Source organism: Shewanella sp. GXUN23E, from assembly GCF_050865035.1.
Lineage (GTDB): Bacteria > Pseudomonadota > Gammaproteobacteria > Enterobacterales > Shewanellaceae > Shewanella.
On record NZ_JBOZWP010000003.1, the window covers coordinates 57,672 to 173,014 of the forward strand.

Here is a 115,343-nt window from a genome sequence, read left to right on the forward strand (position 1 = left end):
CCTGCTTACAAGTTCACTCCGTTGCTGATGCTGACCACAGAATCCGGTGGCGACAAGAAACAGGAAGGACGTGCAGCAGGAGCAACCGGTTGGATTGTGAAACCCTTCAATCCGGATCAATTACTGGCAACCGTACGGAAAGTACTGGGTTAATCATCAGATCACGGAGCTCAAAGGCATATGGATATCGATCTCAGTCAATTCAGTCAGGTGTTCTTCGAAGAGAGTATCGAAGGACTGGCTGTGATGGAGGCAGAGCTGCTGAATCTGAATGTGGACAATCCGGATTCTGAATCCATCAATACCATTTTCAGAGCAGCACACTCAATTAAAGGCGGCAGCGGTACCTTTGGTTTTACTGCCGTGGCCAACTTCACTCACCTGCTGGAAACCCTGCTGGATGAAATCCGCGACGGCAGACGAAAAATGCTGCCTGAACACGTCGATATCCTGCTGCATTCGGTCGATGTACTCAGAGGTATGCTGGATGCCCTGATGGCAGAAAGCGAATACAACGATCCCAAATTGCAGGAACTGGAACGCCGCCTGACCCAGGCATTGGGTAGCGATCATACAGTCGCAGAAACGCCACAGGAAATTGTCGAAGCCGCCAATACTCAGCAGAAAACGACCTGGAAAATTCATTTCGTTGCCGGTGAGCACATAATGCGCTGCGGCAACGACCCAATGCTGATGTTCAACGAGTTAAGGGATATCGGAGAGTTAAAGGTTACGCTCTGTCAGGGAAACTTACCGCCCCTTGATACCTACGATCCGGAAGCCTGTTATCTCAGTTGGGATCTGGAGCTGCAGACTGAGCACCCTCAGGAAAAAATCAAAGAAGCCTTTGAATGGGTCGAAGATGAGTGCCAGATAAGTTACCAGCAACTCAAGCAAGATACTCAGCCACAGCTGGCGGTCGCGCCCTCACCTCAGCTGGAGGCCGCCAAACCACTGGCAGCCCAATCTCCGGCGTCATCCACCGCCAAAGCCAAAAGTAATGAAGGCGGCTCGATTCGGGTCAGTACCGAAAAAATTGACATGCTGATCAACATGGTAGGTGAATTGGTGATTACTCAGGCCATGTTGGGTCAGATAGGGCAGCAGGAAGAGATATCGCAGGAATCAATTCTGATGCTGCAGCAGGGGTTGGAACAGTTGGCCTCCCACACCAGGGATCTGCAGGAAAGCGTGATGCAGATACGCATGATCCCCATCAGTTTTGCCTTTAATCGTTTCCCAAGACTGGTTAGAGATACCAGCCAACAACTGGGCAAAAAAGTTGAGCTGATCCTCAAGGGAGAAGAAACCGAACTGGATAAAACTGTGATGGAGAAAATTGTCGATCCCATGGTTCATCTGGTGCGCAACTCTCTTGATCACGGTCTGGAATCCCCTGCCGAGAGAGCAGCCAAGGGTAAGCCAGAAACCGGTTCAATTACACTTAATGCCTACCATCAGGGCGGCAATATCGTCATTGAAATCATTGATGATGGTGCCGGTTTGAATACCGAGAAGATTCTTCGCAAAGCGATAGAGAAAGGCCTTGTCAGCCCTGATGAAGAACTATCCGATGAAGCGATTCATCAATTGATCTTCAAACCCGGCTTCTCCACGGCAGACGCCGTGTCTGATCTTTCCGGTCGCGGTGTCGGCATGGACGTGGTCAAACGCAACATCCACGAATTGAATGGCACTATCGATTTACGTTCCCGTAAGGATGAAGGCAGTCGCTTCACCATCAGATTGCCGCTAACACTGGCAATTCTGGACGGCCAATTGGTGCGCATTGGTGAACATATTTATGTAGTGCCATTGGTTTCAATCTACGAATCACTGCAGGTCCCTGCTGACAGGATAAACCGTCTCAGTGACGAGCATGAACTGATCCGGCTGCGGGACGAATACGTCCCTGTCGTTAAGGTCTATCAGGAATTCGGTCATCAGGCTGAGGCCAGAGAAATCAAAGATGGCTTGGTCATGGTTGTAGACAACAGCAATGAAAAAGTCGGGCTGCTGGTAGATGAATTGCTGGCACAACAACAGGTCGTGATTAAAAACCTGGAAGACAATTATACCCGTATCCCCGGAGTTTCCGGTGCCACCATTCTTGGCAACGGTACTGTAGCGCTCATTATTGATGTCGCAGGTCTGGTCAATCTTGCCGGAATAGGCCACAGCAACGAGCACGCGGCGTAAGGAAGCTGACAATGGAAAATCAAGCCAAAGAAGAACTTATGACCGGTACAGAACATGAAGGACAACAGTTCCTGAGCTTCATCATGGCCGATGAGGAATATGGCGTCGATATTCTCTCAGTGCAGGAGATTCGGGGCTGGGAGCCGACAACGGCCATTCCCAATGCGCCTGACCATGTCAAAGGCGTTATCAACCTGCGGGGCACCATTGTACCTATCATAGATTTGAGACAGAGATTTCGTATCGCATCGCTGGAGTATGGCCCAACGACTGTGGTTATCGTCGTGAAAGTCAGGGTCGAGTCCAGTCAAAAAGTCATAGGCATAGTGGTTGATGCAGTGTCAGACGTCTTTAGCACCAACCACAGTAATATTCGCTCGGCACCCGACTTCGGCCATGAGGCGGATCTCAGATTTATCAAAGGGTTGACCAACGTGAACAATAAGATGGTCATCCTGCTGGATATCAACTTACTGCTGGGAACAGAAGTGCTGCCAGAAGCAGCAAGGCTGTCTCAAATGATTGAAACACTCGATAAAGCACAACCCACTGAGGCAATTGCGTAACAGGGTCTTGAAGAGGACGGACGAATGGAAGCAAGCAAAATGACTGCAGCGCCCACTGCAGATACTTCGACATCACTGGGGGTTACTCCTCTCGCCGGCGCAGGTATCGGGGTCAGTCTACTGGGCCTGGTGCTCAGTTTGGCCAGTGTTCCCTCTGTTTGGGTCGCGGCCGCTCAGGCTGGTGCCATTGCACTGTTTGCACTGGCATTTATGAGAATAAACCAGTTTGAACACCAGGTGGCTCAAGCCTTTGCCGAAATCAATCAGGCATTGGACGGCAAAAAAAACGGATTCTCCAATCTTGCATTGCCCGGTTGGTCAGCCCTGACCAGTCAGTTTGGCCGCAAGGGTGGTAATCGGGAGCTTGGCATAATAACCAACAGGGCACTCGATATCTGTCAGGCCAATGTGATGCTCGCCAGCCCCGACGGAGAAATCCTGTATCTCAACGAGTCACTGCAAAGTACCCTGCACGCAGCAGAAGCAGATATCCGTTCAGTACTGCCGGACTTTGACAGCAAACGCCTTAAAGGCGCCCATATGGACATGTTCCATCGTAACCCGGCGCATCAGCGTGGCTTGATAGCAGGTTTGCGCAATGCCCATATCAGTGAAATTGAAGTCGGCGGCCGCACCTTCAGTCTGATTGCTTCCCCGGTATTTGATGATGATCATCAACGAATCGCAACTGTGGTGGAATGGAAGGATCTCACCGCAGAGAAAGCTCGCAAGGTAGAGAGTGAGAACCTGCAGCGAGAAACCAGCCGTATCAAACAGGCACTGGATGTCTGTCAGGCCAATGTGATGGTGGCAGACGCTGATCTGAATATCATCTACCTCAATGAATCGTTGAACCAGATGCTGTCTTCCAATGAAGCCAAGCTGAAGCAAACATTGCCTCAGTTCAGTGCCAAGCAACTGATTGGAACCAATATCGACAAGTTCCATCAGAATCCCGCTCACCAGCGTGGCATGTTGTCCAATCTGACCAGCAGTTATAAAACCCGGATTGAGGTCGCGGGCCTGAAGTTCAATCTGATCGCAACCCCCATCTTCGACAAAGGTATCCGTACAGGTACCGTTGTGGAATGGGCCGACGTTACTGAGCGTCTGCAGCGAGAGGAGGAAGAGCGTCTGATGGCCGCGGAAAATGCCCGTATCAAACAGGCTCTGGACAATGTTACTGCCAACACCATGGTGGCCGATGTTGACTGCAACATCATCTATATGAATAAGTCGGTCTTGAGCATGTTCCGCGCCGCACAGAACGACATTGTCAAAGATCTGCCCAGATTCGACAGTGCCAATTTGATCGGCAGTAATATCGATATTTTCCACAAGAATCCGGCACATCAGCGCAACATGCTGGCAGGCCTGAACAGCACCTTCTCCAGCCAACTCAATGTGGGTGGCCGTACCTTTAAGATCATTGCCAACCCCATCAAAGATGAAACCGGCAAACGTATCGGTACCGTCGTGGAGTGGGCGGACCGCACCGCAGAAGTGGCCATCGAACACGAGATCGACGACATCATATCGGCCGCCAATGCCGGTGACCTGAGTTGCCGTATCGCGACCCACGACAAAGAAGGATTCTTCCTGAATCTGTCCAATGGTCTGAACAAACTGGTCAGTATCGCCGATGACGTTATCTCAGATGTAGTGGATATGTTTGATGGCCTCGCAAAAGGTGATTTGACCCGCCAGATTAAAGGCGACTACCAGGGCCAGTTTGGCAAACTGAAGACCGATGCCAATGCCACAGTAACCCGCCTGACCGAAGTACTGAATGGCATTCTGCAATCTGCAAGTACAGTGACTGCCGGTGCTGAAGAAATTGCCAAGGGCAATGCAGATCTCAGTCAGCGCACCGAAGAACAGGCTGCCTCACTGGAAGAAACAGCGTCCAGCATGGAAGAAATGACCACAACAGTGCGTCAGAGCGCCGACAACGCCAATCTGGCCGACAACCTGGCTAAGGAAGCAAGCAGCAAAGCCAACCATGGTGGCAAAGTAGTGAAACAGGCCGTGAGCGCCATGGAGGCCATCAACGAATCCAGCAAGCGGATTTCAGACATCATTGGAGTGATTGATGAAATCGCATTCCAGACCAACCTGCTGGCACTCAATGCAGCCGTTGAGGCGGCGCGTGCCGGTGAGCAGGGAAGGGGCTTTGCTGTGGTTGCCGGTGAAGTGCGGAACCTTGCGCAACGCAGTGCCGGTGCCGCCAAAGAGATCAAAGATCTCATCCGTGACAGCGTCAATAAAGTTACCGATGGCACCGCACTGGTGAACCAGTCTGGTGAAACTCTGCAGGAAATCGTCAATGCGGTATCCAAAGTCGCGGAAATGATTAATCAGATCAGTGTCGCGTCGGAGCAGCAATCATCCGGTATCAGCGAAGTAAATAAAGCGGTTTCGCAAATGGATGAAATGACCCAGCAGAATGCCGCGTTGGTAGAGGAGGTTTCTGCAGCGGGAGATGCGATGGCCGAGCAAGCGCGTAATATGAGGCGTCAGCTGGGATTCTTCAAGATGGATAAAAATGCTGGCAGCAGCCAAATGGAATTTGCATCTGCAGCCCCACTGGCACTGGTTTCAGGCGAGTCCGCCCGAAAACCCAGTATTGCCAACGAAGAATGGAATGAGTTCTAGGAGCAGGACAATTGGAACTGAGTGAGGATAAGGAATTCCTAATGACGGCGGCGGATTTCCGGTTTATCCGGGAACTCGCCTACCGGCAAACCGGAATAGTGTTACCGGAACGCAAACAGCATATGGTGTATTCCCGCCTGTGCCGCCGTTTAAGAGCACTCAGGCTACTGAACTTTAAGGACTATTGTCAGTATCTATTGGAAACCCCGGATGAACTTGGTCAGTTCATCAATGCGTTAACAACGAATTTGACCGCTTTCTTCCGGGAGAAGCATCACTTTGAGTATCTGAAAGACACTGTGGTGAATGACTGGATGCAACAACGTAAACGCCGTATCCGCATCTGGTCATCGGCCTGCTCAACGGGAGAAGAACCATACAGTATTGCCATGTCAGTCGCCGGTATGTTTGGCAATGCCGGATGCGACATCAAGATACTGGCCACCGATTTGGATACCAATGTACTACAGAAAGCGCAGAGCGGAATTTACAGTTCGGACGCCCTGGAGAATATTCCAATCGACTATCACGAAAAGTTTCTGATGCGCTCTCCCGGCCAGATAAAGATTAAAGAGAAACTGCAGCAGCACATACATTTCAAGCAACTTAATCTGCTCAATGACTGGCCTATGCAGGGACCTTTTGATGTGATTTTTTGCCGTAATGTACTTATTTATTTTGATAATGAAACAAAGCAAAAAATCATCAAAAAATTTCGGCGATTGCTTGCAGATGATGGCGTGCTGTTTATTGGCCATTCAGAAACGCTGCACCAAATCTCTGATGAGTTCACACTTCTGGGACATACCATTTATAAACCCAGGTAACGGGGCAAAAGAATAAGGAAGGGATATGATCAAAGTATTAGTGGTAGATGACTCGGCCCTGGTCAGACAACTGCTCACTCATATGCTATCTCAGGCACCGGACATCGAAGTTGTGGGTACGGCGGAAGACCCCTATGAGGCCAGAGACAAAATAAAGTTGCTCAATCCCGATGTGCTGACGCTGGATGTGGAAATGCCCAAAATGGATGGCATTGCCTTTCTGCGTAATCTCATGAAATTACGGCCTATGCCAGTCGTCATGATCTCCACGCTCACGGAAAAAGGCGCAGCGATTACACTGGAAGCCTTGAGCCTGGGTGCCGTTGACTATATAGCCAAACCCAAAAACGATCTGAGCAACAAACTGACCGAATACCAGGATGAGCTGCTGGAAAAAATCCGACTGGCCGCCCGTTGCCGGATAAGGGCGACACCACTGGTTGCAAAGCCAGCCGTGGAAGAAGGGCTCAAACTTAAAAACCGGCTGATCGCCATTGGTGCTTCAACCGGCGGTACCGAAGCCATTGCCCAGGTGGTATCCCAGTTGCCGGAAAATTTCCCGCCAATAGTGATTGCGCAACATATCCCGGCCGCATTCAGTGCCTCTTTCGCCCGCAGGTTGGATTCCAAATCAGCCATGACGGTGCAGGAAGCCTGTGGCAATGAAATGCTCAAGCAGGGCAATGTTTATGTTGCTCCGGGAGACAAGCATCTGGTCGTCGTACGCCGCGGCGCTCATCTCTACACCATGTTGCAGGACACAGAACCGGTTAATCGGCACAAGCCTTCGGTTGAAGTACTGTTTAACTCCATTGCCAATTGTGCAGCCAAAACCACCATAGGCGTAATGCTGACCGGCATGGGTAAAGATGGTGCTGAAGGTATGCTCAATATGATGAATCAGGGGGCTTACACTATCGCCCAGGATGAGGCCAGTTCTGTGGTGTGGGGCATGCCTGGTGCTGTGGTGGATATAGGCGCAGCAAAAGAGCAGCAGTCGTTGAATAAAATGGCCTCACGCCTGCTGCAGTTGCTGAAAGTGGACTAATTACTCTTTAACCCACTCACCGTTATTTTTAGGTCTGACCCAGGCCTGGGAAAACCAGTAGTACCGCCCTTTACTCTTGCTGGGGGCGGTACAGTTGTATCGGGAGCGACCGGCCGGCAGATCAAGATCAGCCTGAATGCTGAACTCGTCAGCAGACAACCAGGTCGGCTTCTTGGCCCCCTGCCCCTGCACAAAACACATCAATTGGTGAGGATGGATATCAGAAGTGTCCAGCGTTACCCTCAGTTCTGGTCGCCAATTACCAACTTTGAGTTCAGGATCCGAGGTATTCTGGCTCAACACCGGCATATTCAGGCTGTGCATTTTCACCTTGAGATTGCTTAAGTCTGCGTAAGGCCCCGCCACGGGAAAGCGCGGCAGAGCGGTGAGTTCAGAGTAAATGCCCGCCGCGCCGGACTGCTGACCGACGGCAATATAGCCATGACTGGCAAGCAGTGTCTGCAAACGCGCATTGTATTCTCCATACGGATAAGCAAGCATCTTCCAGCTTTGACCTGTCGCCTCTTCAATGGCATTCTCGGTGGCCTGAATATTGTTGATAACCCTGGTTTCCCAGGCATTATCAGATTCACCCGGTAATTTACGGATCAAATGTTCATGTGCCCAGCTGTGGTTGGCGATGTCAGCCCCCTCAGCGGCGAGCACTTTGAGCTGATCCCAGCTCATCATTTCACGGTACCCTTTCTGAATGGGTTCAATAGCCACGAACAGAGTGTAGGGAAATCCGTATTCCTTCAAAATAGGGTGAGCGGCATCAGCAATATTCTGATAACCATCATCAAAGGTAATAACTATGGTTTTTTCTGGCAGGCTCTGCCTGGCCTGAATAGCTTCGGCCAAGGCTCTGAGGGAAATCACATTGAACTGATTGTCCGCCAGGTATGCCATTTGCTCCCGAAACTGGGCTGGAGTCACACTGGTGCTTTTTGGTGTGGTTTCAGAAACATGATGATACTGGAGAATCACGGCGCCATTGATTGGGCCTGATTGGGTATCAGGCGCGGCACAAACACTGAATACCAGTGATGCCATGAGCGCACACAACACTCTCAACATAAATAAACCTCTAATAAATATGACTGGAACAGTCCTGATTTTTGACGCCAAACGTAATCGTCGCCTGCTGGCGCTGGCGCTGCCCATGATTCTGTCAAATGTGACAGTACCGCTGCTCGGTCTGGTGGATACCGCCGTGATAGGACATCTGAGCAACGCGTATTATTTAGGCGGTGTAGCCCTCGGGTCAACGATTATCACATTGATTTTCTGGCTATTAGGCTTTCTTCGCATGGCAACGACCGGCCTGGTTGCCCAAGCCTGGGGCGCCAATGATACCCAAAGACAGTTCCAATTGCTGCTCCAGGGTGCCAGTCTGACACTATTGCTCAGCCTGAGCATCTTGCTGTTGCAGGGCCCTATTCTGTCGCTGGCACTGGCAATGACTGATGCCAGCAGCGACGTGATCAAATACTGTCAGGAATACTTTCAAATCCGCATCTGGTCCGCACCATTTGCGCTGCTGAATCTGGTCCTGCTCGGCTATTTGCTGGGACGTCAGCAACCCAAGGCGGCAATGTGGCAGTTGATTATTGCCAACTGCATCAATATAGCTTTGGATCTGCTGCTGGTGATTGGCCTGGATTGGGGAGTAAAAGGCGCCGCACTGGCCTCGGTAATTGCCGACATTGCCGCCATGATGGTTGCCCTGACCATGGTGCACAAACAACTCAAACAGCAGGGTGGCTTCCATCTGATGGAGCAATTGTGGGCATTGCATCCTGCCGGTTACAGCCAATTACTCAGGCTCAATACCGACATTTTTGTCCGCAGCCTGTGCCTGCAGGCTGCCTTTGCGTTCATGACGTTTCACGGTGCCAGCCTTGGTGATAACACGGTAGCCGCCAATGCGGTGCTGCTCAATTTGTTGCTGCTGATCTCCTATGCACTGGATGGTATAGCCTACTATGCCGAAGCCGAGACCGGCCGCACCTGGGGCAATAAGGACATAACGGAATTACGTAATACGGTTACTCTCGCCTTCCAATGGTCAGCCATTGCAGCAGCGGGGTTCAGCTTGCTGTTCCTCGCCTGCGGAGAACTTATTATCCGGACACTGACCAATATTACGCCGGTACAGGCATTGGCGATTGACTACCTGCCCTGGCTCATCGGTATGCCACTGCTGGCGTTTGGCTCCTACCTGTTTGATGGGGTCTACATAGGTACAGCCCAGGGCCGAATCATGCGCAACAGCATGCTTTTTTGCACCCTGGCTGTGTTTTTCCCGGTCTGGTGGGTGCTGCAAAGCTTGGGCAACAGTGCGCTGTGGGCCGCGATGTCGGCATTTATGCTGGCCCGCAGCCTGACGCTTGGACTGCACTATCGGTTGGTACTGTCCAGATAAAAAAATACCCCGTCCAGCGGCTGTGAACGGGGTACTTGTGCGTCATCATCAAAGAGATGATTACTGGTATGAATGGTCGCCGTGCTGATGCTCTGTCACATCACGAACACCATTCAGCTCACCGGCAAAACGCTCCAGCATCTGCTTTTCAATGCCATCTTTGAGTGTGACATCTACCATGGAGCAACCATTACAACCGCCACCAAACTGAATAACGGCAATACCTTCAGCAGTGATTTCCACCAGCATGATATGGCCGCCGTGGCTGGCCAGCTGAGGATTGATTTCGGCCTGGATCATGTACTCAATGCGATCTTTCAGCGGCGCATCATCGTCAACTTTGCGCATCTTGGCGTTGGGTGCTTTGAGTGTCAGCTGAGATCCCAGCTGATCGGTCACGAAATCGATAGAGGCTTCTTCAAGGAAAGGCGCACTCTTCTCATCCACCATGGCACTGAAACCATCAAACTCAATTTCCATATCATCATCTTCCACCGCATCCGGTGGACAATAAGATACGCCACACTCAGCCTGAGGGGTTCCCGGACTGATAACAAACACACGAATATTGGTGCCTTCAGGCTGATCCGCCAATAACTTAACGAAATGCGCCTGAGCTGCTTCGGAAATGGTAATCATGACAACCTGCTCCGTCAGGGTAAACCTGAGTATTTTGGTAAGAATTAGCTCTATGATACTCATAAGGCGGGTTTGTTTGTAGCCCCAAAACCATGCAATCAGCGCTTTTTTGCTGTTTTTTCAATGCATTTCACGCATCACTTTATTAACACAAAAGTAGCATCAGGTCAGGTGAGATGATAATTTATTCGAAAATTCAATAATAAATCTGACCCATGCTGAAAACCCTGCTTTGTACCTGCGCCCTGTTATCGCCGTTGGCACTGGCTGCCCAAACTCCCGATTGGTATCCACCACAACATCATACTCTGCGCACAATCCAGACTCCGGCGGAGTTTCTCGGCTATCCCCTGGGTGAATGGCACCTGCGCCATGACCAGATTAACTTTTATCTCAACCAACTGGCCACCCAAAGTCCAAGAGTCAGCCTGGAGCACACAGGGCAAAGCCATGAGGCCAGACAGCAACTCACCGCCGTGGTGACGTCAGCAGATAACCAGCAAAATCTCGCTGGCATATTGGCTGCCAGAGCCACTGTCAAACAAGGGCGGGATGTCAATGGTCCTTTGGTAGTTTGGCTTGCCTACTCGATTCATGGGGATGAAGCCAGCGGTGCACATGCTGCCACCGCTCTGGCCTACTATCTGGCCGCCAGCGATGAGCCATGGGTCAACAAACTTCTCGATGAAGCGATCGTCCTCATAACTCCCAGCCAGAATCCTGATGGTCTGGACCGATTCGCAACCTGGGTTAATGGTCACAAAGGCAACGTTGCGGTTGCCGACAACCACAGCCGTGAGCACAACCAAGACTGGCCAAGAGGCAGATTTAATCACTATCTGGCAGATTTGAATCGCGACTGGCTATTTCTTGCTCACCCTGAAAGTCAGGGGCGGGTGGCTTTATTTCATAAATGGCAGCCCCACTATCTGGGAGACTTTCATGAAATGGGTCATGAGCAGAGCTACTTTTTCCAGCCAGGAGTACCACAACGTACTCACCCGCTGACCCCCGCCATCAATCAACAGCTGACAGAAAAGCTTGCCGAATTTCACCGTGCCGCGCTGGACGCCAGAGATCAGCCCTATTTCAGCCGTCAGGGCTTTGATGACTTTTACTATGGCAAGGGTTCAACTTACCCGGATATCAACGGCACAGTCGGAGTACTGTTTGAGCAGGCCAGCGCCAGGGGACAGCTGCAGGAGTCAGCCAATGGCCCGGTGGTACTGGCCGAAGCAATTGCCAACCAGTTTGCGACCTCTATCTCCAGTTTGAAAGGTGCACTGGCGCTGCAGCAAGAGTTAAAGCAGTATCAGCAGGAGTTTTTCCGCGATAAAAACATACAAAGCGGACGCATGACGGGCATGTTGCTGCAGGCAAAACTGGATCCCACGCGCCGGGACGCGTTGGCCAGTCTGTTTACGCAACATCAAATCCGGTTCAGTTACCTGGCACAAACGGTCAGCGCCGATAACCAGACTTTTACACCTCAGGACAGCCTGTTTATTCCCGCAAAGCAGCCACAACAGGCGCTGATTGCCGCCATGTTTGATAAACGAACCGAGTTTGAGGATGCCACTTTTTACGATATCTCAAGTTTTGATTTGCAGTCTGCCTATGACCTCGTGATGGCTTCAGAGGTAAAACTCGCTGACAAACAGTTGCGCGACGCCCCTCCGACGGAGCCGAAAAGCCTGTTGCCGGACGATGCCGTGGCCTACCTGATTGACTGGCGCCACGGCAATGCCCCACGGTTGCTGCAGCAACTGCTCAATCAGGAGATGATCGTGAAAGTTGCCACCGGTGACTTCAGTCTGCAAGGCAACACTCAGATGAACTGGCCTGCGGGCAGTCTGCTTATTCCCGCCAAACAACAGAAACTGGATAAAACCAGCGTCAAAGCCATGTTGCAAAAATTAAGTCAGGATTGGCAGATTCCAATCACTGCCACGGGCACCTTTGCCGCAGTCAGCGGCCGGGATCTGGGCAGTGACGATTTCAAAGTGATCCAACCAGTCAGGCCACTGCTGATCGCAGGTACAGGAACCAGCACCACCGAAGTCGGTGAGTTGTGGCAATTCCTCGATGCCAAACTGGGTATTGCCACGCCGCTGGTCAACGCCTCGCGTCTGGAGAAGATCCGCCTGAATCAATACAGCCATTTGATCCTGGCCGGAGGCGGTTACAGCCTACTTGATGCAGATTTGGCCGATGATATCGGGGCATTCATGCGTCAGGGCGGCACTGTCATCGCCCAGAAAAGCGCACTGGAATGGCTGGATAAACATAAATTGATGAGCGCAGAGCTCATCTCTTCCAGAGAATTCGACAAGCTGTTTGATGTCTCCGGGCTTGGCTTTGCCGACAGAGACAACCTCAACGCCCGCAAAACCATTGGCGGCGCTATCGTTGAGCTGACATTGGATCCCGGCCATCCCATCAACTTTGGGCTGAACAGCGCCACACTGCCGGTCATGAAAAACCTGGTGCTGGGATTCAAACCGGTCGAGAAACCCTTCATCGTTGCCGCCAGCTATGGCAAGCCAATGCTCAAAAGTGGTTATCTGGCGCAGGAATATCAGGACAAACTGGCAGGTACACCTGCCGTGCTGGTTGAAACCAAAGGTCAGGGTGCATTGGTCGCACTGGCGGATAACTTGCTGTTTCGCAATACCTGGCTGGGCGCAGAAAAACTTTACGCCAATGCCTTGTACTTTGTCCCCGTCAGCATGAAATAAACGGATCCGGTCAGTTAATCCAACAGGCCCGGAGCCTCAGCCCGGGCCAGACACCACACCTGCAGATCCGGTGCCTGCCACGCCAGCAGTGCTGCCATCTCTTCCACCGTCGAAGCCGTGGTCACCACATCATCGATGATGGCAATACGGACAACCGGTACCGGCTGAACCAGCATGAATGCGCCCCTGAGATTATGTCTTCGGGCTTTGCCATCCAACCCGGCCTGGGCTCTGGTCGCCAGCGTGCGCACCACCACATCATCGAGCACAGGAATATCAAGCGCCGCAGACAATGCCCTGGCAATCACATAAGCCTGATTGAATCCACGCTGGCGCAGCCGTGAGGCGTGCAGAGGTACCGGCAGCAATGCCTGAGGGCGAGTGATGATATTCAGCGCTTCGAGTTCTTCAATTCGGCTCACCAATGCGCTACATAACGCTTGCAATGGCGCCAGTTCACCTCGGTATTTGAGGTCCGCCACGACGCTGCCCAGTCCCTGATGATAGCTGGCAGGCGCAACTACCGGCAGCGGCTGGGTTTGCTGACAACTGCCGCAATATTTTGCCTGCAGCGTCATACCACGACCACACCCAAGACATACGGGCTGATGATAACAGCCCTGCTGCAGACAATCCTGGCACAGACCACTGCCATCACCGCCAATAGTTTGATGACACAACAAACACCGGTTGGGTAAACTGGCTCTCATCAGTGTTAGTAACTGACTGAAAATTCGATTTATCACTCTTGGATACCTGGAACGCACACTTCAGTGACTCAACTTCATATCGATATTCGGGGTACAGGCCCGGAACTGGTGATGCTGCATGGCTGGGGCGTCAACAGCGCGGCATTCGCGCCCCTGTATGACTACCTGTCTGAGTATAGGGTCTACTATGTGGATCTGCCTGGCTTCGGCCTCAGTCAAGCTGCCGGAAACTCGCTCAAATCCTGGGCTGACCAATTGGTCAGGCAACTGCCCCAAGGCGCAATCTGGGCCGGATGGTCACTGGGCGGTCTGGTTGCTGCCCGGGCAGCACTGGATTATCCAGAGCATATTCGTGGTCTGGTTACCATCGCCTCCTCTCCCTGCTTTATGGCCCGGGAAGAAGAAGGCTGGTATGGCATTCCCCGGCAGGTACTGAGCCAGTTCAGTGAACAACTGGGCAAGGATTTACCTAAAACCATTGAACGCTTTCTGGCAATTCAGGCCATGGGCAGCGCTACCGCCAAAGAGGATATCAAGCGTATTCGTGAACTGGTACTGGCAAGACCATTGCCCGAACAACAGGCACTGGCAGCAGGTCTGACTATGTTGGAGCAGGAAGATTTACGCGCAGAAATTGGTAACCTGGCGCAGCCCTGGCTGCGGGTATGGGGACGGCTGGATGGTCTGGTGCCCAAAAGAGTTATCCCGCAAATGCCGGTGACAAGCGAAAGTGAAGATCTGGTCATCGCCAAAGCCTCCCACGCGCCATTCATCTCCCACACTCAGGAATTTGTCACCGGGTTGGAGACCTGGCTTGGGCGTGTGTGTCAATAATAGCAATCAGCACAGGAGTTTAGTCACTCAGCGAGCCTTTTCAATCCGCCCTCTGGGAGCCTGTCTGACACGCGATTACCGCCCAAATTGTCTCGCCATAGCACTACTATGTCGTCACCAATTTGGATGGAACTAAAATGGCTGACATGGCTGCGATGAGGTCAATCTTCTATGCGGATTGGTATAACACAACAACAGGCTTTCCACGACAACATGAGTTGGCTATGATTTAAGCAGGTTTCAACTCTGTTAGCTGATCTGAATATGCAGATTGTCTCGCACTATCCCAACGTACCGGTGGCAACATCCAATGTGGCCACCGACAGCGTGCGGACAGACAATCAGCAAAAACCACCCTTGCCACCACCTCAGGAAACGGCGAAGACCTCTGCCGAAAAAGCGCTGGAGCAACGTCAGGATCGCGCGACCGAGCAGCAACAGGAGCGATTAAATCGCATAGCCGAGCGCGGTGCCAAACAGCAGCATCAACAGGCAGAACAACAGCAGCCTCATCGCCAGCCACAATTGCCGCAGGCCGAAAAGGCAGCTTTGATGAAACTGGCAGCCAAAGGTGGCGCGCTGAATCGCCGGGATGTTCGCGACCGCACCCAAAGCAATGCCCCAGCTGTCAAAGCCCAGGCCAAAGCTCACCCCATGCCCAACGAAGCACCCAAGGTCTATCGCCGGATTGGTGCAGTCATCGCGGCGGTATATCGCCAGAGCAGCGAAGTCCCCGCCGCCCCCGAACTCAGTCTGACGCTTTAACGCGCCCTCCTGCGGCTCATTGATACAACATATTTTGATAGGCCAGACTGCCCCACAGCACCAATCCCAGCGCATGGCGGCTTAACGACTCAGGTTGCGCCTTGGGCTGCAGACTGCCGCTGTCATCCAGCACAAATCCCAGTGGTTCCCGATCAGGCTGCAGGATCACCAGATCCTGCCCCTGCATATAAGCGAAGTTCCGGTCGTACTGCATCATGGCCCGTCCTTCCCAGTCATCAGGCATTTGGGTCAGATCTCTGCCCAGCATAGGGTAGTCGCCGGATATGCCCATCAGCGACAACAGGGTTGGCGCCAAATCGATCTGACTGACCAACCTGCCATCCTGTCTTGGGTCAATGCCGCCGCCCAGAATCACGCCGGGAATATGAAAGCGTGATACCGGCACTAAATCCGCGCCACTGACGCGGCTGTCATGGTCAGCCACCACCAGAAACACAGTATCGTTCCAGTAAGCTGCATTGCGGGCCTGACGGAAAAACTCACCCACCGCATAATCGGCATATTTGGCAGCATTATTGCGGGTTTGCTTGGGCTGCTCATACAGCTCAATGCGGTCGTCCGGGAATTCAAACGGTTCGTGATTGCTGGAGCTGAACACCAGACTGAAGAAAGGCTTGCCCTGCTGATGCAGTGCCTCAAACTCCTGATGGGCACGGGCCATCAAATCTTCATCCGACACCCCCCAGGAACCTTTGAATACTGGATTGGCATAATCACCCTCCTCCACGATATCGCCAAAGCCATTGCCCAGAAAGAAACTGCGCATGTTGTCAAAGTGACTCTCGCCGCCATACACAAATTGGGTATGATATCCCTGCGTCCTGAGCAAAGACGCCAGAGTAAAGAAGTTGGTCTGGCTCTTGCCCAGTTTCACCACTGAGCGCGCCGGAGTTGGAGTAAAGCCAGTCAGCACGGCTTCAATGCCGCGCACCGAGCGGGTACCTGTGGCATACAGATTGTTGAACGCCCAGCCCTGCTGATACAGCGCATCCAGATTGGGCGTCAGCGGCTTGCCTCCCAGCGTACCCACAAAGCGCGCCCCCAGACTTTCCTGCAGCAAAATCACCAGATTCCTGGGTTTGCCGGAGTAGCTGGCCTGATTGAAAGACTGACTGGGAAATGCCGCATTGGCGAAGGTTTGACGGCCACTTTCACGGCGGGCAACGTCGATAATCTCAGCTTCCGGCAGAGCACCATATACCTTGGCCGCATCCGCTTCGCTGCCCATCTGCTTGATGGCAAACGCCAGTGAATAGGCAGAATTCACCGCCAGTGAGTTCACCAGTGGATCGGTGGAGAAAGCCACCATCGCGGGGTTGAGCGGCCTGTGTCCCAGAGATGAGCGACCACCGAGAACTACCAGTGCCGCCACCACAAGTATCAGCGGCGCAACCCACCAGCGTCTGAGTGCTGCGCCGGAAACCGGCACCCAACGCGCAGCCAATCGCCAGCCTCCGACAGCCACCAGAGTTGCAACCAATACCGAGAGCAGGATTTCTCCCTTACGGCTGGTCCATAACATAGACAGCACTTCTTTGGGATAAATCAGGTATTCCACGTACAGGCGGTTGGGGCGAAAGCCGTATTCATCGATAAAAGAAGGCGTGGTGACTTCCAGCATCATCAGTAGCCATAAACCTGCCACCAGCCACAGTCGCAGCCCCCATCCCCAGATACCGGCCAGCCGGGAAGACAGACCGGCCATCAGGGTGATCAATGCCGCCAATCCCCACAGCCAGCAAAGGATGGCGATATCCACCCGCACTCCCTGCAGCAACACTCTACCTATGCCATCCGCCGCGTCCACTCTGGACCAGTACCAGGTCATCAGACCGAGGCGCCATAAGCTCAGTAACAGCAGGCTCAACAGTGCAAAACGTGCCAATCCCAGTAATTGTTCCCGCGCCAGAGCCGGGGGTGTCGCATTTGTTGTTATTGTTATCGTCAATTTGGTTACCCGAAAAAGACCGTCCGATATCGTCGGATGGTTATTGTTATAGTTATGATTTGACGGTGCTTTTTAACATTGGTTTCACCTCAATGCGAGCAAGAGTTAAAAAAAATCCCCGCAAATTGCGGGGATTTATATGTACGTACCAATACTGACGTTATTTCTTCAACTTGGCGAAAGCATCTGCAAAGGCGTTGCCCATGGCAGCGTTGATCGGCTGATTCGCCTGCGGACGATTACCGGACTTCTGGCCGCCCTTGTGACCGGCGGCTTTATTCGTCTGGGGTTTATTCGTCTGAGCTTTATGTGCAGGCTTGTGTCCCTGAGGCTGTGGCTTCTCCTCCAGTCGCATCGACAAACCGATGCGACGGCGCTCCACATCCACTTCCATCACTTTCACTTTCACCACATCACCGGCTTTCACCACTGTGTGCGGATCCGACACAAACTTGTCAGTCAGCGAGGAAATGTGTACCAGGCCATCCTGATGCACGCCGATATCCACAAAGGCACCGAAGTTGGTCACATTGGTCACCACACCTTCGAGGATCATCTCCACCTTCAGATCCTTAAGATCTTCTACCCCATCTTTGAACCTGGCGGTCTTGAACTCGCCACGGGGGTCACGACCCGGCTTATCCAGCTCGGCCAGAATGTCAGTCACGGTCGGCAGACCAAAGGCATCAGTGGTGAAGTCAGCCGCATTCAGGCTGCGCAGCAGCTCGGTATTACCAATCAATGCCTCCACAGGAACGCCTTTGGCGGCGGCAATGCCTTCCACCAGGGAATAGGCTTCAGGGTGCACGGCTGAGGTGTCCAGCGGATTGCTGCCGCCACTGATACGCAAAAAGCCTGCCGCCTGCTCATAGGCCTTGGGGCCGAGACGGGAGACTTTCAGCAATTCTTTGCGGGTATTGAAGCGGCCATTGGCATCGCGGTAATCCACCACATTCTTGGCCAGTGTCTTGTTCAGACCCGCCACCTGCGCCAGTAGCGGCGCAGAGGCCATGTTTACATCCACACCCACGCGGTTTACGCAGTCTTCCACCACGGCTTCCAGCGAGGACGACAGCTGGCTCTGGCTGACATCATGCTGATACTGACCCACACCGATGGACTTGGGTTCGATTTTCACCAGCTCCGCCAGCGGGTCCTGCAAACGACGGGCAATGGATACCGCACCACGCAGGCTCACATCCAGATCCGGGAACTCGGCAGCCGCCAGCTCAGAAGCGGAATAGACGGACGCCCCGGCTTCAGACACCATTACCTTGGTCAGGTTCGGCGCGACATCTTTCACATAAGTGAGCAACTCAGCCGCTAGCTTATCGGTTTCCCGCGAGGCAGTGCCATTGCCGATGGCCACCAGCTCAACCTTGTGCATTTTCACCAGATTGGCGAGAGTGCGTACCGATTTTTCCCACTGGTTTTGCGGTGCATGGGGGAAGATAGTGGTGTGTGCCACCAGCTTGCCGGTATTGTCCACTACGGCCACTTTCACGCCGGTACGCAGACCCGGATCCAGCCCCATGGTCGCCTTGGCACCTGCAGGCGGCGCCATCAGCAGGTCACCCAGATTACGGGCAAACACCTTGATGGCCTCATCTTCAGCCTGCTCACGCATGCGGGCAATAAATTCAGTTTCCATCTGCAGCGCAATCTTGATGCGCCAGGTGGAAGTCACCACAGTGCGCAGCCACTGATCAACCTCGCCAGCACCCAGATTGAGTTTCAGGTGGTCGATAATGGTCTGCTCACACACGCTGCCACTGGCCTCTGAGCCGGGATCGGCATCCAGCGACAGGCTGAGAATACCTTCGTTGCGGCCACGCAGCATCGCCAGCGCCCGGTGAGAAGGCACCTTGGTGATGGCTTCGTGATGTTCAAAGTAGTCGCGGAATTTGGCGCCTTCTTTCTCTTTACCGGCCATCACTTTACTGACCAGTTGCGCCTGTCCTTCAAGCTGCTCACGCACCTTGCGGATAAGCTCGGCATCTTCGGCAAAGCGCTCCATCAGAATGTAGCGGGCGCCATCCAGTACCGCTTTGCTGTCGGCAAAACCGGCATCGTTATTGATAAACTCCGCGGCCCGGGCTTCCAGTGGCAGGCTTCTGTCAGCCAGCAGCATGTCCGCCAATGGCTCAATACCCGCTTCAATGGCGATTTGGCCTTTGGTACGGCGCTTGGGCTTGTAAGGCAGATACAGATCTTCCAGACGGGTCTTGGAGTCAGCACTGTTGATGGCGGCGTTCAGTTCAGGGGTCAGTTTACCCTGCGCCTCAATGCTGGAGAGGATCACCGCGCGGCGATCATTCAGTTCACGCAGGTAACCAAGACGGCTGAACAGGTTACGCAGCTGGGTATCGTCCAGGCCTCCTGTCACTTCCTTGCGGTAACGGGCAATAAAAGGCACGGTCGCGCCTTCATCCAGCAAGCCAATAGTGGCATTCACCTGCTGCTCACGAACATTCAGTTCCTGAGCAATAATCCGGGCAATATTCTGCATAATGTCGATATCTGATAATCAGTGGGATTCAAAAAGAAGCTCCGGCCAAGATAACACAGCGGCAGAATTGTGGTGAACTCTGACGCCATTCTCTGAGCCAGACAGCATTTATTCAGCGTCATCGAAGGGTTGATAACGGATAGCGTTGACATACCAGTATTTCATCCCTGATGGCGTCTGCACGCTGACCTCATCGTCAACCTGCTTGCCGATCAGCGCCCGGGCCATGGGCGAGTCGATGGTGATATAGCCCAGCTTGGTATCCAGCTCATCTTTGCCGACGATGCGGTAACGCACCACCTCACCCTCTTCGTTTTCCAGCTCAAACCAGGCGCCGAAAAAGATTTTGCCTTCCTGCTGTGGGTCGTAATCGACAATTTTCAGCTCTTCCAGGCGCTTCACCAGATAGCGCACCCGGCTGTCGATCTGTCGTAGCAGGCGCTTGTTATAGGTGTAATCGGCATTCTCGGAGCGATCCCCCTGGGCCGCCGCTTCCTGCACTTTTTTGGTGATTTCAGGACGGTACTCTTTCCACAGATATTTCAATTCGCGATCAAGAGTTTGCCAGCCGGCTCGGGTAATCAGATGGGCTTTTTTCATGGCGTAAAATCAATTCATACTGGCGATAATGGTTTGACTGGCGAGGAAGCAGGCCTGATAGCAGTGCCCCTCAATCCAGGGCTGTGCCCTGTCGGTATTCATCACGGAATAGACCATATCTCCCCCTCCAATATCAAGGGTGAGTTCGGTTTTGTCCCCCTGGGAGGTCACGGCGACCAGCTTCCCGGTCAACAGGTTACGGCTGTCCTGGGTCGACGCTGCAGCAATATCCTCAAGCACCACATTGGGCGCTTTGAACAGCAGCAATACCGGCTTATTAAGTGCCAGTGCCAGTTGCTCACAACTGGCATGGGTGACTGACACCCTGACCTGCTGACCACCGGATAAGGTGATCCACACCAGATCATTGATGCCGCGACTCTCAATCCGGCTGATAACACCGGTGAGCTGATTGCGGGCGCTGGTTTTCAGGGAAAAGTGTGCCATCAGATCCAGCAGGGTATTCATGGACACGGACTCATCGAGCAGCGCTGACAAGGCCATGGTCTGCACCTGCTCGGTGAGCGAGTAAACCTGCAGCAGTCGCTCGCCAAATTCAGTCAGCCTGGCGCCACCGCCACCTTTGCCGCCCTTTTCGCTGAGCACCACAGGCTGCGACATGGCGGTGTTCATATCATTGACGGCATCCCAGGCCGCCTTGTAACTGATCCCGGCCAATTTGGCCCCCTGACTGAGCGAGCCGGTATGGGCAATCTGCCTGAGCAGGGCGATACGCCTTGGATTGGCAAAGGCTTTGTCATTTAACGTCAGTGACAGTTGGGCGGTTAAATCCATGATGACCAGGGAGTTATGAAAGTAACACTATTTTCCTCCATTCCCGCGGGAATACCAATCGACAAATGCCTCCGATAACTGCGGGCCGAAAATGACCACCCAAAGCGCGGGGTGGATCACGATAAACGATATCCACTTTGCCTGAACGATATATACCAATGTATATATCGCTTCACATTCCTCTGGGGAGATAACTCCAAATGCCCAATAAACCCTTTAAGTCCCTGTTGAAATTCACCTCTGTCACCCTCATGGGTCTCGTGCTGAGCATGAGTCCAGCCTTTGCCAAAGAAAAGATTACCGTCTTTGCCGCGGCCTCGCTTAACAATGCCCTGACGGATATTGCCCGGGAGTATGACAAAGCCCACGATACCGAGACCGTATTGTCATTTGCCTCTTCCTCCACTCTGGCCAGACAGATAGCCGAGGGGGCGCCAGCCGACATTTACCTGTCTGCCAATCAGAAATGGATGAACTATCTGGTGGATGAGAAAGTGGTCAATGCGGCCAACCGGGTGACTCTGCTGAAAAATACCCTGGTGCTGATCGCGCCCAAATCCAGCCCGATTGAACACGTGCCGCTGACGCCCGACTGGGATATCAAAACGTCACTGGATAACACCCGTCTGGCAGTGGGCGATCCGGACCATGTGCCTGCCGGTCGGTATGCCATGGAAGCCCTGAAGAGCCTGGGATTATGGCAACAGGCGGAACCCCTGCTGGCACGGGCCAACAATGTGCGCGGCGCACTGGCACTGGTTGAGCGCGGCGAATCACAACTGGGGATCGTTTATGGTACAGATGCCAAAGTTGCCGCCAATGTCAAAGTTGTCGCCACATTTCCCGCTGCCAGCCATGACCCTATTGAGTACCCCATGGCACTGGTAACACCGCAAAACAGCCAGGCAAAAGCCTTCTATGACTACCTGCAGGCCAAACAGGCCAGAGCGGTATTTGAACGTTACGGTTTTCAGGTTAGTCACTAAGTAAGAGACTGATGCAGTGTTAACTGACTATGAAATTGCCGCCCTGATGCTGAGTCTTAAGGTCTCATCCATCGCCGTGCTTGGCAGTCTGCCGCTGGGAATTTTCTGTGCCTGGTTGCTGGCCCGGGTCGAATTTCCCGGCAAACCTGTGTTTGACAGCATCATCCACCTGCCGCTGGTACTGCCCCCGGTGGTAGTGGGCTACCTGCTGCTGGTCACCATGGGACGCCAGGGTGCAATCGGTCACTGGCTGTACCAATGGTTTGGTATCAGTTTCAGCTTCAGCTGGCGCGGAGCCGCGCTGGCGGCAGCGGTAGTCTCCTTTCCGTTGATGGTCAGAGCCATACGTCAATCGTTCGAGGCGGTGGATATCCGCCTTGAGCAGGCTGCCCGTACCCTGGGCAGCAATCGCTGGCGGGTATTTTTCACCATCACCCTGCCACTGACAGCCCCCGGTATCGTCTCCGGTATGATTATCGCGTTTGCCCGCAGCCTGGGAGAGTTTGGCTCGACCATCACTTTCGTCTCCAATATTCCCGGCGAAACCCGCACCATACCGCTGGCGATGTTCAGTTTCATCGAAACACCCGGGGCCGAATATCAGGCCATGCGCCTGTGTATTATCTCTGTGGTGGTGGCCCTGGCGTCACTGGTGGCCTCCCAATACCTGACCCAAAAAGCCCAGCAAAGAGTGGCAAGCGCATGTTGACCATTAATATTGAAAAGCAGCTGGGCGATATGCGCCTGAGTGTCAATGCTAACCTGCCGATGAGCGGCGTCACGGCCATTTTCGGCCGCTCCGGCGCCGGCAAAACCTCACTGGTGAATATTCTCGGCGGCCTGTCCACGCCGGATGCAGGCATTCTCAAACTGGGCGGACAGATATTGTTTCAGCAGGGCAAGGTTAATTTGCCGCCGGAGCAGCGTGGCATAGGCTATGTGTTTCAGGAAGCCCGGCTGTTCCCGCACTACAAAGTCAGAGGCAATCTCAACTATGGGGTAAAGCACAAAGATCCTGAGCTGTTTACCAGAGTCATCGAGTTGCTGGGCATCGCGCATCTGCTGGAGCGCTACCCCATTACTCTGTCCGGCGGCGAAAAGCAGCGGGTTGCCATCGGCCGGGCGCTGCTGACCAAGCCCACCATGCTGCTGATGGATGAGCCGCTGGCCTCGCTGGATTTACCCCGTAAACGCGAGCTTATCCCCTACCTGCAAAATCTTGCCCGGGAGATGCACCTGCCCATCATCTATGTCAGCCACAGCCTGGATGAAATACTGCAGCTGGCCGACCATATGCTGGTACTCAGTCAGGGACAGGTGATCGCTCAGGGACCACTGGCTCAGGTATGGAACAGTGAACAGATGCGCCCCTGGTTGCCGGCCAAAGAGCTGAGTTCGCTGCTCAGCGCGCGCATCGCCGGCCGCCACCCTGACTATGCCATGACCCGGCTGGTACTGGACGATGGCAATCAGCTCTGGGTCAATGGTGATGTGACCCAGTCTGCCAGTGATCGGCTGAAAGTCCGCATTCAGGCAAGTCATGTGTCCATCTGCATAGCGCCGCCACACCAGAGCAGCATACGTAATCAGCTGAAAGGGACAATCAAAGAGCTGTATCCGGCGGATGATGGCCAGCAGATTCAGCTGAAAATCGCCCTGGGACAGGATGAACTCTGGGCCAATATCACCCCCTGGGCCTGTGACGAGCTGGCCCTGCAGGTGGGCACAACTGTCTGGGCCCAAATTAAAGGTGTATCTATGGGCAAGTTGGATATGGCCATGTCCAACTGAGTGGCGGCTCAAACCTGCGCCCTGCCCCTTGGCCGGCACTTAAGTGCTGGTCTTTTTTATATATTCTGTAACAGACAACAACTTCTCCGTCGCCCATCTTTGGCCTATGCTCAAACACAAACTATTAACAAAATTGGGCATATCAATGAAACCCCTGCTTCCCCTGCTGACACCACTGGTATTCATGGCGGGCTTTTCGGCTCAGGCTGCCACCAGCGTCCTGACTGCCGACGCCTATCTGGATGTGAAAACCGGCAAACTGATCGCCAATCCGGCCATCATCATTGAAGACAACCGCATCCTGCAAATCGGCAAGCAGGGGCAACTTGCCATTCCGGCAGACGCCCGGGTGCAATCACTCCCCGGCATCACCCTGCTGCCCGGGCTGATGGATATGCATGTGCATCTGAGCAGCAATGCCGAAGATAACTTCCTTGAGGCGCAAAACTACTCTGTACCTCTGCAAACTGTCATTGCGGTAAGCAATGCCCGCAAAACGCTGGAAGCTGGCTTTACCACAGTGCGTAATCTGGGGGCCGATGGCTACAGTGTGATCGGGGTGATGGAAGGCATCAACCGCGGCGATATTGTTGGTCCGCGCATTTGGGCCGCAGGCCACTCCATCTCCATCACAGGCGGTCACTGCGACGACAATTTCAGTGCCCCAGAAAGGCACGCCACATCCGGCGGAGTTGCCGATGGCCCCTGGGCCGTGCGGGAAAAAGTGAGGGAAAACATTAAGTACGGTGCCAACACTATCAAGATTTGTGTCACCGGCGGGGTATTTTCCAAAGGCACCAAGGTCGGCATTCAGCAATACACTCTGGAAGAGATGAAAGCCGCCGCCGAAGAAGCCCATATGCGTGGCATGGTGATCGCCGCCCACGCCCACGGCACCAGCGGTATCAAGGATGCTATCCGCGCCGGTATCGACAGCATAGAGCATTGCAGCTTTATGGATGAAGAAGCCATTCAACTGGCGCTGAAACACGGTACTTACCTGTCCTGCGATATCTACAACACTGAGTACACCCTGGCCTATGGCGCGGCTAATGGCGTGCCGGAAGAAAACATCAACAAGGAAAAGCAGGTGTCCCAGGCCCAGCGCGACAGTTTCCGCAAGGCGGTTAAGGCGGGAGCCAACATGGTATTTGGCTCAGATGCTGCGATTTATCCCCACGGCGACAATGGCAAGCAGTTCTCCCGCATGGTCACCTTTGGCATGACGCCGCTGCAGGCTATTCAGGCCGCCACCATCAACAGCGCCGAGCTGATGAAACAGCAGGATATCGGCCAGATCCGCGAAGGCTTTCTGGCCGATATTGTCGGCGTAAAAGGCAATCCGCTGGATAACATCAGCCTGCTGGAAAAGGTCAGCTTCGTGATGAAAGATGGTCGTATATACAAGCAGGCTTAAGGCCCAGTAGAGCTGCACTAACAAGCCCGCTGATATCAGTTATTCCCCAAAGAAAAGCGCCCTGTAAAACAGGGCGCTCTGGTTTAAAATAAGCAACTGACCACGAAGCATTTCACTTCACCAAGAAACTATTGAGGGTCAGAGGGAGAGAAAACCAATATCTGCGTATTTGTGTTTCCTCGTATTCTTCATTTTCCTCAATGTTCATTCCTGTCTGGTTATCAGACACCACTCATCCTTTGACTGGCCGTTACTTCAGCATCTCGGATGGGCGGATCACCTGGGCGCGATAGCCGGTGGCGAACATATCATGGCTGTCGATATTGATGCGTACTGCTGGCTGCTGCTCGCCGTATTTGTGCTCCACCAGAATCGAGTGCACTTTACCCGTGGTGTCATCCAGTTTCATGTTGCCATAGCCGCCGCCCAGGCCGAACAGTCCAGCTGAAGCGAAGTAACTCAGCACACTGTCCTTGTCGGCCTGATACTTCACAATTGAGGTAACAGGTGAGTAACCTTCATAGCCCAGCTCATCTTTACCGTATTGCCAGATCTGCTGCACTGTCATCCTGTCTTCATCGATCTTGTACTCCACGGCGCGGGAATACTTACCGGTTGGGAACATAGGCTGCGCCAGATGACGGCCATCACCATTGTCGAATACCGTCCAGGTGCCTTTCTCATCCACCTTATAGGCGGTGTGCGGGGTATAGACGAAATCAAAATCACTGCCGGCACAGAAACCGCGAGCGGTGCAGGTGATCGGCTTGCCTTTGGCATCCACCGGGGTCAGCAGCTTGCCTGCCAGCTCGCCTTTCCAGCCCATGGAAGGACTCAAAATCCACTTCACTTGCTTGTCGCGACCAATCTTGATCACCGCCGACTGATGGCGCGAGCTGATAATAATGCTGTCGTCTTTGGGGTCATAGTCGATGGAGTTGACATGGGCCCAGTTGCGGCCAGTTTCCACACCGTGAATATCACCATAGGGGGCGTTGCGCAGCTCAGCTTCTGAGGAGATCTTACCCGCCTGCTTAAGATCGATATTCAGACACACGGCGCCGGCATCCAGCGACAACAGCGCCGCATCGCGCATAGGATCGAGGATCTCGTTCAGATCCCAGTAGTCCACCAGCTTGCCAGTAGCATCCACTTCAATGATATGGTCACGTACCGTGTTGACCAGCTTGCCATCGGCGCGGCGATAATCTTTGGCGGCAACCCGCAGCAGGTAATTGCCGTTTTCCACCTGAATACCTTCATGGGATGCATCGATAAAATTGCCTGGCAGACTGTGGGAAGCGATCATCCGCCCCATCAGGGTCATCTGCTTCCAGCTTTGGCCCTGCACCCACACCATATTGCCGTCTTTGGTGATGTTCATGCCCATGGCATAACCGGCATCATCGTAGTTCTTGGCGTTATGGGTGGTATTGGGATTCATGTACCAGCGGATATCACCGGCGGTATCAATAATGAAAAATCCGGGTTTGCCATCCCAGGAAAACGCGCCGGGGGCATCCGGGTTATTGTGCATCAAGGGCGATGCCTTGCCGTCCGGGTTACTCCAGTTCAGGAAGTACAGACGGTCTTTGAACTCAGGGTCTACATGCTCCACCTTCACCAAAGGTGCCTTGGCCCATTGGGATTCAGAGAAGCCCAGATCCACATCCGGGGTCATCATCTTATAGTCGTGGGATTTACGCTCACCCTGCTCGGTCCAGCTGACGGTAAAGGTATTGAGATAGTCAGGATACAGGCCAAATACCGGCACTCCGCCTTCATCCATCACCCGGATATCAGACACCTGATAATGTATTGGCACCCCCACTTCGCCCCTGGCATGCACAGTCACTTCCACATCGGAGATTTTGTGACCATTGAGGGTCACCAGAGCCGTCAACGGCGCATTCTCGTAAGGATTGTGGATCAGGTAACCCAGTGGCGCATTGTCCACAGGCATGGGTTTCATTCCGGTCAGCGCAGCCCAGGATACGGAGGATACAGACAAGGCAAAGGTCAACATGCCGATACGGCAAAGCGGTTTGAACATGCGGGTGGTTCCAACAGAGACTCAAATTCGCCCGGCAGTATACTCCGGCCGGATAACCCACCCCAGCCTCCGGGGCCGTAACTGTGAGTCAACACAGGGATCTGCAGGGCGCAGCGGGAAAAACTCAGGTGCGCTCACCTTTTGCGATCACAAAGATGAACCTTTGCTCTGTTTACCTGTCGTGGCTTCTGCACCGGATGCTGCAAATCAAAATAAAAACAGCGACAAACACCTTAAACTATTTTTAAGTCAGCCTTAATCTCTTAGGTAACACTCTTCTGCTATTTTCAAATATTCCTGCCAACATATTCTCTACGCACTTCAGGGGTATCCGATGACCCAAACCGGTTCCAAATTCGCCCGAAACCTCATGGTACTGGCCATCCTTGCCGTCTTACTGGTTACCGCCGGTTACTTCTATATCAAGCATCAGCAAGAGTATCCCAGCACAGAAGACGCCTATGTACATGCCAATGTGCTGTATGTCGCGCCGCAGATCAGCGGTGAAGTGATTCAGGTGACTGTAGAGAATTATCAACACGTTAATGCCGGGGATCTGTTGGTTGCCATCAACCCTGCACCTTATCAGGCGGCTTATGAACAGGCCAAAGCCGCCTACGAAGTTGCCACTCAGGCCAACAAAGCCACCGATGATGCCATTCTTGCCGCCAGTGCCAATGTTAACAGTGCCGTGGCTCAATTAACTGATGTACAGATGAATTTCCGCCGCACCATGGATTTGGTCGCCAAAGGGCTGTTACCCGCCCAACAGGGGGATGACATCAAGGCACAACTGGCTGCCGCCCAGACCGGAGTAGAGGCCGCACGGGCCAAAATGTCGCAACTGATCACCCAACAGGGGGCCAAGGGTGATGAAGCGCCTCAGGTCAAACAGGCTGCGGCGGCGCTTTCCAAGGCCACGCTGGATCTGTCCTACACCCACATCAGCGCGCCCCATGCCGGCAACCTGGGGAAAGTCAGTGTACGTCCCGGCAGTGTGGTGGCACCGGGAACGGCTATGATGCCTTTGGTAGAAGACAATACCTTCTGGGTTGAAGCCAACTACAAAGAAACCGCCGTCGGCCGGCTCAAGCCCGGAATGACTGCCAATATCGTGCTGGATATGTACCCGGATGTGACCTATCAGGGCAAGGTCATCGCCATTTCTCCCGCCAGTGGCTCCTCTTTCTCACTGTTACCTCCTGAAAATGCCACCGGCAACTGGGTTAAAGTACCTCAGCGATTCCCGGTCAGTGTCAGCATTGAAAAAACGCCGGATGAGCCAGCACTGCGTGTTGGTGCCAGTGCCACAGTTACCGTTGACACGCTGACTGCTCCGGCCAGCGGAGCCAGCGCTCAATGACAGACAACGCGCCCATTCAGGGCAATGCGCGCCTGATGATAGTGCTGGCAGTCATGCTGTCAGCCGTGATGGTGTTGCTGGATATGACCATCGCCAATGTGGCTTTGCCACATATGATGGGAGCCCTGGGCGTCACCTCCGAGCAGATCACTTGGGTGCTCACCTCCTATTCCATGGCTGAAGCGATATTTATTCCGCTGGCCAGCTATCTGTCGCTCAGATTCGGTATCCGCAATCTGCTGCTGATCTCCGTTGCCGGATTCATCACCACCTCAGCCCTGTGTGGTCAGGCCGACTCTCTGGCGGAAATGGTCACCTTCAGGGTGATGCAGGGCGCCTTTGGGGCCTCAGTGATCCCCCTGTCGCAATCCATCATGGTGCAGATATTTCCGCCGGAGCAAAGAGGCAAGGCTATGGCGTTGTTCAGCGTCGGCGTGTTGCTGGGGCCTATCCTTGGCCCAACGGTAGGCGGCATCATCACTGAATATATGGACTGGCGCTGGATCTTCTACGTCAACATGCCGGTTGGCATACTGTGCCTGACCCTGCTGCACTTCTTTGTGAAACTGGATGGCCGCGGTGAAACCTCTGTCGACTGGCCGCTGGTGATCGGTATGGCCATAGGTATTGGTCTGCTGCAGATGGTGCTGGACCGGGGCAACGAATCCGGCTGGTTCAGCGACAATCTGATCCTGTTCTCCGCCATTATCTCAGCCATCGCCATCGTGTTCTTTGTCGCACGTTCCTTTATGACCAAGGGCGATATTGCACCTATGTGGCTGCTTAAAGACCGAAACCTGGCGGTGTCCTGTTTGATCATGGCCTGCTTCTCCATGGGCATGTTCGGCATTACCCAGCTGCAACCCATGATGATGGAGCAGCTGATGAACTATCCGGTTGAAACTACTGGGTTTTTGATGGCACCCCGAGGGCTGACGTCAGCCATAGTGCTGCTCATCATGTCGCGCTTTATGGACAGGATCGATGCCAGACTGCTGATCCTGATAGGCCTGTCATTGAATGCCGCCGGCACCTGGTATATGACTCAGTATTCGCTGAATGTGAATATCGTCTGGATGGTACTGCCCAGTATCATACAGGGTGCGGGTATGGGACTGGTGTTCGCGCCTTTGAGCCAGCTGGCCTATGCCACTCTCAGCAAACAGGATACGGTTGGCGGCGCAGTAGTATTCAATCTGTGCCGCACCATAGGTGGCTCTTTTGGTATCTCCATCGTGAATACCTACTTCAGCCGCAGTGAACAGGCCAACTGGCACAACCTGGGAGCAGGCTTAACGCCGGAGAATCCATTGCTGCAGCAAGCAGCGGCCCTGAAACACACCCAGATTACCAACCCGGATTTCATCGCCTGGATAACCCAGCAGCTGCACGAACAATCCACCATGCTGGCGTTTGTCTACACCTTTGGATTTATCTTTGTGTCTTATCTGGTGCTTATTCCGCTGCTGGCCTTGTTCAAAACCAGAGCAAAGCCTGCCTGAACCCCAGCTGCGCCCATTGGCACATCGCCAACAGAACCCTGACACCACTGCTGCCCAATAGCCGGGCAGCAGCACAGTTAACGCCATTGCGGCTGCCAGCCAAAACTTCGGCTTTGGTCGTTTATGGCTTCGATAGCCAACCACAGGCGAAACAGCGGCCATCAAAGACTTGGTTACAATTTTCAGCTCCCGCGAAATGCGCTGATAGTCTTTTCAAATCAAATGGATAAATCGCCGATGTTATATCGGTATGTGACAATGGCGTGTCATTGACCTGCAAACGCTGTTTTGCGCCTGCCATTCCCGCTATAGTAGCCTGATATAAGTGCCTGAAATCAGTAAGTAACGGAAAATCCCATGGGACAAGAAACCTCAAAAATTCTGGTTGTGGATGATGACATGCGTCTGCGCGCACTGTTGGAGCGCTATCTGGTCGAGCAGGGGTATCAGGTCAGGGCTGCCGGTAATGCCGAGCAGATGGACCGTCTGCTGGAGCGGGAAAATTTCCACTTGCTGGTACTGGATCTGATGTTACCCGGTGAAGATGGGCTATCGATATGCCGCCGTCTGCGCCAACAGGGCAGCCAACTGCCCATCATCATGCTCACCGCCAAAGGCGACGAGGTGGACCGCATTATCGGGCTGGAGCTGGGCGCCGATGATTACTTGCCCAAACCCTTTAATCCACGCGAGCTGCTGGCACGCATCAAGGCGGTGATGCGCCGTCAGGTACAGGAGGTCCCCGGAGCCCCTTCTCAGCAGGAGGAAGTTATCTCCTTTGGCGAATTCAGTCTGAATCTGGCCACCCGGGAAATGAGCAAAGGGGATGAAGCCATCGCACTGACCAGTGGCGAATTCGCCGTGCTCAAGGTACTGGTGTCTCACCCCAGAGAACCACTGTCCCGCGACAAACTGATGAATCTGGCCCGTGGCCGTGACTATTCGGCACTGGAGCGCTCCATCGATGTGCAGGTATCACGCCTGCGCCGGTTAATTGAAAAAGATCCTGCCAGCCCAAGGTATATACAAACCGTATGGGGTCTGGGCTATGTATTCGTGCCCGACGGCAGCGCCCGTAAATGATGGGAAAGTGGTGGCGTCAGTTTCTGCCGCGCAGCGCCTTCAGTCAGATTTTTCTGCTGATAGCCTGCCTGCTGCTGATTAATCAAATCGTTTCTTATGTGACTGTGGCCTACTACTTTATCAGGCCCACCTATCAACAGATTAACCAGCTGATCGCCCACCAGGTGAACTTCCTGTTCTATGACGGCGTAGAGATCGACCGCGACAATCTGACCGTGGTTGATGCCCTTAACAGCAAGATCCGTCAGGATGATATGCAGGTTTATAACCTGCAACAGGCCAAGGACTCAGGCGTCGATCGCGCCCGTTACTACAGCACCCTGTCGGCACAAATGTCAGAATACCTGGGCGGTGATTCCGAGGTCAGAGTCGAGCAGGGTAAACACTTCTTTATCTGGATCCGCCCGCCGCAGGAGCCCAATGTGTGGATCCGGGTCACCCTGTCCAGTTTCAATGAATACGAACTCTCCCCCCTCACCCTGTATCTGGTTGTCATTGGTGCCTTGAGTGTCGTCGGCGGCTGGCTGTTTGCGCGGCAGCAAAACCGTCCGCTGAAGTCGCTGGAGAAAGCCGCGATTGCAGTGTCCAGCGGTAACTTCCCGCCACCATTGCCACTGAAGGGATCGACAGAGATTATTGAGGTGACCAACGCCTTCAATCAGATGTCCCACAGCATGCACCAGCTGGAGCAGGACAGAGCCTTGCTGATGGCCGGCATCTCACACGATCTGCGCACACCGCTGACCCGCATTCGTCTCGCCTCTGAAATGATGGTTAAAGAGGATGAGTACCTCAAAGAAGGCATCATCAACGACATCGAGGATATGGACGCCATCATAGATCAGTTCATCGCCTACATTCGCCGGGATCAAAAGCCCAACCTGCAGCCGGATCAAATCAACCGCATCATTCAGGAAGTGGCCCAGGCAGAGACGACCCGCTGCGACAATATCGAAGTGACGCTGGTAGACTGTCCGGAAGTCCCCATGGCACCTATCGCCATCAAGCGGGTAGTCAGCAATCTGGTGGAAAACGCCCTGCGCTACGGCAACGGCTGGCTGCGCCTGAGTACCCAGCATCTGCCCGACCGGGTGGGATTTTGCGTGGAAGATAACGGCCCGGGCATAGATCCAGGCCAAATAGAAACCCTGTTTCAGCCCTTCACCCGTGGCGACACCGCCCGCGGCAGCGTTGGTTCAGGCCTGGGCCTTGCCATCATCAAACGTATTGTCGATATTCATAAAGGTAAAGTCGTACTCACCAACCGCCCGGAAGGCGGTCTGCGCGCTCAGGTATGGTTGATGAAAAAGCCAAGAGTGAACGGCTAATAGAGTAACGCCTCGATATCGAGGCGTTTTTTATAAGTTGAGCTTTACAGTTGATTCAGCACGTATTCGGCTTTGCTGACTTCAAAACTCTTGGCCTGTTCGATATTGAGTTTTTCGACTACGCCATCGCGGATGATCATGGCGTAACGCACTGAGCGAATGCCACCAAAACTGCCGGTATTCATTTCCAGCCCAAGTGCTTTGGTAAAACTGGCATCGCCATCGGCAAGCATGCGGATTTCGCTGGCGTTGTGCACTTTCCCCCAGGCTCGCATCACAAACGCATCATTCACCGCGACGCAGGCAATCATATCCACGCCTTTGGCTTTGATTTGGTCCGCCAGCACCACATAACCGGGCAAGTGCGCTTCAGAGCAGGTCGGGGTAAAAGCGCCGGGCACGGCAAACAGCACTACTGTTTTTCCGGCAAACAGTTCCTGGGTATTAAGATTCTGCATGCCTTCGTCAGTCAATTCACTGAGTACGGCAGCGGGTAATTTATCACCTTGCGCAATCATGGAAATACTCCCTTATCTTGGTTACAACCACAGCTTGGTTATGACCCCAGCATAGCGGGAAATGGCGCGTGCAAATACCACTCGTTTGTGGGGATAATCGAAGTGGTAAACAGCGAAGCAGGAAAATAAAGGCAGACGCTAAGCAGAGTGAAAGCAGCGCGCCCCCAGTACAAACAGCGCCACAATCCACAACAATAGGTCATTCCACCACTTGTCTATACAAGCAACAGGTAATGCGTAACAAACTGAAATTAATTATAAAAATAGACCAAGCATAAGACCACAGCCCCCTTTCTCACAATGAGGCGGTCTCTGTTCATGAGACGACTACCGGCCGCTAAGGCCTGTGTAAGGGCTTAGCGACAAATGACTCAGGGAAGGGGCGTTTATATGCTTAAGCAGACTTCATCGCAGCTTTGACATAGACATCGAAGCGGTTTTTCTTGGTGGCAATGACCGTGCTTGGCTTCACGCCGTCGAGGTCCTCGGCGTAATCAGGGCGCTTGACCACCACCCGCTTGCCCGCCAGCATCAATGCAGGAGCCAGCAAACCATCGGCATCAAGATCGGCGCCGACCAAGGACTGGAACACCCGCATTTCCTTTTTCACCAGCGCTGACTTTTCTCTGTGGGGATACATAGGATCGAGATACACCACATCCGGCGCCAGCCCCAAAGCCGGTAAGGCTTCAAGACTGGAAGCGTGCACCATGGACATACGCTCACGCATCCAGGCACCGATTTCAGCATCCTCATAAGCCCGGCGCAGACCATCTTCCAGCAACGCCGCCACCACAGGGTGACGCTCAACCATAGTGACATTGCAGCCCAGGCTCGCCAGCACGAACGCATCACGCCCCAAACCAGCGGTACCGTCCACTACCGAAGGACTTTCGCCTTGCTTGAGACCGACTGCCTTGGCGATCGCCTGCCCTCTGCCACCACCGAATTTACGCCTGTGAGCCACTGCGCCGGAGACAAAATCCACAAAAATCCCCCCCAGTTTGGGTTCATCGCGTTTTTTCAGTGTCAGGCAGTCGCTGTCAAACACCAGTTCAAACAGCGCATCTGCATCAAAGATCAGTTGCTGGCTTGCGCATATCTCGCAGATGCGGCTATCAGATAGGTCGAAGAAGATGTGTTGGCTCACGGCAATCATTCAGTGGTCAGTTTCTGGCGCTATTATGCCATTGTCTTGCGTGGCATGCCTGAGGAAGTTAACGCCGGCCGTAATGTCCGACATGGCCGCCGCGAGCCTGGATCAGGTATAATCCCGCCAATTTCATTTTCCCGGGATCCACTCAGATGCTCAGTTATCGCCACGGCTACCACGCCGGTAACTATGCCGACGTGCTCAAGCACACCATGCTGCTGCAGGCCATCAAATCACTGCAAAAGAAAAACAAGCCTTATGTGTATATCGACACCCACGCCGGTGCCGGTGGCTACAGCCTGCAAGATGAGTTCGCCCAGAAAACAGGTGAATATCTGGACGGTGTGGCAAAAATCTGGGATCAAACGGATCTGCCTGAGCCGTTACTTGAATATGTTGAAGCGGTGAATGCCTTCAACACCGAATCTGATGATCTGGATTATTACCCCGGCTCCCCCGCGTTTGTGGATATGACTCTGCGGGAGAAAGACCGCATGGTATTACACGAGCTGCACAGCACTGACTTTCAAACACTGTTTCAGGGATTTGCCGGTGACCGTCAGGTGAAGGTGCTGAACAAAGATGGTTTGGCAGGGTTGATTGCCGCTGTACCGCCGATTGAGCGTCGAGGCCTTATTCTGATCGACCCCAGCTATGAGATCAAATCTGACTATCTGGATGTGGCCGATGCTGTCATTGATGCCTATAAGCGTTTTGCCACTGGTATATACATGATCTGGTATCCGGTAGTGGAGCGTGAACGTACCGAGGCCATGTTTAATCGCCTCAAAGCTTCAGGCATTCGCCGTCAATTGCGGATTGAACAGGGCATCTCAGCAGACACCAACGAGAAAGGCATGACAGCCGCCGGACTGTGGGTAATCAATCCGCCCTGGCAGCTGGATGAGCAGGCCAAAGAGACACTGGCGTACTTGGATGGCAAATTCAACCGCGGTAACGGCTTTACCAGAGTCGAGTGGGAAGTGGGCGAGTAAGCAAAGAAGCTGAGCGAGCCTTCGGCTCTTCGAGGACGCTTTGCTGCAAGAACGGGAACAAGTTCCCAGCGAGGGCGCAGCCGCTCTCTTAGTGAGTGAAACGAGCCCTAGAAGGCCGCAGGCCGTCGCACCTTAGATTTCATCCCGATATCGCTTAAGCAGTATTTTAACCCGCTCCACATAGGCGCGGGTTTCTGCAAAGGGCGGGACTCCCTGGTATTCATCCACACTGGTCGGCCCGGCGTTATAAGCGGCCAGGGCAAAGTCCAAATCGCCATTGAAACGGGCCAGCATTTTCGACAGATAAGCGCTGCCCCCAAAAATATTGGCATCGGCCTCAAAGGCATTGCTGATGCCCAGTTCTTTGGCCGTCGGAGGCATCAGTTGCATCAGCCCCATGGCTCCCCGGCGTGACAGGGCATGGGGATTGAAGTTGGATTCAGCATGGATAACAGCCCGGATTAAGGCGCTATCCAATTGATGAGCTTTGGCAGCCTTGTCGATGGCGCGGGCATATCTGTGGGTTTCCAGCGCCATTCGGTGCCAATCGAGTTTGGACTCCGGCTGACAGGCGAAACAATCATACAGCAGGATATCAAACTCCCCCTCTATCGGTGGTTTATCACTGAAAACCACCCGGCCATCAGCTTTTAAATGCCGGTATACCCTGACTTTATCCTGCTCTTTGCTGATCCCCTGCTCGGAATAGCGGGCGACAATTCTGGGTTTATTGCCCCCATCATCCGCCAGCAATGGCGACCACGGCAGTAATATCAGTAGCATCCCTGTACCAGCCAGTTTCAATTCCATTCTCCGTTTGCACCTGCTCTTTTTAGCACTTCGAGCAGTTGTGATTTTTTATACAGCAACACAAATAACCGACCTGACAAAATCTCATAATCCATTGTTGAACAAGCACTTTTACAACTCTCGCCTGGTAATTTAAGGCTGCTGTCCAATAGTCAGCAACAAGCCATTTCTGCAGCGAAAAAATGGATATAACCCATTGATTAATTGAGATTAAAGATGTCATCAATACGGTATTTATTAACCAGTATGACACTGGCATCAAGAAAAAACCGCTAATTTTCAGCAAAATAATTATAGAAAATTCATGCTTGACACATTTTTTGAGTTAAATATCTAAAAAATTTAACTTTATCGCTTTATCCCCCCCAAGTGAGTCAGTATGATGAGTCGCACTGAACAGGATGAACCGCTCAACATGCAGGGGGAGCATACCGCCAGTTAAGGAAGCATTAACGGCAGCGCGTTAGCCTGTTCTGAAAATAATTATTAGAAGTAGAAGTAAAGGAATCAGCATGAGTTTACCCTCCGAACAGGCGGGCACCCCAGGGGTGCATTCGCCTGCCGACCTGAGCAAAAAAGGTTGGTTTATCAAGTTTCTCAATGTCGTCGAGCGCCTGGGCAATCTGCTGCCACATCCCATCACTCTGTTCGCCCTGTTCTGTGTGGGCGTTATTCTGATTTCAGGTATCGCAGGCTATTTCGGACTGTCGGTGGTCGACCCACGTCCAGAAGGCGCCTCAGGACGCGGTGCAGATGGACTTATCCATGTCGTCAGCCTGATGAATGGCGAAGGTCTGCGCCTTATCGTCTCCAATCTGGTCACCAACTTTACCGGCTTCGCCCCGCTGGGCACGGTACTGGTGGCTTTGATGGGCGTCGGTATTGCCGAGCGTTCCGGTTTGCTGTCTGCCGCCATGCGTCTGCTGGTGATTGGCGCCTCCAAGCGTCTGGTCACGCTGGTGATCGTATTTGCCGGTATCGTTTCCAATACGGCGTCAGAACTGGGCTATGTGGTACTGATCCCCATGGCGGCGATGATCTTCCACTCCCTTGGCCGTCATCCGTTGGCCGGCCTTGCCGCTGCGTTTGCCGGGGTCTCCGGTGGTTACAGCGCCAACCTGTTGCTGGGCACGGTAGACCCGCTGCTGTCGGGCATCACTGAAGCGGCGGCGCGGATGATTGACCCCAGCTACACTGTCGGCCCTGAGGTGAACTGGTACTTCATGTTCGTCTCCACCTTCCTTATCACCATTCTGGGTACCTTTGTCACCGAGAGAATTGTGGAACCCAACCTGGGCAAATATGACCCACAGGAAGCTTCCATCGACCTGGCAGCCCAGAAAATGGAAACCGTCACACCAGAAGAAAGGCGCGCACTGAAAAAGGCAGGCTGGACTACCCTGGCTGTCGCGCTGGTACTGGCCATACTGGTGGTTCCTGAGGGTGCGCCTCTGCGTAATCAGGTAACCGGCGATGTAGCAGGTTCTCCCTTCCTTAAAGGAATAGTCGCCTTTATCTTTATCGGTTTCGCCATTCCCGGTCTGGTATACGGCAAGGCCATTGGCGTCATGAAGAACGACAAGGACGTGATTAACGCCATGTCTGAAAGCATGAGTACCATGGGCATGTATATCGTGCTGGTGTTCTTTGCTTCCCAGTTTGTCGCCTTTTTTTCCTGGACCAATCTGGGCGCTGTGATGGCGGTTGCCGGTGCTGATGCGCTGCAAGCCATAGGTCTGACAGGCCCGCTGGTGTTTGTACTGTTTATTGCCATGTGTGGCGTGATCAACCTGTCACTGGGCAGCGCCTCGGCGCAGTGGGCGATTACCGCGCCGATTTTTGTGCCCATGCTGATGCTGATTGGCTATGCGCCGGAAACCATTCAGGCGGCCTACCGTATCGGTGACTCAGTCACTAACCTGATCACCCCGATGATGAGTTACTTCGGTCTTATCCTCGCAGTAGCCTGCCGCTATAAGAAAGACCTCGGCATAGGCACCCTGATCGCCACCATGCTGCCATACACCTTAGTGTTCTTCGTCGGCTGGGTGAGTTTCTTCTTTATCTGGGTATTTGCGCTGGGCTTCCCGGTCGGCCCGGGTGCTGCCACCTATTACACGCCGTAATCGTACACATTTCAGTTAAGCTAAACGCCCTCACTCGAGGGCGTTTTTATTGGTCTGAATTAAAGACTGGCTTAAAGACGAATAACCACGAAGAACACAGAGACCACGAAGAACAGCAAGAGATAAGCAAACACTCAGAGCTTTTCTAACTTTGGTTTTTCCTCAGTGTCCTCTGTGGAGCGAACGCAGTGAGTGCTCTGTGGTAAGCAGCATTTCAAAGCAATAGCCCTACACCACCGAGCTCGCAGAGGGCCACAGAGAAAGGCCCAAATAAGTCTGTCGTTTTTCCTTCGTGTCCTTTGTGTAGCGAACGCAGTGAGCGCTCAGTGGTGAATAGCTTTTTTATTTACCAAAATGGCAATCGTGCCAAATTAAAACGGCTTATCAATGGGTTAGAGTTAATAACCTGCAAAGCCCTTGCAAAGGGATATTCCAGCGTTATATTGAGCCCCTGAGTTCCTTTCCGGCCCTTTGTCATGACACTGTTTTTTGCCTCCGATCTGCACGGTTCACTCACTGCCACCCAAGCCATGCTCGACAAATTTGAGCAATCCGGCGCCCGTTATCTGGTGCTGCTGGGCGATATTCTCAACCACGGCCCGCGCAACGCGATCCCGGAAGGCTATGCCCCGGCGCAGCTGGCCGAGTACCTGAATCACTATGCCGATCGTATTATTGCGGTGCGCGGAAACTGCGACAGCGAAGTGGATCAGATGCTGCTGGACTTTCCCATTACTGCCGCCTATCAACAGGTGATCCTGCCGCAGATGCGGCTGTTTCTGACCCATGGTCATGTCTACGGGCCGGATAAACTGCCCAAATTGCTAGCCGGTGACGGTTTCGTGTACGGCCATACCCACATTGCCGTGGCGGAATACAAGGAGGGTATTCTGCATTTCAACCCGGGGTCCACCACCATCCCGCGTAACGGCGGACGAGCCTCTTACGGCCTGATGACAGATACCCAGTGCCAGGTGCGGGATCTGCACACAGACGAAGTGATTGTCAGCTGCGCCCTGCGCCATTCATTGTAGAGCGTAAAGAAAAATGCCGGGAATACCGGCATTTATTGCCCGTCAGTCAAGCAGGATTCAGCCAGTCAATGTTATGCTCAGGTCTTTGATCCCTACCGGAGAACACCTTGCTCAGCATACTCATTACTCAGTTCGTTGTTCTGTGGGCCGTAATCGATCCGGTCGGCTCAGTCCCCGTGTATCTGTCACAAACCCAGCATTTGTCGGCCAAGCATAGACGCCTGGTCGCACTCAAAGCTGTGGGTATCGCCACGGGTGTATTGCTGTTCTTTTTGATTGCCGGACAACTGCTGCTGGAAGCCATGCAGATCCCCTTGCCCGCCTTTCAGGCCGCCGGTGGACTGGTCCTTTTGCTGTTTGCCCTGAGCATGATTTTTGGTGAGAGCAAGCCAGATCAGGAAACCCGACTGAGTGAAGAGATCAGCCACTCACAACTGGCAGACTTGGCGGTTTATCCGCTGGCAATCCCCTCCATCGCCTCCCCCGGCGCCATGATGGCCATCGTCATGCTGACCGATAACGCGCGCTACTCTTTTGTGGATCAGGCAATTACCGCAGGCATCATGCTGCTGGTGATGGTCATTACCCTGCTGCTGTTGCTGGGCGCCACCAAAATCCAGAAGCTAATAGGCAACGTCGGCGCCGCCATCATCAGCCGCGTCATGGGCCTCATCCTCGCCGCAGTAGCCGTCAGCAATCTACTACAAGGCATCAGAGATTTTTATCTGTAGCAAAAAGCGATATCAATACAGCTGAGTAGAACCCTCTACTCAGCTAAGTTCGGGACAGGAGTTACACTGGATAACGCCGCGCTCTGCGGCAAATTTGGAGCGCAGCGGAAAATTTGTCCGACAGCAGCGCCTTGTTATAGCTTTACATCGGAAGTTTCCAACTGGAACTTGCCCTACGGAATTGGGGATCTTCCGTTTTCGGTGCAGTGTAATACTCATCATCGATTTGAAACTGAGAGGCCAGTAAATCTCTATGCCCGCCTAAACGCTCTATAGAAGTAAGCTCATTGGCGACATCTTTGAATATTGTAGAAAAGGCTTTACTTTGATTGCTTTTCATAAAGTCCGGTGTGCTAAGAGCGAATTCCTTATCAGGTATGGCTGGAATTCCGAAGGGAGAAGTTAACGAATTTATTGTTTTAATCAAAAAGCTGCCTTGTATTCCTTGAGGAGAAGGAACTCCATAAGTCCTTTTTAAATCACCTGATATTTTATCTAACTCAGAAAGCAGCTTTGTGGTCTTGGCGTTCCCTTTAGCTAGACCAGATTCATCATAAGCAATTTTTATTTCTCGAAGCGTTTCTCTAGCAACAATGAAATGATTGGATTTCTTAACTTCTAACGCTGCACCGATAGAATTTTGTATTCCACCTGATTCTTGTGCAAGCCAAGCACTAAAAATGGGAATATCCATACTTACAGTCGCAGCTCGACCATGATCTACAACTTCAGAAATTGATGTGGATATCTTTTGTGAAAGACTAGACAGTACTTTTGCGGAGAAATCATGACCAAAAGCCCCTGTCTTTTTCATCCAATGTAGCTGATAAGCATGCCTAATTGGATGAATAAAAGAATCAGCCCGCAAATGCTTCGCGGCAATACTGTAGTAGATTGATTTAAAAGCAAGCCAGTTCAGAGAAGCAATAAACATTTCTAAAGGGCGAGTAACACCGCCTAGCCCATCTACTTGCCTTTGGAATTCCTCAGATGTATGCACATGCCCCTTAGAGCTGATCAAGGTGGCATTAGTTGACCAGTACCCTTTCGTTGAACCAACGTCGGATAACTCATTGAAAATAGCCGAGCTTAATTCACTGTATTTTTCGTACTCTGGGGTATTCGGTTGACCTAACATCTTCATGGTTAAATAGTAAACACTGGACCGCATATCCCATGTGCAAACCATATTGAGCTTCAATAATTCTACTAACTCACGAAAATCATCATCAGCAAACTCCCCGCCCCGTATTTCAGGCTTAATTGACCTTGCCTGCTTTTGTGACAAGGCATCTACTTGATCAAGACCATAAGAATTTGGTGATAGGAATCTAATAAAATCAAAATTCTTTATTCTTGAATCCCTATGCTCTTCCTTGTAGTTGTCTACGCATATCAAGTCATCATAAAAAAGGATGGCCTGTATAAGATTTTCAAAAGCTACCAAATCGCCATTTATAGTATCGGGGTTCTTAACAACAACTCGTCCAACTGCTCTTTCTACAGCAGTCAGAGAAGCATTATCGATTAGGGCGTATGACATTCTATCCTCGACGATTCGGAGCTATAACATTTTAATAACGAGAACGCCTATTTATCTGAATAACCGGACGGCCTGTTTATCCACTTTTGCGCGACCACGCTATCCATCCGTTTTTGTCACAAAAATCTGCTACTTAACGTCTCTATGGATAGATAACTTTACGGACAAATCGAGACGTCTCGTTATCTCGCGCACCAGTCACGCTTATTGGATAAACGTTATCAGCAATATGCTGAAAAATCGACACTTTCTAGCAGTCCAGCAGATAAACGTGAATGTACCGTGTGCGATAACAGGAGTCGTTTCCTGTTATCTCCGATTTAACGGGATAACCGGCTCAAATATGTAACTTTGGGGCATTTGCGGTTTGGAGGGATACACCAGTCCCCGTCCGACGCTGCCGAGGGTGTTGCTGAAAATGACGTAGCGAGGCATGGATGCCGAAGCAGCGACAGTCGAATCATGGACGAGCGTCTGTCGCGTTAGCCAATTTTCAGCATAAACCTGAGGAGTTGTCAGCGTTGGTTGGGGCGCCCTTTGGGGTGGAGGGGGCTTTGGGCGAGCAAAGCCCCTTCCCCGGGTGAAGCCTGGAAGGATTCGATCTTCCTATCGCCGGAACGGCGATTATGTTGCGTGATCGCAGTAGCAAAGCTGCAAAAGGTATATCCAAGCGCAGCTTGGCATCTAAAGGCACCCTTTCGTTGCCCAAACGAAAACAAAAAACCCGGCGTAAAAGCCGGGTTTTCAATCACATCAAGTGTCAGCAAATCACTCAGATTTGCCAGCCTTCTTGGCATCGCGCTCGCGCTTACTGAAGATTCGCTCAACGATCACGAAGAACAGTGGCACGAAGAAGATACCCAGGAAGGTGGAGCTGAGCATACCGCCCACTACGCCGGTACCGATGGCATTCTGGGCACCAGAACCCACACCGGTACTGATGGCCAGAGGTACTACGCCCAGACCGAAGGCCAGCGAGGTCATCAGAATCGGGCGCAGACGCACACGCACCGCATGCAGGGTCGCATCCACCAGCGTGGCACCTTTCTCATAGTATTCCTTGGCGAATTCCACAATCAGAATGGCGTTCTTGGTCGCCAGACCAACAGTGGTCAAAAGGCCCACCTGGAAGAACACGTCGTTATTCAGACCACGTCCCCAGGTCATCAGCAGCGCGCCGATAATCCCCAGTGGAATGACCAGAATGACCGAGAATGGGACTGACCAGCTCTCGTACAGCGCCGCCAACACCAGGAATACCACCAGTACCGACAGGGCATACAGCGCAGGAGCCTGGTTACCGGACAGACGTTCCTCGTAGGACAGACCGTTCCACTCGATACCAAAGCCAGCAGGCAGCTGCTTGGCAAACTGCTCCATGGTATCCATGGCCGCACCGGTACTGTAACCCGGCGCAGTGGAGCCCTGGATGTTCACCGCCGGCAAACCACCGAAGCGCTCCAGACGTGGCGAGCCATATTCCCAGCTGCCGGTGGCGAAGGCCGAGAATGGCACCATTTCGCCTTTGCTGTTACGCACAAACCACTTATCCAGATCTTCAGGCTGCATGCGGTACTGGGCTTCACCCTGTACAAACACCTTCTTCACCCGGCCGCGGTCGATATAGTCATTCACATAGCTGCCGCCCCAGGCGGTTGCCAGCACAGCGTTAACGTCATTAATGCTCAGGCTCAGTGCGCGCAGCTTGCCATGATCGATGTGCAGCTGATACTGAGGCGCATCTTCCTGACCGTTGGGGCGTACACCTACCAGGTTCTTGTCCTGCGCCGCCATACCCAGCAGCTGGTTACGGGCAGCGATCAGTGCATCGTGGCCCTGACCGTTTTTGTCCTGCAGGAACATATCAAAACCGTTGGCAGTACCCAGCTCCAGTACCGCTGGCGGTACGAAGGCGAATACAAAGGCTTCCTTGATGGACATAAAGTAGCCCATTGCCCGCTGCGCAATCGCTTCCACGCTCTGGCTTGGCTCGGTACGCTCATCCCAGGGCTTCAGACCGATAAAGGCGATACCCATGTTCTGACCCATACCGGCGAAGCTGAAACCGGATACCGCAAATACCGACTGCACGTTCTCTTTCTCATTCTCCAGCAGGTAGTCAGACACTTTGTCCATCACCTTCTGGGTACTTTCCTGAGTCGAGTTGGCAGGCAGAATTACCTGAGTAAAGATAACGCCCTGGTCTTCGTCTGGCAGGAAGGCGGTAGGCAGGCGCAGGAACACCCAACCGGTTGCCACTACCAGTGCCAGATAGATGACGAATACCCGGCCGGTGCGCTTGATAATCGCCGCCACACTGGCTTCGTAACGGGAGGTCCAGCGCTCAAAAGTGCGGTTAAACCAGCCAAAGAAACCAGTGCTGGCATGGGTATGCCCCTTGCTGATTGGCTTAAGCATGGTGGCACACAGCGCCGGTGTCAGAATCACTGCCACCAATACCGACAGCGCCATGGCTGATACGATGGTGATAGAGAACTGACGGTAGATCACGCCGGTCGAGCCCGACATAAAGGCCATTGGCACGAATACCGCAGACAGGGTCAGGCCGATACCCACCAAGGCACCGGTGATCTGGTCCATCGACTTGCGGGTGGCTTCCAGCGGGCTGCAACCCTCTTCAGCCATAATACGTTCCACGTTCTCCACCACCACGATGGCATCGTCCACCAACAGACCAATGGCCAGTACCATGGCGAACATGGTCAGGGTGTTAATGGAGAAGCCGGTGATCGCCAGAATCCCGAAGGTACCCAGCAATACCACTGGCACTGCAATCATAGGGATCAGCGTGGCGCGGAAGTTCTGCAGGAACAGGAACATGATGAGGAACACCAGCACCACAGCTTCCAGCAGAGTATGTACTACGCCTTCAATGGATTTGCCCACGAATGGCGTGGTATCAAATGGCACGACCACGTTCAGTCCCTGCGGGAAGAAGGGCTTCATCTCATCCACTTTGGCCATCACCGCCGCGGCGGTATCCAGTGCGTTGGCACCGGTTGCCAGCTGAATCGCCATACCGGCTGCTGGACGACCATTGTAGAACGAGGTCACCATGTAGTTTTCAGCGCCCACTTCCACTTCAGCCACATCCCCCAGGAACACCTTGGCACCGGTAGGATCTGACTTAAGCACAATCTTCTGGAACTCTTCCGGCGTCTGCAGACGGCTCTGGGCCGAAATGGTCGCGTTCAGCTCCTGGCCTTTCACCGAAGGCGTACCACCCAGCTGACCGGCAGAGACCTGAGCATTCTGCTCACGGATCGCCATGATGATGTCATTGGTGGTCAGGTTGTACTGATTAAGCTTCAGCGGATCCAGCCAGATACGCATGGCGTACTGGGCACCGAACAGCTGAATGGTACCCACACCGGATACCCGGCTCATGGGGTCCTGAATGTTGGCCGCCACGTAGTCGGCGATATCCGCCTTGTCCATGGAGCCATCTTCAGACACAAATCCCAGAACCATCAGGAAGCCAGCACTGGTCTTGGCCACACTCACACCCTGCGCCTGCACTTCCTGAGGCAGCAAAGGCATCGCCAGCTGCAGCTTGTTCTGCACCTGTACCTGAGCGATATCAGGATCTGCCTCAGCGTTGAAGGTTAGAGTGATTTCGGCGTTACCGAAGCTGTCACTGGTGGACTTGATGTAGCGCAGATGGTCCAGACCTGTCATGCGCTGCTCAATTACCTGGGTCACCGTATCTTCTACTGTTTTGGCAGAAGCACCCGGATAGTTGGCCTTAATTGCCACCGTTGGCGGCGCAATGCTGGGATACTGGGACACGGGCAGACCTTTAATGGCCATCACCCCCGCCAGCATAATAATAATGGCGATCACCCAGGCAAAAATCGGGCGATCAATAAAATATCGAGCCATAAAACTGCCTTAACTTATTGTGCTTCTGCCTGAGCCTTGGTGATCAGCGTAGGTGCAACCGGCGCACCAGGGCGGACCTTCTGCAGTCCGGCGACAATGATCTGATCGCCGGCCTTAAGACCTTTGGTCACCAGCCACTGATTGTCGATAACCTCAGCGGTTTCAACCATGCGTGGCTCAACTTTGTTTTCTGCGTTCACGACCATGGCAACACCCTGCCCCTTGGGATTACGGGTAATGGCCTTTTGAGGAACCAGAATCGCTTCTGGAGCAGTGCCCACATTCAATACAGTGCGCACAAACATGCCAGGCAACAGCAGACCATCAGGGTTCGGGAACTCAGCACGCAACCCCACGGCACCGGTGTTTTCATTCACAGTCACTTCGGCAAACTGCAGCTTGCCCTTATGCTGGTATTCAGTGCCATCTTCCAGGATCAGCGTCACGCTGGTATTTTCCGGCTGTACCAGAGTGCCATTGGCAATACGTTGCTTAAGGCGCAGCATTTCAGTGCTCGACTGCACGATATCAACATTGATGGGATCCAGCTGGGAGATCATCGCCAGTGCCTGTGCCTGACCGGCCCCCACCAGCGCACCCGGCGTCACATTGGACTTACCGATGCGACCGGAGATAGGCGCTTCAACTTTGGTGTATTGCAGGTTGATTTCCGCAGTGTTGATGGCGGCTTTGGCCATGGCTACGCTGGCCTCAGCTTCCTGATAGGCAGCCAGAGCCTGATCATAGTCCTGCTGACTGACCGACTTGGTCTTGACCAGTTCTTTAAAACGGGTTGCGGTCGCCCTGGTGGAAGCCAGCGCCGCTTTGGCGCGCTCCAGCTCAGCCTTGGCACTGACCAGAGCAGCCTCATAGGTCGCGGCATCGATTTGATACAGAGACTGTCCGGCCTGAACCTCACCACCTTCAACAAAAGTGCGGGCTTCAACAATACCGCTCACCTGAGGACGCACTTCAGCTTCCATGTAAGCACGGCTGCGCCCCGGCAACTCCAGAGTGATCGCCTGTGGTGCAGTGGCCACCTTGATCACGTCGACCGGCACAGCATGAGCACCTGCCGGCGCCTGTGCCTGTTGTTCCTGAGAATCGCACCCTACGATCCACAGTGCCGCAGCGATTACTGTGGCAATAGTTAGCATTTGCCGCATCTGAACTCCTGAGTTTAAGCACCAAAACTCCAGGCTAAAATTTAGCCGGGAGCATGAAAATTTAGTATGGATAAAATTTAGCGAGCATTTATCTCACACAGCCTGTGTATCAACAAGCGGATATAAGACTGAAAAGTGTAAACGAATGAAAATATTAAAATAATCCAACACCAAATGTTAAATCATTGTTTAAAATCATTTTGTTCAGGCCTAACAAAACGTACTGCTGAAGATTAACCCAGTAGTCCAATACCCAGCCGATTTCATGCATGTTATTGTGCTGCTGATGTTGAGCCAGATCACAAACAACACATACATCCGAGCTACAAAGCGATAACAGCATATCACGCTGAGCAATCAGTCCCAATGCCTCTGTTAAGCCACGGCTTACATGCTAAAGGGACAACAGCAAGCGCGATGCTGGCAGCATCGGATGGAGAAATGGTGTTTGGCCGTCTATCTTTTGAAAAAGATCAGAATGTGGCTGCTTAAATCCTGCGCTGTTCAAAACAACAGCTGCATTTCCCTAAAATAATGAAAGGGAGTATGAATATGATGAATCGCCTGATACCACTGACCCTGGGGCTTACATTGCCGCTGATGGGGATGGCTGATGAAATCAATGATAACCGGATTGCCGGCGGCACGATTGGCGGCAAACTCACCTTTGCCACCGACTATGTGTTTCGGGGTGAGTCAGAAACTCAGGATGGAAAAGTTCCGGTCGTTCAGGGCACCCTTGGCTGGACCCATGATAACGGTTGGTATCTGGGTGCCTTTGCATCCAACATCAAGTTTCAGGACCCCAATCTGGAAATCGTCACCGCGCCTTATTTCGGTAAATATGGTGAAATTGGTAATTCCGGATTTCAGTATGACGTGATGCTGTTTGCCTATCTGTACCCGGGCGCGTCCTACTCCAATTACACCGAGTTGTGGCTGCGGGTCAGTAAAGCCTTCGATGATCTCAATCTGCAGGTCGAAATTACCCCTACTCTGGATGACTGGTTCGGCGTTGATGGCTGGAAAGGCGTGAACTATGCTCTGCATCCCAGCTATCAACTCGCCGCTAACTTGACTGTGTCAGGCTCAGTGGGTTATCAGGATCTGTATGACGCCGACGATGCTGCCGAAGGCTGGGGTCACTGGAATCTCGGGGTAAATACCCAATATATAGGACTGGATTTTGACCTCAGATACCACGGCAGCACAGTGGACAAAGACCACAAAGTCTATGGCACCCAAACGCTGATTTTCGATGACCGGCTGGTGTTCGGCGTCAGCAAGCGTTTTTAAGCCGTCCCGCCAACGCTATGGTTCGCCAGCCCTGTTCCTCGCGCCTGCAGTGCTGGTTGCTACAGAACGTTATCGCCCATACTGCAGGCCAGAATACGACTGATTTCCGCCAGCGGTCGCCCCGACTGCCGCTGCCATTGATTAAAAGCAGACTGGATCTGTGCCAACCCTTTTTGGGAGGTGGCGCTGGCATCCAGCAGCTTATGCGCTTTGAAATAGGACTCCACATCACCGGTCAACAGGAAGGTATCCTTGCCGATACTGCGCAAAAAGTAAGGGCCGGTATTGCCCCCCAGGCGCACGCCGCGTTTTTTCAGCTCGCTCCACAGGCCGGTGATGTTATCTGTGGGCCAGTCAGCAATAAAGCGGGCAAAGCTGCCGTGTTTGTCGGCCAGTTCCTGCACCATAAGCGCATTATCATAAATCGCCTGGGTCTTTTTGGCGTGACGGATAAGCGTCGGATCTGAGGCCCTTTGGGATAACTGCTCCGGCGACATCATCAGCACTTTGAACGGCATAAACCCAAAAAATGCATCTTCATAGGCTGGCCATTTGTGGTCGACCACCCGCCAGACAAAACCGCTTTTCATCACCTGCATACTCATGGCAGACAACAGTCTGTCATCGCCAAGGGCAGCAATCTCCTCGGGCTGACGTACCGACGGCAGCAAAGCCTCAAGCGCAGCGGCCCCACCTTTACGCTCAGCAGCCCGTTGATAAATCTGTTTGAATGATTCCATAAATCCCTGCCCGCAATTCAACATCAGTGAACCTCACTTTACTCCGGCCGGGCGGGGATTCAAACCCGCTGAATAATTAGATAATTATCAGAATATCGGCTAATTTGTTTATCAGGGATAACAAGTCGGAGCAGAAATGGACGCTTCTCAACTCTATCGCATGCTGGTATTCGCCACCGTTGTGGAACAGGGCTCCTTTACCCGGGCCGCCGATAAACTTGGTGTCAGTCGCTCTATGGTCAGCCAGCATTTAAAAAAGCTGGAAACCCGTTTGGATAACCGTTTGCTGGAGCGTACCACCCGCAAGGTGTGCCTGACTGAAGCCGGACGCAGATTTTACCAATACTGCGCTGAACTGCTGCAACTGGCAGAGCAGGCACAGCAAGCCGGACTCCCGGCGAGCGCCGATTTGCAGGGAAGCCTGAAAATCTGTGTCCCCAATGCCCTTGGACAAAGCCATATATTGCCCCGCCTTGGCGAATTCTGCCGTCAGTATCCCAAACTCAGGATCAATCTGCAGCTTGAAGACATGCGTCTTAACCTGGAAGAACATCATATCGATCTGGCGGTTTATACCGGGCAAGCCAGAGGAGCCAACAGTGCTCAGACCGATGCCCAGTGGCAACACCTTAAGCTGGTGGATTATCAGGAAATTCTGGTGGCTTCCCCCGAGTATATTGCCGGTCATGGCCGGCCAGTTCATCCTGATAATCTGGAGCAACACAGCTGGATTTGCGCCGGCCATCATCTGATGCCCCGCCCGCTGGTACTGAGCAACAGTGACAATCAGGAATTCCGCATCCGCGTTACCCCACACCAGGTCTGCAACCAGACCGTCGGCATGCTGCAAATGGTGATGCAGGGACTGGGCATTGCGCCAATTGCAGAATCACTGGTGCGTGGTGAGCTGGCTGCAGGTCGGCTCGAGCGGCTGTTGCCCGATTATCATCTGCAGGCCGGAGGTATCTTCCTCACCCACAGGTTTGAAGAGGGAATGCCACCCAAAGTCCGTGCTTTTGCCGAGTTTCTCAGTCAAAAAGTGTACAGCTGATAAACCGGGACTAGAGTTAATACAGGGCCATGTGTCGGAGCTGTATTCTTGGAGTTGTACTATTTCCCGCTGGGACGCCATTCCCAGAAAGTGTTGATTGCCCTGTACGAAAAACAGGTTAATTTTTTCCCCAGAGTGACCGATCTGCGAATCCCCGGGGTCAGGGAGAACTATCTGACCCACTACCCCCATGGAAAGTTGCCACTGCTTTGCGCGTCAGATGGCCATGTGCTGCCGGAATCCAGCATTATCATCGATTATCTGGACAACAGCGTCGACAGCGGTACCCGACTGCTGCCCATCAATCACAATCTGGAGTTACAGGTCAGGCTGTTTGACCGGCTTATCGACAACGATCTCAACCTGCCGTTGAGCCAACTGGACAGTGAACAGGAGTTTGCCGTCCACCAGCCGCAGCCTTTGCAACTGCGGCGCATAGAACGGCAGCTGCAGGAGTTTCTGATGGAGCTGGATAATCAGCTGGCAAACCATCACTGGATTTGCGGCGATGGCTTCACCCTGGCTGACTGCGCATTGCTGCCCTGCCTGAGACACCCCTGGGTACATCAGCAGTTGACAGAGCTGACCCACCTGAGTCGCTACCAACATCAGGGCAATCTGCGGGGCTCATGGTCGCTGGTACTGGAGGAGTTGGAGCTGGCAGAGCTTGAAGAGGAGCAGTCCTTGCCGGATCGCTCCGGCTAACAGCTTATGCCGCCTGAGGCGGCAAGTTGCGGGCCTTTTTAAGGTCCAGAAACTGCTTCCATTTCACCACTTCCGGCGGCAGTTCCGGAGGTTCGCCGCAATACCCTGCTGCAGTAACAAGTTCGCTGATGGGCACCTGATGACCCCGACACACAAAAACGCCCCGGACATGAACAATACAATGCAGTCCGCGCTCAGACACAAAGCGCTGCTCGATATAGAAATACTTGTCATCCCATCCGACGACTTTACTCTCAACATCAAACTGTTGAAGAGGCTTTATGTCACGAATGTACGTAAACTCAGAGGCGTTGACTATCGGCATCCAGCCACGTTTGAGAAACGCCTTGAGCAACCCCATTTCCGCCAGCATGTAAGTGCGGGCCAAATCCATAAATGAAGGATATCGGGAATTGGTCAGGTGCATATTGATGTCACAGTCGGTAGGCAAGGCCCGATAACGGATCACACTGGTCCCCAGAAAACCAATCCGCCGGCAGTGCCGTACACGCCAGATGAACAACCATAACATCCTGAAAATCAGATTCATTCCCTTACCACTCAACACCTGTTAGCCATCAAGAACCACAAGGCTAGCAGAGGTCTTACCAGATAAAAAGCGTGAATTTGATCACAGCCACAAATGCATTATCTGGGGGCTACTGATGTCAGCACCACAAAACTGGTTTGCTGCGCTGCCGTTGCCTGCCGGCCATAACTGATCAGCAAATCATCCCGGCCATCGCCATTGATGTCATCGGCCAGCAGCAGATTGCCTTTCTGCGGCAACGGCAACCTGACTTTATTATTGCGGTTGTCAAACATCCCGCTCCCGGCCTTGCCCGGAAATATTTTCAGATGCTGCTCATCTCCCGACAGCAGCAGATCCCTGAAACCATCACCATTGACGTCCGCCAGTAAAATCACCGGCTCTCCAGTTTCACCGGACGAAATAGAAAAACTCAGCTCGACCGTGTCAGCAAATCCGGGCTTTTTACTGTATTGACCGGCTTCATCCAGCTTAAACAGGTACACATCCTCGTCGATACTGCCGGACAGCAACGCGCTTATCACCTGCGACAAACCTATATCAAATCCTGCGACCAGAACTTCCTGCCGGTTGTCTCCATCCAGATCAACAAACTCAAATCCGGTCAGCGTACCTTCGCCACTGATCAGGGTATCGGCTTCGCGACCAAATCCCAACCGACCGTCATTCCTAAGGCCGTAATAGATTTCATAGTCATTGACCCGATCCAGCACACCTGAGCTGCGGGCATAACGCACCACCAAATCGCTGATGCCATCAGCATTCACATCCTTCACGTCCTCGACAAAGCGGTGTACCAGCTTGCTTTGATCCGGCTCCTCGCCCCAGGCATCACGCTGCCACCACCACTCCAATCCGTTGATCGGCTGGCTGACGGCCAGATAGTCGGGCAGAGAGACATAACGGCCGGAAGCCTGCTGAAAAAAGACCTGCAGATCGCCTTCGCCGACACTGAGCAGATCCGGCAGGCCATCAAAATTGGCGTCAAGGCTGAAGAGTCTTGGCTGCATATATCTGGCACCATTGGGATACAACAACATATGAGGGATAACCGGCAGTTGCTGAACGCTGGCTGGCCCTGCAGGCCCCACATTGCCAAGCACAGTGACGCCCTGCAGTCCCTGAACCAGCAGATCCGGCAACGGATTATCATCCAGCGCATACACCAGATTGCCGCGAACCATAAAATCAGCCCGGGATTGCAATGACATGGAAGGCACAGACAATATAGGTTCAAGGCTTTGTCTGCTGTCGCTCAGCGAGTAGGGATTGAGTCGATACAGCTTATCGCTGGCCAGAAAAAATACCTGCCCGACCTCATGGTCAGACTTATCAGGTTGATAAATATCAAACCGGTAGATATCCGGAGGGATCGCCATCTTCCCCTGCAACTGATAGATGCCAGGACGGGACGCGTCACTTTGCGCAAACACCGCCAGCCATTTCTGCTGCAGGTCATCAACGCCGATGACCAGTAATTCCTTGCCGGGTGCAGGCAACAGGTCGACCGGTGCGACTTTGTGGGTCAGTTTGAACGGGACACTGAGGGTCTGTTCATCAAAACTTATATCGGCCTTTGCCTGAGCAAACGAGGAAAACGACCACAGCAGGATCAGACAACAAATAAATGGCAGCAAGGGCATAAACAACATCCTGTCGAATTTGGCTAAGCCTCAATCTACCCAGCCATGCCCGGAAAATAAACCGGCAATTGGTAACAATTTTACAACAGCGTTAAACAGAAAAAGCGGCCGAAGCCGCTTTTTCCAGATATCACAGTGTCAACACATCAGGCGGCGATACCTGAGTGGCGCAGCAACGCATCGATCTCCGGCTCGCGACCGCGGAAGCGTTTAAACAGCTCCATAGGCTCTTCACTGCCACCCATTTCCAGAATATTGTGTAGGAAGTCGGCGCCGGTTTGCGGGTTGAAAATACCTTCCTCTTCAAAGCGCGAGAAGGCATCGGCAGACAACACTTCCGCCCACTTGTAGCTGTAATAACCCGCCGCATAACCGCCGGCAAAGATATGACTAAAGCCGTGCTGGAAGCGGTTAAAGTCGACCACAGGCACCACAGTCACCTGACGGCGCACATCATCCAGGGTTTCCTGAATACGTGCCCCCAACTCAGGCTGATATTCCAGATGAATACGGAAGTCGAACAGCGAGAACTCCAGCTGACGCAGCATCATCATGCCGGACTGGAAGTTTTTGGCCGCCAGCATCTTATCCAGCATTTCCTTGGGCAGAGGTTCACCGGTTTCATAATGGCCGGAGATTTCTACCAGCGCCTCTTCAGACCAACACCAGTTCTCCATAAACTGACTGGGCAGTTCGACCGCATCCCAGGGCACACCGTTAATACCTGATACCCCGGCAACATCAATACGGGTCAGCATATGGTGAATACCATGACCAAACTCATGGAACAGCGTGGTCACTTCATCATGGGTAAACAGTGCCGGCTTACCATCCACCGGACCGTTGAAGTTACAGGTCAGATAAGCCACTGGCTGTTGCAGTCCCTGGCCGGTGGCGCGTCGTACCCGACACTCATCCATCCAGGCTCCGCCACGCTTGCCACTGCGGGCATACAGGTCCAGATAGAAGCTGCCACGATGCTCACCCTGGGCATCATAAATTTGGAAGAAGCGAACATCCGGATGCCAGCGGTCAACGTCTTTTTGCTCTTCTATTGTCAAACCAAAGAGACGGGAAACGGTATAGAACAACCCGGACAGCACCCGATCCTCAGGGAAGTATGGTCGCAAAGTTTCCTGAGAAATCTGATACTTATGTTGTTGTAGCTGCTCTGCGTAATAGCCAATATCCCAGGGGGCCAGCTCATCCACACCAAACTCATCCCTGGCAAAGGCTTTCAGCTCAGCCAGTTCAGCTTCGCCCTGCTTTTTGGATCGCAGTGCCAGTTCATTGAGGAATGACATGACCTGCGCCGGGGATTGCGCCATTTTGGTGGCCAGTGACTTATCCGCATAGCTGTCAAAGCCCAGCAGGTTCGCCAGTTCATGACGCAGCGCCATAATTTCATTCATCACCTCTGAGTTATCAAACTCACCGGCGTTGGGTCCCACATCAGAGGCTCTGGTGACGTAGGCGGTGTACATTTCCTGACGCAATGCCCGGTTCTCGCTGTAACTCATCACCGGCAGATAGGATGGAAAATCCAGGGTAAATAACCAGCCTTGCAGATCTTTAGCCTGCGCCATGGCTTTGGCAGCCGCTTTGGCTGAGTCAGGCAAACCGGCCAACTCAGCTTCATCCGTGATCAACTTCTCCCAGGCATGGGTTGCATCCAGCACATTGTTGGAAAAAGTACTGGTCAGCTCAGACAAACGCTTGGCAATTTCGCCATAACGCACTTTCTGTTCTTCTTCCAGGCCAATACCGGACAACTCGAAATCACGCAGACTGTGTTCTATGTAGGTTTGCTGCGCCTTGCTCAGATGGGCAAAGTCAGCCGATTCATGCAGCTCTTTGTATGCCTGATACAACCCCTGATGCTGACCCACCCAGGTGCCATAGTCTGACAACAGCGGTAGGCAGGCGTCGTGGGCAGCGCGCCATTCTTCGGTGCTGAGCACTGAGTTCATGTGGGACACAGGCGACCAGATTTTATTCAGGGCATCATCCACTTCATCCAGTGGCATCACCAGGGTATCCCAGGTGTAGCCCTGACCACGGGAGGTGACCTCTTCAACCTTATTGCGGCAATCTTGAATGGCCTTTTCAACAGCCTCCTGAATATGTTCCGGTTTAATTTGCGAAAAAACCGGCAGCTCGGTATTGCTCAGCAATGGATTGGTCATGGGAGTCCCTCAATAAATAACGACTTTTCTGCAAGTATAGATAAGGGTTGAAGATGCGTTATTCAAGGCTCAGTATGTCGATTGCTGCAATGGATTTTCAGCATTCAGGATGTAAACTCGTTCCCATTCACCGCTGCTGCAGGCAAGGACGCCATGAAATATCTGCTATCCGCGACACTGTTATTAATCGTTATTTTTCCTATACAGGCCAAGGATCTACAGCCCGCTAATAACACCAGGCACATCAAGGATGCGCCGGTGATGTGGGGAGATAAACCTGTGGGAGCATTTGACGCCGACGGTAATCCTCTGCCCATACGTTCAGATGCTGCCAGCATAATGAATATGTCATCGTCGTCACGGTCTGGCGCAAAACCAAGCCACCAACGACCACAGGCAGCAGCTATATTCCCGCACAATGACAACCGTCAGCAGTGGAGCCGCCGGCCCTTTGTCGCCAACGACCCTTCTTGTCGATGGCTAGATCAACGAATGACGCAACTGGAAAACGTACCACCGCAAAAATATGGGCATCACCAACAGGAGCTGCGCATACGCGAGCAGGAGTGGCGCTGTCTGAAATGTGACACGGATGGACCTGGGCGGGGAGATCTGGACAGATGTCGGGGCAAATGACATCCGGCCGCCAGTAATCCTTGAAATATCATCGACAGTCCCCCCCGCCTGACAGCGCAAGTGGCAGCGCCGGTGTGACGGAACTACACTCAAAACACAATGTTTTCAGTAAATCATGGACGACCGATGAGACAAGTTTCGCTGTTTATCGCTTTGGCTTGCCTGATAACAACGGCTCAGGCTGCCCCGCTCAGTTACGAGGCCGTTATTGGCTGGGAAAGCAACTATGTTCAGCAGGGCAGACGTTTCGACAATGACGCCGGCCGCTACTGGGCCATATTAAGCGCATCCTGGCAACAGACAACCCTGTACACGGAACTCAACCGCGGCGATGGTCTCAACTATACCGAAACAAAATTCGGGATTGAGTATGCGTTTGAAAATACAGGCGACTTCGAATGGTCTGTGGGTTACCACCATATTGAGTTCTACGGTGTCGAACGGGCCCGGGACAACGAATTCTTTACTGACCTTGCCTACATTGGCTGGAGCTGGCTGACACCATCACTGAATTACACCTATGCCACGGAAAACTCCGGCTACTTTGTCGAACTGGCACTGTCCCATGAATGGCAGATCAATGAAGAGTTCACTTTGGTGCCCTACATACTGCAGGGCTTTGACTATGACTATGTCACCGACGATCACAATGGCGATAACCACAGACAGGTAGGGCTTGAACTCATCTGGCAATGGACCGAAGCCGTGGAGCTGTGTGTGCATTTACACCACGCTTTTGAAGGCACGGACATTCGCCGTGAGTACGGTGATACCAATCTGGTTCCGGAAGGTTCGGATATCACCTGGGGTGGCTTGTTTCTGATCTGGGACTTTTAGCCATGAGTCCCTGCCATCACTGGCTGCTTCCGGGGCTGTTACTGGTGACCCTGACCGTTGGCGCCAAAGAGCCCCTGCCACTGGATACTGTGCTTGATGCCAATGGCAATCCCATCGCCATTCCACAGCAGACTGAAAGTGCCCTGGAACTGCCTGCCCCTGAGTTAATCCCAATATCTGCGAAGCAGGAGAAACAAACCAAAGTAAAATCGCAGCCAGCCAAAAAGCTGAGCCGCAAACAGGCGTTGGCCAATCGCGACAGTGTCGCCAATGACCCAAGTTGCCGCTGGCTGGATCAAAGATTGAAGCAACTGGAGTCCACACTAAAGCAAAAATACGGTCATCAACAGGATGAATATTCTGTCAGATTTCAGGAATGGCAATGCCTCAAGTGCGGTGCTGAAGGCCCGGTCAGCGGCGATCACGACAAATGTCAGGCAAGATAACCGAACGTCCCTGCCCCAATCCGCCAAGTAAATCTATCTCGCCCAAAAACCAATTAAGGCTGTCACTCATGGACAGTTTTTGGCAGTATTCGGCTCGATAACAAGCAAACCAGTGGCTAAGGAAGACGCGGATCAGTCCCGTGCGATCTCGGTGCAGGCTTCCCCCTCGCAGAGGTCGGCCACAGTTCGCAACATACGCCCCTGGTAACCATGGAGACCAAAATGGCACAACACTTTGATTATATTTGTCTGGGAGCTGGCAGCGGCGGTATCGCCTCGGCCAACCGCGCCGCCATACGTGGCGCAAAGGTATTGCTGATCGAGGCCAAACAACTGGGCGGTACCTGCGTTAATGTGGGCTGCGTTCCCAAGAAAGTGATGTGGTATGGCGCGCAGGTGGCTGAAGCCATGAACCTGTACGCCAAGGATTATGGTTTCGATGTCACCATCAACAAATTCGACTGGCAAACTCTGGTTGCCAGCCGCAGCGCCTATATCGACCGCATTCACGGCGCCTATGAGCGTGGCCTTGGCAATAATAAAGTGACTGTGGTTAACGGCTATGGCCGCTTTGTGGATAACCACACCATTGAAGTAAACGGTGAGCACTACACTGCTGATCATATTCTGATTGCCACCGGCGGCCGTCCTTCTATTCCGGATATCCCGGGTGCACAGTATGGTATTGACTCAGACCGTTTCTTCGAACTGACTGAGCAGCCCAAACGCATGGCGGTAGTGGGCGCTGGCTATATCGCAGTGGAAATCGCCGGGGTGATGCATGCACTGGGCACTGAAACCCATCTGTTCGTACGCAAACATGGGCCACTGCGCAGCTTCGACCCTATGCTGGTTGATGCCCTGACCGGCTTCATGGCCAAAGAAGGCCCAGCCCTGCATACCTTCAGCATTCCCAAAGAAGTGGTGAAAAATGCCGATGGCAGCCTGACACTGACGCTGGAAAACGGCGAAAGCTATGAAGTGGATTGCCTGATTTGGGCCATCGGCCGCGAACCTGCGACCGACAGGATAGGTCTGGAAAACACCGATGTCACAGTGGATGAGCGTGGCTTTATCTTCGCTGATGCGCAGCAAAACACTTCTGCCGAAGGCATCTACTGTGTCGGCGATATCATGGCCGGCGGGATCGAGCTGACCCCGGTCGCGGTAAAAGCCGGTCGTCTGCTGTCCGAACGCCTGTTCAACAATATGCATGATGCCGCCATGGATTATTCACTGGTGCCCACTGTGGTATTCAGTCACCCGCCAATTGGCACCATGGGGCTGACAGAGCCACAGGCCAAAGAACAGTACGGCGAAGAAAATGTGAAGGTATACACCTCAACCTTTGCCTCTATGTACACCGCCGTGACGGCACATCGTCAGGAGTGCAAATTCAAGCTGGTATGTGCCGGAGACAATGAGCAGGTCGTTGGCATTCATGGCATTGGCTTTGGCATGGATGAAATTCTGCAGGGCTTTGGCGTTGCCATTAAGATGGGTGCCACCAAAGCTGACTTTGATGCTGTAGTTGCCATCCACCCAACCGGCGCAGAAGAGTTTGTTACTATGAGATGAGTTGGTGGCCGGGATACATGGTCCCTGCCCCAAAAGAAGTCAGGCCGCTTATCCAGCGGCCTGTTTCATTACACCTTGAACTGCCCCACCAACTTATTCAGCCGCGACACAGATTGGTTCATGTTATCGGTAAAGGTTTGATTCTCATGTACTGCAACCATGCTGTCTTCCACTATCTCTTTGACGTGGTTGGCATTGTGAGTCGCAGAGTGCACTATCGCACGCTGCTCCTCGGCAGCCGTGGCAATCTGCTCATTCATACTATTGAGATTGCTGATCGCCGCCAATATGCGGTTAAGCGCCTCCCCGGCATCCCTGGCATAAGCCACGGTATTGACGCCGCCATCTTTCGAGCGCCCCATGGATTCCACCGCATCATTGGCTCCTTTTTTCAGGCTGTCGATCATGGTCTGGATCTCATTGGTACAGCTTTGCGTGCGCGATGCCAGAGTGCGAACTTCATCGGCGACCACCGCAAATCCCCGTCCCTGCTCACCGGCACGGGCTGCTTCAATAGCCGCATTAAGCGCAAGCAAATTGGTTTGCTCGGCAATTCCCTGGATCACCTCCAGCACTGACACAATGTTGGCAACCTCAGTGTTGAGTCGCTCAATCACCACCGTGGTTTCTTCAATATTGTTGGCCAACCCGGTTACCGCCCTGATGGCGTGCTGCACCACTTCACGAGCCGACTGGCCATCATCGCTGGCGGCCTGGGAAGCTTCAGCACAATTGGTGACATTGACAGAGATGCTGTCTGCCGCCTCATTCACCTGATTGATTGACTGTACTACGGTATCGACTTCCTCACTTTGCTGCGCAACACCAGTACTGATTCGGCTCGACAGGCCGGAGATAGAACAAATGGACGCATCCAGATTCGCTGATTCCCTGGATATATCAGACACCAACGCCTGAATTTTGGAGACAAACTGGTTGAAAGACTTGCCCAGCAGAGAGATCTCGTCGCCCCCGCAGTCATTGACCCTTTGAGTCAGATCGCCATCGCCTTTGGCAATGCTCTGCAAACTCAGCTGCAATTGCTCTACTGGCCCAAGAATTACACGGATCAATGCAATGGCAATAACGCCACCCATTACCAGCGCCAACAACCAAACGCCGCCAATGACTGTCATAGCTGAAGCCACAGAGGTCGCAGCCTGATCATCAGCATTGTCTGAGATGGTATCGGCCGCAGCTGACAAGGTTTCCAGTGCCTTGTCCGCCTCGCGGATGTTGGCTTCCAACGCTTCTGTATACCCATCAGCGGCCGTTTCCTGCTCCAGCTGATCGCGATAGGTATCAAACAGCATTTCGTCTTCCAGTGCCAGTTTCTGCCAATTGGCAAATGCCTGACGCAAGTCTACGGCATCCTGCTTATCTTCTTCAGATTCAGCCAGTTGATCCAGAATCACCATCAATTCCAGCACCTGATTCCCCAAGGCATCAAAGTTGCGGCGAATATCCGGCAGCTTGCCGGCATCTTCCTCCGCCAGGTACTCTCCGGCGGTGTCCTGCATTTCGATCACGTACCTTTGCAGCTTCAATGCCGCCTCCACCACAGGATAGTCGTGCTCAAACAGGTCTTTGATGATATTGGCAATGTCAGTGGCCGTCGTACCACTACGTTGAGCGAGTTGGCTGCCCTGCTCAATCGCTTTGGCCATTTCCGCTTCATTCTCATTGGCAAATTCATCCAGGGCAGTAATGATAAGAGCTCCGCGATCATCAAATTCGACCAGCAGCCGCTTACCCTTTTCTTCCTCCTGCAATTCGTCGTAATGCGCCTGGAACATCAAATCAAAGTTGCGGCTCAGGGACTCATTGGCCTTTACCGCACGCTGCAAAACCGTTTGCTCTTCGGAGGATAGCAGCCCAACCAGCGCTGACTGAGACTCATCAAATACCTTATCCAGCTCAGGTATCTGGCCCTTAAGCTCCACCATTTCAGTCATGCTTTCTGATGCCATAATCTCGTTGGCAACTTTGCCCTGCTCCCACAGCGACGCAATCATGTCATCGGTATTTTCAATGGTGGGCGTGACATCTTCGCTGAGACTCTTGATGCTGCTGTCCAGGCGGAAAACAAAATAAAGACCGGTGGCAGCGGTCACAGACAGCAGCAGCAAGAGCACAACAATGCCGGTAATCAAACGACTTTTTATGGAAATAAACATATCCCTGTCCTGCAAGATGTGGAGGTTGATAGCGGGCCAGGAACCGACCGCACCTGCCGAAACCGACAGACAAACATCCCTAAGCCACTGATAAAGTGTAGTAGAAGAATCTTTTTGAAACCGAAAACCAACCTAATGTCAGTTCTGTGAGGGCGTTGTCACTTCCAACCAATGACGGCTCACGAGCTTGCGTTACACCGCCCAATAAGGACATCAAAGGTGATGAAAAAAATGCCACTTCCCAGAAAGTGGCATTCCATTTTTTAATTGTCACCTGATCTCAGGCCAGCGAGACAAATAGTCCGGCGATAGTCGCCGCCATCAGGTTGGACAGGATCCCCGCAGCCAGAGCTTTCAGCCCCAGCGACGCGATCTCTGATCGACGCTCCGGCACCAGCCCGCCGATACCGGCAATGGCAATCGCGACAGTACCAAAGTTGGCAAAGCCACACAGGGCAAAGGACAGAATGACCTGAGTACGCTGCGACATCGCCTCCCCTGTGGCTTGCACAATGGCATCACCGCTCAGGTAAGGTGCCAGATTGATGTAGGCGAAGAACTCGTTAATCACGATTTTCTGGCCAATAAAAGAGCCAGCCAGCAAGGCTTCTTCCGAGCTTACCCCCATCAACCAGGCCACAGGGGCAAACAGATAACCCAGCACCATCTGCAGACTCAGGTTTTCCATGCCAAACCAATTGCCAATACCGCCCATCATGCCATTGAGCAGCGCCACCAAGCTGACGAAGGAGAACAGCATGGCACCCACAGCCAGCGCCAGACTCAGACCATTCATGGTGCCTGTGGTGGCGGCATCAATCACATTGCGTGGTGGATTTTCTTCGGTAATAGCCAGCGTGTTGTCATCAACTGATTCAGTTTGCGGGATCAGCAGCTTGGCGAACAACAGACCGCCAGGCGCCGCCATGAATGAGGCCGCCAGCAGGTATTCCATCTTAATGCCCAGCTGAGAGTAACCAGCCAGCATGGTGCCAGCGATAGACGCCAGACCGCCACACATTACGGCAAACAGCTCAGAGCGGGTCATCCGTGGCATATAAGGTTTGATCAGCAGCGGCGCTTCGGTCACCCCCAAAAAGATATTGGCACTGGCCGACATAGACTCGGCCTTGCTGGTACCCAACAGCTTTTGCAGCGCGCCGCCGACACCTTTGACGACCCATTGCATGATGCCAAGATAGTAGAGCACAGCCGATACCGCGGAGAAAAATACAATAATCGGCAGTACCTTAAAGGCAATCACAAAGCCGCCCGGACCAAACAGCTCATACATCTTGTCGCTGACCAGACCGCCGAACATGAAGGACATGCCCTCATTGCTGTAACCAATGACAGTGGAAACTGCCTCAGCCATCGAAAAAATCATCGATTGACCGACCGCGGAATACATCACAAACGCCCCAAGAGTGAACTGCAGCAAAAATGCAATACCCACGGTACGGAAATTAATCGCCTTGCGATTTTCAGAAGCCAGATAAGCAATAACAAGCAGGGTAATAATACCCAGAAGACTAATCAGGATAGGCATTGATAATATCTTATATAAAGGAAATGAAGCGCAATATAGACTCTGTTGATAAAGACAGAGTCTGAATAAATGTAATTAATGGACTCAATATATTCTCAAATCAATATACCGGAATAATGACTCGATTATTGTTGGCTGATTAATTTTCTGAGAACATTTAAAACGAAATATTGGCAATCAATTGCTGTTTGCGGTTCAAATTCCTGGGCATGTTGATCTGTATTGGATAATACCCGAATACTGACAAACGGAATGTGATAAGCCTGAGCTACCATGGCAGCAGCGGAGGTTTCCATTTCTTCGATGGCGGTATTGAAGTTGTCGTGGAACCAGTTAATGCGGTCCACTTCGCGGTTCCACTCATCACCTGTACCAATCACGCCGGTAACCACTTTACCATTCTCGTAGGTGTGAGCCATCGACATAGCCAATTCAACCAGCGCCGGATCAGCCTTGAAATGATTATGCTTCACCACTTCGCCATTTTCCCGCAGGTACATGGTCATATCGAAGTTTTGCCAGCTGGCGGGATGTATTCCCTGACCTTTGGCTTTGAACTCAGTTTTATAAGACCCCATATTGAAGCTGGATTCACCGACAACAATATCACCCCGAAATAATTCAGGATCATGACCACCAGCCGTGCCCTGATTAATAATAAAGCCCGGTCGATAGTGTTCGATCCCCAGCGTCGTTGAGGCTGCGGCATTGGCCAATCCAATTTCAGTTCTCGATATCACGATTGGATAGCCATTAATCTGACCTTCCCAAAAAGTCCAGGAACCAAATGTTTTCATCTGAACATCCGCTAATGCGGCAACCAGGGTTTCTATTTCAACATCCATTGCCCCCTGAACCAATATTGGCTTCAGACAGGAAACTTGATCGAGATTTTGCATAAAAGAATCATTCAAAGCTGAAAGTGCGCGAATATTAACAATGGTCAATCTTCAGAACAATGACACAAAGCGTAAGCCCATTGTTATCAATCCTGCACAAACTATTAGACGTAAATTTAATAAATCTAAATCATCAATTTATTACTCTTTGTTTTTAAAGCCATTTAATTTTTTAGCCAGAAAAGTATCTGCTGATGTAATTTTACAACCTAATAATTTGCAAACACAGTGTTCAGAATTACGCTCAACTACCGACTATTTATCAGCCGGTTACCCGGCCCCCTGGCTATTCCCTCAGATGTGGCACTCCAGCGCTGAGTGCCAAAGCCCAAAAAGTGTCCGTATCTGAATGCCAGATTAGCGCTGACGGAGAGATTTTTCCCCGATACCGCTCCCTAAACCTCAGCATTCAACTCCTGCGTTAACACATTCACATCAAGGCGTTGTTGTCGATGGCAAAAATTCGTGTCCCAGCGCCGGTGAAATACAGGGTAAAACCCGATAGTCATAACCAGTCCCGGTTTGCTTGTCATACTCTTTCAGTCTGACAATCTGCAGGATTTCGTAGTCATTCAATTCAATCACCCGCGAGTCCTGTTCATGCCGGCAGCGGGAGTAACTGTCAGCTTCAAAATGCCATATAAACCAGGCCAATAACTTCTGTTGTCCGAAGTGATAGCGTTTGGCCCGCAAAGACACGTCTTCAATATCCTGCTCATTCCCGGCCAGTTTGGCTTCAACATCATCAGCTTCAGTCGGTGTGCCGCTGCCGGGATCCTGACTATCAGCCTCATTCAGTTCCTGCGCCAATTCCTGATAGGTTTTCAAATCAACCATGCTATTGTTGGCAAGGCCCGTCATCAAACCAAAAGAAAGCAACTGAAACATCAGAATTGAACTCCAGAGATAACGCACCAGCGCTGTGGTAAACACAAATCTATAGTGAGGCGGATGCCAAAGACCATGCATACCAAACAGCTTCAGCAATAGCAGCAACATCAGGTAAAAAGGCACAATCAATTGCCAGCACAGCAACGCCAGCAGGGTTGTCATAAAAAACCACCCGGGCAGATTCAGCAACAACGCAAAGTTATGACTGTAGGGCATATTACCTGCACTGACACCTGACACCTCATTCACCAGCCCGGATGCGCTGCCCAATGCAAAGTTGGCGACAATCGCATAAAACAACAGGATCAACGCGCGGCCAGGCAAGCTTTCCCAGGTTTTCAGGAATTTGGGCCAGAACTCGACACTGATCCCGGCAAGCGCTATCAGTGGCAGGATAAAGGCAGCGATACCAGAGAACTCACCTGTGCTGAAAAGCACCAACAGCATGCCCAGCGTGGCCACAAGATAGCAGTGCTGAGAGAAAGTCAGGGTTTGCCAGAGCAATTGCAGGCGTGTCCTGACAGCAGCAACCCGAGCATTAACAGCGCCACGCAGTTGACTGACTTGCCGGAAGAACCAATTCCGAACTTGCTCTATACCGGATTGAATGGGAGGAGGAAGCGCCTTCATCTTGTTGTCGTATTGTTGTTATTTCCCTAATGGCAACAGCTTACCCGCAACTGTTGATAAAGTTCAAAAAAACAACTGTCAGCTCAACTTCCCTGTCACTTCTGTCCTGTGCGTCACCAATGAAACCTATTCGTGTCGATGTCAGCAATCAACCACAAAAGTAAGCAATCACTCTCACCAGGTGGCAATAATTCACAGGACATGTTGAGCGGTTTTACAGATTTCACCGGGTTTCTATGCCATCAATATTGGCGGGCACAGTCCAAATTCAGCCATGTCAGTGTCATCTGGTTGTCATATGCAGGAAATTTCACTGTCACATTTCTCCCCTACATTTGCTGTCGCCCGACCGAGGGCAATCACTAAAATTGAGGGTAGTAACTTGAAAACCAAGATGTTTGCTCTGCTGGCACTGACCGGCGCCATGACTGCAGCTACAGCCACTGCAAGCGAAACCATTTCTGTATCCGGTTCCACCTCTGTTACTGAAGTAATGGAAGTACTGGCAGAAACCTACCAGAAGTCTAACAAGAACACCTTTATCGAAGTTCAGGGCACAGGTTCATCTGCCGGTGTCAAAGCAGCGAAAAATGGCACCAGCATGCTGGGTATGGCCTCTCGCTCACTGAAAGACTCTGAAAAAGAGCCTGCTCTCAACGAAACCACCATCGCCAGAGATGGCATCGCCATAGTGGTCAATGGTAAGAACCCGGTTGCCAACCTGACTAAAGACCAAATCGCCGCTATCTACCGCGGTGAAATCAGCAACTGGTCTCAGGTGGGCGGCGAAAGCAAGCCTGTCGTTGTGGTTACCCGTGATACCGCATCCGGTACCCGCGGCGCGTTTGAAGACATTATGAAGCTGAAGCGCAAAGTGAATGGCATGTCAGTATCCGCCATCTCTCAGCGTGCTCAGGTAGCCAACGGTAACGGCGTGATGAAGACCATTGTTGCCAACAACCCGTTTGCCATCGGCTTTATCTCGCTGGGCTCAGTTGATGCCTCAGTGAAAGCCCTGAGTGTCGACGGTGTAGCGCCTTCAGTGGATACCGTAAAAGCTGGCGAGTATCAGGTAGCCCGTCCTTTCCTGGTGCTGCACAAAGATGCCAACACCTCAGATGAAGCACGCAAGTTCCTTGACTGGGTAGTGTCTGCTGAAGGTCAGCAGGTTGTCGCTGAAAATGGCTATATCGCGGTTAACTAACCCGGGCTTTGAACCAACAAAGCAATAGCCAAAATAAGATTTACGCGCAGTACTGGGTCGGGAACGTGATGCACTGCATCAACACCCGGCCCTAAGACCATAGTCCCGGACACAGATCCGGGGTTATCGGGAGAAACCATATGCAATCCGCAACTGTTGCCACCGGGGTTATCCAACTGGGCTGTCGTCGTCGCCGGGATTGGAAAGAACAATGTTTTAAAACCCTGTTTCTGCTCTCTGCCATCATAGGCGTGCTGTCACTGTCGGTGATCGCTTACTTTATCTTCCAGGAAAGCTTACCTGCCTTTGCCGAAGCTGGCGTCGCAGGTATTGTGACCGGCGAAGAATGGCTGCCACCGGCACTGTACGGCATTGCGCCCATGATTGTGGCATCTCTGGCCTCCACCCTGGGCGCAGTGATTATCGGGGTACCGGTTGCCCTGCTGACCGCCATTTTTATCGCTGAAGTGGCGCCAAAATGGCTGGCCAATATTATCCGCCCTGCGGTTGAGCTTCTGGCCGGTATTCCTTCTGTGGTATATGGCTTCTTCGGCCTGATTATTATCGTGCCTATGATCCAGCAGCTGTTTGATATCCCTGCGGGTAATACAGTGCTTGCCGGGACTCTGGTACTGGCGGTGATGATCCTGCCAACAGTGATTGCCGTGGCCGAGACCTCCCTGCGTGCCGTCCCCAAGACCTACAAAGAGGGCTCGCTGGCACTGGGCGCTTCGCCCATGTTTACCGTATTTCGCTTGCTGCTGCCGGCAGCACGCTCCGGCATTATGACCGGCGTGATTTTGGGTATCGCCCGTGCGCTGGGTGAAACCATGGCCATTATCATGGTGATGGGTAATGCCCCGGCCATGCCTGGCAGCATCCTTGAACCTGCCCGAACCCTGACGGCCAATATCGCATTGGAAATGTCCTACGCCTCCGGCGTGCACGCCAGCGCCCTGTATGCCACCGGCATAGTGCTGCTGGTGTTTATCATGCTGCTTAACGGCACCCTCTTGTACCTCAACCGCGGCCAGGCCAAGTAATTAGTCAAGGATTAGGTAACTCACTATGTCTTATACCCTTACCCGCGCCCGTCGCATTCAGGATAAAGTTGCCATGGGGCTGATTTGGGCCGGTGCCGGCCTGACGGTAGGCTTTTTGCTGTGGATCCTCTGGTACATCCTCAGCAATGGTCTGGCCCACGTGAGCTGGGACTTTATTAGCTCCGAGTACACCAGTATCGGCGAGGCCTCCGGCATCTGGTCCATGATTGTCTCCACCATCTATATGGTGCTGGCATCCATAGGTGTGGCTGCCCCCATCGGCATTATGACCGCCATCTACCTGACCGAATATGCTCGCCCCGGCAGCAAACTGGTTAAAGTCGTGCGTTTCTGTACCGAGTCACTGGCGGGTATTCCGTCCATCATCTTCGGTCTGTTCGGCCTGACCTTCTTCGTCGGCATTCTGGGTCTGGGCTTCTCTGTACTGTCCGGTGCACTGACCCTGAGCATCCTGATTTTGCCTGTGATTATCCGTACCACGGAAGAAGCCCTGATGGCCGTGCCTCAGAGCTACCGTGAAGGTTCTTACGGTCTGGGTGCCCCCAAGATTTACACCATAAGCAAGCTGATTCTGCCCAGCGCCATGCCGGGAATTGTCACCTCAATCGTGCTGAGTGTCGGCCGGATTATCGGTGAATCCGCGCCGGTGTTTTTGACTGCGGGTATGGTTGCCCGTATTCCGGAAAGCCTGATGGATTCAGGCCGCACCCTGACAGTGCACCTCTACAAATTAACCCAGGAGTTGTACACGGTTCATGAATGGAACCAGGCCTATGCCACGGCCACTGTACTTATCGTGGTGGTGTTGGTCATCAATATGATCACCAAACTGATCGCCAGCCGTTTCAACAAGGCCACTTATTGAGCCCCGCTCTGAACCTGAGCCTAATCAAGAGCCTAAACCTGAGTCCGAGCCTGAAAATGAACAAAATTAGCATTGAAAACCTGAATCTGTATTACGGCAATGGCGCCAACCATGCGCTGCACAACATCAATCTGGATATCCCGGCCCGTCAGGTGACGGCGCTGATCGGCCCCTCCGGCTGCGGCAAGTCCACCCTGTTGCGCTGTTTAAACCGTATGAATGACCTGATTGAAGGGGTCAAAATCGATGGTCTGGTAGAAGTCGACGGTCAGGACATTTATGAAGATGTCGACGTTGCCGCACTGCGTATCAAGGTCGGCATGGTGTTCCAGAAAGCCAACCCCTTCCCCATGAGCATCTACGACAATATCGCCTACGGCCTGCGTGCTCAGGGCGTCACAGACAAAAAGACTCTGGATGAAGTGGTGGAGCGCTCACTGCGCGGCGCCGCCCTGTGGGATGAGGTGAAAGACCGCCTGAAAGCCCCGGCGTTTGGTCTGTCCGGTGGTCAGCAGCAGCGTCTGTGTATCGCCCGCACCATCGCCATGGAGCCGGATGTGATTTTGATGGATGAGCCGACGTCAGCACTGGATCCCATCGCCACCAAGAAGGTGGAAGACCTGATCCAGACCCTGAAGCAGAAATACACTATCGTGATTGTGACCCACTCTATGCAGCAGGCACGCCGCATATCAGATCGCACCGCATTCTTCCTGATGGGCGATCTGGTAGAGCACAATGATACCGACATTCTGTTCAGCACCCCGGCCGATGATCGCACCCGAGGTTATGTGAATGGTGATTTCGGTTAAGCCGACCACGGCTGCCGTAAGCATCAAAACCACAGTTACCCCATGCGTCGAACAAGGATGTTTGCGCAACTTCTCAATACACCCGAATTAAACCGGCGCCATTTGGCGCCAGTTTTGTTTCAGGCCAAAGGCGTATAGCAAGCCGATACCAAGACAAATGATGGAGCTTAGCATCCAAAAACCTGTGGAATTGGCCGCCAGCGCCGGATGGTCAACCAACCAGGGCAGAATCAAACCAGCAAAGGCTCTGAATAAAAAGACACCCGTGATACCAACCAGAATCAAACGTCTCAGCGGCAAGGCAGGAATAACGCCCGCACCGGACCAGGCATAGGCACCCCAGACCGCCAACACCAGCGCAATACCTGAGGTGAGTATGGCGGGGTAGGCATCTCCCGCTTCGGCAAGCTGCGCCATTCCTTCACCTGCGCCAAAGAAACGGTACCAATCCGGGCCGCCCAGAAGAATGGCGATATGGGTCAGCGCTGCCAAAAAGGTCAGAGTTCCGGCCCAAAACAGGCTCTTGTTCATATATTCCTCCATGAAAACTGCCAGCCTTGGCTGAAAGCGAATAGGCCAAGCAGCCGGTCTTTGTATTCATAGTCAGGCCACCATTCTCCCGCAAACAAGTCATCCGCAGATAAGTTTGTCGCCCGGCTGTGGCTCTTCTACGCTTAATCTTAAGTAATACAATTAATTCGAAGCCTGCAACGAAACCTGATTGGCAAAAGGAGCCGCCCAGTGACCAACTTAAACCCAACCATGTTGGATCGGATTGCGCTCAGGCAACAGGGCTTTACCCTGATAGAACTCGTAGTGGTGATCATCATCCTGGGGATACTGGCAGTCACTGCCGCTCCCAAGTTTTTCAATCTACAGAAAGATGCCAAAATCAGCGCGCTGGAAGGTGCCAGAGCAGCTTTTGCCAGCACCAACAATCTGGTTTACAGCAAGGCTCTGCTGCAAGGGCAGGAAAACGTGGATGCGACCACCGCCAATATCGATTTGGACGGAAACGGTACCAAAGACATAATTGGCTACTATGGTTTGATCAAATTCGTCGTATCTGCCAGAGAGTATTCCAGTCTGGATAACGATATCACGATTTCCAAACACTATGGCGGCAGTGCCCCCGGATTACCCTGGTTTGTTATCTACTTTGCCGCCAACCCGCCGTCAGCAGGTTATGCCTGTCATATCGAAGTGTTTTATCCTGCAACGCCAGGTGGAACGGTCACCTATGTATTACAGGATGCCAACTGTTGAAGTCCAATGAGGATCTGTAATCGCATACAGGTCTGCGTGATATCAGGACATCTGTAACGCAAAGACAGGGATTAGTAGAAAGGTGTTGGGTCAATATCCAGAGAGCAGGGCGATACTGCTTTGGCAATATTGATATCGCAGCGGTTGAGATCGACATACTTCACATCGACAAACTTCTTGTGCTTGAGTGAGTAAAAACACTTCACCACAGGATGCATGGCATCTCTTCCCTCAAGATCCCAGACAATCCCAAGCCGGCCATCGCTCAACTCAACCATTGAACCGACAGGGTAAACACCGATACAGCGGATAAACTGATAGACCAGCTGTTGATCCAGATGAAAAGGCGTAAGACTGAGCAGGATTTTACAGGCGGCCGCCGGGCTCATGGCCTCTTTGTAACAGCGGCTCGCTGTCAACGCATCATAGATATCGCAAATGCAGGCCATACGCCCATGCAGCGGGATTTGCTCTCCCTTGAGACCACGAGGGTACCCTTTGCCATCGAGCTTCTCGTGGTGCATAAAGCTGACGTCCTTACTCACCTGTGACAAACCGGGAAGATTATCCAGCAAAGTAATAGCGTGCTCCTGATGGCGTTTCATCTCTTCAAACTCTTCGGCTGTCAGCTTTCCGGGTTTGTTGAGAATGTCATTATCCACCCGGGTCTTACCGACGTCATGCAGAATACCGCCAATCGACAAATCTTTGAGCATAGCTTTATCAAGATTCAGATAACGGCCAAAGGTGACCAACAGAAAAGAGACATTGACTGAGTGCTCCAGCAGATAGGCATCCTTATGACGCAACGCAGAAACACATTTGAAGGCGTCGGCATCGGCCATCACTGACTCGATCATCCGGTCAGCCAATTCACCAAAAGGTTTGGCATCAACCTCTTTGCCATGAAACACCTCACCAAGTACCTTGCGAATAAGATGCTTGGCCTCGCCGAGTAACTTCTTTGCCTTTTGCTGCCGGAGATCCCGGTTCCCTGGCTTGGCAGCGCTGACCTCGGCAGCATCAGGCTCGTCCTCTTCGACAGACTGACTGCGATCAGGGTCCACCCAGACATACTGCACCCCTTTTCTGGCCAGCATGCTGATGGCATCCGACGAGGTCAGCAGTCCGGCGGTGACTATCTTCAAACTGCCCACATCGTCAATTTTGGCCACAAACATTCCAACCTGCAGTTTGGACAGGGGAACTTTTATCAACCTGGAAGACAGGGCAGTTTGCGCCATTCACACCACTCCACACTCTAAGTCAGCGAATCCCCATGGATGAGCGAGCCGGGTCGGCACATCCACTCAGCTTCCGGCAACCTTAAAGGCCGCAAATCGGATCTGCGTACTTAGAAGTATAGACAGTGACGGCAAACAGACAGGCTAACCTACGACTATTTTTACCCCCTGCGGTTTAAACCCGCCCCGGCAGACAACAGGTAAAGCCTACCGCTAACCAGCGCCGGTACTGACAGTTAAAACAAGACACAGCGGCATCGTCCACCCACTCATCCTCGTCATCAGCAACGAACTTGCCGCAGGCCAGTGCTGCTGCCACAGCCTCTTTGGCGTTGTCATTGTCAAAACGAAATACCCAACCTGTGTCTGTCTGCTTGAACCAGTGTTGCATATCAGTATCCTTTCAGCTCTGAGCGGCTGGCATTGCGCCACACACCGGCTTCTGGGGCCACCAGCAGAGCAAACTCACCTTCATAAACGATGGCTTTTACCTTGCCCAGTAAGGTCACAGATTCTTTATCATCCAGCCTATTTCCGCAAAGATCGACCACGGCATCCAAGCCAGTTTGGGCGAGAATTTCACCGACAGGCAGAACCACCGCTGTGTCATCCGTCTGTCCCAGCCTGATCTGTCCTTTCACCCGGCCATCACGGCCTTCCAGTCTCAGCCCCAGCCCCGCCAACGCACCAATCACCCCCTGACCAGTACCGCCATGTTCGGTCAGATCAATCCCCAGTGCCTGGGCGAGCGTATAAGCCTGCGCTTTGGTTTTTACTTCCTGCTTGGCAGCATGACCAAAGGCAATCAGCTCATCGCGCCCGCTGAATCCGTTCAGTGCCATAATAGCCAGCCCGGGATCAGCAGCAGCAGCGGATTCAGCCACCAGGTGATTGGCCGCCACAGCACGGATATCGGCCAGCACGACATCACCTGTATAGGCAAAACACATGGCGGAATTATGAGAGGTGTAAGGAATATCCGGATGTACATACAACTGGTGGCGACTGACCAGCCCCGCCCGCCCGCCGTATATCTGCATCAGCAAATCGCCTATTTCACCGGCAATTTCGCCCGTACCCTTGGTACCTATATCGTCTGTATCATCGATACAAATCAGAAACTGACTCTGCATGCTTGTGCCTTATTCTTTTATTTTCAACAGATCATGAGCCTGTAACCGCCTGGCCAGCGCCAGTGCCAGTAATGCTCCCACTATTCCGAATGCCGCTCCCTGAGCCACACTGATACCAAACCTCAGCGTAGCAACCTCAGCAGCCATGCCAGCCAGCATATTGGTCAACCAGACTTTGCCCGCCCAGGCGACGGCTGCTCCAAGCACCATTACCGCAAAACGCCAGCGCAGAGGCCAGCTCACCACCAGCAAAAGCACCAGATCCATGGCCACGGCCGGCAGGGCAAATTTCAGCAAAATCATAGGCCCACCCTTGCCAACCCCGAGCGCCATGGCAACCAGTCCCGCCAACATTCCACAAATACTGATGCTGCCAAGCCGTCCCACGACACAGTAGCAGGTCAGATACATAAAGCTCATCAGCAACATGGTATGACCGGATATGCCCAGCTTCAGCCTCAGCATTCCTTTCAGGGCTACCAGCAAGGTGGCACAGAGGCCGATAAACAGCGCATCCTGTAGGTTAAATTCAATTCCTTTAGACATGAAGATTCCTGTTATTCCTCGTCAGAGGGCCAATGGGTCGGATGGGGATGACAGCCAAACTGTCGACTGCGCGCTGCCAGCGCCTGCTGACGTGACAACTTCATCAATTCAATCAACAGTGGAAACAACAGACAGGGACCAAGCTCCAGCCAGTTTTTGGGATTACGCAGCGCCCTTGGGGTAATCGGCGCGCCGCGCAAACACTGCAGGCGATAGATCTCAGCCGCCTCCCGCTGGATATGGGGCAGCAAACTCAGGGTGGCCGCCAGCACAAACGCCCATTTACCGGGCAGCACACTGCCAAGCGCGGCGCCCAGTTGTTCAGGGGCAAACCGGGCAGACAGCCACCATCCCGGGATCAAAGCCAGCATCAATCTGGCAATCACTATGGCAGCGTCAGCAAGACTGTCTGCGCCGTACAGCAACCAATACAAACCGCAGGTTACTGCGAGCTGCACAGCAAACACCATCAGCAATCCGCGCCATCCGGCCCCCAGTCGGCTCCCCTGCAAAAGCAGCGGAATATTCAGCAGAATCAGCAGCGGCAAAGCCCCATCAGGCAGCAAAAAAGCACAGCCACTGAGCAACAACACCCACAGAATAGCCAACCGGCACAGGGGCAGACCTGAGGCCAACCGGGCATCCCGGGCATTACGCCTGACCCACATGGCTCACCTCCAGCTTGCCTGCCTGTATCAGCCAGGTTTGATGTTGGCCCAGTGACAGTGGCCTGTGACTGGCAATAATCAACGCACACCCTTCATGCTGCATCTTATCGAGCAATAACAGCACCTTGTTGCAATAGTGCCGATCGAGTCCAGCAAAGGGATCGTCCAATAGAAACAATTTGGGTTGCAGACAAGCCAGCGATCCCAGAGCAACCAGGTGTTGCTGACCATAGGAGAGCCGGTGAGGAGATTTATCGGCCAGATGGGTAATATCCAGCAGCGCCATCATGCGCTGCGCGCGTTCCAGCGGTAATTTGAAGCGTTTGAGACTGTATTCCATTTCAGCCCGGACAGTGAGTTCAAACAGCTGACGATTGGGTCTTTGCATCAAATAACAAAAATCGGCGCCGTGTACACCCAGCTCAGGCGTCCGCCCCAGAATCTGCAAAGGCACAGTTTGCTCAGCGGTACAGCCGGCCATCAACGACAGCAAACTGGTTTTTCCGCTGCCATTGCCACCCAGCAGCAATACCCGCTCCGCGGCGGCGACCCGCAGTGCCGGCGAACTGAAAAGTGGCCGTTCCTGAATGGCGTCGGATGCCGTCGCCGCACTGACGGCAGATACTGGCATCAGGCTGAAAGGCTCTGATTCGAGTCGCAGACAGGTGGCCGCATGCGGGTTATGCAAAGGCTTATCCGGCCAGCCGGAAAAAACTTCAGGCAGGTGCTCATCAATCAGCATCCCGGCCGCATACAGCTGCCCCTGATGCAGGTGCCAGTGGTGATCAATCAGCCCCTCAAAAGCGCCAGCATGATGTTCTACCAATAACAAACCCAGACCTTCGGATTTTAATCTGAGCAGCAACTTGAGCAGTTCGCTGACACCCTCATCATCCAATTGTGCCCAGGGTTCATCCAGCATCAGCACACTTGGCTTTCCCACCAGTTGGGCAGCTATCATCAGCCGGTATTTTTGTCCCAGTGACAAACTGTCAACCCGGGTATTCAGCGGTAATTCAAGTCCAACCCGGCGCAGCGCCTGTAACACCCGGGCAGGCATCTGCCCGGGGGCCACGCCGAGATTCTCCAGCACAAAAGCCACTTCCGCGCCTATGGTGCGGCGCAACAACTGAGTATGGGGATCCTGCAATACCAATGCGCACAGCGCCCCCGGCGCCAGCATTCGCTGACCGGCGGTGATTTCGCCGAGGAGACCTGCAGCCAGTAACAACAGACTGGATTTACCGGCTCCGGTTGCCCCGGTAATACAATGACACTCTCCGGCATGCAGCGTCAGACAGACAGATTCGAGTAATGAAACAGCGTCATTACCAGGAGAAAATGTCAGTTTGTCGAGCGTTAATAACGGAGTCATGTCGATGGATAATGTCTGCCAAAGTGAGCAAATCCACCATTTTGGTCAGGGGTTTCAGCCCGGCGCAAGTTTAAGCGGAGTATTTGGCAACAAAGATCGGATTTTCACCCATTCAGTCCAACAAGTTTGCCACTCAAAGGACAATTTTTACCGTCAATTATCAGCAAAGGACAAATTGTCCGATAACGCCTTCCCGGTACATTCAGCAAGGCTAAACCATCTGACTGAGTCCAGGGATACATATCACAGCCTGAACGCCTTACGGTTGACACCTGATACAGCCGCCCCTTAACTTTGCCATGGGGACGAATATGTACCGACTTGTGGCGGTACCCGATAAAAATTCAATAGACACTGGCTTTTATCGTCTATTTCAGGAAAATATCTTCCCCTTGATAGATCGAGTTTCCCATCTGCACCTTTGGTGCTAAGTCACTGTTTTCGGAGTGTGATTTGCCAGCCACATCCCTGTCATTCGCCATTGAGAAACTAACGCAACAACTGATCGCATTGCCTCTTCCGCCAGCCGCGCAAGAGGATAAAGTCGTTCAGCTGAGAGTCGAAGTGGACGCCGCCATTCCGCTGATCGCCTGGCTGGCGTCACAGCAGCAGTATCCCCGGATTTACTGGCATGGCAGAGACAAGAAGGAAGAAGTGGCTGCCATTGGCTGTGCCCGGGATTTCTTGTTTCAGGACAGCATTGACGACAAACAGCTGGCACTGATTTATCAGCAGCAAAAGGCGTTATCAGCAGATCCCGCTATCCGCTACTATGGTGGCGTGGCGTTCGATCGCAGTATCGAAAGCTGGCCGGAATTCGGCCGCGCCCGCTTTATTCTTCCCCGTCTGGAATTGCGCCGCAGCGGTGACGACTTTCTGTTGGCGCTGAATCTCAATTTTGCAGAGCCAAATCCTGAGCTGGAACGGCAACGTGCGCTGGATGCCATTAAACAGCTGCTGCCTCCCCGGCCTCTGATGCCGCCTCATAAAGTTGGCCTGATGGCCCGTCATGACAGCCCGGCATATCCCAGATGGCAGCAGTTGGTGCAACAGGTTACCGAGCCAACATTTAACAATGCGGTGCCCAAGGTGGTGCTGTCACGGGTTTCCCAACTGGAAGTCAATGAAATCATCGATCCCTGGATGGTGCTGGCCTGCTGGCAAGGCAGAAATCAGAACAGCTTCCAGTTCGGCTTTCAATTCAGCCCCCACAGGGCATTTATTTCCTGTTCGCCTGAACGCCTGTTCCAGCGGCGCGACAGACAGTTGCACACCGAGGCACTGGCTGGCACAACGGTAAGAGGCCTGAGTCAGCAGGAAGATGATCTGTTGGCCAATCAGTTGCTGGAAGACAGCAAAAACAGTTACGAAAACCGCCTGGTGCAGGAACACATTGTCGATGTGCTCACTCCTCTGTGCGAGAAGGTCGATGCCGATACTGCGCCCAAGATCTTCAAATTGACCCATATTCAGCATCTGCACCGGGACATCCGCGCCCAGCTCAAAGCCGGCGTCAACGACTTTGAACTGCTGCAGGCACTGCACCCCACGCCAGCGGTAGGGGGCTTGCCAAGAGCTGAGGCCATGGCGTTTATTCGCAGCCAGGAAGGATATCTGCGGGGCTGGTATGCCGGCGCCTGTGGTTATCTGAACAAATACGAAAGCGAATTTTCTGTGGCAATCCGCAGTGCATTGCTGGAATCAGGACGTATCAGCCTGTACGCCGGCGCCGGTATCGTGGCAGGTTCAGATCCGAAAGCCGAATGGCAGGAGCTGGAAAACAAACTGGCGACCATCATCTCAATTCTTATCGACTTTTGAGCCTGTCGGAGCCTCAGGCTCCGACTTCCATTCCCGACGAGCATATCCCTGTCACTCCGGAGCCCGGCCGTGAGCCGCTTCAAATTTAATCAACTGGTCGGGCCAATTGTGGCCGTTTCACTTGCATTGGCCGTTGAGCCCCCTATAATGTGCCGCCCGGTCAGCGGTGAAATTATGCGCAGCGACCGGTAAAGCCCTGTTGCAAGCCGACAGGCGAGATGTCGCGGGTTCCCTCACCCCGCTCAAATGAAAAAGGTATAACAATGTTAATGCTCACTGACCAACAGCACCGCCGTGCTGTGTTCCTGCTTGCCGGGTTCCACATTCTGATTATTTGTGCCAGTAACTATCTGGTTCAATTACCATTTCAAATCTTTGGGTTCCATACCACCTGGGGCGCTTTCAGCTTTCCCTTCGTGTATCTGGCAACGGATTTGACGGTACGCATATTCGGACAGGATGCCGCCCGCAAAATTATTTTCCAGGCCATGTTCCCGGCTCTGGTCGTGTCCTACGTGATTGGTGTGTTGTTCCACAACGGTCAATTCCAGGGATTCGACGCGCTGGTAACCTTTAACAGCTTTGTGTTTCGCATCGCACTGGCCAGTTTTGCCGCTTATCTGGTAGGACAGTTGATGGATATTAAGGTGTTCGCCCGCATCCGCCGTGACTGCGCCTGGTGGGTAGCACCTTCAGCCTCAACTCTGGCGGGAAATTTAATCGACACTCTGGTGTTTTTCAGCGTGGCCTTCTATGCCTCCAGCGATGCCTTCATGGCGGCCAATTGGCCCGAAATCGCCGCGGTGGATTACGGCTTCAAGCTGATGGTGAGCCTGGGACTCTTCCTGCCTGCCTATGGCGTTTTGCTTAAGGTGTTGCAGGACAGGATCCTGCAAGTATCTTCCACACGCCAATTAACCTGAGGTAATCATGTACTCCAGCCACATAGATAAAATTGAATGTTGTACGCAGGAACACCTGCACGCTCTGGTTGCCATGATGCAACAGCTTCCTGAGTTCGATGGCCGCCACGACTCAGAAGCCCTGATCAGCAGACTGCAACACCAATCCCATCTGGCACTGCTGAGCTTCGTAGAGGGCGAACCGGCAGGCTTTAAGCTGGGCTATGCGCTGGACGACAGCACCTTTTACAGCTGGCTGGGAGGCGTATTGCCCGACTTCCGTCAGTTGGGACTGGCGAAATCCATGTTGCTTGAGCAGGAAACCTGGGCAAAAGCCAAGGGATACCGCACCATTGAAGTGAAAACCCTGAATCGCTTTGCGCCCATGCTGGGAATGCTGGTGCGTTGTGGTTATCAGGTCGTTGAACTGCAGCCCAATGACGACGCAGCACTCAACAAAATCACGCTGAGAAAGAGCCTGTAATTGCCCCAAGCTGCGTGTGCTCTGCCCTGTTTGAAAGCACAATTTAAAAGAATAATGCCGGACACCTGTCTGGCATTTTTTTATTGAATACAACGCTCATTCAGCTGGTACCAACTTCATTTAATCGCTGACCTGTTTCAGCGGGCGTTCCATGCGTTTGAGATAGGGCCATAAACTGTGCCCCGGCAACGGTTCACGCGTTGCTCTACCTTCTGCATCCAGCAGTCGTGCGTTAATGACATTCGCCACATTCATGTGGCTTGCGGGTCGGCGAAAATGAAAAGACACGATGACCACTTGGGCAACCGGGCCGAATCCTGTTGATTTCAAACCAGGATTACGGACAGGAGACGTGCCCCAAACACTCATCCTTGTCGGATTTAGCATGACGACGTCTGCAAATTCCCCGCTTACCGCAGCCCCATTCCGGACGTCAGCGAATAGCTGCCACTGCGCCGATGGGAATTATCTTCTCCGGGGTCGGAGTAAAGCACAAAAAAAGTACCAACAACGCTTGCAAAACCAAATGAGAATGATTATTGTTTGATTGCGTTCCGGAGCTTTTCCCTGCAAGGTTGGGTTCCACTGTTCATTGGTGAGATGTGTTTTCTCACCTGCAAGCACGACAATGCTCACTCACTCTTTAGCCGGGAAATTATCCCGGCTTTTTTTCGCCTGATAAAACAATGCCACTGCGATACAGTGGCATTGAAAGATTAATCAGGAGAGATGTCGCTGCCTCTGTCAATCAACGCGGCGAATTGTAAACCATCATAGATACCTACTGAGGTCTCCCTGGCATGATGATAAAGCCCTATCGTAAACAGGGTTCCCTTGCCTACGGTGGAGTCCACCTCAATGGTGCCGCCAATCCGCTTGATAATGCCGTAACTCAGAGACAGCCCAAGCCCGGTACCGTCTTTACGGGTGGTGTAGAAGGGGTCAAAAATACGGCCAAGCAAATCAGGCGGGATCCCCAGGCCTTCATCTTCGACTTCAATCTGCACCCCAAGCAATTCATCATCCGGATCATTGTTGCGATACCAGTCGCGACTGCGGATCCAGATACGCCCTTTCCCTTCCATGGCATGAGCGGCGTTAATCACCAGATTGATCAGCACCTGCAGCAATTGCGGCCGATTCACTTCCACCGGACAGGTCGCAGCCAGCTCGCTGATCAACACCACTTCCTGCTGTTTGATCGAATGGCGCACCAATACCATGGTTTCCTCGATAATCGGGGTCAGCTCATGCATTTCCAGTGGCGCATTGAACTCACCGGGACGACTGTACTGCAGCAGGCTGCGGATAATGGTGCTGATCCGGCCGACCTGCTTGATGATCAGATCGATCTCCTCCGACACAGCTTCCGCACTGTCTCCGAGTTCATACTTTATGAGCTCCATATTGCCGAGGATCACCGCCGTCGGGTTATTGATCTCATGAGCGATCCCCGCCGTCAGCTCACCCAGTGCCGTCAGCTTTTCGTTCACCACCATTTGCTGGCGTGTTTCGTTGAGCAGACGCACGTTTTCCTGCAACTCGCGGGTTTTCTCCTGCAGGCTGTGGGTTCGCTCCTCAACCTTCATTTCCAGCTGCTCGGCCGCCGCCTGGATCTGGGCATTACGCTGCTGCAGCAGATCCAGCATGCGGTCAAACTGCGCTGCCAGATTGGACAACTCGTTTTCCCGTTCCAGTCCCAGTGGCCCGATGCGCACATTGCGCCCGGCCTGCACGGCGTTAACCACATGGTGAATACGTTCAATCGGCTGCAGCAGGCTGTAGGCGCCGCGATACACCAGCAGCCCGGAGACAAACAGCACCAACATCAGAATGGTGCCTAGCTCAATAATGTTCAGCAGATAATTGTGCACAAAGGGCGACTCGGAAAATCCTGTATAGATCATGCCGATACGCTGATTGCGGATATCCTTGAGCGGCGCGTAGGCGGAGATAAACCAGTCATCGAACACAAACGCACGGTTTACCCAGGTTTTACCTTCCACCAGCACAGTATTGCGCACCTCTTCAGACACCAGACTACCCAGCGCCCGGCCACGTTCTTCGCCCTGACGGGGGAAGAAATGCAACGGTACGTTAGTGCTGATACGCACATTGTCGAGGAATATGGTCACTGTACCGATAGAGCGCTCCGGCAGCGTTCCCTTTTCGTAAACCAGATCGCGGATGGAATCCACCAGCTGAGTATTGCGGTTAAGCAGGATGCCGCCATCCAGATACCAGAACACCTCACCATCGGCATTGGGTACAGGCAACAGGGTGCGGCTGAGCAAGCCATGAGTTTCATAGCGCTTGGCCGGAGGTTCGGCTTTTTGCGTTGGCACCAGTTCAATGCGCGCCTGCTGAGCCAACTCAGGGCTCAGTCGCGCCAGTCGCTGGGCATTGAGCACCATCAGTCCGGAGTAGGGATTGCCCTTGCGGGTGTAGGCCAGCATCAGGCGCAGATCCGGGTCGGCCTGCGCCTCAGCCACGCTGACCAATCGCAGAAAGTCCAGATCAAGGCTTTGACGCTGTTGCTGCAGATCCCCGGCAATCACCGCCAGACGGCTTTCGTCATCCCGGCACATGCTGTGAAAGGCTTCCTGAAACCCAAACGATGCCTTCACGCCTTCCATCAGCTGTTGCTGCTGTTTCTGACTGGCCTTAAGCGTGCTGTTGGCCACTGCCAAATCGGCTTTGACCTTCATAAACAACTGAGTACCTGTGTAACTGATGTTCCAGTAGATGGTAATAAACACCAGACTGACCAGCGTCAGCAGAATAGGCAACAGGGTCAGAATCAAAATCCGATATCGAACCTTGGCCTTCATCTGCTGGTAGCTGACACCAAACAGTTTGCGAAATACGCTCACTCAGCCTCTCCGTCAGCACTCTCGCCTTCAAACCATTCTTTATATTTGCGATCCAGAGTCTTGCGTGACACCCCCAAATCCCGGGCCGCCGCAGATTTGTTACCGCCATGGGCATCCACGACTTTCATCACATGACTCTTTTCGACCTCTTTTAGAGGCCAGTCCAGAGGATAACCATCATCACCTGAAGCTTCCTGCTTCAGCGGCTGCTTCCAGTATTCAGCAGGCGGTTTGCCCAGCAGAATGCAACGCTCAATCATGTTACGCAGTTCACGGATATTGCCCGGCCAATCGTATTGCTGCAGCTTTTGCAGATCTTCATGGCTCCACACCACCTCGCGCACCCCAAGCTCAGATGACAACTGCAGAGTGAAGAAATGGGTCAGCTCGACGATATCTTCCGGTCTGTCGCGCAGGGGCGGAATTAAAATATCCAGCACATTTAAACGGTAATACAGATCCTGACGGAAATTGCCCGCCTCGACTTCCTGTGCAAGATTGCGGTTGGAAGCGGCGATGACCCTTACATCAATGCCCACTTCTTTCTCACCGCCCACAGGACGAATCGCCCGTTGCTCCAGTACCCGCAGCAGTGCGGTCTGCATTTTCAGCGGCATTTCACCAATTTCATCCAGGAAAATGGTACCGCCCGAGGCAAAGCTGAACAGCCCTTCACGGCTGCCCTTGGCACCGGTAAAGGCACCAGCGGTGTGACCAAACAGTTCACTCTCCAGCAGCTCAGGGGCGATGGCGCCGCAGTTGACCGGCACAAAAGGTCCCTGCCGACCACTGAGTTGATGCAGCTGACGGGCAACCAGCTCTTTGCCGGTGCCGGATTCGCCCTGAATAAGCACCACCGCATTGGTTGGTGCTACCCGTTCGATGACCCGCTTAACCTCCATCATCGGCTCACTGTTGCCTATGATGGTATTGGAATAACCAATCGCCACTTCACGGCGCAGCATCAGGTTTTCCCGCTTCAGCAGACGACGCTCAATGCAGCGGTCCACCGCTTTCATCATCTGCTCCAGATGGAACGGCTTCATGATGAAATCCGATGCTCCGGCGCGCAGCGCTGCAATGGCGACTTCGATGTCAGCATAGCCGGTCATGAAGATAATATCGGAGCGGCGCTCCTGATCGCCCAGCGCCTCATGCCACTCAATGCCGCTGCGCCCGGGCAGACGGATATCGACAATCAGTAAATCAAAATGGCAACGACTGCGCAGCTGCTCAGCTTCTTCCACACTGGAGGCAGTTTCGACCAGGGCAAACTTTTTCGACAGCGCCTTGCTCAAAAAACTGCGCATACCGGGTTCATCATCGACGATCAGCACTGAAACAGCAGATGGCAGGGGCTTTATCATATTGGCATTCGGACTCATGTTTGATGGATGTAATGAGTGTGATTGGCGTGAGTTTATCATTTCCCCGACAGGCAGGGTCACTATGAACCAAAGAAACTGCCATATTGGACAATTTGTCCTTGGAGTTTTCGCAAGCAGCGGGACATGCGTCACAGTTTCGGGTAAATTTCATATTCAAATACCTGCTTTGGAATTTGGCATCTAATTTGCTATCAGTCGCCGCACAAGGATTTATCCTGCATATCCCATATCAAGGAGCAAACATGTTCACTGTAAAGCGTCTTTTCAGTCTGGTGATGAGTGCCGGTCTGGCCGTTTCCATGATTACCTCGTTGCCCGCCAAGGCCGATGATCACATCGTCAAGCTGGCCACCACGACCAGTACTGAAAACTCTGGTCTGCTGGGTTACCTGCTGCCCAAGTTTGAACAGGAAAGCGGTTATCAGGTCCAGGTGATTGCCACCGGCACAGGTAAAGCACTGAAACTGGGCAGTCAGGGCGATGTTGATGTGGTGATGACCCACGCTCCGGCTGCCGAAGCCAAGTTTGTCGAAGAAGGCTATGGCATCGAGCCACGCGGCATCATGGAAAATGACTTTGTGGTACTGGGCCCCAAGAACGACCCTGCCAAGATCCGTGACAGCAAGACCGCCGAAGAAGCCTTCAGCAAGATTGCCGGCACCAAACAGACCTTTATCTCCCGCGGTGACAACTCAGGCACCCACATGAAAGAACTGGCAATCTGGCAAAATGCCGGTATCCAGCCAGACTTCCAGGGCTACACCTCTGTGGGTCAGGGCATGGGCAAAACCCTGCAAATGGCCAACGAACTGCAGGGTTACACCCTGTCAGACCGCGGCACCTATGTGGCTTACAAGAACAAGCTGGATATGGCGGTTGATTTTGACGGTGGCAAAACCCTCGCCAACCCCTACCAGATCATGCTGATCAACCCCAAGAAATATCCTGATCTGAATCACAAAGGTGCCCAGGCTCTGAGCAATTGGTTGATCTCTCCTGAAGCTCAGCAGATGATCAACAGCTATCGCGTTAATGGCGAGCAACTGTTTAAAGCCACTTACGGAAAGTAAATGACAGAAAGCTGGTTTTCCCTGATACAGCAGGCCTTTGGCCTGCTGTTTTCACTTGATCCCAACACCTGGTCCATCATAAGCGTCTCCTTCAATGTCTCGCTGGCGGCACTGCTGATCACCCTGCTGCCCTCACTGGTACTGGGTTTTGTACTGGCATTTGCCCGTTTCCCCGGGCGCTGGGCGGTAATTAATCTGGTGCAGACTCTGCAATCCATCCCCACTGTGGTCATCGGCCTGCTGGCTTATTTGCTGCTTACCCGCATGGGGCCTTTGGGCGATCTGCGCTGGCTGTTTACCCAAAAAGGCATGATTGTGGGCCAAATGATGATTTGCGCGCCCGTGCTGATCGCCATGAGTCAGGCAGCCTTTACCAGTGTTGATCGCAGGGCCTGGGAAACCTCCCGCACCCTGGGTGCCTCCTGGCTGGCATCCGTCTGGGTGCTTTGCCGCGAATTGAAAGCCCCGTTGTTGATGGCCATCGTAATGGCTTTTAGCCGAATTGTGACCGAGGTCGGCTGCTCTATGATGGTGGGAGGCAATATCATGTATGTCACCCGTAATATCCCCACTGCCATCGCTCTGGAAACCAGTAAAGGTGACTTTGCCCAGGCCATCGCGCTGGGACTGGTGTTACTGATACTGTCTTTGCTGCTGAATTTTGCCCTGGGAACCCTCAGGGGCAAATCTGAACCGCGAAGCCACTGAGGACGCAGACTTATGGTGCAACTGACAGTAACAAACCTGCGCATGCAGTTCGGTGAACGATTGCTGTTTACCACTGACGAATTGCAATTTCGCCGTGGCGATACCATTTATCTGCAGGGTGATAACGGCACGGGCAAAACGACTCTGATGAAGATACTGGCAGGGCTGATGCCGCCAACCAGTGGCGAACTGATTTGGCAGGGTACTCAAGCTGCCAGATGGTGGCAACGTCACCCTCAGTTGGGCCGATTGGTGTACCTGCATCAGCATCCCTATCTTTATGAGGGAAGTGTGAAATACAACCTGAGCTTTGCCGGGCGTCATCACAAAATGTCCGGTAAAATGCTGCAGCAAAGAGTCGCTGCAGCGGCAAAAATGGCAGGGTTGGAACATCTGCTCAGTGCTGATGCGGTCAACCTGTCCGGTGGTGAGCGGCAGCGTCTGGCAATTGCCAGAGCCTGGGTCATTCAGCCGGACTTGCTGATGCTGGATGAACCCGTCTCCAACATGGACAGAGAGTCCAGAAGACTGGTGATGGACATGATCCATACCCTCAAACAGCAGGGTACTGGTCTTTTGGTCAGCAGCCATCAAAGCTGCGCCCTGACGGCTCTGTGCCGTCACACCTGGTTAATTGAAGATCAACGAATTACAGCCAGCCCTTTCCATTCAGGAAATCGGCAGGCACATGAGGAGCCCCTGAATGTCATCACAAGTTGAGGCCGTGATTCTGGCCGGTGGTCGAGCCCGTCGTATGGGTGGCGAAGACAAGGGATTGGTGGAGCTGAAAGGCCAGCCGATGATCCGTTACGCCATCGAACGCCTGCAACCTCAGGTTGCCAGTCTGATGATCAACGCCAACCGCAACCTGGATGCCTACGAGGCGTTCGGTTTTCCGGTATTCAGTGATGTGCAGGAAGGCTTTCACGGCCCGCTGGCCGGCATGGTCAGTGCCCTTAAGCGCACCCAGGCTCAGTATCTGCTGACCGCCCCCTGCGACTGCCCCTTACTGCCAACCGATTTGGCCGAGCGCATGGTCAATGCCCTGGAGAACGCCGGTGCCGATCTGGCCGTAGCCACTGATGGCGAGCGGGAGCAGCCAGTGGTGCTGCTGCTCAAGCCGCAACTGCTTAGCTCCATGCAGGCGTTTCTTGATGCCGGCGATCGCAAGATTGATCTCTGGTATGCCCAGCATAAGGTCGCCACTGTCGATTTTGCCGATCAGCCCATGGCCTTCGTCAACGTCAACACTCCCGAACAAAAGCAGCAACTGGCTGACAGCCTGGAATGAGGTAAGTATGAGTATTCCATTCTCCAATCCCCTGCCCGTCCCGGTACTGGGCTTTTGCGCCTACTCAGGTACAGGCAAAACCACGCTGCTGAAACAGCTGATCCCAGAGCTGAACCGCCGCGGTGTAAGACTGGCTGTCATCAAGCATGCGCATCATAACTTCGATGTCGATATTCCCGGCAAAGACAGCTATGAGATGCGTAAAGCCGGCGCCCGTCAGATGCTGGTCGCCTCCCATGTTCGCTGGGCGCTGATGACCGAAGATGCTGTCGAGGGCGATCCCCAACTGCCACACCTGCTCAGACAAATCGAAGCCGACAGGGTAGATATGGTGCTGGTGGAAGGATTTAAAAAGCTGGAGCTGCCCAAGATTGAGCTGCACCGCGCCGCCCATGGCAAACCCTTTATTCATACTCACGATGACAACATTCTGGCCGTTGCTTGCTGCGATGAAACCGTGCTGCCGGCAGAAATTACCCGTCTGGATCTGAACAATATCAGCGAAATTGCAGACTTTGTTCAGCAATATGCCGCCAATTGGCAGCCCAAAGCGGTGACCATGCCAATTGTGCCAGCCTGCGAGCAAAACAGTGACAACACTTCATCCGTGGCTCATGGCATAGGTTATATCCTCAGCTGTGTCAGCCCGATCACCGATTGTGAGACGGTGACTCTGGATGAGATGGACAACAGGGTACTGGCGGCGGATGCTATCTCGCCGGTGGATGTGCCACAGCAGACCAACTCGGCAATGGATGGTTACGCCTTTGCGCTGTCCACCAGCCACAGCGAATATCAACTGGTAGGTGAAGTGCTGGCCGGTCACGGTTATGCCGGCACGCTCAAACCGGGTGAAGCGGTACGCATCATGACCGGCGCGCCACTGCCTGCCGGAGCCGATACCGTACAGCCCAAAGAGCTGGCCACAGAGCAAGGCGATATTGTCACTTTCGACGGCGCGCTGGAGCTTGGGCAAAATGTTCGTCTGGCCGGTGAAGACATCGCCAAAGGCGCCACTGCCCTTGCCACTGGCAGCCGTCTTGGCGCCGCAGAAATCGGTCTGCTGGCGTCATTGGGTACCGCCAGCGCCAGCGTGGTACGCAAACCCGTTGTAGCCGTATTCTCCACCGGCGATGAAGTCTCGCAGCCGGGTCAGGCCCTGGCAGAGCACTGCATCTACGACTCCAACCGGTACACCATCAAGTCCATGGCCAGGCGCCTGGGCTGTGAGGTGATCGATCTGGGCATCATTGAAGATTCAGACGCCGCGCTGGAAGCCGCCCTGACTGACGCTGCCAGCAAAGCGGACGTGATCATCAGCTCAGGTGGCGTGTCCGTGGGTAATGCCGACTTTATCAAGACTGTGCTGGCGCGTATCGGCAAAATCAATTTCTGGCGCATCAACATGCGTCCAGGTCGCCCACTGGCCTTCGGCCAGATAGGCGATGCCCTGCTGTTCGGTTTGCCGGGCAATCCGGTCGCTGTCATGGTGTCCTTCCTGCAATTTGTGCAACCAGCGCTGCGCAAACTCGCCGGTGAAACCAACTGGGAAACCCCGTTTATCCCGGCGATTACCGACGAGAAACTGCGCAGCCGCAGCGGCCGCACCGAGTTTCTGCGCGGCATCTATCGCATGGGCGATGATGGTCAGCTGCATGTAGTCACCACAGGCGCTCAGGGATCGGGCATGCTCAGCTCCATGGTCAATGGAAACTGCCTGATCATCCTCGGTGAAGAGGTCGATTGCGCGGCGCCGGGCGAGCGGGTGTTTATTCAGCCCTTTGCCAATTTGCTGTAAGGACGGCCGGAAGTGAGCCAGTTAGTCGATCGTTTCGGACGCAGGGTCGAATATTTGCGCCTGTCGGTCACCGACAGGTGCGATTTCCGCTGCGTCTACTGCATGAGTGAAGATCCCTGTTTTCTGCCCAGAGAGCAGGTGCTGAGCCTGGAAGAGCTGGCACAGATTGCCCGCGCCTTTACCGAACTTGGCGTCAGCAAAATCCGCCTGACCGGTGGTGAGCCGCTGGTGCGCAGTGACTGTGTTGAGCTGGTGAGCATGATCTCCAGTTTGCCCGGTTTAAAAGAACTGTCGATGACCACCAATGGTTCACGCCTGAGCAAACTGGCCAGGCCGCTGAAGCAGGCCGGCCTCGACAGGCTGAATATCAGCCTGGATACCCTGAACCCGGAGCGCTTTTCCGCCCTCACCCGCAACGGCAAGCTGGAGCGGGTGGTGGCCGGTATCGATGCCGCCATTGCCGCCGGTTTTCAGCGCATCAAGCTCAATGCCGTGGTACTCAAAGGCCAGAACGATGATGAAGTGCTGGATCTGGTGGAGTTCAGCCGCAGCCGCGAACTGAATATCGCCTTTATCGAAGAGATGCCGCTTGGCGAGATAGACGAGCGCAAACAAAGCCGTCATCTGAGCAGTGATGAAGTGCGCGATATTATTCAGCGCCGCTTCCCGCTGACTCTGTCCCACACCAGAACTGCAGGCCCGGCCCGCTATTATGATATGGCCGACAGCCAAAGCCATATCGGCTTTATCTCGCCCCACAGCCACAATTTCTGCCATGAGTGCAACCGCGTGAGAGTCACTGTCGAAGGACGGTTGCTGCTGTGCCTGGGCAATGAGCACTCGGTCGACCTCAAAGCCATATTGCGGGAATATCCGGGCGATATCGACCGTCTTAAGCAGGCGATTGTCGAGGCCATCGAACTCAAACCCCAGCAACATCATTTCAGCCACGACGGCAGCCAGATCCTCAGATTCATGAATGTCACCGGCGGGTGACCGCTATTCACCTGAGCGGCGCTTGAAGCTACACTGAAGCCCAATCATCACACTCGGGAATTCAATTGGTTATGGCTATGAGCCGGCGCAAGTGGAACAACATCATCATCATTGCCTGTCTCATTATGATTGGCACCCTGACCATGCTGGATAACCGCACCAGCAAGCTGCCTGACGATGCCCTGCCACTATTCGGCGCCGAAAACCGGCTGACTCAGCTGCAATTGAATGACCACTGGCTCAACCGCAGTGAAGCGGGCTGGCAGTGTGATGCACAGGTATTGAACTGTGAACAGTGGGCAAGCACCTGGGAGGCTCTGAAGGTGTCTGCACTGAGCGCGCAGCCTGAGCTGTTTTCCGCCCCACAGGAACTGATACTGCAGGTTTCCGGCGCGGACACAGGACTGGCATGGCAGCTTTATCCCGAGCAGGGACTGCTGCGCTCCCCGGCCGGAAACTGGTATGAAATCCCCCCCAGTTTACGCCATAATCTGCAGCCAGTTATTCGTGCTACCGCATCCTGACAAAGCCTGCGTGTACTGTATACCGGAGTGAACTGAAGATGCCTGAATTACCGGAAGTGGAAGTGACCCGTCAGGGCGTCGCGCCTTATCTTGTCGATCACAAGGTCACCGATCTGATTGTCCGTAACCCCTCACTGCGCTGGCCTGTGCCCGAAGTTGCCGCCAACATTATCGGTCATACCATACGCTCAGTTCGACGCCGGGCCAAATACCTGCTGATCGATACCGATGCCGGCACCACAATTGTCCATCTGGGGATGTCAGGTAGCTTGCGGATTGTGCCTGCATCCACCCCGGCAGAAAAGCACGATCATATTGATCTGGTGCTGGAAAATGGTCGGGCGCTGCGCCTGAACGATCCCCGCCGCTTCGGCGCTTGGCTGTGGTGTGAGTTGCCGGAAGAAGTGCATCCGCTGTTGCAAAAACTCGGGCCTGAGCCCCTGTCCGAAGCATTTGATGTCGACTATCTGAATGAGGCGTTAAAGGGCAAGCAAAAGGCCATCAAACTGTGCCTGATGGATAATCATATCGTGGTGGGTGTGGGGAACATCTACGCCAATGAAGCCCTGTTTGCCGCCGGCATTCACCCTGAAGCCAAAGCAGGCAATATCAGCAAAAAACGTCTGGCGGTGTTGGTTGATGAAGTGAAAAAGGTACTGGCCCATGCCATCACCCAGGGGGGTACTACATTGAAAGACTTCACCAACGCCGAGGGTAAACCCGGCTATTTTGCCCAGAAACTGCATGTTTACGGCAGAGGCGGACAAACCTGTACTCGGTGCGGCGGTTTGCTAAAGGAAATTAAGCTGGGACAAAGAGCAACTGTGTTCTGCCCTGTCTGTCAAAAGCGTTGACACTACAAATAGCACAAAGGCGCCCATGGGCGCCTTTGTTGCATTATCCAGTCATATCAGAACTTATATTCGTAAGTGCCGAATACTGTGGCATTGGTGTCTGAGTTGTCAGTTTGCTTAAACTCTGAATTGGACACAGTGCCGCCCAGACTCAGCATACCGCGCCATACCGGCAAACGATAGCTCATCTCCAGCATCAGCAGATCTTCCTTGGGCACAATCGGCGACCAGCCATTGGCAGGACTTTTACCGTCCTTGTTCAGCTGGGCATAGCGCAGGAATGCCTTAAGACCATGGCTGTTCTGATACTGACCAATCAATCCCAGCACATATACATGGGAGTCTGAGTCATAGGTGGAGCCCAGTGCTCTGCCGTAGTAGCGACTACCACTGCGATAGGTGCCATGCTCATAAAAACAGTTGAAGGCATTTGGATCTTCACCACAGGCACGCAGGGTATCTGTGTATTCAAAGAACAGCTTGTACTGCTGCTGTTTACCGCCAAAACGGGTGTCGGCACCATACAGATAGCCGCAGTCTGCCAGATCCAGTGGGCTTGGTCCGCTGGAGTCCTCGCAGGTTTTCTCCAGATACAGACCCACGGGCACATCCCAGAAGGTATCGCTGTAACGTATGTCAAAGCCCGCCATCTGGTTGCCATAGTTGGTACATTCACCGTTGGCGTCACAGTCTTTTTGGCCTGTCAGCGCCTTGAGGAACACGTCTGTGCCGCATTCCTGCCCTTCACCGCAGAACTGAGTGGTCCAGGAAAAGCCGACTTCAAGTTGCTGCAATGGACGCACGGTACCGCGCATATTCCACAGCAGCGCATGGGGTGCATACCGCTCCTTTTCAAACATGCTGACACCGGCGCTTAACGTCCACGGGCCAATCCAGGACAGCCAGGGCGTTTCAAAACCATGGGCATCGTTGCGGCTGATCATCACAGTCGGCATGGGTCTGGCATTGCTGGTTTTGATAAGGCCGGTATCAAAGCCCGGTCCCCACCACTGTGACAGCGTACCAGCAGTCATCACCCAGTTCCCCAGCACCGCAGCGACATAGGACTCTTCCAGGCGAAATTCTTTCTCGCCGGGACGCAGCGCTTTCTCCTCATCAGACATATAGTTGGCGGAGCCGGATACCTTAAAGGCAAAGCGCTCGCCCACATAGTCATAAGACGCCTTCAGCTCACCCTGTTCACGGTAATCGGCACCAAAATTTTGAAAGCGTGCAGGATCTGTGGCAGCGGCAACTTTCACACTGGCAGGACCACGATTATCAATGGCATTGCGATAGTAAAAGTTGACCCGGGCAAAGGCTTCCATCAATGCAGGCGACAGGGTGGAAGGCTCAGTTTTAGCTAAATCCTTGCCAATACCGGCCCACATCAGCGGAAAGGTGTTCACCGGTACAGTGATGACACCGGCATCCGCCAGCGCCTGAATATCTGCTCTCAGGTAAATATCCGAAGTATCCACCCAGGGGGCCGCCTGCGATGGCAGAGTCAAAGTGCTCACAGCAATCACTGCTGCCAGTAGAGTTTTTCTCACGACTTGGGATCCTGTTTCTTTTTAAGGGAGGCCAGCAGAGCTTTTACCACTTCGGGATGACAGAATTGGGCGACATCGCCACCATGTAATGCCACTTCTTTAACCAGCGTTGAGGAAATAAAGGAGTTTTCTTCTGCAGGAGTCAGAAATACGCTCTCCAGACCGGGGCTGAGGCGACGATTCATATTGGCTAACTGAAATTCGTATTCAAAGTCCGATACCGCCCGCAGACCACGCACCAGAATACCGGCCTGCTGCTCTTTGGCAAAGTTCACCAGCAAACCGGTAAACCCCACCACTTCAACATTGCTCAGATGAGCCGTCACCTTTTGCACAAAGCTGACCCGCTCTTCCAGAGTAAAACGCGGCTGCTTGGACGGGCTGGCAGCCACCCCTATCACCACAGTGTTGAACATTCTCGATGCTCTTTCTATCAAGTCGGTGTGACCGTTGGTGATGGGATCAAAGGTACCCGGATATATTGCGCGCGTGTGCATAGTCATTCCGTTGTAGCTGGTCAGTTGAATGAGGACAGATCCTACAATTTCACCGGCAGTTTGTGAATGTTGATTCACTATTATTGCCAACTGCAGATTCTTCCTTAGTGGCTGAATTCTTGGTGACTCTTATATTATGCCTGTAGAATGCAGACCACAGGACGACGACTTGGAGCAGCTCGACACCTATGAAACGCCTCATAGTAGATCTGGATGGTACCCTGACTCAGGCGGATACCAGTAATTACGCCGAAGTATCACCGCGACTGGATGTAATCGCTAAATTGCGGGAGTATCATCAGCAAGGGTTCGAAATCGTTATTTCGACGGCCCGCAACATGCGCACCTTCGAAGGTAATGTCGGCAAAATCAACATACATACCTTGCCCATCATTACGGCCTGGCTGGATAAACATCAGGTGCCCTATGACGAGATCCTGGTAGGAAAACCCTGGTGCGGTCATGAAGGTTTCTATATCGACGACAGAGCCGTGCGTCCCGCAGAATTCGCCCGCCTCAGTCAGGAACAAATTGAACAGCTGATTGCCGAAGATAAAGCATGTATCTGATTACTTCAGCGGCCTTTGTCGCCTCCGAGTTACAGTCTGAATTTGGTCCACTGCCACCGAGCTTTCTGCCGGTTGGCAATAAACGTCTGTTTCATCATCAACTGGCACGGATCCCGGCGGGAGAACGCATTCTGCTGACCCTGCCTGAAGGCTTCAGCCCAGGGCCTTATGACAGCCGCGCGCTGGCAGACAGAGGCGTAGAGCTGTTGTATTTGCCCACCCGGCTGAGCCTGGGTGAGTCCATCGTGTTCGCCCTGAATCTGATTGAGTTTGACCCTAAAGAGCCACTGTTTATTCTGCATGGCGACACCCTGTTCGGTGAGTTGCCACGCCAGGCGGACTTGCTGGGACTGAGCCAGGTGGAAGATAACTATGAATGGGCCGAATACGACCCCGAAGCCGGATTACTGCATAAATTCCAGTCCGGTGAGCCACCGCGCAGCGAGTTGATTGCCAATGGCTTTTTCAGTTTTTCCGCACCCAAGACGCTGATCCGTCAAATTATCATGGCGGGCTGGGACTTTATTGGCGGCCTGAACGGTTACATCCGGGAAAAGGGTCTGACACCCTGGCAACAGGATGAATGGTATGACTTTGGCCACAGCCAGACCTATTACCAATCGAAAACCCGTATGACTACCCAGCGCGCCTTCAATGAGATGAGCATTACCGGTCAGGTGGTCAGCAAATCCAGCCATAAAAAATTCAAACTGGCGGCCGAGGCCAACTGGTATCAGAGCATCCCGGGCGCCCTGCGGATATATACACCTCAGTTGCTGGCAACTGATGACGCCGACAATCATTTTGGTTACAGCATCGAATATCTGCATCTGACCGCACTCAATGAACTGTATGTGTTCAGCCAGCTGCCTGCTTTTGCCTGGAAAAAAATCCTCAAGGCCTGTGGTCAGTTTTTACTGGATGCCAGCACACATCAGGCGCAAAACCAACGGACCCTGGATGCATTGTTTGCCGGCAAAACCACGGCAAGATTGGCTGAGTACCAACAGCAGGCGCCTTTTGACCTGAATAAGCCACTGACGGTCAACGGTAAATTCCAGCCCAGCCTGATGCAGTTGGCACACACCAGCCTGCAATACCTGCCCGAAGACACCGGCCGGATGAATGTGCTGCATGGGGATTTCTGTTTCAGCAATATCCTGTATGACTTCCGAACCTGCAGCATTAAGGTGATTGATCCCAGAGGCATTGATGCCAATGATCAGCAGAGTATTCATGGCAATACCCTGTATGACGTGGCCAAGCTGGCCCACTCTGTCATTGGTCTGTATGACTCCATCATAGCCGGTTACTTCAATGCGCAGCTTACCGACCAGCAGCTCAACTTCGATATTGCGGTAACGGCGCGGCGCGAGCAGATCATGGCGGACTTTGTCACCCAGATGCATAACCAGTTTGGGGTCGATGAAGTGCAGCTGTGCGCCATGCAAATTCAGCTGTTTATCTCCATGTTGCCACTGCACAGTGACCGCCCGGACAGGCAACTGGGCTTTATCGGCAATGCTTACCGCCTGTTTGACAGGATCCAAATGCTCACAGGACATGCCCAATGATAGTGATCCCTATGGCGGGACTGAGTTCCCGTTTCTTCAAAGCCGGTTACGACCAACCCAAGTACATGTTACCGGCCCACGGTATGCCGCTGTTTGATCATGCCGTACTCAGCTTCAAAGCCTACTTTGCCAGCCTGCCATTTCTGTTTATTGTGCGCGATGTGTACGACACCCCCGCCTTTGTTAAGCAGCGCTGCGAAGCCCTGGGCATTGCGGATTTCCGCGTTGTAGTGCTCAACGAAGAAACCCGTGGACAGGCAGAAACTGTCTATCTGGGATTGTCAGACGTTGACGACGAAACGCCGCTGACCATCTTCAATATCGACACCTTCAGACCGGATTTCGTGCTGCCCGACGTTGCCACAGGCACTGACGGTTATCTGGAAGTGTTTAAAGGTGAAGGCAGTAACTGGTCCTATGCCAAACCGGCATCACCCACCAGCAACAAGGTCGTGGAGACTGCGGAGAAAAATCCGATCTCCAACCTGTGCAGCACAGGTCTGTATCACTTTAATCGTGCCGGTGATTTCAAACGCATCTTTGAAGCAGAAGCCGCCCGTCCGGCTTCTGAATGGCAAAAGCAGGAACTGTATATCGCACCGCTGTACAACTATCTGATCCAGGAAGGAAAAGATATTCGCTTCCACCTCATCGACAACCATGAGGTGATCTTCTGCGGTGTGCCGCAGGAGTATCTCGATTTTCTCGCCCAGTAATAAGGATGCCTGCGGGATGACCCAATTTTCTGACATCAGCGTGGTGATCCACGGACCGGTATCCAGCCTGCCTGACAGAGGAATGGATGAGGGGATCACCCAAAAATCCGTGCAGTCAGTCAGAGAGCATCTGCCCGGCGCCCGCATTATTCTGTCCACCTGGGAAGATCAGGACGTCAGCGGCCTGGACTATGATGTGCTCAAGCTCAATCAGGATCCCGGCTGCAATATCGTGGGCTATAACAAGGCCCACGAACCCAGAAAGGAAAACAACAATCGTCAGATAGTGGCGGTGCGGGAAGGGCTCAAGCTGGTCGAAACACCTTATGCCGTCAAGTTGAGATCGGATAACTATCTGTGTCACTCGGGCTTTGTGGGGCTGCAGCAGGCATTCCCATACCGAGCAGAGAATTACCGAATTTTTGATGAAAGGGTGGTGGTGCCCCACAAGTACACCAAGATGGTTACTGATGGCCGGCAAATAGCCAGGCATTTGTGCGATTTCTTCGCCTATGGCCGCACCACGGACTTGCTCAGGATGTGGGATATCCCGCTGCTTGAAGATTACCCACTGGATACCAACATCCACAACCGACCTCAGTACCATGGCTGCCCTGAGCGAATAATTTCGGCAGAGCAGCATTTTACTTGCCGTTGGCTGGCCAAGCTGACCGGCGATCAAGCCTACCTGCAGCACCATTTTGATGCATCGCCAGCACTACTCACTCAATGGCAACAGATACTGGCCAATAACTTTGTCATCAGCGAAGCTCACAATATGGGACTCAAAACCGTTGCCCGGCTAAGCTCCCACAAAGTCAGGGCCAACGAGATGTCTCATGCTGAATGGCAGATGCTGTATCGGCAATACTGTTATCCTGAGTATCTGCCACCGGTTTATCAGTACTATTTTGGCGGCATGCTGTACCGCAAGCTCAAGTCGCCATGGGAAAAAATTAAACGCCGTATCAAGGCAAAAACTGAGTTTGGACTTTAACAGAGTCAATTGATGATGAGATTTGAAGAGATCAGTGTCGTTATCCAGGGACCGGTGCAAAGCTATCAGGGTCGTCCTCAGGAAGAGGGTATTACTCACAAATGTATTGCCAGTATTCGCCAATTTTTACCCGGCGCCACAGTGATACTGTCTACCTGGGAAGGGCAGGATTGCACCGGCCTTGAGCCGGATCTACTGCTGTTGAATCAGGACCCTGGAGGCACAATCGCGGCTTATGGCGCCGATGGCACACCGGGTAAACTCAACTTCAATCGCCAACTGGTATCCAGTGCGGCGGGTCTGCGCGCCGTAAAGACCCCCTATGCAGTGAAAATCCGCTCAGACAATTACCTGACAGGTAATGGCTTTGTCGCAGCCCAGCAAGCCTTTCCCGAACGTAACAGTCAAGATGTGCTGTTTGCCGAGCGGGTGGTGGTCAATACCAGTTACTTCAGAAAATATGCTGACGGCAAGAGACTGGTGATGTTACCCAGTGACTTTTTTCACTTTGGCCGCACCGAGGATCTGCTGAAAATCTGGGATATTCCACTTTTTCCCGACCTTGAGTATGACCCAGCAAAAGCCGGACAAGCCCAGTTCTACGGCGCCCCCATGACGCCTCCCCACGCAGAGCAAATGTACTGTAACGCCTGGTTGGGAGAATTAGACAAGCGAGCGCCACGACTGGCATACCGTCACCATGCCACGGCACAGATGCGCGAATATTGGGATCGCTTTATCGCCTCCAATTTTGTGGTGCTGGAGCCGGCACAAATTGGTTTAGGGCTGATTCAGCGTTTTATTCCGAAGAAAAAAAGGCCGAATGAAATCAGTTATCTGGATTGGGAATTGCTGTACAAACAATATTGTGATCCACAGTACCCGGCATCCCGCCTGAAGCTCTTTACGACGATAGGCTGGCGAAGAATGGTGAAACTGCCCTTCAGCTACCTCAAGTTCACTCTGACCAAAGGCAAATAAATCTGGGACTCAGATACCGGGCCTGACAATGATTTAATCAGGTCACGCCCGGTTTTCTCAGCGGAGTCAGTTCAGGCTTGAAGCAAACGGCGTATTTCGGCCATGCCAAGTTCAAGACCATTGATCCCGGGTCCCTGCTGCATCGCCGCAGTTAATGCGGCATTAGTCCCTTCGGTCAGCAAGTTTCTGTAGCCGGTGAGCATGGCATCAGCATTGGCACTGCAACTCAGCACCAGTTTATGCCTGGTGCAGGCGGCAATTCGTGGTGGTTGATCCTTGGAAACCGGGACAGTCAACACAGGTACCTTGAGCGCAATGGCCTGCAGCAGCGTATCGCCGCCACTGATCACCGCCCCCCGGGCAGCGGCAAGCAAATTGATAAACTCACCGTTAGACAGAGACGGGATGCTGACGACACCGGGATAATCCGGCAACGCCTTGGGATAATTCGGCCCAAACACCATCAGACTTTTAAGCCCGCTGGACTGATAACCATCGCGGGCCACCTGTGCAAACATATCTGCCGCCAGCACATCACCCACTTTATGACCACCGGAACCAGCATTAAAAATCACATATTCACCGGGCTCTACACCAAAACGTTCGAACAGGGAGGTCTGGGATTCGACATCAGGATTGGTAAAAATCGGTCCGGTAAACAACGGCTCTTCTTTTCCGAGCAGCCTTAACTTGCATCTATCCCAGGTGGAAATTGGGCCAATCACAAATTCAGGCTGCACCACCCAATGGCTGTCAGTCACTTTGGCACGACCAACTTTCATGCCACGGCTACGCTTACGCCTGTGCTGACTGATAAAAATAACCTTCGCCCCCAGTTTATGGGCCATCTGCAACTGAGCCTGACGTCCGGAAGCATCAAACACCACCAGATCGGGCCGCTGTAGAGCCATTAATTCGTTTACAGCAGCGATTTCTTTGGTAGGGCTATGTTCAAGCAAAGTCGTGGGGAAAGGGCAGGTTGAGGCGTAAGGAGCCTGACGGCTTAACACGAAATGAATGTTGGCTTGTGGCCACTGGTTGATGATGGCCTGCGCGACGATCACCGACCGCATATATTCACCAATCCCTTCTGCTGATGAGACAGGAACAAATAACACTTTAGGTGAAAGCGACATCATCAACCCCACAAATTAACACTACTGCCGTAGTGCGAACCTTTTACTGCTTTCAAGTGAATATTGAACGCGGTGATTTTGGTTATTATTTTGTAAACAAGAAGACTTCAGGTCAAGCATCATTCACACCAGCAGACGGTATATCTATAGCCCACCGCACATGCCGTGAAAAATCGGGCAAATGCTATCACACACTGGCGGGTCACAGGCTCTTAGAATCCACCGTCAATGACGTATGACGATGAAATAAAGTTCAAATATACAGCAAACTTCCAGCCCAACAACTCAAGACAACAACAACCAACAAGTATTTAAACAACAACGAAACAAACTCAACATTTTACTCCGGTGCCAAGGCTGATTTTAGCGAGTAAAATATCACCAGCTGTTATATTTCCTCATGAATGCGCTTCCCGGTATGCCAAAAAAGTATTTAATGTATATTTCGCAAAACTATTCCTTTGCGATTTTAAGGCCACTACAGGCCGAAGTTCTGCGCCAGGGAGGCGAAGTCAAATGGTTTGTTGAAGGCAAGGATGTCAACAAAGCCTATTTTCACGCAGACGAATCTGTGCTGACGGACATCGATGACGTCATCGGTTGGCAGCCGGATGCGGTATTCGTCCCGGGAAATGTCGTGCCCAACTTCATACCCGGTCTTAAAGTTGCTGTGTTTCATGGCTTCAATGCGGGGAAAATGAATCGCCGGGGCAGAGAAGATCACTTTGAAATCAGGGGCTGCTTTGATCTTTATTGCACTCAGGGGCCCAACACTACAGCCCGTTTCAGGGAGCTGGCCGAACTGCACCGGTACTTCTCTGTGGCAGAGACAGGTTGGCCAATGGTCGATCCACTGTTCACACCAGTACAGGACAACCCCTACCTGGACGCAAATGACACCCGCAAAACCCTGCTGATGTGCTCCACATTCTCCAGAAACCTGAGTTGTGCCCCGCACCTGCTGGAGCAAATAAAACAATTTGCCCTCGACGGAAAATGGCGCATTCTGGTGCAATTCCACCCCAAGATGGATAAACACATCGTTGAGCAATACCAGGCACTGCAGGGACCAAATCTGACCTTTGTGGAAACTGACAACGTGGTGCCATTACTGCAGGCCGCCGATGTGATGTTATGCGACACCTCTTCGGTATTGCTGATGTTTCTGCTACTGAGAAAACCGGTAGTGACCTTCAGAAATCAAACCGGTGGGGCGCATCTGTTAAACGTCGAGGATGCCGATAAGGTTGAAGCCGCTATCGACTACGCCATGACGTCGCCACAGGAACTGATGGCAAAGATAGACGCCTATTGCCAGGAGTTGCATCCCTACCAGGATGGGCACAGCAGTCGCAGAGTGCTGGCTGCCGTGGCCAATGAGCTCGCCAATCCTGCGAGAAAGACAACAGCTAAGCCATTGAACTTAATTAGAATGATGAAGCTTCGCAAGAAGCTGCATTATTGGAAGGCCTTTTCCGGTAGCAAGGCCAAATCCCACTCATCTTTACCCCATTAACAGAAGCGATATCATGCGAAAAATTCATTCCCTTTCCGTCATTCTGATCACCAAGAATGAAGCCGACCGGGTTGAGCCATGCCTCAAATCGGTGGCCAATATCGCCGATGAAATCATCGTCCTGGACAGTGGTTCAACCGACGATACCCTGCAAATCTGTAAAAAGTACACAGATAAAGTGTTTGAAACCGATTGGCCGGGTTTTGGCAAGCAGAAACAACGAGCGCTGGATAAGGCCAGTTGTGACTGGGTGTTGTCCATTGATGCCGACGAAGCCCTGGATGAGCAGATGCAGCAGGCTCTGCTGACACTGCTGTCACAGGACCAGATTGAACAAACCGCATACCGTCTGCCATGGGGTGTCACCCTCTACGGAAAAACCCTGAAATACGGTCGCAGTGCCCGCAGTGTATTGCGTCTGTTCAAGCGCGAAGGCGCACGTTATACCCTGGATGAAGTACATGAAACCGTGATCCCTGCACAGGGAACCACCGGCAAGCTGGATGGTTTGCTGTTGCATTACACCCATAGAGATTACGGCCATGGGCTGGATAAAGCGGCCAAGTATGCCTGGCTGGGGTCACTCAAGTACCATCGCAAAGGGAAAAAGTCTCACGGTCTCTTGTTGGCTCTACTGCGCGGTATGTGGACCTTCTTCCACATCTATTTTATCCGTCGCGGCTTTATGGACGGTAGCGTCGGCTTTATCGTTGCCATGACCTATGCCCAAGTGAACTTCAATAAGTATGTCGGTTTGTGGCTGCTGGAAAATCAACGCAGCTGAGTTGTCCGTTAACAACTTCATTAAGCATACGAATTCAGGTTAATTTTATGAAAATTTTAGTTACCGGCGGCGCCGGATTTATCGGCTCCGCTGTTGTCCGGCATGTAATAGAGAACACCACTGACAGTGTGGTAAACCTCGATAAACTCACCTATGCCGGCAATCTGGATTCAGTGGCTACTGTTTCCGGCAATGAGCGTTATCACTTTGAGCAGGTTGATATTTGCGACCTACAGGATGTAACGCGGGTATTTGCCGAACATCAACCGGATGCGGTAATGCATCTGGCCGCTGAATCACACGTTGATCGCTCCATCGATGGCCCTGCGGCGTTTATTCAGACCAATCTGCTGGGTACCTTTAACCTGTTGGAGTGTGCCCGCAAATACTGGATGAGCTTGCCAGCAGAAAAACAGGCTGAGTTTCGTTTCCACCATATCTCCACTGATGAAGTGTATGGTGATTTGGAAGGGACTGATGATCTGTTCACAGAGGAAACCTCTTACTCGCCAAGCAGCCCCTATTCAGCGTCCAAAGCCGGCTCAGATCACCTGGTTCGCGCCTGGGGTAGAACCTATGGCCTGCCGGTATTAGTCACCAACTGTTCCAACAACTATGGTCCATATCATTTCCCTGAAAAGCTGATCCCGCACGTGATCCTTAATGCCATTCATGGAAAATCACTGCCGGTTTATGGTGATGGCAATCAAATCCGTGACTGGCTGTATGTGGAAGATCATGCCCGGGCGCTGTACAAGGTAGTGACGGAGGGCAAGGTTGGTGAAACCTACAACATTGGTGGCCACAACGAAAAGCGCAACATCGAAGTCGTACACACCATCTGTGACCTGCTGGAAGAATTGGCTCCCAACAAGCCAGAAGGGATCAACCTGTATCGGGATCTGATCACCTTCGTGAAGGACCGCCCGGGTCATGATGTACGTTACGCCATCGATGCTGCCAAGATTGAAAGAGATCTGGGCTGGATACCTCAGGAGAGTTTCGAAACCGGCATTCGCAAGACAGTCGAATGGTATCTGAATAATACAGCCTGGTGGCAAAGAGTCATCTCCGGCGAATACCAGCTTACCCGTCTGGGTGAAGGAGAACAGGCATGAAAGGCATAGTATTGGCCGGCGGCTCAGGTACACGTCTGTATCCGCTAACCAGAGGTACTTCAAAACAGCTGCTGCCCATTTATGACAAGCCGATGATTTATTATCCAATCTCGACCCTGATGCTGGCCGGGATAAGAGAGATATTGATTATTACCACGCCCGAAGACCGACCTAACTTCGAGCGCCTGCTGGGCGATGGGGCTGACTTTGGCATCAAGCTGGAGTACCGGGTGCAGCCTTCACCGGATGGCCTTGCCCAGGCTTTCATCATAGGTGAAGACTTCATCGGTGAAGACAGTGTATGCCTGGTGTTGGGCGACAATATTTACTATGGCCAGAGATTCTCAGAAACCCTGTTGCGCGCTGCCGCCCGCACTGAAGGTGCGACGATTTTCGGGTATCAGGTCAAAGATCCCGAACGCTTTGGGGTGGTCGAATTTGACCAGCAAATGCGGGCGGTCTCCATTGAGGAGAAGCCGGCTGAGCCCAAATCAGATTATGCGGTAACCGGATTGTACTTTTACGATAACCGCGTGGTTGAGTGGGCCAAAGAGGTCGAGCCGTCCGCCCGCGGCGAGCTGGAGATCACTACCCTGAACCAGCGTTATCTGGAAGATGGCTCGCTGAATGTCGAACTGCTCGGCAGGGGCTTTGCCTGGCTGGATACCGGCACCCATGAAAGTCTGCATCAGGCTTCCTCATTTGTGCAGACTATTGAAAATGTGCAGGGGCTGAAGGTCGCCTGCCTGGAAGAAATTGCCTGGCGTCATGGCTGGCTTTCAGATGAACAGATGCTCAATATCGCCAGGCCGATGATGAAAAACGATTACGGTCAGTACCTGAGTAAACTGGTCGCAGAGAAGCAGCAGAAGGCCAACAAAAAATGAAGGTCATGATTACCGGCTGCCGGGGTCAGGTTGGCGTTTGTCTGGTTAACCAGCTGAGTCAGATAGCCGATATCGAGGTGATTGCGCTGGACAGTGCTGCGCTGGATATCGGTAATCCAGAGCAGGTGCGCGCACAAATAGTGACAGCCAAACCCGATGTCATCATCAATGCAGCTGCCTATACCGCGGTCGATAAGGCAGAATCTGAGCCTGAGCAGGCATATCGCGTGAACGCTGCAGGTCCGGGATATCTCGCGCTGGCAGCAAAGCAGATCAATGCTCTGTTTTTGCATATCTCCACTGACTATGTATTTGACGGTAGTGGTGATGTTCCATATCGGGAAGATGACAATACCAACCCGAAAACCGTTTATGGGCAAACCAAACTTGCCGGTGAGCAGCTGGTTATCGAATCCGGCTGTCGCTACGGCATAGTACGTACCGCCTGGGTATTTGGCGAGCATGGCCATAACTTTGTCAAAACCATGATAAAGCTGGCAGACAGGGCAGAGCTGAACATAGTCGCCGATCAGTTTGGTGGACCGACCTATGCCGGTGATATCGCGTCAGCGTTAATCATCATGATGCAGAAGATGGTCCAAACGTCTGATTTAGCGAGTGGCATTTTTCACTTCTCCGGCGCCCCCCATTGCAGCTGGTATGAATTCGCCACTCACATTTTTGCTACCGCCAAATCTGTCGGACTGGTGCAAACAACCCCTGAGCTATGCCCAATACCCTCAACGGCCTACCCACTGCCAGCCCAGCGACCGGCAAACTCCCGGCTCAACTGCGACAGGGTCTACCGTGAATTCGGTATCGCCCCCAGTGACTGGCAAGCGGCACTGAAACAAGTGCTGACCGTTGATTTGCAAGAGAATCAAGTATGAAAGTGATAGATACCGCCATTCCAGACGTCAAAATTATTGAACCCACGGTGTTCGGTGACGAACGGGGTTTCTTTATGGAAACCTGGCAGCAGCAAAAGTTCGAAGAGTTGGTCACAGGTAGACCCACCCATTTCGTCCAGGACAACCACTCTAAGTCCAGCAAGGGCATACTGCGTGGCCTGCATTACCAGACTGAACACACGCAAGGCAAACTGGTGCGGGTTGTTTCCGGTGAAGTATTTGATGTCGCAGTGGATATTCGTAAGGACTCAGCGACTTTTGGTCAATGGGTGGGCGTTTACCTGTCCGCTGAAAACAAGCGCCAACTATGGATCCCGGAAGGCTTTGCCCATGGCTTCTATGTCACCAGTGACGAAGCGGAATTTGTGTATAAATGTACCGACTACTATCACCCACAGAGCGAAGTCTCTATTCGCTGGGATGATGCAACCATTGGCATAGAATGGCCAATTGATTGTCAACCTAAATTGTCGCAGAAAGATGCCATGGCACTATTTTTCAAAGAAATTTAATTATGATAAACAAAAAAACATGGGAATCTAATTTCTTTAAAAGAGATATATGGTCATTAGATATTGATAAGTTTGATAGCTTAACGTTATTACCTGAAGGATTAATAACCTGCAAAGTTCCTTCAACTGATACAAAAGCGATAACCAAAATACAAGAGTTTGACTTTAAATATTGCGAATCAGAATTAATCTTTGAATGTATAATTGATGATGATATAGAACAAGTAGATGGACCTGAAATAGCTACTATAAAATCATTGGATGAACTAATATCATTTTCTAAATCTTCTTATATATTTAGTAGATTTAGGCAGCCTTGGTTTACAGAAGAAGAACGAGATAGTTTTTACTGTAAATGGATCGAAAACTCGTTAATCTATGAGTATGAAGACTATTTTATTATAGACAAGTCTCATAATAAACAAATTAACGGATTCGTGACATTAAAAGTATATAATGACACTGCGAAAATTGGCTTAATAAATGTAAAACAAGAGTACCGAGGTTTAGGTATAGCAAGTAGATTAATTAAATACGCCAAATACATATGTCAAAAAAATGATATTAAAAAATTACTAGTTTCTACTCAATTAAGTAATACTCAAGCTATAAGGACATATGAAAGAATGGAATTTAAAATGATTGACAGCAACTTATGGTTTTACAAAGGTTAAAAATGATCCCATTTAATAAGCCACCGATGACTGGTAATGAATTAAAGTACATTGAACAAGCAATGCAATCACAAAAGCTATGTGGTGATGGAAAATTTGGTGTTCGTTGTCAAACATGGTTCGAGAATAGACTTAATACAGAAAGAGTATTATTAACACCGTCCTGTACACATGCTTTAGAATTGGCTGCTATTTTAATTGACATCCAACCAGGCGATGAAGTTATTATGCCAAGCTATACTTTTGTTAGCACTGCTAATCCATTTGTACTACGCGGTGCTAAGATTATATTTGTAGATATTCGTCAGGATACTATGAATATTAACGAGAAGTTAATCGAACAAGCGATAAGCTGTAAAACGAAAGCAATCGTGCCAGTTCACTATGCGGGAGTTGCTTGTGAAATGGATACTATCATAGCTATTGCAAATAAATACAATTTATTTGTTATTGAAGATGCGGCTCAGGCAGTTAATTCATTTTATAAAGGTAGACCACTTGGTACATTTGGTGATTTAGCCGCATATAGTTTCCATGAAACCAAGAATTATTCAAGTGGTGGTGAGGGCGGTCTGCTAATTATCAACAATAGAAGGTTTGTAGAAAGAGCTGAAATAATCAGAGAAAAGGGGACAAATCGTAGTCTGTTTTTCAGAGGAATGGTTGACAAATATAGCTGGGTGGATATTGGTAGCAGTTACTTACCTTCGGAAATTCAATCAGCATACCTATGGGCACAATTGGAGTCATACGAAGAAATTAATAATAGACGCCTAATGCTCTGGGAACGATACAACAATTCACTAAAAATATTGCAAGACAAAGGGCTCATAGAGCTACCAAAAATCCCAACGCACTGCAAACACAATGCACATATGTTTTACATTAAGTGTAACACCTTAAAGGTAAGACAAAAACTAATCTCTTACTTAAAAGATAATGCAATATTAGCAGTATTTCACTATATACCATTACATAGCTCTATAGCGGGTAAGATATATGCTGAATTTAGAGGTTATGATAATTACACTACTAATGAGAGTGACAAACTTGTTCGCCTTCCATTATTTTTCAATATGACTATAGAAGAACAAGATACAGTAATTAAAAACATACTAGATTTTAAGAATTGGTAAGAATGAAGATATATATATATAGTCGATCATATGATGAGAACAGTGGTGGGATAGTTGTTCTTCATCGATTATGCCACTTAATAAATAACATTGATGGATATAGTGCTTATCTGGTACCCAATAAAGTAGAGGGAGTTATTGACCCTTCTATTAAAAATTTTTTTAATGCGATCAGGAAAACAATTAAATATAAATTCAGGGGAACAAAAAAATTCAAAACAAACCCTTTATGGGATACTCCTGTAGTAGATATAGATACAATTGACAATAATTCTTTAGTGATCTATCCAGAAATAACAATTGGAAATCCTTTGAGAGCCAAGAATGTAGTGCGCTGGTTCTTACATCAACCTGGATATTTTACAAAAAATATTTGCTTTGGCAATAACGAACTTTATTATAAATTTAACAGCGCCATAAATGATTTCGAACACAGCCTATCATCGACATCAAAAAATGAGCTAAAAGTAATATATTATCCATTAGATATTTACAACTGCGAAGGTGTGACTAAGAGAGATATTGAATGCTGTCATTTAGTTAGAAAAGGTAGCAATAAAAAGCATATACATCCCAACGAGTCTATATGTATTGATGGTATGAGCCACAAAGAAATCGCAGACATCTTTAGAAGGAGTAAACGATTTATATCCTATGACAACTACACAGCTTATTCTATTTTTGCTGTTCTCTGTGGATGTGAGTCAGTTGTAGTTCCTGAAGAAGGCTGGTCAAAAATTGACTGGTACCCAAATGAACAAGATCGATATGGGATCGCATTTGGCTTTGATAAATCTGAACTTGATTGGGCAAAAAGCACAAGCAGCAACGTATTAAAACATATCGTCAGTGAACATATCAAAACTAATGTCTCTGTAAAAAGGTGCTTAGATGAGATGATTAATCACTTTAATTTATAAAAAACATAGCTAAAATGATAATAAAATGATGGTTGTTATTTAAAATCTATTTAAGTAACAACCGTCATTGGTACAGCAAAGATTAAAAACACTGATTAGCATTAGTATGTTATTTAGAAAAAAAGGCGTATTTAAGTCTACGGTATTGGCAATTGGAAAGCTTTAGACTTTTAAGTATATCTCTAAGGTAAAAAATACGAAAAATAAACGACATAGAGGAAACCGATGTTATATATTCAATCTTCTTCGCTGACTCATGTGAAATATCTTTAATAAGAATTAATTCATTGACTTTGTATTTCAAATTACACCATGGAAAACGTAGGTAAATCTTAGTCTTATAGCGATTCTGCAAACTAAAATTATCTTTTGGAGCACCCACCACATTGTTGCCATGCTGACGGTACAGAAGCAGTGGTTTGTCGATGAAATATACTGATTCAAACAGGGCGGCAACCACGGCAACACACTCATCATGGTACTTGAACAAGCCTTTGTGTTTGATTGCAAGTTCCATCAGCGGACGATTTACTACCGCAGCACAACCTGTCACCGTATTTCTGATCAGCAGGTCGGCAACATTGGTGCTGCTGCCATCAACCCCAAGGTAGCCAATAAACGAATCACAGATTCGGTTGAGTGACTTATCCACCACAGTCAAATCTGAATGGACGAGTACAGGGTTCTTACGATCTGATAGCTCATTGGTATCGATAAAGGTTGCCAGAGTTGCCAGCTTTTCAGGTAACCAAACATCATCCTGATCACAAAAAGCCATGTAGTCCGAAGTGGTGAACTTGCTCAGATAGAAAAAGCTGTCCTTGACCCCCATATTCCCAGTGCCATCATTGATAAAGTTAATCAATTCAGGGAATTGACTCTGATATTCTTCAATAATGGCAATAGTATTATCGCTGGAACCATCATCCCGAATGATAATTTTTGACAGGTATTCTGATTGCACCAGAATGCTGTCCAATTGCTCTTTCAAATACGCTTCGCCATTATAGGTCGACAGCAATACATCAAATTTCGTCATAAAATCGCTACTCAAACTCAGTCGCTCTGGCGTGTATTCCTGGGTTAACTTCAGCTTTTATTTGGCTCTGTAGTGCTTGCCACCAAAATAGGCTTTAAGCAGATGCCCTGTCAGCACCTTGGGTTTCTTATTGCGTAGCTTTTTGAGGCCACAGGAAAGCGATTCCTTTACTACTAAAAAGAACCCTGTCACCAATGGCTTGTAATATCTCAGACGCAAACCAATGTCATAGGACATCTCTTTCAAACGAAATTCAGTCACAGGCTCAGACTCTTTCTTGAGTTTGGATAGCGAATGTTCAAAGCCGGAAATAATACGCAACCGGTCACTGATCTGACTCATTTTAACGCGGAAGAAAAATGTCGAATCCACGCCATAAAAATAGAAACGCTCATCGAACACAGTCCCGTGATCATCTTTCATCCGGGTTGCAGAGGTTTTGCCGATAACCAGACCACTGCCAATGCCGAAAAATTTATCGGCATCTGTCACTGTATCACCCACAGCACAGAGTTTACGATTGCGCTTAGGGCCGGTCAGTTTGTGATTTGAAAAGATCTGCGGCACACCAATTTCATTTTCAGTCAATTGGAATACGGCCTGCAAATACGCCTGATTCAGCTGAGAATCATCATCGAGCACAACATATTTGTCGCTGTGGAATTCATCAATGAATCTGTTGTAGATCTTTGAAAGCGATTGATTTTCTGTGGTTTCACAAATCGCTACATCAAAACCCAATTGCTCGAAGGTATCGACCTCCCGCGCTTTCAACTGAGCAGGTCCGTTATTCCAGATAACCAAAAGGCAGTCCGTGCCATTCAAAGACAGCGCTTTGAGAGAGTTTAAGGTTTCAGAATCAGCGAGTTCCTTGCCGTACAGCAAGACCAAAAACGCTGCTGAATAGTGTTTACTCATGGGACTACCCTACTAAATAGATTTGGTTGCACTCATCGCAACCGGAGTTGAATTAATTGCCGTGAACAACTGTTATCCGGTCAATTTGCCGCATCACTGAATCAACCTCAATCCGGCTCATCAGCTCCCCGCCCTTTGCACGTTTGCCCCAGGGGATGTCGCCATCGGGATTCTGCTCACGGATGACCTCATCGTATACGCTAACAACCCAGTCACGGCACAGATAAGGGCCGGTGCGACCGGGATTGGAATGAGCATACAGACCAATCACCGGGGTGCCCTGAGTCACCGCCATATGGGCAGGACCGGTATCGGGCGCGATGACCAGAGCGGCCTGTTTGAGCAGTGCCAGCAGCTGGGTCAGGCTGGTTTGCCCCACCAGATTGACTATTCCGGTTTGGGAATGGCTGATGATATCGCCCGACAACTGTTTCTCCAGCGCACTGGGGCCGCCACACAGATAGACCTTAAAGCCTTTGTCTGCTGCATAGTCCGCAATGGCGGCATATCTGTCTGCCATCCAGTTGCGCTCGGCTTTACTGGCGGCCGGGCAGATAATCAAAGCCTTGCTGTCATCAGGGATCTGGGCTTTGGCAAACTCAGTGTCAGTCTCAGGCACGGGAATATTCCAGCGCGGCGTGGTGTCTTGCACCCCAATTTTTCGGGCAAAGGCCATAAAACCATCGAGCACATGGGGCGACGCCTGAGCCTCAATGTGCTCATTGGTCACCAGAAACTGCCCTTCTTTGGCACGGGCACGGTCAAAACCAATACGGATTCTGGCCGGGATCATCAAAGAGGCAATGGTTGCCCGCAGCGCCACTTGCATATGCAGCAGCACATCGAATTTCCGGCGTGTAAATGCGCGCCGTAACTCGCCATAGCTGCGCCAGCCTTTGGACTTGTCGAAGACAACAAACTCGATTCCCGGCAAGTGCTTAAGCAGTTGATATTCCACTTTGCCAATCACCCAGGTGATCGCCAGATGCGGATATTGCCGCTGGATCGCCTGGACCATAGCTACGGCATGACACACATCGCCAATGGCCGACAAACGCAGCACACACAGGGATTTCATTTCAGACAGGTTCAGACTCATAGACAGGTGACTAACTCTGGCAGCTAAATAACGCTCAAGGCGTGGATCTTAATGTAGAATGGCGCCAGGTTCCACGACATTGCCGATATTCTATGCCATCTGACTTGAAAATATTGCCCCTCAATAACCCTCAACAGACTCAAACCGGCTGGTTGCTGCTTGCCAGCGAGGTTGATGGCATCAGCCCAGATTGGTTTACCGCTGAATATTGGCAGCAACGTGAGGCCATTGAAGGCACCTCAACAGGTCGCTATACCACCTGGTTTATTCACTATCAGTCAGCCCAGGCCAACGAACACTGGGTGCTCAGGCACTACTGGCGCGGCGGGTTGATGGCCAAATTGTCCAAAGATACCTATCTGTTTACCGGCCTTGCCCGCACCCGCCCCGCTGCAGAGCTGAAGTTGCTCAATATTCTGTATCATGAAGGGTTTCCCGTGCCCCGGCCGATTGCTGCCTGGGTGCAAAAGCAGGGACTGGGCTACAGCGGTGATATTTTGATTGAAAGAATCGAAGGTGCCCGTGACTTGGTCGCCGTGCTGGCCGAGCGCCAGATGAATGAGCCTGAGTGGCAGGCACTGGGCGAGTGTATCGCCCGCTTCCACAATCGGGGTGTGTTTCACGCCGATTTGAATGCCAAAAACATTTTGTTATCGCCTGAAGGCTTCCATCTGATTGATTTCGACCGTGGCGCTATCCGCCCTGTTGCCCATCATTGGCAGGCCGCCAATCTCGACCGACTGCACCGCTCCTTCAAAAAGGAGCAGGGCAAATGTCCACAGCTGGCTTTTACCGATGCTAACTGGATGGCGCTGCTTAAAGGCTACAACAGTGCCAACAAGGCCAATGCCAGAGTCAGTCGCCACTAGCTGCAAAGCTCAGGGAACAAATTCTGAGATAATGGCTCCTGAGCGCCGACAACTAAAACTTATTGAGTCAGTTGCGATTCCACCAGGGCATACTGACGTGCCAGTGCGCCGCGATTACGCTCAAGCACTGTGACGCCAGCAGCCCCTGCCTGCGCTCTGGCTGAGTCGTTGGCAGCAAGCTCAGTGACCTTGAGTGCCAGCGCCGCAGCATCGTCCACCACGACAAGATTGCCCGCCTGCTGCAGCATGCCGGTGATTTCCAGAAAGTCCCGATAGTTGGGGCCCATGATGACCGGCAGCCCCAATGCAGCCGCCTCCAGCGGATTGTGGCCACCATGAACAATTAAGCTGCCACCAACAAAGGCAAAATCAGCCGTGCCATACCATTGCAGCAGCTCGCCCATGGTATCCCCCAGCAGCACCTGAGTATCCGCTGTGACAGGCGTCTGCTCACTGCGACGCACAAAGGTCTGCCCTGAATCGGCCAGCGCCTGCGCGGCGTTGGCAAATTGCTCCGGGTGCCTTGGCACCATGATCAGCAGCGCCTGCGGACATTGGCGCAGCAATGCCTGATGCGCCGCAATCACGGCGGCAAATTCCCCGGGATGCACACTGCCAGCCACCCATACAGGCACATCGGCTTTATGCCAGTCACGGCGCATGGCCTGCGCTTGGGGTTGTAATTGTGGGTCGAGCTGCAAATCAAATTTCAGACTGCCACACACCTGTACTTTGCCGGGCTTAACCCCCAATTCGACAAAGCGCCTGGCTTCAGCGTCTGTCTGCACCGCAATCACCTCCAGGGCAGAGAGCATGGGGCGACTCAACTTAGGCCACTTCTGGTACTGGGCAAAGGACTTGGCAGACAAGCGACCATTGGCCAGCATGACCCGCGCGCCCTGTTTGGCCGCGTAGTGGATCAGATTCGGCCACAGCTCGGTTTCCATGATGACGCATACCTTCGGCTGTACCTGCCGGACAAAGCGGCCGATACACCAGGGCAAGTCAAAGGGCAGGTAGACATGTTGTACCCTGCCAGACGCCAGCTCAGCACTGAAGGCTTTGACCACTTCGGCCGAGCCGGTTGGGCTGGAGGTAGTAATGGTAATGCTCAGCTCAGGGTGATTGGCCAGCAGTCGCCTGATAAGCGGCAAAGCGGCCAGAGTCTCGCCCATGGACACTGAATGCAGCAGCATATCGGTGGCCTGCACTTTTTTCAGGCCAAAGCGCTCCGACCAACGCAGCCGGTATTGGGGGCTTTTGCGGGCGCGCAGCAGCAGATACAGCAGCAATAACGGACTGAGCAGGGTCACTAAAATTGAATAACCAATACGGTTCATGGAGTTGCCGTTAAATTCGGTTTTGCCTGATGAATTGCGGCAATGCTAACATAAATCTTCGTTCCGGCATCTGCTGTGCCCATACCGGTGTCAAACAGAGAGACCCCACAGGTTATGAAGACCCGCGACAAAATCGTTTTAGCCAGCCTTGAACTGTTCAACGAGCAGGGCGAGCGCACCATCACCACCAACCATATCGCGGCGCATCTGGGGATCAGCCCGGGCAACCTTTACTATCACTTCCGCAATAAAGAAGACATTATCCGCTCTATATTCAGCCAGTATGAAGAGCATCTGGAATCCGGCTTTCAGCCCTATCGGGACGGTCCGGTGACGGTCGAGCTGCTGATAGGCTACTTCGACGCCATGTTTTACACCATGTGGCAGTTCCGCTTTATGTACGCCAATCTTGCCGACATTCTGGCCCGTGACGAGGCGTTAAAGAGCCGTTATCTCAAAGCGCAGCAGAAGGTGTTGGAGCGCTGCGGTCACGTGCTCGAGCAGTTATGTGCCGATGGATTTCTGACGATTGAACAGGACAAGATCCGTGATTTGGCCGATACCATCAAGATGATTGTCAGTTCCTGGATTGGCTATCAACTGACTCAGTCCAGCATAGCGTCCATCACCAAGGCCAATCTGTATGAGGGACTGCTGCGGGTATTGCTGATCTTTCGTGGCTATGCCACGCCCAGCTCACTGGAAACCTTCACCCGGCTTGAATCCCACTATGTGCTGCTGGCCCGGGCGGCCTGAAGCCGTTGCTGGCGGGCGCAGAATAGCGCCATTACATTAGATTTTCTAATCAAACTTTCACCCTTGCACTATCTCTTTTCATTCCGCTGACGTAAACGAAAAAAGCTGTCAGACTGTCTGAAGTTAAGGTTAAAATGCGTGCAACTCCAGGCTCGACAATGTCCGGTTAACGGCTTGTCGGCGCTGAAATAATTAATCCAACAAAGGAGACCGAAAGGTGGCTTCTGACCAATTCTACCAACAGATCCAACAACAACTGGCAGACGTAAAAGCCGAAGGCCTGTATAAGAGTGAGCGGATCATCGCCTCTGCCCAACAAACGGCCATCGAAGTGAACCACAAGCAGGTAATCAACTTCTGCGCCAACAACTATCTGGGTCTGGCCAATCACCCCGAACTGATTGCTGCCGCCAAAACCGGACTGGACAGCCATGGCTTCGGCATGGCCTCAGTACGCTTTATTTGCGGCACTCAGGACATCCACAAGCAGCTGGAAACCAGCCTGAGTGAATTCCTCGGCATGGAAGACACCATTCTTTACTCTTCCTGTTTCGATGCCAACGCCGGTCTGTTTGAAACCCTGCTGGGCCCGGAAGATGCCATTGTTTCCGATGCGCTGAACCACGCGTCCATCATCGATGGCGTGCGTCTGTGTAAGGCGATGCGTTTCCGTTACGCCAACAATGATATGGCAGATTTGGAAGCCCAGTTGAAAGCTGCCCGTGAGACAGGAGCCCGCCACATTCTGATCGCCACCGATGGCGTATTCTCCATGGATGGCGTGATTGCCAATCTGCAGGGTGTGTGCGATCTGGCCGACAAGTATGACGCACTGGTGATGGTGGATGACTCCCACGCCGTGGGCTTTGTCGGTCATGAAGGCCGTGGTACTCATGAACATTGCCAGGTGATGGATCGGGTAGACATCATTACCGGCACCTTAGGCAAGGCGCTGGGTGGTGCTTCCGGTGGCTTTACTTCCGGCAAGAAGGAAGTGATCGACTGGTTGCGTCAGCGTTCACGCCCCTATCTGTTCTCCAACTCACTGGCTCCGGCCATTGTCAGCGCTTCAATTAAAGTGCTGGAGATGCTTAAAGACGGTCAGGCACTGCGGGATCAGGTGAAAGCAAACAGCCGTTACTTCCGCGAGCAAATGTCAGCTGCCGGATTTACACTGGCAGGCGCAGATCACGCTATTATTCCTGTGATGATTGGCGATGCCAAACTGGCCGGTGACTTCGCCAACCGCCTGCTGGAAGAGAATATCTATGTGATTGGTTTCTCTTTCCCTGTGGTTCCCAAAGGACAGGCGCGTATCCGTACCCAAATGTCCGCTGCCCATACTCGTGAGCAACTGGATCGAGCCATTGAGGCCTTTATCCGCATCGGCCGTGATATGCAGATTATTCCGGAGTAATAACACCATGAAAGCACTGAGCAAACTCAAAGCCGAAGAAGGCATCTGGATGGTGGAAGCACCGCTGCCGGAAGTGGGCCACAACGATTTGCTGATCAAGATCCGTAAAACCGCCATCTGCGGCACAGACGTGCATATCTACAACTGGGACGAGTGGTCACAAAAGACCATCCCGGTCCCCATGATTGTCGGCCATGAATATGTGGGTGAAGTCGTGGGTATGGGCCAGGAAGTCCGAGGTTTCAAGGTGGGCGATCGGGTATCCGGTGAAGGCCATATCACCTGTGGCCACTGCCGCAACTGCCGCGCCGGTCGTACTCACCTGTGCCGCAATACCTCAGGTGTGGGCGTTAACCGTCAGGGCTCGTTCGCCGAGTATCTGGTGATCCCGGCATTTAATGCCTTCAAAATCCCGGATGATATCAGTGATGATCTGGCGTCTATCTTTGATCCTTTCGGTAATGCCGTGCATACCGCGCTGTCATTCGATCTGGTGGGTGAAGATGTGCTGATCACCGGCGCAGGCCCAATTGGTATTATGGCTGCCGCTGTGTGCCGTCATGTGGGTGCCCGTCATGTGGTAATCACAGACGTGAATGAATACCGTCTGGAGCTGGCCCGTCAAATGGGTGCGACCCGCGCAGTGAACGTCGCCAAGGAAAACCTTAAGGATGTTATGAAGGAACTGGGGATGACCGAAGGCTTCGATGTGGGCCTGGAAATGTCCGGCGTGCCATCGGCCTTCCGCGCCATGCTGGATACCATGAACCACGGCGGCAAAATTGCCATGCTGGGGATCCCGGGTGGTGAGATGGCCATTGACTGGAGCAAGGTCATCTTCAAGGGGCTGATTATCAAGGGTATCTATGGCCGCGAAATGTTCGAGACCTGGTACAAGATGGCCAGCCTGATCCAATCCGGCCTGGATATCTCACCCATCATTACCCATCACTACAAGGTCGATGAGTTCCAGCAGGGCTTTGATGCCATGCGCTCGGGCCAGTCCGGCAAAGTCATCCTCGACTGGCAAAACTGACCAGCTGGTCAGTAGTTTTAAAGACTGTTAACACTTGTGGGCTGTACTCCGGCAGCCCACTATTGCACACTTGCCGCAATCCAATCTTCACAGGAAGGCCTTATGTCCAGCTTTCAGCATTTGAGCGTTGCTGAGCTCAAAGCCAAACTCCATGCCGGTGAATCACTGCAAATTGTCGATATCCGTGATGCCACCAGCTTTGCCGCGGGCCACATCCCCGGCGCCTTTAACCTCAACAATGACAACCTCGCTGACTATATCCGCGATGCCGACATGGACGAGCCTCTGGTGGTAGTCTGCTATCACGGGATCAGCAGTCAGCGCGCGTCGACCTACATGATAGAGCAGGGTTTTGATCAGGTGTTCAGCCTGGATGGCGGCTTTCAGGGCTGGCAGGATAATCACTGATATACCAGGAGACAACTGACTATGCAGGAATTTGGCCGCCTTCCCAATATGCGTGCCGCCCAGGCACTGGTGGACTATCTCAAAGGTCAGGGTATCGACTGCCGCACTGAATATCTGCAGCAGGGGGTGGCCTTGTTTGTCGTCAATCCGGCGCAATTCAGTGTTGCCGAGCTGGAGTTTCAGCACTTTATCGCCAACCCCGGCGATCCCAAGTATCGTGAAGCTTCCTGGGATCATGGCAGCACAGATACCCGAATGGATTACGGTCAGCCCTCAGCACAATTGCTGAGCCAGTTCTTCACCGGTGGCGGACCGCTGACCCTGCTGGTGTTTTTCAGCTGTGTGCTGATTTTTATTGGCTGGAACATAGGGTATGCCGACTCACTGTTTGATGCCCTCGGATTCTTCGGCGTCACCCAAAACGCAACGCTGGGAGAGTTCTGGCGGATCTTCACGCCATCACTCATTCATTTCAGCGCCATGCACATCATCTTCAACC

The 115,343-nt window shown here is 52.3% G+C and carries 101 protein-coding genes and 1 pseudogene (2 of these 102 cut by a window edge); 64 read left to right on the forward strand and 38 right to left on the reverse strand.

Going from position 1 to position 115,343, the window contains the following annotated elements; all coding sequences use genetic code 11:
- The 6 genes in view from ACRRUX_RS04030 to ACRRUX_RS04055 are tightly spaced (at most 41 nt apart) and all read left to right on the forward strand, a layout consistent with a single transcriptional unit that may run on beyond the window.
- Positions 1 to 153, forward strand: partial view of a response regulator gene (locus tag ACRRUX_RS04030; protein ID WP_432527423.1) — the 3' portion only. The gene continues 210 nt to the left of window position 1, outside the view; only the last 153 of its 363 coding nucleotides appear in the window; the start codon falls outside the window, past its left edge; the stop codon is at positions 151 to 153.
- Between the two features lie 27 nt (positions 154 to 180).
- Positions 181 to 2,199 (forward strand): chemotaxis protein CheA, encoded by a 2,019-nt coding sequence (locus ACRRUX_RS04035; RefSeq protein WP_432527425.1) that lies wholly within the window; start codon positions 181 to 183, stop codon positions 2,197 to 2,199.
- Positions 2,200 to 2,210: 11 nt separating this feature from the next.
- Positions 2,211 to 2,765: a chemotaxis protein CheW gene (locus ACRRUX_RS04040; RefSeq protein ID WP_432527427.1), complete on the forward strand. Its 555-nt coding sequence runs from the start codon at positions 2,211 to 2,213 to the stop codon at positions 2,763 to 2,765.
- 24 nt (positions 2,766 to 2,789) lie between these two features.
- A complete protein-coding gene (locus ACRRUX_RS04045; RefSeq protein WP_432527430.1) occupies positions 2,790 to 5,420 on the forward strand; it encodes a methyl-accepting chemotaxis protein in 2,631 nt (876 codons plus the stop codon).
- 41 nt (positions 5,421 to 5,461) lie between these two features.
- Positions 5,462 to 6,247: a CheR family methyltransferase gene (locus tag ACRRUX_RS04050; protein ID WP_432527432.1), complete on the forward strand. Its 786-nt coding sequence runs from the start codon at positions 5,462 to 5,464 to the stop codon at positions 6,245 to 6,247.
- A 25-nt stretch (positions 6,248 to 6,272) separates the two neighbouring features.
- A complete protein-coding gene (locus tag ACRRUX_RS04055) occupies positions 6,273 to 7,295 on the forward strand; it encodes a protein-glutamate methylesterase/protein-glutamine glutaminase (RefSeq protein WP_432527434.1) in 1,023 nt (340 codons plus the stop codon).
- Here ACRRUX_RS04055 and ACRRUX_RS04060 read toward each other — a convergent pair whose 3' ends face one another.
- Entirely contained in the window at positions 7,296 to 8,372 is a 1,077-nt protein-coding gene (locus ACRRUX_RS04060; RefSeq protein ID WP_432527437.1) for a polysaccharide deacetylase family protein, read from the reverse strand.
- Between the two features lie 19 nt (positions 8,373 to 8,391).
- On the opposite strand from ACRRUX_RS04060, the gene ACRRUX_RS04065 reads away from it, so the two are divergent.
- Positions 8,392 to 9,720, forward strand: coding sequence for an MATE family efflux transporter (locus ACRRUX_RS04065; RefSeq protein WP_432527439.1), 1,329 nt, complete (start codon positions 8,392 to 8,394; stop codon positions 9,718 to 9,720).
- Positions 9,721 to 9,780: 60 nt separating this feature from the next.
- On the opposite strand, the gene nfuA is transcribed toward ACRRUX_RS04065, so the two are convergent.
- Positions 9,781 to 10,359, reverse strand: coding sequence for a Fe-S biogenesis protein NfuA (nfuA, locus tag ACRRUX_RS04070; RefSeq protein ID WP_432527441.1), 579 nt, complete (start codon positions 10,357 to 10,359; stop codon positions 9,781 to 9,783).
- Between the two features lie 215 nt (positions 10,360 to 10,574).
- On the opposite strand from nfuA, the gene ACRRUX_RS04075 reads away from it, so the two are divergent.
- Positions 10,575 to 13,097 (forward strand): M14 family zinc carboxypeptidase, encoded by a 2,523-nt coding sequence (locus ACRRUX_RS04075; RefSeq protein ID WP_432527443.1) that lies wholly within the window; start codon positions 10,575 to 10,577, stop codon positions 13,095 to 13,097.
- Positions 13,098 to 13,111: 14 nt separating this feature from the next.
- On the opposite strand, the gene ACRRUX_RS04080 is transcribed toward ACRRUX_RS04075, so the two are convergent.
- Complete coding sequence (locus tag ACRRUX_RS04080; protein WP_432527841.1) at positions 13,112 to 13,807, reverse strand: ComF family protein; 696 nt, start codon at positions 13,805 to 13,807, stop codon at positions 13,112 to 13,114.
- Positions 13,808 to 13,870: 63 nt separating this feature from the next.
- Here ACRRUX_RS04080 and bioH point away from each other — a divergent pair, with 63 nt between their 5' ends.
- Together bioH and ACRRUX_RS04090 are read left to right on the forward strand one after the other, a co-directional pair.
- Positions 13,871 to 14,641: a pimeloyl-ACP methyl ester esterase BioH gene (bioH, locus tag ACRRUX_RS04085; RefSeq protein WP_432527445.1), complete on the forward strand. Its 771-nt coding sequence runs from the start codon at positions 13,871 to 13,873 to the stop codon at positions 14,639 to 14,641.
- A 264-nt stretch (positions 14,642 to 14,905) separates the two neighbouring features.
- Positions 14,906 to 15,406, forward strand: a complete 501-nt coding sequence (locus ACRRUX_RS04090; RefSeq protein WP_432527447.1) for a hypothetical protein — start codon at positions 14,906 to 14,908, stop codon at positions 15,404 to 15,406.
- A 16-nt stretch (positions 15,407 to 15,422) separates the two neighbouring features.
- On the opposite strand, the gene ACRRUX_RS04095 is transcribed toward ACRRUX_RS04090, so the two are convergent.
- The 4 genes from ACRRUX_RS04095 to ACRRUX_RS04110 all read right to left on the reverse strand — a co-directional run bounded on the left by ACRRUX_RS04095 (position 15,423) and on the right by ACRRUX_RS04110 (position 21,279).
- Entirely contained in the window at positions 15,423 to 17,255 is a 1,833-nt protein-coding gene (locus ACRRUX_RS04095) for an LTA synthase family protein (protein ID WP_432527843.1), read from the reverse strand.
- Positions 17,256 to 17,535: 280 nt separating this feature from the next.
- Positions 17,536 to 19,884, reverse strand: a complete 2,349-nt coding sequence (locus tag ACRRUX_RS04100; protein ID WP_432527449.1) for a Tex family protein — start codon at positions 19,882 to 19,884, stop codon at positions 17,536 to 17,538.
- A gap of 108 nt (positions 19,885 to 19,992) precedes the next feature.
- Positions 19,993 to 20,484: a transcription elongation factor GreB gene (gene greB / locus ACRRUX_RS04105; RefSeq protein ID WP_432527451.1), complete on the reverse strand. Its 492-nt coding sequence runs from the start codon at positions 20,482 to 20,484 to the stop codon at positions 19,993 to 19,995.
- A 9-nt stretch (positions 20,485 to 20,493) separates the two neighbouring features.
- Positions 20,494 to 21,279 carry a TOBE domain-containing protein gene (locus ACRRUX_RS04110; RefSeq protein WP_432527453.1) on the reverse strand — a complete coding sequence of 262 codons (786 nt, stop codon included), beginning with the start codon at positions 21,277 to 21,279 and terminating at the stop codon, positions 20,494 to 20,496.
- A 200-nt stretch (positions 21,280 to 21,479) separates the two neighbouring features.
- Between ACRRUX_RS04110 and modA the strand changes: the two genes are divergently transcribed.
- From modA to ACRRUX_RS04130, 4 genes are all read left to right on the forward strand, one after another.
- Complete coding sequence (gene modA, locus ACRRUX_RS04115) at positions 21,480 to 22,265, forward strand: molybdate ABC transporter substrate-binding protein (protein ID WP_432527455.1); 786 nt, start codon at positions 21,480 to 21,482, stop codon at positions 22,263 to 22,265.
- 16 nt (positions 22,266 to 22,281) lie between these two features.
- Positions 22,282 to 22,974, forward strand: a complete 693-nt coding sequence (modB, locus tag ACRRUX_RS04120) for a molybdate ABC transporter permease subunit (protein WP_432527457.1) — start codon at positions 22,282 to 22,284, stop codon at positions 22,972 to 22,974.
- The gene (modC, locus tag ACRRUX_RS04125) at positions 22,968 to 24,056 is read left to right on the forward strand and encodes a molybdenum ABC transporter ATP-binding protein ModC (protein WP_432527459.1); all 1,089 of its coding nucleotides are present in this window, start codon (positions 22,968 to 22,970) and stop codon (positions 24,054 to 24,056) included. The genes modB and modC overlap by 7 nt, the downstream gene beginning before the upstream one ends.
- A gap of 145 nt (positions 24,057 to 24,201) precedes the next feature.
- Positions 24,202 to 25,473 (forward strand): amidohydrolase family protein, encoded by a 1,272-nt coding sequence (locus ACRRUX_RS04130; protein WP_432527461.1) that lies wholly within the window; start codon positions 24,202 to 24,204, stop codon positions 25,471 to 25,473.
- 250 nt (positions 25,474 to 25,723) lie between these two features.
- On the opposite strand, the gene ACRRUX_RS04135 is transcribed toward ACRRUX_RS04130, so the two are convergent.
- The gene (locus ACRRUX_RS04135) at positions 25,724 to 27,526 is read right to left on the reverse strand and encodes an aryl-sulfate sulfotransferase (protein ID WP_432527463.1); all 1,803 of its coding nucleotides are present in this window, start codon (positions 27,524 to 27,526) and stop codon (positions 25,724 to 25,726) included.
- 334 nt (positions 27,527 to 27,860) lie between these two features.
- Here ACRRUX_RS04135 and ACRRUX_RS04140 point away from each other — a divergent pair, with 334 nt between their 5' ends.
- The 4 genes from ACRRUX_RS04140 (at position 27,861) to envZ (ending at position 32,802) form a co-directional block, all read left to right on the forward strand.
- Positions 27,861 to 28,889, forward strand: a complete 1,029-nt coding sequence (locus ACRRUX_RS04140; RefSeq protein WP_432527465.1) for an efflux RND transporter periplasmic adaptor subunit — start codon at positions 27,861 to 27,863, stop codon at positions 28,887 to 28,889.
- Positions 28,886 to 30,391 (forward strand): DHA2 family efflux MFS transporter permease subunit, encoded by a 1,506-nt coding sequence (locus ACRRUX_RS04145; RefSeq protein WP_432527467.1) that lies wholly within the window; start codon positions 28,886 to 28,888, stop codon positions 30,389 to 30,391. Before ACRRUX_RS04140 ends, ACRRUX_RS04145 begins: the two co-directional genes overlap by 4 nt.
- 357 nt (positions 30,392 to 30,748) lie before the next feature.
- Complete coding sequence (gene ompR, locus ACRRUX_RS04150; RefSeq protein ID WP_432527469.1) at positions 30,749 to 31,474, forward strand: osmolarity response regulator transcription factor OmpR; 726 nt, start codon at positions 30,749 to 30,751, stop codon at positions 31,472 to 31,474.
- Positions 31,471 to 32,802 (forward strand): two-component system sensor histidine kinase EnvZ, encoded by a 1,332-nt coding sequence (gene envZ / locus ACRRUX_RS04155; RefSeq protein WP_432527471.1) that lies wholly within the window; start codon positions 31,471 to 31,473, stop codon positions 32,800 to 32,802. Before ompR ends, envZ begins: the two co-directional genes overlap by 4 nt.
- A 44-nt stretch (positions 32,803 to 32,846) precedes the next feature.
- Here the strand turns inward: envZ and ACRRUX_RS04160 are convergent, their stop codons facing one another.
- Together ACRRUX_RS04160 and ACRRUX_RS04165 are read right to left on the reverse strand one after the other, a co-directional pair.
- Positions 32,847 to 33,320, reverse strand: coding sequence for a peroxiredoxin (locus ACRRUX_RS04160; protein ID WP_432527473.1), 474 nt, complete (start codon positions 33,318 to 33,320; stop codon positions 32,847 to 32,849).
- 394 nt (positions 33,321 to 33,714) lie between these two features.
- A pseudogene (locus tag ACRRUX_RS04165) lies at positions 33,715 to 34,425 on the reverse strand (class I SAM-dependent methyltransferase); the annotation flags it as partial.
- A 200-nt stretch (positions 34,426 to 34,625) separates the two neighbouring features.
- Between ACRRUX_RS04165 and ACRRUX_RS04170 the strand changes: the two are divergent.
- The gene (locus ACRRUX_RS04170) at positions 34,626 to 35,468 is read left to right on the forward strand and encodes a 23S rRNA (adenine(2030)-N(6))-methyltransferase RlmJ (protein ID WP_432527475.1); all 843 of its coding nucleotides are present in this window, start codon (positions 34,626 to 34,628) and stop codon (positions 35,466 to 35,468) included.
- Between the two features lie 132 nt (positions 35,469 to 35,600).
- Here ACRRUX_RS04170 and ACRRUX_RS04175 read toward each other — a convergent pair whose 3' ends face one another.
- The gene (locus tag ACRRUX_RS04175) at positions 35,601 to 36,251 is read right to left on the reverse strand and encodes a lytic transglycosylase domain-containing protein (RefSeq protein WP_432527845.1); all 651 of its coding nucleotides are present in this window, start codon (positions 36,249 to 36,251) and stop codon (positions 35,601 to 35,603) included.
- Between the two features lie 539 nt (positions 36,252 to 36,790).
- On the opposite strand from ACRRUX_RS04175, the gene ACRRUX_RS04180 reads away from it, so the two are divergent.
- From ACRRUX_RS04180 to ACRRUX_RS04190, 3 genes are all read left to right on the forward strand, one after another.
- Entirely contained in the window at positions 36,791 to 38,404 is a 1,614-nt protein-coding gene (locus tag ACRRUX_RS04180; protein ID WP_432527477.1) for an AbgT family transporter, read from the forward strand.
- Between the two features lie 476 nt (positions 38,405 to 38,880).
- A complete protein-coding gene (gene yfcE / locus ACRRUX_RS04185) occupies positions 38,881 to 39,438 on the forward strand; it encodes a phosphodiesterase (protein WP_432527479.1) in 558 nt (185 codons plus the stop codon).
- Positions 39,439 to 39,545: 107 nt separating this feature from the next.
- Complete coding sequence (locus ACRRUX_RS04190; protein WP_432527481.1) at positions 39,546 to 40,169, forward strand: MarC family protein; 624 nt, start codon at positions 39,546 to 39,548, stop codon at positions 40,167 to 40,169.
- Between the two features lie 142 nt (positions 40,170 to 40,311).
- Here ACRRUX_RS04190 and ACRRUX_RS04195 read toward each other — a convergent pair whose 3' ends face one another.
- The 3 genes from ACRRUX_RS04195 to ACRRUX_RS04205 all read right to left on the reverse strand — a co-directional run bounded on the left by ACRRUX_RS04195 (position 40,312) and on the right by ACRRUX_RS04205 (position 46,781).
- Positions 40,312 to 41,712 (reverse strand): hypothetical protein, encoded by a 1,401-nt coding sequence (locus ACRRUX_RS04195; RefSeq protein ID WP_432527483.1) that lies wholly within the window; start codon positions 41,710 to 41,712, stop codon positions 40,312 to 40,314.
- Positions 41,713 to 42,480: 768 nt separating this feature from the next.
- Complete coding sequence (locus ACRRUX_RS04200; RefSeq protein WP_432527485.1) at positions 42,481 to 45,615, reverse strand: efflux RND transporter permease subunit; 3,135 nt, start codon at positions 45,613 to 45,615, stop codon at positions 42,481 to 42,483.
- Between the two features lie 14 nt (positions 45,616 to 45,629).
- Positions 45,630 to 46,781, reverse strand: coding sequence for an efflux RND transporter periplasmic adaptor subunit (locus ACRRUX_RS04205; protein WP_432527487.1), 1,152 nt, complete (start codon positions 46,779 to 46,781; stop codon positions 45,630 to 45,632).
- A 552-nt stretch (positions 46,782 to 47,333) separates the two neighbouring features.
- Here ACRRUX_RS04205 and ACRRUX_RS04210 point away from each other — a divergent pair.
- Positions 47,334 to 48,077: a TorF family putative porin gene (locus ACRRUX_RS04210; RefSeq protein WP_432527489.1), complete on the forward strand. Its 744-nt coding sequence runs from the start codon at positions 47,334 to 47,336 to the stop codon at positions 48,075 to 48,077.
- Between the two features lie 59 nt (positions 48,078 to 48,136).
- Here the strand turns inward: ACRRUX_RS04210 and ACRRUX_RS04215 are convergent, their stop codons facing one another.
- A complete protein-coding gene (locus ACRRUX_RS04215; protein WP_432527491.1) occupies positions 48,137 to 48,817 on the reverse strand; it encodes a DNA-3-methyladenine glycosylase I in 681 nt (226 codons plus the stop codon).
- 136 nt (positions 48,818 to 48,953) lie between these two features.
- On the opposite strand from ACRRUX_RS04215, the gene ACRRUX_RS04220 reads away from it, so the two are divergent.
- Positions 48,954 to 49,868 (forward strand): LysR substrate-binding domain-containing protein, encoded by a 915-nt coding sequence (locus ACRRUX_RS04220; protein WP_432527493.1) that lies wholly within the window; start codon positions 48,954 to 48,956, stop codon positions 49,866 to 49,868.
- Positions 49,869 to 49,916: 48 nt separating this feature from the next.
- Entirely contained in the window at positions 49,917 to 50,573 is a 657-nt protein-coding gene (locus tag ACRRUX_RS04225) for a glutathione S-transferase family protein (RefSeq protein WP_432527495.1), read from the forward strand.
- A gap of 4 nt (positions 50,574 to 50,577) precedes the next feature.
- Here the strand turns inward: ACRRUX_RS04225 and ACRRUX_RS04230 are convergent, their stop codons facing one another.
- The 3 genes from ACRRUX_RS04230 to prlC all read right to left on the reverse strand — a co-directional run bounded on the left by ACRRUX_RS04230 (position 50,578) and on the right by prlC (position 54,952).
- Complete coding sequence (locus ACRRUX_RS04230) at positions 50,578 to 51,123, reverse strand: thioesterase family protein (RefSeq protein WP_432527497.1); 546 nt, start codon at positions 51,121 to 51,123, stop codon at positions 50,578 to 50,580.
- A gap of 98 nt (positions 51,124 to 51,221) precedes the next feature.
- Complete coding sequence (locus ACRRUX_RS04235) at positions 51,222 to 52,766, reverse strand: FG-GAP repeat domain-containing protein (RefSeq protein WP_432527499.1); 1,545 nt, start codon at positions 52,764 to 52,766, stop codon at positions 51,222 to 51,224.
- A 146-nt stretch (positions 52,767 to 52,912) separates the two neighbouring features.
- Positions 52,913 to 54,952, reverse strand: coding sequence for an oligopeptidase A (gene prlC, locus ACRRUX_RS04240; protein ID WP_432527501.1), 2,040 nt, complete (start codon positions 54,950 to 54,952; stop codon positions 52,913 to 52,915).
- A 762-nt stretch (positions 54,953 to 55,714) separates the two neighbouring features.
- Between prlC and ACRRUX_RS04245 the strand changes: the two genes are divergently transcribed.
- The 3 genes from ACRRUX_RS04245 (at position 55,715) to gorA (ending at position 58,449) form a co-directional block, all read left to right on the forward strand.
- Entirely contained in the window at positions 55,715 to 56,425 is a 711-nt protein-coding gene (locus tag ACRRUX_RS04245) for a hypothetical protein (RefSeq protein WP_432527503.1), read from the forward strand.
- Positions 56,426 to 56,427: 2 nt separating this feature from the next.
- Complete coding sequence (locus tag ACRRUX_RS04250) at positions 56,428 to 56,871, forward strand: hypothetical protein (protein ID WP_432527505.1); 444 nt, start codon at positions 56,428 to 56,430, stop codon at positions 56,869 to 56,871.
- Between the two features lie 222 nt (positions 56,872 to 57,093).
- Entirely contained in the window at positions 57,094 to 58,449 is a 1,356-nt protein-coding gene (gene gorA / locus ACRRUX_RS04255; RefSeq protein ID WP_432527507.1) for a glutathione-disulfide reductase, read from the forward strand.
- 68 nt (positions 58,450 to 58,517) lie between these two features.
- Here gorA and ACRRUX_RS04260 read toward each other — a convergent pair whose 3' ends face one another.
- The 4 genes from ACRRUX_RS04260 to ACRRUX_RS04275 form a co-directional block, all read right to left on the reverse strand.
- Positions 58,518 to 60,626, reverse strand: coding sequence for a methyl-accepting chemotaxis protein (locus tag ACRRUX_RS04260; protein WP_432527509.1), 2,109 nt, complete (start codon positions 60,624 to 60,626; stop codon positions 58,518 to 58,520).
- A gap of 280 nt (positions 60,627 to 60,906) precedes the next feature.
- Complete coding sequence (locus tag ACRRUX_RS04265; RefSeq protein ID WP_432527511.1) at positions 60,907 to 62,175, reverse strand: NupC/NupG family nucleoside CNT transporter; 1,269 nt, start codon at positions 62,173 to 62,175, stop codon at positions 60,907 to 60,909.
- Between the two features lie 125 nt (positions 62,176 to 62,300).
- The gene (gene mtnN / locus ACRRUX_RS04270; protein ID WP_432527513.1) at positions 62,301 to 63,074 is read right to left on the reverse strand and encodes a 5'-methylthioadenosine/S-adenosylhomocysteine nucleosidase; all 774 of its coding nucleotides are present in this window, start codon (positions 63,072 to 63,074) and stop codon (positions 62,301 to 62,303) included.
- 435 nt (positions 63,075 to 63,509) lie between these two features.
- Positions 63,510 to 64,469, reverse strand: coding sequence for a hypothetical protein (locus ACRRUX_RS04275; protein WP_432527515.1), 960 nt, complete (start codon positions 64,467 to 64,469; stop codon positions 63,510 to 63,512).
- Between the two features lie 508 nt (positions 64,470 to 64,977).
- Here ACRRUX_RS04275 and ACRRUX_RS04280 point away from each other — a divergent pair.
- From ACRRUX_RS04280 to pstB, 4 genes are all read left to right on the forward strand, one after another.
- Positions 64,978 to 65,799, forward strand: a complete 822-nt coding sequence (locus tag ACRRUX_RS04280; RefSeq protein ID WP_432527517.1) for a phosphate ABC transporter substrate-binding protein — start codon at positions 64,978 to 64,980, stop codon at positions 65,797 to 65,799.
- Positions 65,800 to 65,939: 140 nt separating this feature from the next.
- On the forward strand, positions 65,940 to 66,842 hold the full coding sequence (gene pstC / locus ACRRUX_RS04285) for a phosphate ABC transporter permease subunit PstC (protein ID WP_432527519.1): 903 nt from the start codon (positions 65,940 to 65,942) through the stop codon (positions 66,840 to 66,842).
- A 25-nt stretch (positions 66,843 to 66,867) separates the two neighbouring features.
- The gene (gene pstA, locus ACRRUX_RS04290) at positions 66,868 to 67,728 is read left to right on the forward strand and encodes a phosphate ABC transporter permease PstA (RefSeq protein WP_432527521.1); all 861 of its coding nucleotides are present in this window, start codon (positions 66,868 to 66,870) and stop codon (positions 67,726 to 67,728) included.
- 56 nt (positions 67,729 to 67,784) lie between these two features.
- Complete coding sequence (gene pstB, locus ACRRUX_RS04295; protein WP_432527523.1) at positions 67,785 to 68,540, forward strand: phosphate ABC transporter ATP-binding protein PstB; 756 nt, start codon at positions 67,785 to 67,787, stop codon at positions 68,538 to 68,540.
- A gap of 87 nt (positions 68,541 to 68,627) precedes the next feature.
- Here pstB and ACRRUX_RS04300 read toward each other — a convergent pair whose 3' ends face one another.
- On the reverse strand, positions 68,628 to 69,071 hold the full coding sequence (locus ACRRUX_RS04300; RefSeq protein WP_432527525.1) for a hypothetical protein: 444 nt from the start codon (positions 69,069 to 69,071) through the stop codon (positions 68,628 to 68,630).
- Between the two features lie 231 nt (positions 69,072 to 69,302).
- Between ACRRUX_RS04300 and ACRRUX_RS04305 the strand changes: the two genes are divergently transcribed.
- Positions 69,303 to 69,806 (forward strand): pilus assembly FimT family protein, encoded by a 504-nt coding sequence (locus ACRRUX_RS04305; protein WP_432527847.1) that lies wholly within the window; start codon positions 69,303 to 69,305, stop codon positions 69,804 to 69,806.
- Positions 69,807 to 69,877: 71 nt separating this feature from the next.
- Here the strand turns inward: ACRRUX_RS04305 and ACRRUX_RS04310 are convergent, their stop codons facing one another.
- The 6 genes from ACRRUX_RS04310 to ACRRUX_RS04335 all read right to left on the reverse strand — a co-directional run bounded on the left by ACRRUX_RS04310 (position 69,878) and on the right by ACRRUX_RS04335 (position 74,772).
- Entirely contained in the window at positions 69,878 to 71,050 is a 1,173-nt protein-coding gene (locus ACRRUX_RS04310; RefSeq protein WP_432527526.1) for an HD-GYP domain-containing protein, read from the reverse strand.
- Positions 71,051 to 71,225: 175 nt separating this feature from the next.
- The gene (locus ACRRUX_RS04315) at positions 71,226 to 71,441 is read right to left on the reverse strand and encodes a hypothetical protein (RefSeq protein WP_432527528.1); all 216 of its coding nucleotides are present in this window, start codon (positions 71,439 to 71,441) and stop codon (positions 71,226 to 71,228) included.
- Between the two features lies 1 nt (position 71,442).
- Positions 71,443 to 72,183 carry a DNA-binding protein gene (locus tag ACRRUX_RS04320; protein ID WP_432527530.1) on the reverse strand — a complete coding sequence of 247 codons (741 nt, stop codon included), beginning with the start codon at positions 72,181 to 72,183 and terminating at the stop codon, positions 71,443 to 71,445.
- 9 nt (positions 72,184 to 72,192) lie between these two features.
- Positions 72,193 to 72,729, reverse strand: coding sequence for a core component of ECF transporter (locus ACRRUX_RS04325; RefSeq protein ID WP_432527532.1), 537 nt, complete (start codon positions 72,727 to 72,729; stop codon positions 72,193 to 72,195).
- An 11-nt stretch (positions 72,730 to 72,740) separates the two neighbouring features.
- Entirely contained in the window at positions 72,741 to 73,397 is a 657-nt protein-coding gene (locus tag ACRRUX_RS04330; RefSeq protein ID WP_432527534.1) for a cobalt ABC transporter permease, read from the reverse strand.
- Entirely contained in the window at positions 73,381 to 74,772 is a 1,392-nt protein-coding gene (locus tag ACRRUX_RS04335) for an ATP-binding cassette domain-containing protein (RefSeq protein WP_432527536.1), read from the reverse strand. Before ACRRUX_RS04335 ends, ACRRUX_RS04330 begins: the two co-directional genes overlap by 17 nt.
- A 453-nt stretch (positions 74,773 to 75,225) precedes the next feature.
- Here ACRRUX_RS04335 and ACRRUX_RS04340 point away from each other — a divergent pair, with 453 nt between their 5' ends.
- From ACRRUX_RS04340 to ACRRUX_RS04350, 3 genes are all read left to right on the forward strand, one after another.
- Positions 75,226 to 76,593 (forward strand): isochorismate synthase, encoded by a 1,368-nt coding sequence (locus tag ACRRUX_RS04340; protein ID WP_432527538.1) that lies wholly within the window; start codon positions 75,226 to 75,228, stop codon positions 76,591 to 76,593.
- A 263-nt stretch (positions 76,594 to 76,856) separates the two neighbouring features.
- Complete coding sequence (locus tag ACRRUX_RS04345) at positions 76,857 to 77,516, forward strand: 7-cyano-7-deazaguanine/7-aminomethyl-7-deazaguanine transporter (protein ID WP_432527540.1); 660 nt, start codon at positions 76,857 to 76,859, stop codon at positions 77,514 to 77,516.
- Between the two features lie 7 nt (positions 77,517 to 77,523).
- On the forward strand, positions 77,524 to 77,979 hold the full coding sequence (locus ACRRUX_RS04350; protein WP_432527542.1) for a GNAT family N-acetyltransferase: 456 nt from the start codon (positions 77,524 to 77,526) through the stop codon (positions 77,977 to 77,979).
- Positions 77,980 to 78,695: 716 nt separating this feature from the next.
- Here the strand turns inward: ACRRUX_RS04350 and ACRRUX_RS04355 are convergent.
- Both ACRRUX_RS04355 and ACRRUX_RS04360 read right to left on the reverse strand, forming a co-directional pair.
- The gene (locus ACRRUX_RS04355; protein ID WP_432527544.1) at positions 78,696 to 80,852 is read right to left on the reverse strand and encodes a sensor histidine kinase; all 2,157 of its coding nucleotides are present in this window, start codon (positions 80,850 to 80,852) and stop codon (positions 78,696 to 78,698) included.
- Positions 80,849 to 82,237 carry a sigma-54-dependent transcriptional regulator gene (locus ACRRUX_RS04360; protein ID WP_432527546.1) on the reverse strand — a complete coding sequence of 463 codons (1,389 nt, stop codon included), beginning with the start codon at positions 82,235 to 82,237 and terminating at the stop codon, positions 80,849 to 80,851. Before ACRRUX_RS04360 ends, ACRRUX_RS04355 begins: the two co-directional genes overlap by 4 nt.
- 245 nt (positions 82,238 to 82,482) lie before the next feature.
- Here ACRRUX_RS04360 and ACRRUX_RS04365 point away from each other — a divergent pair, with 245 nt between their 5' ends.
- The 8 genes from ACRRUX_RS04365 to mutM all read left to right on the forward strand — a co-directional run bounded on the left by ACRRUX_RS04365 (position 82,483) and on the right by mutM (position 89,481).
- The gene (locus ACRRUX_RS04365) at positions 82,483 to 83,310 is read left to right on the forward strand and encodes a substrate-binding domain-containing protein (RefSeq protein WP_432527548.1); all 828 of its coding nucleotides are present in this window, start codon (positions 82,483 to 82,485) and stop codon (positions 83,308 to 83,310) included.
- Entirely contained in the window at positions 83,311 to 84,018 is a 708-nt protein-coding gene (locus tag ACRRUX_RS04370; protein ID WP_432527550.1) for an ABC transporter permease, read from the forward strand. It begins immediately after the preceding gene.
- Between the two features lie 12 nt (positions 84,019 to 84,030).
- The gene (locus ACRRUX_RS04375) at positions 84,031 to 84,738 is read left to right on the forward strand and encodes an energy-coupling factor ABC transporter ATP-binding protein (RefSeq protein ID WP_432527552.1); all 708 of its coding nucleotides are present in this window, start codon (positions 84,031 to 84,033) and stop codon (positions 84,736 to 84,738) included.
- On the forward strand, positions 84,722 to 85,309 hold the full coding sequence (gene mobA / locus ACRRUX_RS04380; protein ID WP_432527554.1) for a molybdenum cofactor guanylyltransferase MobA: 588 nt from the start codon (positions 84,722 to 84,724) through the stop codon (positions 85,307 to 85,309). The genes ACRRUX_RS04375 and mobA overlap by 17 nt, the downstream gene beginning before the upstream one ends.
- 7 nt (positions 85,310 to 85,316) lie before the next feature.
- The gene (locus ACRRUX_RS04385) at positions 85,317 to 87,107 is read left to right on the forward strand and encodes a bifunctional molybdopterin-guanine dinucleotide biosynthesis adaptor protein MobB/molybdopterin molybdotransferase MoeA (RefSeq protein WP_432527556.1); all 1,791 of its coding nucleotides are present in this window, start codon (positions 85,317 to 85,319) and stop codon (positions 87,105 to 87,107) included.
- A gap of 12 nt (positions 87,108 to 87,119) precedes the next feature.
- A complete protein-coding gene (moaA, locus tag ACRRUX_RS04390; protein ID WP_432527558.1) occupies positions 87,120 to 88,103 on the forward strand; it encodes a GTP 3',8-cyclase MoaA in 984 nt (327 codons plus the stop codon).
- A gap of 71 nt (positions 88,104 to 88,174) precedes the next feature.
- Positions 88,175 to 88,627, forward strand: a complete 453-nt coding sequence (locus tag ACRRUX_RS04395; protein ID WP_432527560.1) for a hypothetical protein — start codon at positions 88,175 to 88,177, stop codon at positions 88,625 to 88,627.
- 38 nt (positions 88,628 to 88,665) lie between these two features.
- Positions 88,666 to 89,481 (forward strand): bifunctional DNA-formamidopyrimidine glycosylase/DNA-(apurinic or apyrimidinic site) lyase, encoded by an 816-nt coding sequence (gene mutM, locus ACRRUX_RS04400; RefSeq protein WP_432527562.1) that lies wholly within the window; start codon positions 88,666 to 88,668, stop codon positions 89,479 to 89,481.
- A 56-nt stretch (positions 89,482 to 89,537) separates the two neighbouring features.
- Here mutM and ACRRUX_RS04405 read toward each other — a convergent pair whose 3' ends face one another.
- Together ACRRUX_RS04405 and coaD are read right to left on the reverse strand one after the other, a co-directional pair.
- Complete coding sequence (locus ACRRUX_RS04405; RefSeq protein ID WP_432527564.1) at positions 89,538 to 91,034, reverse strand: capsule assembly Wzi family protein; 1,497 nt, start codon at positions 91,032 to 91,034, stop codon at positions 89,538 to 89,540.
- Complete coding sequence (gene coaD / locus ACRRUX_RS04410; protein ID WP_432527566.1) at positions 91,031 to 91,531, reverse strand: pantetheine-phosphate adenylyltransferase; 501 nt, start codon at positions 91,529 to 91,531, stop codon at positions 91,031 to 91,033. Before coaD ends, ACRRUX_RS04405 begins: the two co-directional genes overlap by 4 nt.
- A gap of 188 nt (positions 91,532 to 91,719) precedes the next feature.
- Between coaD and ACRRUX_RS04415 the strand changes: the two genes are divergently transcribed.
- The 5 genes from ACRRUX_RS04415 to ACRRUX_RS04435 are packed head-to-tail and all read left to right on the forward strand — an operon-like array spanning position 91,720 to position 96,368.
- The gene (locus ACRRUX_RS04415; RefSeq protein ID WP_432527568.1) at positions 91,720 to 92,100 is read left to right on the forward strand and encodes an HAD hydrolase family protein; all 381 of its coding nucleotides are present in this window, start codon (positions 91,720 to 91,722) and stop codon (positions 92,098 to 92,100) included.
- Positions 92,091 to 93,674 (forward strand): capsular biosynthesis protein, encoded by a 1,584-nt coding sequence (locus tag ACRRUX_RS04420; protein ID WP_432527570.1) that lies wholly within the window; start codon positions 92,091 to 92,093, stop codon positions 93,672 to 93,674. The genes ACRRUX_RS04415 and ACRRUX_RS04420 overlap by 10 nt, the downstream gene beginning before the upstream one ends.
- Positions 93,671 to 94,390, forward strand: coding sequence for a glycosyltransferase family 2 protein (locus ACRRUX_RS04425; RefSeq protein ID WP_432527572.1), 720 nt, complete (start codon positions 93,671 to 93,673; stop codon positions 94,388 to 94,390). Before ACRRUX_RS04420 ends, ACRRUX_RS04425 begins: the two co-directional genes overlap by 4 nt.
- Before the next feature lie 16 nt (positions 94,391 to 94,406).
- Positions 94,407 to 95,387, forward strand: coding sequence for a WavE lipopolysaccharide synthesis family protein (locus ACRRUX_RS04430; RefSeq protein WP_432527574.1), 981 nt, complete (start codon positions 94,407 to 94,409; stop codon positions 95,385 to 95,387).
- 12 nt (positions 95,388 to 95,399) lie between these two features.
- Positions 95,400 to 96,368, forward strand: coding sequence for a WavE lipopolysaccharide synthesis family protein (locus tag ACRRUX_RS04435; protein WP_432527576.1), 969 nt, complete (start codon positions 95,400 to 95,402; stop codon positions 96,366 to 96,368).
- A 71-nt stretch (positions 96,369 to 96,439) separates the two neighbouring features.
- On the opposite strand, the gene ACRRUX_RS04440 is transcribed toward ACRRUX_RS04435, so the two are convergent.
- Positions 96,440 to 97,441, reverse strand: a complete 1,002-nt coding sequence (locus ACRRUX_RS04440; RefSeq protein WP_432527578.1) for a hypothetical protein — start codon at positions 97,439 to 97,441, stop codon at positions 96,440 to 96,442.
- A 499-nt stretch (positions 97,442 to 97,940) separates the two neighbouring features.
- Here ACRRUX_RS04440 and ACRRUX_RS04445 point away from each other — a divergent pair, with 499 nt between their 5' ends.
- From ACRRUX_RS04445 to ACRRUX_RS04485, 9 genes are read left to right on the forward strand one after another with little or no spacing between them, the layout of a single operon-like run.
- The gene (locus ACRRUX_RS04445) at positions 97,941 to 99,020 is read left to right on the forward strand and encodes a CDP-glycerol glycerophosphotransferase family protein (protein WP_432527580.1); all 1,080 of its coding nucleotides are present in this window, start codon (positions 97,941 to 97,943) and stop codon (positions 99,018 to 99,020) included.
- Positions 99,021 to 99,033: 13 nt separating this feature from the next.
- On the forward strand, positions 99,034 to 99,804 hold the full coding sequence (locus tag ACRRUX_RS04450; protein WP_432527582.1) for a glycosyltransferase family 2 protein: 771 nt from the start codon (positions 99,034 to 99,036) through the stop codon (positions 99,802 to 99,804).
- A gap of 47 nt (positions 99,805 to 99,851) precedes the next feature.
- Positions 99,852 to 100,922 (forward strand): dTDP-glucose 4,6-dehydratase, encoded by a 1,071-nt coding sequence (gene rfbB / locus ACRRUX_RS04455; protein ID WP_432527584.1) that lies wholly within the window; start codon positions 99,852 to 99,854, stop codon positions 100,920 to 100,922.
- Positions 100,919 to 101,809, forward strand: a complete 891-nt coding sequence (gene rfbA / locus ACRRUX_RS04460) for a glucose-1-phosphate thymidylyltransferase RfbA (protein WP_432527586.1) — start codon at positions 100,919 to 100,921, stop codon at positions 101,807 to 101,809. Before rfbB ends, rfbA begins: the two co-directional genes overlap by 4 nt.
- Positions 101,806 to 102,699, forward strand: a complete 894-nt coding sequence (gene rfbD / locus ACRRUX_RS04465; RefSeq protein ID WP_432527588.1) for a dTDP-4-dehydrorhamnose reductase — start codon at positions 101,806 to 101,808, stop codon at positions 102,697 to 102,699. The genes rfbA and rfbD overlap by 4 nt, the downstream gene beginning before the upstream one ends.
- The gene (rfbC, locus tag ACRRUX_RS04470; protein ID WP_432527590.1) at positions 102,696 to 103,232 is read left to right on the forward strand and encodes a dTDP-4-dehydrorhamnose 3,5-epimerase; all 537 of its coding nucleotides are present in this window, start codon (positions 102,696 to 102,698) and stop codon (positions 103,230 to 103,232) included. Before rfbD ends, rfbC begins: the two co-directional genes overlap by 4 nt.
- 2 nt (positions 103,233 to 103,234) lie before the next feature.
- Positions 103,235 to 103,906, forward strand: coding sequence for a GNAT family N-acetyltransferase (locus ACRRUX_RS04475; protein ID WP_432527592.1), 672 nt, complete (start codon positions 103,235 to 103,237; stop codon positions 103,904 to 103,906).
- A 2-nt stretch (positions 103,907 to 103,908) separates the two neighbouring features.
- Complete coding sequence (gene rffA / locus ACRRUX_RS04480) at positions 103,909 to 105,042, forward strand: dTDP-4-amino-4,6-dideoxygalactose transaminase (RefSeq protein ID WP_432527594.1); 1,134 nt, start codon at positions 103,909 to 103,911, stop codon at positions 105,040 to 105,042.
- Positions 105,043 to 105,044: 2 nt separating this feature from the next.
- Entirely contained in the window at positions 105,045 to 105,962 is a 918-nt protein-coding gene (locus ACRRUX_RS04485; RefSeq protein WP_432527596.1) for a hypothetical protein, read from the forward strand.
- A gap of 109 nt (positions 105,963 to 106,071) precedes the next feature.
- Here the strand turns inward: ACRRUX_RS04485 and ACRRUX_RS04490 are convergent, their stop codons facing one another.
- The 3 genes from ACRRUX_RS04490 to ACRRUX_RS04500 form a co-directional block, all read right to left on the reverse strand.
- Entirely contained in the window at positions 106,072 to 107,001 is a 930-nt protein-coding gene (locus ACRRUX_RS04490; RefSeq protein WP_432527598.1) for a glycosyltransferase family 2 protein, read from the reverse strand.
- 57 nt (positions 107,002 to 107,058) lie between these two features.
- Complete coding sequence (locus ACRRUX_RS04495) at positions 107,059 to 107,886, reverse strand: hypothetical protein (protein ID WP_432527600.1); 828 nt, start codon at positions 107,884 to 107,886, stop codon at positions 107,059 to 107,061.
- 85 nt (positions 107,887 to 107,971) lie between these two features.
- Positions 107,972 to 109,018, reverse strand: a complete 1,047-nt coding sequence (locus ACRRUX_RS04500) for a glycosyltransferase family 9 protein (RefSeq protein WP_432527602.1) — start codon at positions 109,016 to 109,018, stop codon at positions 107,972 to 107,974.
- A gap of 113 nt (positions 109,019 to 109,131) precedes the next feature.
- On the opposite strand from ACRRUX_RS04500, the gene ACRRUX_RS04505 reads away from it, so the two are divergent.
- Entirely contained in the window at positions 109,132 to 109,887 is a 756-nt protein-coding gene (locus ACRRUX_RS04505) for a 3-deoxy-D-manno-octulosonic acid kinase (RefSeq protein WP_432527849.1), read from the forward strand.
- A 59-nt stretch (positions 109,888 to 109,946) separates the two neighbouring features.
- On the opposite strand, the gene waaA is transcribed toward ACRRUX_RS04505, so the two are convergent.
- Positions 109,947 to 111,227, reverse strand: a complete 1,281-nt coding sequence (gene waaA / locus ACRRUX_RS04510; RefSeq protein WP_432527604.1) for a lipid IV(A) 3-deoxy-D-manno-octulosonic acid transferase — start codon at positions 111,225 to 111,227, stop codon at positions 109,947 to 109,949.
- 114 nt (positions 111,228 to 111,341) lie between these two features.
- On the opposite strand from waaA, the gene ACRRUX_RS04515 reads away from it, so the two are divergent.
- The 5 genes from ACRRUX_RS04515 to glpG form a co-directional block, all read left to right on the forward strand.
- A complete protein-coding gene (locus tag ACRRUX_RS04515; protein ID WP_432527606.1) occupies positions 111,342 to 111,983 on the forward strand; it encodes a TetR/AcrR family transcriptional regulator in 642 nt (213 codons plus the stop codon).
- A gap of 217 nt (positions 111,984 to 112,200) precedes the next feature.
- Positions 112,201 to 113,400: a glycine C-acetyltransferase gene (locus ACRRUX_RS04520; protein WP_432527608.1), complete on the forward strand. Its 1,200-nt coding sequence runs from the start codon at positions 112,201 to 112,203 to the stop codon at positions 113,398 to 113,400.
- A gap of 7 nt (positions 113,401 to 113,407) precedes the next feature.
- Positions 113,408 to 114,436, forward strand: a complete 1,029-nt coding sequence (tdh, locus tag ACRRUX_RS04525) for an L-threonine 3-dehydrogenase (RefSeq protein WP_432527610.1) — start codon at positions 113,408 to 113,410, stop codon at positions 114,434 to 114,436.
- A gap of 102 nt (positions 114,437 to 114,538) precedes the next feature.
- A complete protein-coding gene (gene glpE, locus ACRRUX_RS04530) occupies positions 114,539 to 114,844 on the forward strand; it encodes a thiosulfate sulfurtransferase GlpE (protein WP_432527612.1) in 306 nt (101 codons plus the stop codon).
- 21 nt (positions 114,845 to 114,865) lie between these two features.
- Positions 114,866 to 115,343, forward strand: the 5' portion of a protein-coding gene (glpG, locus tag ACRRUX_RS04535) for a rhomboid family intramembrane serine protease GlpG (RefSeq protein ID WP_432527614.1). Its footprint extends 356 nt past the window's final position; only the first 478 of its 834 coding nucleotides appear in the window; it begins with the start codon at positions 114,866 to 114,868; its stop codon lies beyond the right edge, outside the window.

Bases quoted from the DNA above. Each gene is read 5' to 3' on its own strand.
- ACRRUX_RS04035 (WP_432527425.1), top strand. From the start codon at position 181: ATGGATATCGATCTCAGTCAATTCAGTCAGGTGTTCTTCGAAGAGAGT.
- ACRRUX_RS04040 (WP_432527427.1), top strand. From the start codon at position 2,211: ATGGAAAATCAAGCCAAAGAAGAACTTATGACCGGTACAGAACATGAA.
- ACRRUX_RS04045 (WP_432527430.1), top strand. From the start codon at position 2,790: ATGGAAGCAAGCAAAATGACTGCAGCGCCCACTGCAGATACTTCGACA.
- ACRRUX_RS04050 (WP_432527432.1), top strand. From the start codon at position 5,462: ATGACGGCGGCGGATTTCCGGTTTATCCGGGAACTCGCCTACCGGCAA.
- ACRRUX_RS04055 (WP_432527434.1), top strand. From the start codon at position 6,273: ATGATCAAAGTATTAGTGGTAGATGACTCGGCCCTGGTCAGACAACTG.
- ACRRUX_RS04060 (WP_432527437.1), bottom strand. From the start codon at position 8,372: ATGTTGAGAGTGTTGTGTGCGCTCATGGCATCACTGGTATTCAGTGTT.
- ACRRUX_RS04065 (WP_432527439.1), top strand. From the start codon at position 8,392: ATGACTGGAACAGTCCTGATTTTTGACGCCAAACGTAATCGTCGCCTG.
- nfuA (WP_432527441.1), bottom strand. From the start codon at position 10,359: ATGATTACCATTTCCGAAGCAGCTCAGGCGCATTTCGTTAAGTTATTG.
- ACRRUX_RS04075 (WP_432527443.1), top strand. From the start codon at position 10,575: ATGCTGAAAACCCTGCTTTGTACCTGCGCCCTGTTATCGCCGTTGGCA.
- ACRRUX_RS04080 (WP_432527841.1), bottom strand. From the start codon at position 13,807: ATGAGAGCCAGTTTACCCAACCGGTGTTTGTTGTGTCATCAAACTATT.
- ACRRUX_RS04090 (WP_432527447.1), top strand. From the start codon at position 14,906: ATGCAGATTGTCTCGCACTATCCCAACGTACCGGTGGCAACATCCAAT.
- ACRRUX_RS04095 (WP_432527843.1), bottom strand. From the start codon at position 17,255: ATGACCTGGTACTGGTCCAGAGTGGACGCGGCGGATGGCATAGGTAGA.
- ACRRUX_RS04100 (WP_432527449.1), bottom strand. From the start codon at position 19,884: ATGCAGAATATTGCCCGGATTATTGCTCAGGAACTGAATGTTCGTGAG.
- greB (WP_432527451.1), bottom strand. From the start codon at position 20,484: ATGAAAAAAGCCCATCTGATTACCCGAGCCGGCTGGCAAACTCTTGAT.
- ACRRUX_RS04110 (WP_432527453.1), bottom strand. From the start codon at position 21,279: ATGGATTTAACCGCCCAACTGTCACTGACGTTAAATGACAAAGCCTTT.
- modA (WP_432527455.1), top strand. From the start codon at position 21,480: ATGCCCAATAAACCCTTTAAGTCCCTGTTGAAATTCACCTCTGTCACC.
- modC (WP_432527459.1), top strand. From the start codon at position 22,968: ATGTTGACCATTAATATTGAAAAGCAGCTGGGCGATATGCGCCTGAGT.
- ACRRUX_RS04130 (WP_432527461.1), top strand. From the start codon at position 24,202: ATGAAACCCCTGCTTCCCCTGCTGACACCACTGGTATTCATGGCGGGC.
- ACRRUX_RS04135 (WP_432527463.1), bottom strand. From the start codon at position 27,526: ATGTTCAAACCGCTTTGCCGTATCGGCATGTTGACCTTTGCCTTGTCT.
- ACRRUX_RS04140 (WP_432527465.1), top strand. From the start codon at position 27,861: ATGACCCAAACCGGTTCCAAATTCGCCCGAAACCTCATGGTACTGGCC.
- ACRRUX_RS04145 (WP_432527467.1), top strand. From the start codon at position 28,886: ATGACAGACAACGCGCCCATTCAGGGCAATGCGCGCCTGATGATAGTG.
- ompR (WP_432527469.1), top strand. From the start codon at position 30,749: ATGGGACAAGAAACCTCAAAAATTCTGGTTGTGGATGATGACATGCGT.
- envZ (WP_432527471.1), top strand. From the start codon at position 31,471: ATGATGGGAAAGTGGTGGCGTCAGTTTCTGCCGCGCAGCGCCTTCAGT.
- ACRRUX_RS04160 (WP_432527473.1), bottom strand. From the start codon at position 33,320: ATGATTGCGCAAGGTGATAAATTACCCGCTGCCGTACTCAGTGAATTG.
- ACRRUX_RS04170 (WP_432527475.1), top strand. From the start codon at position 34,626: ATGCTCAGTTATCGCCACGGCTACCACGCCGGTAACTATGCCGACGTG.
- ACRRUX_RS04175 (WP_432527845.1), bottom strand. From the start codon at position 36,251: ATGCTACTGATATTACTGCCGTGGTCGCCATTGCTGGCGGATGATGGG.
- ACRRUX_RS04180 (WP_432527477.1), top strand. From the start codon at position 36,791: ATGAGTTTACCCTCCGAACAGGCGGGCACCCCAGGGGTGCATTCGCCT.
- yfcE (WP_432527479.1), top strand. From the start codon at position 38,881: ATGACACTGTTTTTTGCCTCCGATCTGCACGGTTCACTCACTGCCACC.
- ACRRUX_RS04195 (WP_432527483.1), bottom strand. From the start codon at position 41,712: ATGTCATACGCCCTAATCGATAATGCTTCTCTGACTGCTGTAGAAAGA.
- ACRRUX_RS04200 (WP_432527485.1), bottom strand. From the start codon at position 45,615: ATGGCTCGATATTTTATTGATCGCCCGATTTTTGCCTGGGTGATCGCC.
- ACRRUX_RS04205 (WP_432527487.1), bottom strand. From the start codon at position 46,781: ATGCGGCAAATGCTAACTATTGCCACAGTAATCGCTGCGGCACTGTGG.
- ACRRUX_RS04210 (WP_432527489.1), top strand. From the start codon at position 47,334: ATGATGAATCGCCTGATACCACTGACCCTGGGGCTTACATTGCCGCTG.
- ACRRUX_RS04215 (WP_432527491.1), bottom strand. From the start codon at position 48,817: ATGGAATCATTCAAACAGATTTATCAACGGGCTGCTGAGCGTAAAGGT.
- ACRRUX_RS04220 (WP_432527493.1), top strand. From the start codon at position 48,954: ATGGACGCTTCTCAACTCTATCGCATGCTGGTATTCGCCACCGTTGTG.
- ACRRUX_RS04230 (WP_432527497.1), bottom strand. From the start codon at position 51,123: ATGAATCTGATTTTCAGGATGTTATGGTTGTTCATCTGGCGTGTACGG.
- ACRRUX_RS04235 (WP_432527499.1), bottom strand. From the start codon at position 52,766: ATGCCCTTGCTGCCATTTATTTGTTGTCTGATCCTGCTGTGGTCGTTT.
- prlC (WP_432527501.1), bottom strand. From the start codon at position 54,952: ATGACCAATCCATTGCTGAGCAATACCGAGCTGCCGGTTTTTTCGCAA.
- ACRRUX_RS04245 (WP_432527503.1), top strand. From the start codon at position 55,715: ATGAGACAAGTTTCGCTGTTTATCGCTTTGGCTTGCCTGATAACAACG.
- ACRRUX_RS04250 (WP_432527505.1), top strand. From the start codon at position 56,428: ATGAGTCCCTGCCATCACTGGCTGCTTCCGGGGCTGTTACTGGTGACC.
- gorA (WP_432527507.1), top strand. From the start codon at position 57,094: ATGGCACAACACTTTGATTATATTTGTCTGGGAGCTGGCAGCGGCGGT.
- ACRRUX_RS04260 (WP_432527509.1), bottom strand. From the start codon at position 60,626: ATGTTTATTTCCATAAAAAGTCGTTTGATTACCGGCATTGTTGTGCTC.
- ACRRUX_RS04265 (WP_432527511.1), bottom strand. From the start codon at position 62,175: ATGCCTATCCTGATTAGTCTTCTGGGTATTATTACCCTGCTTGTTATT.
- mtnN (WP_432527513.1), bottom strand. From the start codon at position 63,074: ATGCAAAATCTCGATCAAGTTTCCTGTCTGAAGCCAATATTGGTTCAG.
- pstC (WP_432527519.1), top strand. From the start codon at position 65,940: ATGCAATCCGCAACTGTTGCCACCGGGGTTATCCAACTGGGCTGTCGT.
- pstA (WP_432527521.1), top strand. From the start codon at position 66,868: ATGTCTTATACCCTTACCCGCGCCCGTCGCATTCAGGATAAAGTTGCC.
- pstB (WP_432527523.1), top strand. From the start codon at position 67,785: ATGAACAAAATTAGCATTGAAAACCTGAATCTGTATTACGGCAATGGC.
- ACRRUX_RS04300 (WP_432527525.1), bottom strand. From the start codon at position 69,071: ATGAACAAGAGCCTGTTTTGGGCCGGAACTCTGACCTTTTTGGCAGCG.
- ACRRUX_RS04305 (WP_432527847.1), top strand. From the start codon at position 69,303: ATGTTGGATCGGATTGCGCTCAGGCAACAGGGCTTTACCCTGATAGAA.
- ACRRUX_RS04310 (WP_432527526.1), bottom strand. From the start codon at position 71,050: ATGGCGCAAACTGCCCTGTCTTCCAGGTTGATAAAAGTTCCCCTGTCC.
- ACRRUX_RS04315 (WP_432527528.1), bottom strand. From the start codon at position 71,441: ATGCAACACTGGTTCAAGCAGACAGACACAGGTTGGGTATTTCGTTTT.
- ACRRUX_RS04320 (WP_432527530.1), bottom strand. From the start codon at position 72,183: ATGCAGAGTCAGTTTCTGATTTGTATCGATGATACAGACGATATAGGT.
- ACRRUX_RS04325 (WP_432527532.1), bottom strand. From the start codon at position 72,729: ATGTCTAAAGGAATTGAATTTAACCTACAGGATGCGCTGTTTATCGGC.
- ACRRUX_RS04330 (WP_432527534.1), bottom strand. From the start codon at position 73,397: ATGTGGGTCAGGCGTAATGCCCGGGATGCCCGGTTGGCCTCAGGTCTG.
- ACRRUX_RS04335 (WP_432527536.1), bottom strand. From the start codon at position 74,772: ATGACTCCGTTATTAACGCTCGACAAACTGACATTTTCTCCTGGTAAT.
- ACRRUX_RS04345 (WP_432527540.1), top strand. From the start codon at position 76,857: ATGTTAATGCTCACTGACCAACAGCACCGCCGTGCTGTGTTCCTGCTT.
- ACRRUX_RS04350 (WP_432527542.1), top strand. From the start codon at position 77,524: ATGTACTCCAGCCACATAGATAAAATTGAATGTTGTACGCAGGAACAC.
- ACRRUX_RS04360 (WP_432527546.1), bottom strand. From the start codon at position 82,237: ATGAGTCCGAATGCCAATATGATAAAGCCCCTGCCATCTGCTGTTTCA.
- ACRRUX_RS04365 (WP_432527548.1), top strand. From the start codon at position 82,483: ATGTTCACTGTAAAGCGTCTTTTCAGTCTGGTGATGAGTGCCGGTCTG.
- ACRRUX_RS04370 (WP_432527550.1), top strand. From the start codon at position 83,311: ATGACAGAAAGCTGGTTTTCCCTGATACAGCAGGCCTTTGGCCTGCTG.
- ACRRUX_RS04375 (WP_432527552.1), top strand. From the start codon at position 84,031: ATGGTGCAACTGACAGTAACAAACCTGCGCATGCAGTTCGGTGAACGA.
- mobA (WP_432527554.1), top strand. From the start codon at position 84,722: ATGTCATCACAAGTTGAGGCCGTGATTCTGGCCGGTGGTCGAGCCCGT.
- ACRRUX_RS04385 (WP_432527556.1), top strand. From the start codon at position 85,317: ATGAGTATTCCATTCTCCAATCCCCTGCCCGTCCCGGTACTGGGCTTT.
- ACRRUX_RS04395 (WP_432527560.1), top strand. From the start codon at position 88,175: ATGGCTATGAGCCGGCGCAAGTGGAACAACATCATCATCATTGCCTGT.
- mutM (WP_432527562.1), top strand. From the start codon at position 88,666: ATGCCTGAATTACCGGAAGTGGAAGTGACCCGTCAGGGCGTCGCGCCT.
- coaD (WP_432527566.1), bottom strand. From the start codon at position 91,531: ATGCACACGCGCGCAATATATCCGGGTACCTTTGATCCCATCACCAAC.
- ACRRUX_RS04415 (WP_432527568.1), top strand. From the start codon at position 91,720: ATGAAACGCCTCATAGTAGATCTGGATGGTACCCTGACTCAGGCGGAT.
- ACRRUX_RS04420 (WP_432527570.1), top strand. From the start codon at position 92,091: ATGTATCTGATTACTTCAGCGGCCTTTGTCGCCTCCGAGTTACAGTCT.
- ACRRUX_RS04425 (WP_432527572.1), top strand. From the start codon at position 93,671: ATGATAGTGATCCCTATGGCGGGACTGAGTTCCCGTTTCTTCAAAGCC.
- ACRRUX_RS04430 (WP_432527574.1), top strand. From the start codon at position 94,407: ATGACCCAATTTTCTGACATCAGCGTGGTGATCCACGGACCGGTATCC.
- ACRRUX_RS04435 (WP_432527576.1), top strand. From the start codon at position 95,400: ATGATGAGATTTGAAGAGATCAGTGTCGTTATCCAGGGACCGGTGCAA.
- ACRRUX_RS04440 (WP_432527578.1), bottom strand. From the start codon at position 97,441: ATGCGGTCGGTGATCGTCGCGCAGGCCATCATCAACCAGTGGCCACAA.
- ACRRUX_RS04445 (WP_432527580.1), top strand. From the start codon at position 97,941: ATGTATATTTCGCAAAACTATTCCTTTGCGATTTTAAGGCCACTACAG.
- ACRRUX_RS04450 (WP_432527582.1), top strand. From the start codon at position 99,034: ATGCGAAAAATTCATTCCCTTTCCGTCATTCTGATCACCAAGAATGAA.
- rfbB (WP_432527584.1), top strand. From the start codon at position 99,852: ATGAAAATTTTAGTTACCGGCGGCGCCGGATTTATCGGCTCCGCTGTT.
- rfbA (WP_432527586.1), top strand. From the start codon at position 100,919: ATGAAAGGCATAGTATTGGCCGGCGGCTCAGGTACACGTCTGTATCCG.
- rfbD (WP_432527588.1), top strand. From the start codon at position 101,806: ATGAAGGTCATGATTACCGGCTGCCGGGGTCAGGTTGGCGTTTGTCTG.
- rfbC (WP_432527590.1), top strand. From the start codon at position 102,696: ATGAAAGTGATAGATACCGCCATTCCAGACGTCAAAATTATTGAACCC.
- ACRRUX_RS04475 (WP_432527592.1), top strand. From the start codon at position 103,235: ATGATAAACAAAAAAACATGGGAATCTAATTTCTTTAAAAGAGATATA.
- rffA (WP_432527594.1), top strand. From the start codon at position 103,909: ATGATCCCATTTAATAAGCCACCGATGACTGGTAATGAATTAAAGTAC.
- ACRRUX_RS04485 (WP_432527596.1), top strand. From the start codon at position 105,045: ATGAAGATATATATATATAGTCGATCATATGATGAGAACAGTGGTGGG.
- ACRRUX_RS04490 (WP_432527598.1), bottom strand. From the start codon at position 107,001: ATGACGAAATTTGATGTATTGCTGTCGACCTATAATGGCGAAGCGTAT.
- ACRRUX_RS04500 (WP_432527602.1), bottom strand. From the start codon at position 109,018: ATGAGTCTGAACCTGTCTGAAATGAAATCCCTGTGTGTGCTGCGTTTG.
- waaA (WP_432527604.1), bottom strand. From the start codon at position 111,227: ATGAACCGTATTGGTTATTCAATTTTAGTGACCCTGCTCAGTCCGTTA.
- ACRRUX_RS04515 (WP_432527606.1), top strand. From the start codon at position 111,342: ATGAAGACCCGCGACAAAATCGTTTTAGCCAGCCTTGAACTGTTCAAC.
- tdh (WP_432527610.1), top strand. From the start codon at position 113,408: ATGAAAGCACTGAGCAAACTCAAAGCCGAAGAAGGCATCTGGATGGTG.
- glpE (WP_432527612.1), top strand. From the start codon at position 114,539: ATGTCCAGCTTTCAGCATTTGAGCGTTGCTGAGCTCAAAGCCAAACTC.